Genomic DNA, 115343 nt, shown 5'->3' on the forward strand with positions numbered 1-115343 from the left:
CACCTCAACCCGGCAGTCTCTTTCGGACTCTGGGCCGGCGGCCGCTTTCCTGCTGCCGAGCTACTGCCTTATATCGTCTCCCAGGTGGCAGGGGCCATTGTCGGCGCCGCCATTCTCTATGTGATAGCCTCGGGTCAGGACGGATTCTCTCTGAGCGCCGGCTTTGCCTCTAACGGCTTTGGCGAGCACTCTCCCGGGGGTTACAGCCTGACGGCCGTGCTGGTTTGTGAACTGGTCATGACACTGTTCTTTCTGCTGATCATTCTCGGTGCCACTGACAAGCGAGCTCCAGCTGGTTTTGCTCCCATCGCCATAGGCCTTGGGCTGACACTTATCCACCTTATCAGTATCCCTGTGTCCAACACCTCGGTGAATCCGGCCCGCAGCACAGGACCGGCACTGTTTGTCGGTGATTGGGCCCTGAGTCAGCTATGGCTGTTTTGGGTTGCGCCTATTGCCGGTGCAATCATTGCGGGACTCATCTACCGCGCCTTTGAGAATCCATCCGAGTAAATAGTCTGGATAGTCAAAAAATCGATTGCGCCCTGCGGGGCGCTTTTTCTTGCCCGCAAGCGGTGTTAACATGCCGTCAATTTTTGGCCGGGCGCAGTGCCGCGGCCACCGAGATGAGATGTCACCATGAGCAAGAAACAAACCCAGGCCCAGTTCGCCGGTATGACTCCGGAAGGCCGCTACGACTTTCTGGTAGAGCAGGTCAAAGAGCATAAAGAGCTATGGGTACTACAGGACAATGACGGCTGCGTGATGCTGACCACGGATGATGAAGACTGTATTCCGGTTTGGCCCAGTGAAGAGACGGCGTCCCTGTGGGCCGTGGATGATTGGCAGGATTGTCGGCCGCTGTCCATCGGCCTGGCCGAGTGGCTGGAGCGCTGGGTGCCAGGTATGGAAGATGACGAACTCTATGTTGCCGTCTTCCCTATGCTGGAAGATCTCGGCGTGGTTATTCCACCACATGAGCTGGAGCAGCGACTGGCGCCCAAGACGCGTCACTGAGTCAATAGAGCACAAGGAGCGCCGTAAGATGAGCCAAGCCGCCACTGAAAGCTACGCCATTCCCAAACGCCTGCTGTTACTGATGCTGCTTTATATTGCCGCCTCGGTCAGTGGCCTGATTGCCGGTCAGGGTGTCGTCTTTTGTCTGCTGACGCTGATCATGGTGTTGGCGGTATTGGCGCGCCATCAGGCAGGCTTATGGGCACTGCGCTTCTATACCTTGGCGCAGCTCGCGCTGGTGAGTTTCCTGCCCTATATTCTGGATCAGGGCGACAGTGTGGCCACAGGGCCCAATACCCTCAATATCGCCGGAATGGAACTCAAGGCTCCGGACTGGGCCATTTTCGGCTTTCTGATAGGCTTTTGCATGCTGCAGGTATGGATAGCCTTTACTCCTAAGGTCAAAGCCTTCTTCAAGCGTAAGATGAACTTCAACCTGATGCAGTAACCGGCCTTGCGCCCACAAAAAAAGCCGTCCAATGGGACGGCTTTTTGCTGCTTTCGCTCTCGGTTATACCGAGAAGCTGGCGCCACAACCACAGGTCGTGGTGGCGTTGGGGTTTTTGACGAAGAAACGCGAGCCTTCCAGCCCTGAGGTGTAATCTACTTCACCGCCGACAAGATATTGCAGGCTCATGGGATCAACGACCAGCTTTACCCCTTGTTTTTCCACGGTGAAATCGCCTTCATTCACTTTTTCATCAAAGGTGAAGCCATACTGAAAACCTGAGCAGCCGCCGCCCGTGACATAGACCCGCAGCTTCAGCGCACTGTTCTGTTCTTCTTCCAGCAAGGCCTTGACCTTGGTTGCCGCCGCATCGGTAAACTGGATGGGCATAGCTGATTCAGCTTGTTCAGTCATTACTACCTCTTACATCTGTTTGCTGTGGCAGATTATCTGTTACCTGACTGTTTTGTTCAAGTATTATGCCGGGATCTTTTTCGCCCTCCAGCAACTCCGGCAGGCTGAAACTTTGTTCGGTTTCGGCGCCTTTGCTCCAGCGGCTGGCAGGCACGACGACCTTGGCCTTCATCTGCTGTAACTCGAACCCTTCAGGCAGGGTAAATTCCGCTTCCAGTACCTGAAAGTACTTGAAGTTAAATGCCAACTTGGTGTCCACCAGTTTAGCTAAATTCAGTTCGACTTGCTTGCCCTCTTGCATGCCAATGAGAAGTATCTCACTTCTTCCCTTGAGCGCCTGTTTGCGCTTTTGCAACTGGGTCAGTATCAGCTTGAGACGGTATTGCCCTGGGCCCGCCAACGGCATCAGTTCCAAACCATGGATAGCCACACCTTCGGCGTTATGCTCCGGCGCCATGATACTGCGGTAGAAGGCCAGCTCACGTTCCAGCTCCTTCTGTTTCTTATGCTGCTTGTTGAACAGCTGCTGCATCTCCTCATTGGCCTCCTTGGCCAGGCTCAGCTCCAGATTACGGCTCGCCAGCAGCTGTGCTTGTTCCTGCAGTTGTCCCTGCAAGCGTTTCTTTTTACCGTCATTTTGTTGCAGCTGGACTTCACCTGGCGGGATAAAAAAGTGATAGCTGAGCAGTCCGGTCAGAAAGGCCACCATGACCAAGAGCAACAAATACAGACTGGATGGACGAATATTTCGCTCCATCACTTGCAGGCGATCGAGCCAGCGATGATAATTTGCCATTAACTAACAGCCCCTTATATAAAAATTTCCATCTTAGGTACTAAGATTTCACATCAGGCTTCGGAAAGCAGCAGTGCAGGCAAGATTCAGAAAGTTCAAACTTGAGGCGCGAAAGTATCTGCGCCACCAGATGAGAGACAAGCTGTCCCAAACGAGGATCAGTATTCAACTGTGTCTGCTGGCCCTGTTGTTTGCGCTGATGGCCTCGGCTGTCATCATACTGTTTCGCCTGCTGCTGCAATGGGCCAATCATTTTACCCAAACACAGGAATGGGATTTTACGGGCTCAATCGGTGACTGGCGAGTCCTGTTACCACTTTTTGGGGCTTTTTTGATCTGGCTGGTAGCCAGGTTTGGCTCCAAACGCTACAAGCGGATGGGTATAGCCTATGTGCTGCACAGGGTGAAACTGCATTATGGCAAGATCCCGCTGCAGTCGGCACCGGGGCAGTTTTTTCAGGCGCTGTTTGCGCTGGCGAGTAACTTCTCGGTTGGTCGTGAAGGCCCGGCCATTCATCTGGGGGCGGTCACCGCCTCGGTATTGGCGGAAAAATTCAAGCTGCCGGACAACAGTGTGCGCATCATGTGTGCCAGTGGCATAGCCGCCGGGATAGCCGCCACCTTCAACGCGCCCCTGGCCGCCGTGGTGTTTGTCCTCGAAGTGGTGCTCAGGGAATACAAGGTGCAGTACTTCTTCCCCATCATGCTGTCGGCCATCTGCGGCGCCCTATCCAGCCAGGTGGTGTTTGGTAATATCCACGAGTTTGACGCCATCAAGGTCAGCCATATTCCACTGGATCAGTACCCGCTGCTGGCACTCGGCGGTATAGTGCTGGGGATCGCCGCGGCCCTATTCAATCACAGCCTTATTCAGGTGACCGAGCGCGGCCAACACTGGCCCTTGATTGTCCGCCTGTTGCTGGCGGGCGTTATCACCACTCTGATAGGACTGCTGCTGCCTCAGGCTCTGGGCAGCGGTGAAATGGCCATAGGACTGGCGGTCAGCGACAACCCGGCCATCTGGTTTTTGCTGGCGGTATTGCTGGCCAAGATTGTTGCTACCATTGCCGCCATCGGCCTTGGGATCCCGGGAGGGATCATAGGTCCACTCTACGGCATAGGCGCCTTGGGCGGCGCCATTCTGGCTCAGGCAACCGCGCTGCTGTTTCCCTCGGTGGCCCCCTATGCAGGGCTCTATACCGTCATCGGCATGACCGCCATGATGGGGGTTTGTCTCAGCGCACCGCTCGCCGCCCTGGTGGCGCTACTGGAAATGACCAACGATGCCTCCATCATACTGCCCGGAATGATAGTGGCCGTACCCGCCTACCTCATCGCTTATCAGGGGCTGAATGCCAAATCCATATTCTTTTGTCAGTTGGATATCATGGGCCTGGGTTACAAGGTGGCCCCGGTTAACCTTGGGTTGCAGAAACTCGGGGTACGCGCCCTGATGGACAGGCGCATAGTGATAGTCAACAACAATGATGAGCTGCTGCTGGAGGTGATGAAACGCGCCCAGGGCAGGCCCGTGCTTGTCAGAGATGCCGAAGGGCAGATTGCCATGCTGGATCTGCAGATGCCTTCGTTTGACACTGACACCAGCCTGACCCAGCACAGGATCCAGGGGCTACCCGACTCGGCCACCCTCAACGAGGTGTATGAAATTCTGGCGCCGAAACGTGCCGGTGAAGTCTATATCTATCAGGATACACCAGAGAATATCGTCGGGGTGATCAGTTGGTCTAACCTGCAGCAGGAAATCCGTGCCGGAGAAGTGTAATTTCAATCATGGGTCATTTTCATGGCCGTCACCTTCTGTTATAGTTGCGCCTCAGCCAAACCCTACATAACCCATGGGTCCAGACCTCAGTGTCAGTACCCAATTGCATTGGAAACCAAGGCTGATGAACCAGTTCCAGGGATCACATATCCTCTCCGTAAACCAGTTAGATCTGGACGCCATTCAAACCATTTTCACCGTAGCCCAAAAGATGACCCCATACGCACTGCGCGAAAAGCGTACCAAGGTGCTGGATGGTGCTATTCTCGGCAATCTGTTTTTTGAACCCAGTACCCGCACCCGGGTCAGCTTCGGCTGCGCCTTCAACCTGCTTGGCGGCCGGGTCGCTGAAACGGTCGGCATGGCTTCCTCGTCGCTGTCCAAGGGGGAGTCCCTCTACGATACTGCCAGGGTGTTGTCCAGCTACTCGGACGTGATTGCCATGCGCCACCCCGAGTCCTACTCGGTACGCGAATTTGCCGAAGGCAGCCGGGTGCCTGTGATTAACGGCGGCGACGGTGCCAACGAACATCCAACCCAGGCGCTGCTGGATCTGTTCACCATACAGAAAGAGCTGCACAGCAAAGGCTTAGGCATAGACGGCATGCATATCGCCATGGTGGGCGATCTCAAATACGGCCGCACTGTGCACTCGCTGTCGCGTCTTCTGTGTATGTACAAGAACATCAGCTTCACCCTGATCTCCCCTGCCGAGCTGGCAATGCCTGACTATGTGATCGCCGACATTGAAAATGCCGGGCATAAGATCACAATAACAGACCAACTGGAAGGCAATTTAGATCAGGCTGATATACTCTATCTGACGCGCATTCAGGAAGAGCGCTTCCCCTCGCAGGAGGAAGCCGATAAGTATCGTGGCAAGTTCCGTTTGAACAGCGCCATATACACCAAAAATTGTAAGTCCAATACAGTGATCATGCATCCATTGCCTCGGGACTCCAGGCTGCAGGCCAATGAGCTGGACAATGATCTTAACAACCATCCCAACCTGGCTATCTTCCGTCAGGCCGACAATGGCTTGTTGATCCGCATGGCACTGTTTGCCCTGACACTCGGGGTGGACAATCAGTTGGAAAAATACGAGTGTCCGGTTAACTGGTATTCACGCAAGGCCGATCGCTAAAGAGCGGCCACTGACTTTAAGGATTAAACATGACCCGTTCTGAAGACCTGTTTGAACAGGCCAAGAAAACCATCCCCGGCGGTGTGAACTCGCCAGTACGTGCCTTCAACGGTGTAGGCGGCTCTCCCCGCTTCATCGAAAAGGCCGACGGTGCCTATATCTATGATGCCGACGGCAAAGCCTATATCGACTATGTCGGTTCCTGGGGGCCTATGATCCTGGGTCACAACCATCCCAAGATCCGCGAAGCGGTTCTCAAGGCGGTGGAGAACGGTCTGTCTTTCGGTGCACCTACCGAGCTGGAAGTGCAGATGGCAGAAAAAGTCATTGAGATGGTGCCTTCCATAGAACAGGTACGCATGGTGAGCTCTGGTACGGAAGCCACCATGAGCGCCATACGCCTGGCTCGGGGTTACACCAACAGAGACAAGATCCTCAAGTTCGAAGGCTGCTACCACGGCCATGCCGACTGTTTGCTGGTTAAGGCCGGCTCAGGTGCCCTGACTCTGGGTCAACCCAGCTCCCCAGGGATCCCTGCTGACTTCGCCAAGCACACCCTGACCGCTGTCTATAACGATCTGGATTCAGTCAAAGAGCTGTTCAGCCAGCATCCGCAGGATATCGCCTGTATCATACTCGAGCCGGTTGCCGGCAACATGAACTGTATCCCGCCGGTTGCAGGTTTCCTTGAAGGACTGCGTGAACTTTGCGATCAGTTCGGCGCCCTGTTGATCATCGACGAAGTGATGACTGGCTTCCGCGTCTCCAAGAGCGGTGCCCAAGGCCACTATGGCGTGACACCGGATCTGACCACTCTGGGTAAGGTGATCGGCGGCGGTATGCCGGTTGGTGCCTTCGGTGGCAAGAAAGAAGTCATGCAGTATATTGCCCCGACCGGCCCTGTGTACCAGGCCGGCACACTTTCGGGTAACCCTATCGCCATGACCGCAGGTCTGGCTCAACTGGAAGCCCTGTCCGAACCAGGCCTCTATGAAGAGCTGGCTGCCAAGACCAAGCGTATTGCCGAAGGCTTCAAGGCCGCAGCCGACAAGCATGGTATCCCCATGGCCATCAACTATGTTGGCGGCATGTTTGGTTTCTTCTTTACCGATGAAGAGAAGATCACCGGCTTTGAGCAGGTTACCAAGTGCAACATGGAGCAGTTCCGCGCCTTCTATCACGGCATGCTGGACGAAGGTATCTACCTGGCACCGAGCGCCTTTGAAGCAGGCTTCCTGTCCATGGCTCACGGCGAGCAAGAGCTGCAGGCGACTCTGGATGCAGCCGATCGTGTTCTGGCACGCATGAAGTAATCCGCAGATGGATTGAAAACGGGGCCTATACGGCCCCGTTTTTTATGCCCACTCTCACCGGGTAGATTTCTCTGGCGTCCAGCTCAAATTCTGGTTGCTCAATTCCCCTTCCACAAATTTTCCATCCAGCGCCATACTCACAAGCCAATTAAGGCTGCACCATGGCTGTCACGCCAACTTGCCACCGGCCCGCTAGTCGACTGTCGCCTTTCGCTGCCAAACAGATCCAATCAGTACAAAACACCAAGATACAAAAAACAAACAGACCAAATAACTGGCTCGACCCGAAAGTCGACGGACACTTATCACAAAGTCTAAGAAAATGTGTTCCAGTTAACAGTTGCGTTATCCATGTCAGTGTGGTCTGATCCGCACGCGCTATCACAGCTCGATTAATTGAACCTTGATGGCCGACACAAAAACTGCCCACTTCCCCCAGGGCAGACGAACATAAAATCAGCAGTTGGAATTGCATTTATGCTCTATACCTTTCTTATCATACTGGCGGTGTTGGCACTGCTGAGTATCATTTTTGAAGAGGTGACTCACCTCAACAAAGCCAAAACGACTCTGTTTTTCGGTTGTATCTCTTGGATAGCTCTGTTCATGTCTGCCGGCGACCCCGGCCATGAAAAGCTGGTAGAGCATCAACTCAATGAAAACCTGCTGGAAATCGCGACGCTCTGGCTGTTTTTGATGTCGACCATGACCTTTGTGGCCTATCTCAACGCCAAGGGCATGATCCAGATAATAGTGCAGAAGCTGTTTCCGCAGCGGGTCAGCACCCGGATGCTGATGCTGCAGGTTGCGCTGTTTTCTCTGGTATTGTCGGCCATCTGTGACAACGTCACCGCCACCTTGGTCTCTCTTGGGCTGCTGACCACCTTCAAGCTCGACAAACAGATGCGTCGCCGGATGGCGGTATTGATTATCTTTGCCGTCAACTCAGGGGGGGTTTCTCTGATAACGGGTGACGTCACTACCCTGATGATCTTCCTCGGCGGCCATGTGCATATGTCAGAGCTGTTGATGTTGGTGCTGCCGGCGGCGTTCAGCGTGATGTTGTTGGCAATACTCTTCTCCCTCAATGCCAAGGGCGAGGTGTCCACCACACCTATTCGTCAAAGTTACGAGACAGTGGATGTGCTTATCGCCATCATCTTCTTCACCACCATATTGATGACCATGGCACTGAACATTCTGTTTGCCATTCCCCCCGTGCTAACCTTCCTCACCGGGTTATCAATCATGTTCCTGGTGGGCCACACCGCCCGCAACGACAAAGAAGAACTGCAGATCCTCGAATATATCCGCCAAGTGGAATACGACACCCTGCTGTTCTTCCTCGGGATCCTCTTGTTGGTGGGTATGCTCAAAGAGATAGGCACGCTGGATCTTCTGGCCCAGGTCTACGCCCGTCACGACCCCAACATTTCCAACTTTGTCACTGGTATGGGATCGGCCATATTGGATAACGTGCCACTGACCGCGGCGCTTTTGAAAGCCGCACCTGAACTGACCACGCCTGAGTGGCTGGGCCTGACCTATGCAGTAGGTGTGGGTGGCTCTCTGCTGGTGATAGGTTCGGCGGCCGGGATCATCGCCATGAGCAAGGTCAAAGAGCTGACCTTTGTCTCTTACCTCAAGTATGTTCCGGCGCTGTTGCTGTGCTACTCTGTTGGCTACGCCCTGACACTGTTGCTGGGGAACTACTTCTACGGAGCTTGAGCTCTAAGATAAAAAAGCGCCTTAATGGCGCTTTTTTATGCTTGGTTCCAGCCGTTTGGGGTCGACTTATATGGCCGGCACCCGGAACTTCTGCCCTTGAATTTCCAGCACCACATCCCTTGGACGTATCTCAACGATCTTCAGTTGACCCTTGATGCTGTCCCCCTCCTGCAGTTCGGCACCCTCCACATTCAGCCAACGCTTGGAAGGCTCTGAGGCGTATACGTGAGCACTGATCTCAAACTCAGGAACCTGCAATTGCAGCCCGGCCGGCAGCCCGCCGTAAGGAGGCACCTCTTCCTCAGCCTTGGGAATGGGATCCAATTCGGGAGGCGATACGGGTTTTTCCGCCGAGTGCCGGTGCTCCACATCGGCAAGCGCCGCCTGAAACTGAGCCACCAACTCATCCTGGCGGCGACTCTCGGCACTGGATAGCCCCACATCCTCAGCCGCTTCATTAACCTGGCGCTTGAGAGACTCGAGCACCTCAAGCCCACGGCGATTGGGGTTGGCTCCCAGGATAATCGGCTCATCGTCAGTCGCCGGCATCTCCTGCGGCTGATTTACAGTTGCTGATCCATCAGCCTGGAGTTGCGCAAACTGCAGCTCTTTAGCCGCTTCGGCCACACTGGCGGCCAATAAATCACTGCCAGTCGGCTGTGCATTAACCGAAGCCGGACTCTGGCGGGCTGCAATTTCAGCTTCGCCGCTTTGGTTGATTGAGCTCTGGTCTATTGAACTTTGGTTTATGGCCGCCCTATTCTCAGCCTGAGCATTTTGAGGCAGCGTATTTTGCGACTGGATTGTTCGAGATTGAACAGCCTGAGTCTGAGGAACCGGCTGGGCCATAGGCAAGGCAACCTTACCGGCCAAACGTACTTCCGTTGCACCCTGTTCAGCCACCTCAGCGGCTTGAGTCGGTTGCTTATATCCTTGAGACTCATCTTGTTGCCTGGCTTGCTGCTGCGAGGCTTGCCCCCCAACTGAAGATGTCTCGGGAGCCAGCGGCTTTTTATTGGTATCAAGCGAGTGCCAGCCCCAAGCCAAGGCGCCACCGGCCAGCACGGCCGCCACCAATACCGCCAGCGGCTTTAGATAGCTACTTGCAGAAGATTGTCGGCGATATTGCGCCCTGGGGGTCAACACAGGATCCAGTTGTTCACCCATCTCCTGTTGCTTGGCCCGGGTCACGGCATCGAGAAGGATAGACATCAGCTCGCTCCTCCTGCGTGCAATCTGGGGCCTTGATGACTCAAGTACAGATTAAGCTGAACCAGAGTTTGGCTGCCGGCAATGCCGTCCGGTTTCAAGCCGTGGCGCCGCTGAAACTGTTGCAATGACTGCTCCAGCTCGCTGTCGAAATAACTCATCAGTCTGGCCGGGCGTTCATCCACCTGCGCCAGGGTATTTTCCAGCCACTGCACCTGGGCCAAACCGGCACTTGGGCCTATCGCCTTGAGCGGATCCTTGGGGGCATCCCAGATGATTTCAAAAGTACCGCTGAAATGACGGTTGAACCAATCGACGCTGACCCAGAGTTGTTGTTCATTGAGTTGCAGCAGCAACTGCTCACCATCTTTGTTCACCAGAGTGCCGTAGAAAGGCTGCTGTTGTTCATCCTCCAGATAGACCACTGCCGGGTAGTTGAGCCGCAGTAAGGAGTTGAGATTGCCCTGCTGCTGATAACAGGCTAGCCCCTGCTGTTCGGCGGCCTGACAGGCACTGATGCCTGAATACGGCACCTTGTCCCAAAGAGCAAACAGGGCCGCAAAGGCGGTATCTATATTGCGGCTCTGATCTATGGCCTGCGTCAAGATCCGCTGCGCCCGATTGACTGCGGGCTTGTCCGCAGCAGCTTGATTGACAGAAAGATGGTTAACAGCAGCTTTATTACCGGAAACCTGAGTCTGTTTGGCATCTGTCACTGAATGAAGTTGGCGTCCGGACTGCTCTTGGGCGACAGCCTGTTCCGGCTGAGCCAGGAAATAGTAACCACCGGCAAATGCCAAAAGCAGCATGGCGGCGGCAGAAGCCGGCAACCAGTAGTTCGCTTGCTTGATTTTCTCTCCCAGCACCTCTTCGGCGGCAGTGGCCACCATTTTGGCATCGATAGGGGTTCGAGACTGACCATAACCCGCCATCAAGGCCCGCTCACACAAGAGGTTGATAAGCCTTGGAATACCACCACTGAATTTATGCAGCGCCCGAATCGCGCCGCGGTTGAACAAGGGCTCGCTGCGCCCGGCCACCTGCAACCTGTGCTGCACATAGAAGCCCACCTCCTCTTCGGTGAGCGGCAACAGATGGTAACGGGCAGTGATTCGCTGCGCCAACTGCCGCAGTTCCTGGCGCTTGAGCAGTTGCTGCAGCTCGGGCTGACCTATGAGGATCACCTGCAGCAGTTTACGGGTATCTGTCTCCAGGTTGGTAAGCAGGCGCAGTTGCTCAAGCACTTCGGCCCGCAGATGCTGGGCCTCATCGATGATCAGCACAGTGTTGCGCCCGGCCTGGTGGTTAGCCAACAGAAAACCACTGATATGATCGGTCAGCTGTTTGAGGGTGGGCGCCTCGCCATAGGGAATTTTCAACTCATCACAGAGGGTAGCCAGCAGTTCAAGCTCGGTCAGAGATGGATTGAGGATAAAGGCGGTATCGGTATTTTCCGGCAGTTGCCGCAGCAGGCAGCGGGAAACAGTGGTTTTCCCGGTACCGACTTCACCTGTCAGCAGCACAAAGCCCCCCGTCTCCCCCAGGCCATAGGTCAAATGCGCCAACGCCTCCCTGTGCCTGTCACTGAGAAACAGATAACTGGGATTGGGCGCGATAGAAAATGGGTTATCGTTCAGTCCATAAAAGGCCTTGTACATAGGCACTGCCATCCTTCTTTGCTAGAGACAGCCCAGTTTAAGGCAAGGCCATAAATTGTAAAACCCCGGCCGCCATTTATGTGATGCACGGGAAAGTCCCCCACGGCCGGGTCTCATGTTATCCTGAGGCCATTACCAAAGCAGTCGATTATAAGGAATCCACAAGCGTGCAGATTTATCTGGTTGGTGGGGCAGTGCGTGACAAACTATTGGGCTTACCCGTCAAGGACAGGGATCATCTGGTGGTAGGCGCAACCCCGGAGCAGATGGCCTCACTGGGATATCGACAGGTGGGCAAGGATTTTCCCGTGTTTCTGCACCCCAAAACCCAGGAGGAGTACGCCCTAGCCAGAACCGAGCGCAAGACAGGCCTGGGTTATGGCGGTTTCTCCTGCTATGCGGCGCCCGATGTCACCCTGGAAGAGGATCTGCTGCGGCGGGACTTGACCATTAACGCCATAGCCCAAAGTGAGGATGGCGAGCTGCACGACCCCTACGGTGGCCAAAAGGATATCGAGGCCCGGGTGCTGAGGCATGTCTCCCCCGCTTTCGTTGAAGACCCGCTGCGGGTACTCAGGGTGGCCCGTTTTGCCGCCCGCTTTGCCCCTCAGGGCTTCAGCATAGCGCCGGAAACCCTGGCTCTGATGCAGGAAATTGCCGCTGGCCCCGAGCTTGGCGCACTGACGCCTGAGCGGGTATGGCAGGAGCTGGATAAGGTGCTCGGCTGCGAGCAGCCCCAAGTGTTTTTTGAAGTACTGCGCCAGGTTAACGCCTTACAAGCGCTGATGCCGGAAATCGATGCCCTGTTTGGTGTGCCGCAACCAGCCAAGTGGCATCCGGAAATTGATACCGGCCTTCACACCTTGATGGTACTGGAGCAAGCCGCACTATTAACCCGCGACAAAGCCGTGCGCTTTGCCGCGCTGGTGCACGATCTCGGTAAGGCACTGACCCCGGCCGACATGCTGCCCAAGCACCATGGCCACGGCCAGAAGGGACTTGAACCTATTCGAAACCTGTGCGAGCGGCTGCGAGTGCCTTCCGAGTATCGGGATCTGGCGTTGCTGGTCAGCGATCAGCATCAAAATATTCATAATCTGGCGGAGCTCAAGCCGGAAACCATAGTGAAAATCTTCGACAAAGCCGATTTCTGGCGCAAGCCAGAGCGCCTGGAGCAACTGGTGCTGGCCTGCGAGGCCGATGCCAGAGGCCGCAGCGGGCTTGAACAAGCCCCCTACCCGCAGGCGCAAGCATTGAGGCAGTTATTTGCTGTCGCCTCAGCCATAGATGTCAAACCCATAGTAGCAGCGGGACACAAGGGGCCAGCCATCAGAGAAGAGCTCGCTCGGCAGCGGATTGCCGCCGTACGTCAAGAAAAGCAACTGTTACTGAATTCCGCCGTTTCCTGATAGAAAGGCAAGATATTGACGGCAATATTTTCAGTTATGTTAAGAAAATGGCGAAAGAAACTGGCTATCTTCCCAAAGACTTGGCAATTCAATGAGTATTCGATAAGGTAAAGCGGCCTGTACGTGAATATTCGTAGCAAAATAAATTGACTATGACATAATTAGGCGGTGTCGGCTGTTTTACAGTCGAGCCATTAAAAATCCAACCTATCTAAAGGGATTTCTTCATGAACAAAAAAGTACTGATGATTGCTGGCGTAGCAATGACTGCTCTGCTGGGTGGCTGTGCCAACACCACTGCTCTGGAAGAAAGCGTTGCTAACCTGGGCAACAAAGTTGATCAATTATCAGCCGAAGTTAGCTCTCTGAAAGCAGAGCAAGGCAAACTGTCTGCTGACGTTAAAGATGCCAAAGCTGCTGCTATGGACGCTCAGTCTGAAGCTAAGCGTGCTAACGACCGCTTGGACAACGTTGCTTCTCGTTACAAGAAGTAATTCAGTCCCGGATCGGCAACACCAAGGTGTTGCCGATTTGCTTTTCGCTAAAACCTATAGTGACTTCCAGTCAGTCCTGACCAAGATTCCAGCCAAAACCTTCACTTTTCAGCCTAAACCCGAGGCTCAAACTCAGTTCCGTTTAATCACCAACACACGGTAATCCAGCTCCAGCCCCTTAACTGCTCGAGTAGCAAGCGCACGCTTCTGTTTTTCGCTGGCGCGCCAGGCATAAGGAGTGGTTTCCAAAAGCGTCAACGCCTGCTCACCGCTCACATCCAGAGAAAAACTCAAGCTATCGGTTTCCAGCACAGTCAACTCGGCCGGCAGGCTGATACTGAACTCCCGCTGCTTGAGATCCGCGTTTAATTGCTCACGCAACTGCCATAAGTGTCTGGGCCCGGGTGCCAACATCACAAGATGTGCCCCAGGCTTCATCACCCTGGGGATCTCCTTGCCCTTGAGCTGACCATCGAGCAGAGTCACCAGTGAAAACTGCGCATCTTCAAAGGGCAAGCGTTTGGCAACACTGAGAAATACCTGCGCCGTCGGCAAGGCTTTGGCAGCGGCGAAGGCGGCATTTTGCGCATCACAGATAAGCAGACGTTGCAGTTCATCCGGCAGTTGTAGCATCTGCTGCAAGGCGCCGTCTCCGGCGTTGGGATCAAGTACAGCCTCACAGTTTTCGGCGAGCCTGGCCAGCTTAAGATTAAGCGCCTGATGCAAAGGCGCCATCAACTCAGACTGCAGCAGAAAACGCCGGGCCCGCAATGCCTGGCGCGACAAGGCATGTACCGCCGTGCTCTTGGGCTTGGCCAGCAGCCAATAGCCGTCTTCCTGGCGATCGAAGTGATGTTTGTTGGCGCAGTAAAAACCTCTGGATGCCTGATGTTGCTTGAGTTCACTCTGGCAAACCGGGCACTGAAATTGCACTGAATTCATCTTAGCTCCACAGAAAGATAAAGCCGCACAGAAGCGCACCCAGCGCCAGACGGTAGAGCACGAAAGGCAGCATGCCCATCTTGCTGATAATCTTCAAAAACAGGTGGATACAGGTATAAGCCGCCACAAAAGAGAGCACTACGCCCAGTATCAAGGCCTGCCAGTCAATCACATGCCCACCGTCGAGCAGATCTTTGCCCATCAGCAGCGCCGCTCCCAGGATCACAGGAATCGACATCAAAAAAGAGAAACGCGCCGCCGCCTCACGGTTGAGCCCCAGCATCAGGGCCGCTGTCATGGTGATCCCCGAGCGACTGGTGCCGGGAATAAGTGCTAAAGCTTGGGCGAAACCTATCATCAATGCCTTGCGCCAGCCGGTTTGATACTCAGTGAGCTCAAGCCGTGCCATCTTGTCCGACCACCAGAGCAGCAAACCGAATACCACAGTAGTGATGGCAATAACACCGGGCCCCCGCAGATAGGTTTCAACCAGATCTTTGGCCATAAAACCAAAAACGACCGCGGGTATGGTGGCCAGAATAATCCACCAGGCCAGTTTGCTCTCGGCACTGTGGTTACCCTTGAATATGCTGCCAAACCAGGCGTTCAGCATAGCGATGATTTCAGTACGAAAGTAGAGCACCACCGCCAGTAATGAGCCTATGTGCACCGCCACATCGAAGGCCAGTCCCTGATCTTCCCAACCCAGTAATTGGGAAGGCAAAATAAGGTGCGCCGAGCTGGAGATAGGTAAAAATTCAGTCAGGCCCTGGATCAGGGCAAGGATGATGACCTGTATTGTGTCCATAATTGTCCTTTAAAAATCAGGCCGACAGGCCCCAATCGAAAGCGATAGGCCAGAGTTTCTGGCTGGCCTTGTCATATTCCTGCCACAACACTTGGTAGCTGAGTTGTGCCAGTGGATGCTTGGTTTGCGGTGCCAGTTCAGCCAGTGGCCAAAGCACAAAGGCATTGGTCAGGATCTCGGCTCGGGGCAAAACTACCGGCTGCTGGCAGACCCTGTCATCATAGAGCAGCAGATCCAAGTCCAAGGTGCGCGGAGCAAACTTTTTCGCCCCGGGAATACGCCCATGACGCAGCTCTATCTGCTTGAAACAGGCCACCACTTCGGCAATATCGAGCGAGGTGTGAGCGCCCACTACCATGTTGAGAAAGTTGCTGCCCTTGAATCCCACAGACTCACTCTCGTAAACCGATGACAGTTGCAGCTCGCCAAACGCAGCGTGCAGCTCTTTGATAGCTGCACGCAGATAATGTTCCGGGTCGATATTGCTGCCCAGACTGATGTAGATATGTGCCATATTGCCGTTAGATACCACGCTCGATTTCAACACCGACCGCTTTGGCCGAAGGAACGGCGCCGGGCTTCATCACCCGCACCTTGACCCAAGGCACTGAAAATTCGCTCATCAGGCAATGGGCTATCATCTCGGCCACGGTTTCAATCAACTCAATGGGCTTTTCGGTGATCAGGGCGGTGAGGCGCTTGCTAACGGTTTCATAGCAGAGCGCCTGGCTGTAATCATCACTGTCGGCGGCGGCTCTGTTATCCCAGGCCATATCCAGATCGATAAGCAGTGTCTGGTGTACCTGTTTCTCCCACTCATAGATCCCGATAACCGTTTCTATCTGTAATTCCCGTATCAGCACTCTGTCCATAAAATCCCCCTTAGCAGCTGCCGGGCCTGAGGTCAGATAAGCTATCGGCAATAAAACCGCTATAATCCGCCCCGTTCCGGAGATATTCACTGTAGCCCCTTTCTACCTGGCCCGATCTTAAGTAGGATAAGGCATTGAAGGACAAGATGAACCCGAGATTTTTAACCGCCAGCTGACGGTAAAGATTTTCACCTTGGGTTATCCGGGCAAGGGCTGCATATTTCAGTGTGCGCGATAATACCTTAAGACGAGTAAGGAAACCAATTTGAGTACCATGGTACTGACCCCAATTATGATTGTGGCCGCTTACCTGCTCGGCTCTATCTCCAGTGCCGTGCTGGTATGCCGCCTCAAGGGCCTGCCGGATCCCCGAGGCAAGGGTTCGGGCAACCCGGGCGCCACCAACGTGCTGCGCATCGGCGGCACTTGGGCCGCCGCCATGGTGTTTTTCTTCGATATGCTCAAGGGTGCCCTGCCAACTTATACCGCTTATCTGATGGGAATAGATGCCATCTGGCTTGGGGTGATAGCCATTGCCGCCTGCCTGGGACACATATACCCGATTTTCTTCGGCTTCAAGGGTGGCAAAGGCGTTGCCACAGCACTCGGTGCCATGGCGCCCATAGGTGAAGGCTTAGCGCTGTGTTTGATGGGCACCTGGTTATTGGTGGTATTGCTGACCCGCTATTCATCACTGGCGGCTTTGGTAACGGCGCTCTTGGCGCCTGTATATACCTGGTGGCTGGATGACAGATTTACCCTGCCGGTGGCCATGCTATCGACGCTGATCATTATCCGCCACAAGGATAATATTCGCCGTCTGCTCAAGGGAGAAGAGTCCAAGATGTCGCGCTCAAAGCGCACTAAATAGGGCCAAAGGCTGCCAGCTTTTAAAGCTGCTATCAAAAAGTAAAAGGCGCCAGTGGCGCCTTTTACTTTTCAGGTATTACAGATGGTGGGTTAGCCGGGCTTCAGGAAATCGCTTCCAGGGTATCCAGCGGCCAACGTGGCTGCCCTTTCACCGCAAGCGGCTCACGCTCGCCGGCCTTGAGGCGCTGCAAGCCAGCGTAGGCTATCATGGCACCGTTATCCGTGCAGAACTCGCCTCTTGGGTAGAAAACCTTGCCACCACGGCTTTGCATCAACTCGGCCAGTGAGCTTCTCAGACGGGTGTTGGCGCTGACACCACCGGCAATGACCAAGCGCTTGAAGCCGGTTTGCTCCAGTGCTCGGCGGCACTTGATGACCATGGTATCGACCACGGCTTCTTCAAAGGCTCGGGCGATATTGGCGCGGGTCTGCTCATCATCCGGTTCGGCGGCTATGGTATTGGCGGCATAGGTTTTCAGTCCTGAGAAACTAAAATCCAATCCCGGTCTGTCGGTCATCGGTCGGGGAAACTTATAGCCGGCCTTTTCCCCTTTGGCGGCAAGCTTGGCCAGTCTTGGGCCTCCTGGATAATCCAGCCCCATTAGTTTGGCTGTCTTGTCGAAAGCTTCACCGGCCGCATCGTCTATGGATTCACCCAGTACTTCGTAGCGGCCTATGCCTTCCACCTTCACCAGCATGGAGTGACCACCTGAAACCAAGAGCGCCACAAAGGGAAACTCAGGCGCATCCTCTTCCAGCATGGGCGCCAACAGATGCCCTTCCATATGATGAACACCTACTGCAGGCTTATTCCAGGCAAATGCCAGAGAACGGCCGACGCAGGCGCCCACCAAAAGCGCACCAATCAGGCCAGGGCCCTTGGTGTAGGCGATGCCGTCGAGATCTTCGATACGGGTATCGGCCTTGGCCAGCGCCTCACGGATCAGCGGTACTATTTTGCGCACATGATCCCTTGATGCCAGCTCAGGCACCACACCACCATAGTCGGAATGTAACTTAACCTGACTGTAGAGAGCATGGGACAACAACCCCTGCTCTTCGTCGTAAACCGCTATTCCTGTCTCATCACAGGATGTTTCAATACCTAAAACCCGCATCTATGAAATCTTTCCGCCTGAAAAGGGGCGCCAATTCTACCCCTAACCAAGAGATTTCTCCAGTTGTAGGCTAAAGTGAATTTACTTTAGGGACTTTACATCCAGTGCCAGTCGGTTTAAAATTCCGCACCATTTTAAATACACTTGGGTCAAGTGATTGACTCAATACAAACTTACACCTAAGGGGTGATGGCGTATGCCAATTATTAAAGTACGTGAAAACGAACCATTCGACGTAGCTCTGCGTCGTTTCAAGCGCTCTTGTGAAAAAGCCGGTATCCTGGCCGACGTGCGTGCTCGTGAATTCTACGAGAAGCCAACTACTGCTCGTAAGCGTGCAAAAGCTGCTGCAGTTAAGCGTCTGGCCAAGAAGCTTTCTCGCGAAAACGCACGTCGCGTACGTTTATACTAATTCCTTATGAGCCTGATAGATAAGCTAAAAGACCAAATGAAACAAGCCTTGGTGGCCAAAGAGAAGGTCCGCCTTGGTACGATTCGTATGGCATTAGCTGCCATCAAACAGATTGAAGTGGACACCCGCGAAACTCTGAATGATGAGCAGATAATAGCTGTCTTGACCAAAATGGTGAAACAACGCCGTGATGCCATTGCCCAATATGAGGCAGCGGGTCGTCCGGAGTTGGCAGAAGCCGAAGCAGCAGAGATTCAAGTTATTGAAACTTTCCTGCCCCAGCCTCTGAGCGAAAGCGAAATCGCTGCGCTGATTGATGCCGCTATCCAGGATAGCGGTGCCAGCACCATGGCGGATATGGGCAAAGTAATGGGAGCGTTGAAATCCAAAGTTCAGGGTCGTGCAGACATGGGTGCCATCAGTGCCCAGATCCGTGCCAAACTGCAATAAGCGGGTTTCCACGTATGAACAAGCCGTGCTTCTGCGCGGCTTGTTTGTTTACATCGGTCAAGGGTGCATGACTCAGTCTGATGGCTATACCTCGTGATTTTATCAATGAGCTGATTGCTCGCACAGACATAGTTGATCTTATCGATCACAAGGTACCCCTTAAAAAAGCGGGTAAGAATTATTCTGCCTGTTGCCCTTTCCACAGTGAAAAATCACCCTCTTTCACCGTCAGCAGAGACAAACAGTTTTACCATTGCTTCGGCTGTGGTGCCCATGGCAATGCCATTGACTTCATCATGGAGTATGACCGTCTCGAGTTCCTCGATGCCATTGAGGAGCTGGCAAGCCAACTGGGGCTGGAAGTGCCGCGGGAGAACAATCCCAACCGTCGTCGTGACGAAGGGCTCAGCCGCGATCTCTACCAGTTGATGGAAGAGGCCAACAGGTTTTATCAAAGCCAGCTCAGGCAACACCAGGACAAACAGAAGGTGTTGGACTATCTGGCCTTTCGTGGGTTATCAGACCAGGTTGTCGAGCGCTTCGGCATTGGGTTCGCCCCCGACGGCTGGGACGGTCTACTGAGCCGTTACCGCTCGCAGCAAGAGTCGCAGGACAAGCTGCTGACTGCGGGGATGATCATCAGCAACGACAACGGCAAGCGTTATGACCGCTTCCGTGACAGATTGATGTTCCCGATCCGCGATAGGCGCGGCCGGGTGATTGCCTTTGGTGGCAGGGTGTTGGGAGATGGTACCCCCAAATACTTGAATTCTCCGGAAACGCCCATATTTCATAAGGGTAATGAGCTTTACGGTCTGTATGAGCTGAAGCAGGCCCACAGAGAACCCCGGCAAGTGCTGATTGTCGAAGGTTATATGGACGTGGTGGCGCTGGCTCAATTTGGGGTCGATTATGCGGTAGCCTCTCTGGGCACCTCGACTACAGCCGAACAGTTTCAGCTGTTGCTGCGCAGCGCCAAAGAGGTGGTTTGCTGCTACGACGGCGATAACGCCGGTAAAGAAGCCGCCTGGCGCGCACTGGAAACCGCCCTGCCACTGCTGAAGCCCGGCGATACAGTGCGCTTTATGTTTTTGCCCCAGGGGGAAGATCCCGACTCCATGGTGCGCAAGACAGGCAAAGAAGCCTTCGAAGCTTTGATAGATGAAGCGCAAACACTGACAGGGTTTCTATTCGATACCCTGACCAATAAATACGGGACAGACAAGGGCAACCTGGCGAAACAGGCCATAGCCCTGATTGAAAAGATTCAAGACACTGTGCTGCAAAATCTGTTGCTCGAAGACCTGTCACACAGGCTCGGCATGAACAGCGCAGATGATCTGAAGAAAAAGCTGGGATTCAAGGGCCCCCAAGGGGTTGCCCCCGCCCGGCATAAAGCGCTTAAGGGCCGGGGTACACCGCTGCGACTCGCCGTCGCCTTGCTGGTACAACACCCACAGTTGGGGCTGAATTTGATCCCCCAACCGGCTCTCAAGCATTTACAGATGGCCGGCATAGACTTGCTGGTCGAATTACTGGATTTGACTCGCGCCCAGAAGATGAACAGCGCACAACTACTTGAGCAATTCAGGGATACGGACGAATTTTCCGCCCTGAGAAAACTGGCCCAATGGGAGCATCAAGTGGCGGATGAAAACCTGGAGCAAGAGTTCAAAAAATCCCTGGTATGGCTGAATAATCAATACATTGAGCAGCGCTATCAGGAATTAAGTCTGAAACAGACCCATACTAAAGAAGAGAAAATACAGCTTAAGAAGCTAATCGCGGCCATGAAAAGCCGCCAATGAGCTCTCTCAATTTATGGGTCCGGTCGCCGGACTAGCACAGGGATGCGCACATGGCTATAATTGACGATTTGTGCGGCAAGAGCCCAAGGCCGCTGCCCATCGTTGTAACAGTTACCCAACTTGGATGATATCTATGGATCAAACTCCGCAGTCGCAACTTAAACTGTTGCTCGCCAAAGGCAAAGAGCAAGGTTACCTAACCTATGCAGAAGTGAATGACCACTTGCCTGCAGATATGGTCGATTCCGACCAGATCGAAGATATTATCCAGATGATAAATGACATGGGTATCCGAGTGTTTGAAGAAGCACCGGATGTCGATGACATTATGATGTCGGAAGACAGCACGGATGAAGATGCCGCCGAGGAAGCCGCCGCCGCCCTGGCCTCAGTCGAGAGCGAGCTGGGCCGCACCACAGACCCAGTGCGTATGTATATGCGCGAAATGGGCACTGTGGAACTGCTGACCCGCGAAGGCGAAATTCAGATCGCCAAGCGTATCGAAGAAGGCATCAACACGGTACAGAGCTCAGTCGCCGAGTACCCACAGGCGATCGCCATGATCCTCGAACAGTTTGATCAGTTCGAGGCCGAAGAGATCCGCCTGTCCGACATTATCTCTGGATTTGTCAATCCCGACGAAGACGATGTAGGCCCAAGCGCCACCCATATTGGTTCTGAATTGTCCGATGATGATCTGGATGATGAAGATGATATGGACGACGATGACGAAGATGACGACAGCGATTCCGAAGATGAAGGCTCCAAAGGCCCGGATCCGGAAGAAGCCCGTGAGCGTTTCGGCCAACTGCGTGCCGTCTATGAAAACTCACTGAAGCTCATCGAACTCAAGGGGCGCGATCACCCCGAGTCAGTCGCGGCTCTGTTCCACATCGGCGAAATTTTCAAAGAGTTCCGTCTGGTGCCCAAGCAGTTTGACCGTCTGGTCAAGAGCATGCGCAGCATGATGGACAAAGTGCGGGTTCAGGAACGCTTGATCCTCAAGCTTTGTGTTGAACAGGCCAAAATGCCGAAGAAGAACTTTGTTAAGCTCTTCACCGGCAACGAAACCGATATCAGCTGGTTCAACGCCGAGATGAACTCCGGCAAGCCATACGCCGAAGGCCTGAAAATGGTCGAGGAAGACGTGCTGCGTTGCCGCGCCAAGCTGGAAGCCATCGAAGCCGAAACCGGCCTGTCTATCGCCTCAATCAAAGACATCAACCGCCGCATGAGCATAGGTGAAGCCAAGGCTCGCCGTGCCAAGAAGGAAATGGTTGAAGCCAACTTGCGTCTGGTTATTTCTATCGCCAAGAAATACACCAACCGTGGCCTGCAGTTCCTGGATCTGATCCAGGAAGGCAACATAGGCCTGATGAAGGCTGTAGACAAGTTTGAATACCGTCGTGGATATAAGTTCTCTACCTATGCTACCTGGTGGATCCGTCAGGCCATTACCCGCTCCATCGCGGACCAGGCCCGTACCATACGTATCCCGGTACACATGATAGAAACCATCAACAAGCTCAACCGTATCTCGCGGCAGATGCTGCAGGAAATGGGACGCGAGCCTTCTCCGGAAGAGCTGGCCGAGCGGATGATGATGCCGGAAGACAAGATCCGCAAAGTGCTGAAAATCGCCAAAGAGCCTATCTCCATGGAGACCCCTATCGGGGACGATGAAGATTCGCATCTGGGGGATTTCATTGAGGATACTACCCTCGAGTTGCCACTGGACAGCGCCACCAGCGAAAGTCTCAAGAGTGCCACTCATGAAGTGCTGGCAGGCCTAACAGCCCGCGAAGCCAAGGTCCTCAGAATGCGTTTTGGTATCGACATGAACACTGACCACACCCTGGAAGAAGTGGGCAAGCAGTTCGACGTTACCCGTGAACGTATTCGTCAGATTGAGGCCAAGGCACTGCGTAAGCTGCGTCACCCGAGCCGCTCGGAAATCCTCAAGTCCTTCCTGGACGAGTAAACAAGCTTTTGTACAAAAACCCCGCTACGCGGGGTTTTTTATTGTCGTTATGCCTCGAGTCTGATTAACAGATAACCACTTGAAAGCAATGACATCAATAATGCGCAAAACACGGGTGACAAGCACGATTAAACTTCGTATACTCTGTCCCGCTTCTGGTGATGACGATTACCTTAAGCTGGCCCCTTAGCTCAGTTGGTTAGAGCACACGACTCATAATCGTTAGGTCCCCAGTTCGAGTCTGGGAGGGGCCACCACTTTTTCGAAGGCTTAGCTAACTCAATTTAGCTAAGCCTTTGTTGTTTCTGGGATATAGCCTTTATCACTATCCTTTCCTCTCTCTTCCCATCGATAAATGCCTTATAGTTGACTACTCGTCACCAACTGTAAAACCGAATATGGATATTCTCGATAAGTACGAACTAAAAGAGTGGTGGAACACAGCACTAACGCCTGCTCAACGTGACCAAATCTCACGCGACTATCAGCCAATGGGTTACCCGTCTGGCGCACGTTATCTCTATGCAAAGCTGGTTGGCAAATCGTATTGTGAAACAGATAAGTGCTGTTTTCTGGATGTGTTGGCATGTGTAGCTAAAGATGATGCTAAAGACATCATTAGGGACAAAACCGAGCAAGCAGTTAAAGAGGCTCTTAGCCAGCCAAGGAAAAATTACAAAGACATTCATTTAGCACTAACTGGCTTAATTAAACATCACTACCGCCTTCGACAGAATCCAGCGCACTACAACAAAGCAAAAGAGCTTTGTTTGCTACAAATATCCATTTCACGCCAAGCTGCGAGTGCTTTCAAAAAGCCGCCTAAACCACATGGCATGAACATGAAGAAATTTGAGGAACTGTTAGGCCATACACCTGTTGGCTATGACACTCCGCAAATGATGCCTTCTCATCTTGGCTATAAACAACTGGCGATAATTCTTGAAAAGGAAGGGGAGCTTGAAAGTGCTCTTGAACTTACAGAGAAGGCTTTAAAACAAGGCTGGACGAATGATTCGGACAAATGCATCACCAAACTAACGGTAAAGCTAGACAAACGAAAATAATCCTTTTTATAGAGTATGATAACCCGCGTTAAAGGTGCCAAAAAACGCCGCTAGTGATGTCCAAAACTCAAGATTATCACCATAAAATACCAGGAACCTCTAAAATACCCCTTAATCATCATTGGATTACTGTTTAGTTGTGGTGAGCTAATGCCACATAATCCAGACGAAATTGGTGTCTACATTAAGTGTAAAGACGCTGTATCAATAGTCGGAGGCTAACTAACGCGATATTAAAGTTAGGTATCCTCATTTTTATTCCTTTCCATTTTATTCGCCATTAAGGTTAAGTATCTTCATTTTTCAATGGCAATAAAAAATTTTCTCACCTTGGTAGAATACTTTTCCAGACTCAAAAAAATACATGCGCTCCTTAGCGACTCCACAAGTGTCAACATTGATGACACCATTACCTACACCCCGTGTATCAATAAAATATTCCGACATATGAGGATTGCGAAGCCGATAAATATTGAACCCATCATCTAAAACACCGCTACAAGACAAAATACCTTTATAATCATCTTTTCTATCTTCAAATGAACCTGTATCTCCATGCGAGAAAAATACATCTACAAATTCATCACTATCAACATAAACTACATATACACGATCAACTTCTTCTATATCCTTCCCATCACCACTTGCTGCATATGCATTTAAGCAAGAAAAAATCAATGGCGTAAAAAAATCTGAAGTTGACTTGCTTTCAATTGCCACACAAGCAAATTGATTCAAAAGAACAACAATTAGTAACAAGAAGCGCATGACTATAACACCTTATTGGGTAGTGTATCCAACAGTATTCGCTCACCTTCTGAGAGACTATCGCCCTTGAGGAACTTTGCCGCCACAGGATTGCCACTAAAGAGCCCTGTCCAACGCTCAATGACTTCAAATGGCGACAACGATTGTTGCGTAGCAAGGTCGATTTTGAGCACCAAATGGTAGTGATTACTCATGACCGCATAAGCGCAAACGTCGATGCAGAATATTGACGACAACTGCCTGATTTTATCCACTATCCAGCCACGCCTATGTTCGTAACTGCGCCCCGACAGTGCATCTTCACCACACAAAAACGCCCTTCGGACGCAACGGTTAATCACGTGGTAAAAGGGCGTACTTTCAGCATCTATCAACTGGCGACGGGCTGTGGTCATAACCAACCTTGACTGAGCTTTGATGGGTATTTCAAAGCCTAGTCAAGGCTGTGCGAAACATCAAAAAGATCTGGCTGTCCTGTTTTCACTTATTAAAATGCACAAAAATGTTCCCAGCACTCTGCCATTAGAATAAGCATATCAAATTCAGCTAAAATAAGCCTCCTGCCCTAACTAACATACATGCTATTCAGCGATCATTTACTACATCGACCTTTCTTTGCCATGTCAAGCTTAGTTACAACTTCCTTCCCTTTTTTATCTTCAACATGCTCTAGACCAGCACCACCAACAAAAACCCCGAGTTTTATATACTGTTTTATGAAATAGTTTCTGCCAGTCTCTGTCTCTAGTACTAAGTCGTTAGGAGAAAATTCAGACTCCGTGGATATTGCGTGCTTCTGCCCTCCCTTAACTTCATGATAGAAGAAAATGTTAGGGGCTGTTTCGCCAATACAGTCACCGTCAACAAAAACATCTTTCTTCAGCGCTCCACCTAGATTGCCATGCCGATATATATACAGACCGGCATGCCCATCAGAAGGAGTAGTAAACTGTTTAGCTTTATTTGTAACTTCAGTACTTTCAGTAGGTACAGAAGCACATCCAGCAAACAGCATAGACACACAAAAAATCAATAACAGCTTAAATTTCATTCTACACCTCAAAAGACAACTAATTACCTAAAACTAAATCATAATGGTTTACTTCATAGTGTATCGTATTCCCACCGGATAAAAATACACCGTATACTCCTTTCTCCCTGAATCATCTATAAATGGCAGATTAATAGTGAAGTATCCATCATCTCCGACAAAATTGATATTCATAGCAACTAATTCACCACAGAGTATATCAGGGTCTACTATTAGCACTCCGACTTTGACCAGACTTAAGCCAGTCTCTCGATAGGGCAACTCGATACGCTCCCCTTGATAAAAATCAGAGAAAGCCTCTTCGGAATCAGAATATCTACAAACCAATACCCCTTCCTTCCCTTTCTCCAAACTTGGGTAACGTTTCTTCTCTAGGAATCGAAGGGGAGTCTTTCTGCCGGTTCGATACTGGTCCAACACCATATTTTGTACATCCAGAGAAATCCCTGCTTTTCGTGATGTTATAAAAATCTCTATGTTAATATCATCCAGATAGTCAATACCCGTTTTCTTTCGTGGATGATTATATATACCAGGGATCATGAACTTAACTTGCACACCATTATCAAAACTAAGTACCGGGCTGGTGATCGGAGAGTCGTAGCCGGTATCTATTGGCCCTAAGTACTCCTCCGTATCAACCCTGTTCAGGCCATAAGCGGTATGAGTATCATAGACATAATAGGCACATCCTTGTAACCAATAGCCCATAAGAAAACACATAGTCAGAAATATATTTCGCATTACGGCCCTCATTCCTGATTAGTCAAATAATAACGGTGATTCTCTAGCCCCAAAGCATAATACTGAGCGGCTATAGCGGGAGGAATTGTTGTCGCCAAGATAAGATTATTTTGTATATTCCATTTAGCCATCCATTTATCGTGGAATACGGAAAAGGCTCTAAAACCACCGACGTTTTCTGAAGACCATTGTAGTACAGGTGAATATTCCGACATCCAGTAATTCACATTAGAAGTGTCAAATATCACCCTGTTTTCCGCTGGTGACCAGTCAAAAAAGTCCATTCGAGATTTAGCCAGTGAGCTTTTCAATACCTCAAGGTCTTTTGCATTGAGTGTTGACACATCCCGTCCCACAAGCCCACGCCTCACAGCATCAGATCCTACCTTGACTTCTACCGACGTTCCAGTGTTGCTAACATTGGCATTTTCAACACCTGTACCCTCGAGCTTAATAACAGCGTTCTCCTTTGAGGTATTCCATGATGATTCATATCCTGAGTACTTATCCATAGCAATTTTCAAGCCTTGAGCTATAACCGCCAATTTAGCACCTTGACTACAATTCCCACCTGATGCGGCTCCTGCAGCACATCCTCCCAAAGCAGCAACACCGATACGGTTGAATGCATCGCCAAAGCCACCAACACTCCCAAAGTTGGCGTATCCTCCTGCTGCTCCGGCTATCGCTCCGGAAAAAGCCCCCTTTAGTGCCCCTCTCAAACTACCGGTTGCAAGCGCTCCTCCAGCAAACCCTCCGGCTGCTCCCGCTATCGCACCGGTTGCGACGGCTCCGGCTGTTGTCAAAGATGCGGCACTGGTTGTAGTTGCTGCTGTCCCCCAAGTAGCCCCCCAACCAGCAACCCAACCCGATGCTGCGCCATATGTAACAACAGTCACAATAACGGCAACAATCGGTTTCCAGAATTTTTTGAAGAATTCTCCTATCTTCTTAAAGAAGAACCCACTCGGATCGGAATAACTCATCGGGTTATTCAAAACATAACTATAACGGTTATAGCTTTGTGTATTGGTTGGCGCTTGGATATGCGGATCGGCCTGCAAGAAACGTCCTATGGTGGGGTCATAGATACGCCCATTCATATGGATAAGATTCAGGTTATCTATACCTTCATGCCCGGTATAACCTTTGGATGCAGCTGGCGCGATATAATCATTCAACAGTGAATGGCTATAGGCGGCGGTTTGTTTACCCCAAGGGTCATAGGTAAACTGCTGCACCACATTACCGGACTTATTGGTAATCGTCGTGGTTGAGCCTTGATGATCTTTGTGCAGGTAAAACTCGTCAACAGTGTTATTACTACGCTTGGTTATCACCAAATTGCCGACATACAATTTTTGCTCGGTGAGTGCCGGTTTGTTGCCGCCGCTACGGGTGACTTTCTCATACCCCCCGACATATAAGGTGGTGAGATAGCTTGTCACTCCCGCTTCAACTTTAACGTCGTAACGCTCGAAGCGTTGCCGGTTGGCATCATACTTAAAGCGGGTTGATTCCCCACCTTGAGTAATGTTGGTGACCAAATCGTAAGAACTGTAAGTGAAACGGCGACTGCCATCCTGGGTGATATTGCCATTATTGTCATAGGTCATGGTATGTGATGGCCCATCGGATATCAGGCAACTTGAACCATTGAGCACACCATTGGCCGGACAGGAATAGATCACTGCGGCACTGAGCTGACGGCGACAACTGCTACCGGAAACCGACCAACCACTTGGGCAACTCCAACTACTGGGGCTGGCTGTCTGGGTACCTGTGCAGTTGGTTCCTGACAGCGCAGTTCCAGCAGGACAGGACCAGCTAGGCGCTGCAGTATAATTCTTGTTACAGACACTACCCGATAAGGTACTGCCGGCCGGGCATGACCAAGTGTTGTTTTGGGTCACTACTTTGTTGCAGCTACTGCCGGACAGGGTACTGCCTGCGGGACATGACCAGCCATTACTCTGGGTTTGCAATTTGGTGCAGCTGGAGCCTGAAAGCGTACTTCCTGTTGGACAGGTATAGGTATAATTCGCCAGCTCTGTTTTCTTACACTGCTCTCCACCAGGCCACACATTGTTATAACCCGAAGGGCATTTCCAATCACAGACTTGGGCACGGGTACTGAACTCAGGGATAGTACTCTTGGGGTCTCTACCTCCTCCACCACTTCCCGTACATACCCATTTAGCCCAGGTAGTACTGGTTTGAGTACACTTATCTTGTGCACTGGAATAGCTATAACCAGCCGGACAAGTCTTGGCAGCACTGGAAACCACCTTCTTCTCACAGCGTTTAGCAGTGCTGTTGTAGGTGTATCCGGCTGAGCAGGTTGCGGTTGCCTGTGATGTCACAGTCTTCTGGCAGGTACTGCCATTCCAGTTGTAACCCGCAGCACAAACGGCGGTTGCCGGACTGGATACTGTTTTAAGGCATTGACTACCACTCCAGGAATAACCTGCCTGACAAACAGGAGTCGCAGGCGATGAGATGGCTTTCTGGCAGTTGCTGCCATTCCAGCTATAGCCGACAGGGCATACCGCAGTGGCCGCTCTTGTCTCCGTTTTGAGGCAACTGGTTTTGCTGCTGTTGAAAGCATAACCTGCCGGGCAGGATTTGCTGGCCGCAATTGTACTTGTGTTGGCAATGGAGGCCAGACGATAGGGGTTGGCGCTATCGTAGCGGTAATCACCAACACCGGTTTTAAAGGTGATATTGCCCAAATCGTCATATTGCATCTCATGGGTGGCTTTAAAGTCTGATGGCAGACTCGTACCACCGGAGTGGATGCTGACGGTACGTTCATACAAGCGATACAAATCATCATAGTGATAGTTTTCGCTGAATGTGGCCGGAGCCGAAGACAGGCTGTGCTGCCGGTACTCCAGGTTACCCACGGTATCAAAACGATAGTCAAGCTGATGGGCTGTTACTCCAGCAGTGGTCAAATTGATACCGCTAACCCAGCCAGTGGTTGCATCAAAAACGGTTGATTCCTGGGCACCATTACCATAACGCACCTGCTCCACCTGACCTCGGGCATTCATTTCGGTGATAGTTTGATATGCCTTACCTGTTTGTTGGTCGGTACGCTTGAAAAGGTATCCCTGAGCGTTGTAGTGGTTGACAACCGTCAGCAAGTTATTGGGGTATGTCTGAGTCGCCGCTCTGCCATGGCTGTCATAGCTAAAGCGATGCTCATAGCTACTACCTGCTATGCTTGTCTTGCTGCTGGCCAACCGGCCGGCACTGTCATACCCGCTCTGCTTGCTGTGTACCCAGCCGGTTTGAGAGCAATTGGACACAACGGTGTCGAAACGGGTTTCCGTAATAAGTAAACCGGCAGTTTTGCTGCCTTTGTTACCATAGGTCCAGCAAGAGGTGCCATCTGGCTCAGTTTGCCTGACTTTACGCCCTAGAATGTCATAGTAGATAAAGCTGGATTGGGATTTACCATTGGTCTGTGACAGCATTTCGCCAAAGGCGTTATAAGTGTAGCGCCACTGTCCCTTATCAATGTCCTTGGTGCTGATTTTGCGGCCGTAGGCATCATAGCTTGCCTCGGTGCGCAGCAGCTCTTGTCCCGAGGCTGAGGTGATAAAACTTTTCACCAGCTTGCCACTGGCATCATAGACAAACTCCAGTTCGTTGCCGATATCATCAACAACTTTAAATTGCTCACCCATGGCATTGGAGATAGCACGCTTTTGCTTGCCATTGGGGTCTATCGTCAGCGTCTCAAATCCCAGATATTGAATACTGGAAACGCCGCCGTTGGGATTGGTTTGGTTGATGACCCGACCAAAGTGGTCGTACTCTATTTCGGTGTAATAGGCACTGATACCGGCAAAAGCGGGTTCATATTGTCTGACAGGCCTTCCCTGCGCATCGTAGCTAGTTGCAGTAACAATCCATTGCCCATCAAAACCCTGCTTCTGCTTACCGACTTCACGGCCATATTTATCTGTGATGACTTTGGATTGAGGCGCACCGGCCTTGGTCTTGGTGGTAACCAAATGGCCATGACTGAGAGGTGAACACCCGGCATCACAGGTGGCATACTGATAGCTTGTTGGAACACCATCCGGAGTGACTTCCCGCACCAGCCTTCCCCACTTGTCATGGTCTTTGGTCAGTTTGCGACCATTGGCATCAGTCACGGTAATTTGAGTGATTTTACCCGTTACCTGGTCTGCCGACTGACCATTGTAGGTATAGGTGCTGCTGTCGCCTGCCGCGTTGGTCACTGTCTTGAGCAGACGCCCTCTGGCATCGAATAAATAGCTCATCTGTCTCGACTGCTGGGTGTTGCCGGCGGCATCTACGCCTCCGGTGACCCGCTCGGTCAGGGTGTTGCCGTAAATGTCATAGGTTTTGCCGGTAGTCAATTTGTAGCGATTGTCATTTGGCGATACCGTTGAGTTCATCAGCAAACCGTTATCGTAATAGCTGAATGCGCTCTCGGTCACTATCGCCTGAACCTGCTCTCGCTGATTAAAGCGTGATTTAGTCACCCTGGTATGACTCAGTCGCCCCTTGGCTTCGCCGCCACCATGACCGTCATACTGGTTAACCGTCTCGCCCCTTGAAACCAATTGATTGGCTTCAAGGTCAGTTACATCCACTTTAATGGCAATGGCATTTCCCCAGTCGTCGAACTGAGTCTGGGTGTTTGTCTGCGTTAACTCCCTTACCACCCCATCGCTGCCATATTGCGAGGTGCGCTCCACTACGTTTTCTTCAACCCGGCGATAAATGCCGTCATTGCCTCGCTGAAAGCTGTATTCATTGATTGCCGAGTACAATGTTTTTCCCTGATAGGTTTGTTTGGTTGCCAGGGGCAAACCTATTTGCGGGAACAACTGATGATAGATAGTCTCGGTCACCACCTGAGTCTGATTGTCTATGGTGCGTAATAACTCAAACCCGGCCGGGCCACGCCCCAAACGGTTTATCAGCAAGCCGCCATACTCATAGTTAACGGAAACCTGGCTGCCATCCCCGGTTTCAGTGGCAACTTGCTTAACAACTTTTTGCGGCGGAATAAGGGAGAAGTTACGACTGTTGTCCAGATAACTGGATACCTGAGTCTTATAGACACTGTATTCGCCAGCAGACTTTTCCGTCAGCGGCGCGTAAGTCACCCTGGTCTTGACTCCAAATCCGTCGGTAATCCCCTTGATGGTATTATGATATGCATGGCTCTTATGGGTTAACCTTTGCCATTGACCGTTACTGAGAGAGACAATATCCAGCTTTCCACGACCATCAATATCCGCGAAATTCAATGGTTGATCGGACAGGTCATTGATTGCGCCATAAGTGGTCCATGAAGTTAACTCGGGGTTGGAGTGATACACCAGTGCCTGATTCAGCGTATGCTGAACCACCATTTCGGCTCTGCCATCACCAGCAATATCGATAAAATAGGTTTTGTACTTCTGAGTATCGGAAGTGGTAATGCCCGTATCGATTCGAGGCAAGAAACCATTGCCATCGGCCAATTGAATAAACCATTTATTATTATGGACATAGGCAATATCCGACAAGCCATCACCATTGAAATCGGCACTGCGTAAGGTATTGGCGATATTGAGATTATTGTGCTGCCCACGATAGATTTTTTGATACCGGCGATAACTGGAGCCAGTAGAGACATAAAGGTTCCAATACTCGTAATCACTGACAGACCAAGTACCTCTGATGTCCATCCGGCATTCGTTTTCGGTCACACCAGAAATCACTTTGCCGCTACCGGAGATACACACAGCTTCCCGCTCTCTAACCTCCAACATAAAGTCGGTGAGTCCATCACCGTTGATATCCATAAAGGAGCTGCCAAAACCTCGACTGGAATGCCACTGGTGAACGCTGGTGTTGTGCCCAACTTCAGTACTGGGGAAGCTATAAAGACTTTGCGCCGCAGCAAAACTTCCATTTCCCAAGTTGCGATACCACTTGATGGCGCCACCATCGATGAAGATGATGTCTTCCAATGCATCACCATTGACATCGGCAACCAGCGCCTTGCCTTCAAGCCCGATAGCCTTAAGCCCCAAATCCTTGAGCGTGTAATTCACCACACGCTCAACATCCTCACATAGCTGAGTACCACGGCCATTTGGCTCACACACAGTGTGCTGATAAGTGGAGGGTTTAAAAGACAGAATTTGCCAATTGGCGGTTTCACTGTTGGCCACCAGCAAGTCACGCTGGCCATCACCATCATAGTCTATGGTTTGGGCATAAGCCGCCTTACCGGCACCGGTCGAGGCCATCGCCTGTTCAATACCCGACTGAATACCACGCTTGTACCAACGCCCGTCCCGTACATAAACGATATCTGATAAACCGTCACCGTCCATATCAAAAAACTTGGCGGTGTCGTTGTTACCGGACGGAATACTCAACGCCCGTCTGCCGGAAAAGGGCTGATAAGCAGGGCCAGCAGACGCACTCGCCTGTCTGTCCCACTCAAAGGTTATCGGTGTACTGCAGTCGGTTTGGGTTTGACCAATACAGGCTTTAACCTGCTCAAGGTAATCATGCTTATCACTGGAAGTCGCCTTGTGATACGTCAGGTAATAGGTTTTGTCGACTTCGTCATCCAGCCTCACCTCAATCTTTTGCAGTTGCTGCTTTATCGCAACAGAGGTGCCATAGGAATAACCATACTTAGGGTAACTGAGGGGGGTATAGATAAATCTGACCTGATTATAGGGAGCCTCACCATTGCTGTGCCCGGCATAATCGATGCTTTTCAGGTATTGCTCACCAGCGGTGTTTTCATAGTGATAACTAATGTAGTTACCTACGGAGTCCTCAATGGCCTTCAGACTCCAATGATAAATCACATCACTGTTGTTTTGAGATACGGACCGATAACCATCTCCGGATGATGAGGTGCCATTCACATCCAGAAACTGCTTCCCGGAAACCTCATCCACATCGCCATAGAAATAGGTGTCTCCCGATTTGGTTTCAACCTTGAAGGCCGCTGGACCGCCGCCAGGCGCCTGGCCAATCACAGTCACCACAGAGGCATCATCCAGCTCCTTACGGTACTCGGCGCCATTTAGACTATGGGTTCCGGCGGTTAAAACCAGACGAGCACCGTCAAGGCAGTAACTGTCCTTGTTGGTAAGCTCTACACCTTGTAAATAGCCATCCTGTTCAATGGTTTTTGGGCAGCGGCTGATGGCGGAAAGCCCTTGAAGCCCCCACCCCAATCCCATAATGGTTTCTCCGCCACCTGATGAATAACTCAGCTCTACGGCGGGCTTTAACTTGCCTCTGGCTGCGGGCGTATCTATGGGGATGGTATATGTTGCCGCACCTTGCTCACTAACCCGAAAAGAGCCACTTAAAGGGACGCTGGATGAAGCCAATACATTGTTTTGGGTGGCAATAGAGAGCAAAAAAAGGGAAATGGGGAGCCCGTACTTCATATAAAACACTCCATGTTTTAATTATTATCAATAGTCCCAAAAAACGGGTTAAGCCAACTTAAAGCAAACTTTTTATCATCCAAATAACCTACCACAAAAAAACAAAACATTAAAATAATTAACTTTTACATTACCAATTTTCAGGTATTACTCAGAAAGCTCAAAGAGTTAAGAAGGATACAAATAGAAACACTCACCAAGAAAACGCGAAAATTCAAAGAATATTTCCCATCAAACAAGTTAAATGCTTCTTATAAAACCATCACCACATCAAATCGATTTAAAATTTATTACAAAGATCTCAAAACGTAACTAAGTAGAGCCCATTCACTCTAATATAGAAATCTATTAAAAATAGATTTTGGTTTTTTAGAATTTGAAATTCGCAGAAATTCAACAGAAAGCTTGTATCGAGCTTATAATTACGTATATACAGTAAGACTTACACTGCGACAGTGGCAAGGTATCGCCAGCTATGCTTGTGAGTCGGAATACGCTGAAAACCTACTATAAAGAGCCCATATGGAACAGAAATGGAGCTTGTTTATCCCCTCGCTGAGTGCAAACCATCAATTGGGGATTAGAAAGCCAGATCCAACTGCTGCAGAGCTTCCTCTGCCGGTGAGTGGCTATCATCCTGGCTGACCAGCCCGGCAGCCACCCCCAGCAGACGGATGCCTCGGCCGTTGGCTCTTTGCAGTGCCTGGGTCAGCAATTCATCCAGCAGGCGCACAGATAACTCACTCGAGCGGGTTTCTATAGTGGTCTGTTTAAAGTCACTGAACTTGAGTTTGACTACCAGCTTATGAATTTGCCTGTCTTTGGCTCCGCGCTCCAGACGGCGGGCCAACTCCTGCACCAACTGTGGCATTACCTGGCGACACTGGGCCAGGGTATGAATATCCTCTGCCAGCGTGGTTTCTACCCCAACAGACTTGCGCTCTCGGTTGATGGTCAGTTCACGCTCGTCTATCCCCTGAGCCCTTTCATAAAGCAAGGTACCAAACTTTCCAAACCGCTGTTGTAACTTGGTCAGCGGCACCTTTTGCACATCCGCGCAGGTATGCAGCCCCATATCGGCCAGCTTCTGGGCGGTGACCTTACCGACGCCGGGGATCTTGATAAGCGGCAGGTTTTTTACAAACTCAGGCAGTGCCTGTGGCGTGACCACATACTGGCCGTTGGGCTTGTTGAGATCCGATGCCACCTTGGCGAGAAACTTGACCGGGGCGATACCTGCCGAAGCCGTCAGGCCGGTTTCTGCCAGGATATCGGCGCGAATAGCCTCGGCAATGAGGGTGGCCGAGCCTTGGTATAACGAGCTATCGGATACATCCAGGTAGGCTTCATCCAGCGACAGAGGTTCAATCAGTGAGGTATAGCGGGCGAAGATGGCCCGGATCTCTGCCGAGACTTCCTTATAGACAGACATGCGCCCGGGGATCAGCAGCAGCTCCGGGCAAAGCTTTAACGCATAGGCCGAGGCCATGGCTGAGCGAACGCCAAATTTACGCGCCTCATAATTGCAGGTGCTTATCACCCCGCGTCTGTCACTGCTGCCGCCGACGGCCAGAGGTCGGCCACGATATTCTGGAAAATCACGCATCTCCACTGCGGCAAAATAGCAGTCCATGTCGATATGTATGATCTTTCTCAAGCTTGCTTTCCGGATCTCAAAGGGCTCGGTCGAGCCGGACACAAACAGAGTACTGTATAAAAACACAGTTAACAAGCCAGGATAACGAAAAAGCAGATCAATCGAGAGCAAAAAAGGAGAGCCAGGGCTCTCCTTAATGGATTTAAAGCTCGTCTTAATCGATGCGGAACTGACCTATGTTGCGCCCCAGAGCCGTGGCCAACTGTTGGAATGCCTGCATCTGATGTGACAGCTCTTCGCTGGCGCTCAGGGATTCATCGGAGCGGCCACGAACATTTTCAATGTTGCAGGCCACTTCTTCGGCCACCACAGCCTGCTGGCCTATCGCCGCAGTGATCTCCATGGTTTGCAGCTGGATGGCATCCACTGCCGCGGTTATTTCTGTCAGTGCCCGCTCAACTTCCAGAGTCAGGCTTTGGCCCTGGTTGGCCTCCCTGACTCCGGCTTCCATCACCTGTTCGGCTTGTTGTGCCTGTTGCTGCAGAGTCTGGATAATACCCTGAATATTGGTCGTGGAGTCCTGAGTGCGGGATGCCAGGGTGCGCACCTCATCGGCCACAACCGCAAAGCCCCTTCCCTGCTCGCCGGCGCGAGCCGCTTCAATGGCGGCGTTGAGTGCCAGCAGATTGGTTTGTTCGGCAATGGCGCGGATCACACTGAGCACCTCGCCTATCTCCTCTGAGCTGCTTCTGAGCGCCCGAATAACCCCCGCAGCCTGGTTGACCTGAGTGGAAAGTGAGTGCATTCCCTGACTGGCCTGCTGCACCACATCTGCGCCGTTTCTGGACTGCAACAACGCCGTCTCGGAAAACTCGGCGGCTCGTTGGGCGCTGGTCGCCATCTCCTGGCTTGTGTGGGCCATTTCGGTAGCGGCTGTGGCCACTGAGGCAATTTCCTGTTTCTGGGCGCTGACAGAGGCCAGTGCGTTGTCACACACCTCAGCCGCGGCGGCAACACCATTATCCACCCGACCACTGAGTTCACGGGTTTCCAGCAACAGACTCTGCACCTTGGCGGCAAAACGGTTGAATGCCGCGCCGAGACGCCCAAGTTCATCGGCGCGGTTGATTTCAATGCGCCGTGACAAGTCGCCCTCACCCTCGGCGATATCTTCCATGGTGTGCAGCAGGCTATTGAGATTACGCCGAAACGGCAACATCATCAGGAAAACGGTTAACGCCACCAGTAAAATAATCCCCACTGAGACCAGGCTGGTTTGCCAAAGGCTTTGCTTCACCGGTGCCTGAAACACTTCATTGGGCAACATGAACCCCAAATACCAGCGCACCTTGGGATAATCACCGCGAATGGCAATGTAGCTCACCCGCTGCAACTCTCCCTGATAAGTGACTTCGGCAATACCGGCATCCCGGGTTTGCATTTCACGTTTCAGTTCACTAAAACCCTGATTGTCGCCGCTGAGATTGTCAATAACGGCCGCATCAGAGCCGGCGGGAAACCCCTGGTTAAAACCCGGGAAGTACACCAGCTTTCCCTGCTCCGTCATCAAAAACGCCTGGCCTTCGCCCCGGTATTTGATTGGCGCCAGCAGGTTTTTACCTATGGTATCGATGAGAATATCCATACCGCCTATGCCTATCAGGCGACCATTGGCATCCTTGACTACAGTCTTGACCGTGGCCGAGATTGAGCCGTCATTGGCATCCACGGCCGGGTCACCGACAAACAAACCATTTCTGTCTATCGCTTCCTGCCACCAGGGACGTTTGTTGGTGTAGTAGTCGGGATCGCCATCGTAACGGCCATTGAGATCAAAGTACTCGAAGGTATTGGCCGAGCCGAAGAACACCGACTTGATCTCCTTGTCCTGCTCGGAGAAAAAGTGGAAGTAATCCACCAGCTGTTGATAGCCGGGATCGAGACTGAGATCTGAGCCACGGCTATGGTATTTGGCAAACCAGTTATTGATGGCAGGGTTAGCAAAGACAGAGTGAATAATCTGCCCCTTGGCGTAGAAGTAATTGCCTATTTCATTGGCCTTGAGGGTGATCAGCGCCGATATGTCCTGATCTATGCGGGCACGGGTATCGTCGCTGCTACTCTTTACCATCACGGCGGCCACTATAGACAACAACAACGCCAGGGCACCGACGATAGCCAATACAAGTTGCAAACTGAGAGAACGTCTTATCTGCTCCATTGCGAGTCCTATTTGTTATATTTTTATTTAAGGAAACCGGCAATGTATCAGAATCTGTTAACAATTTTGAATACTAAATGACAAGAAACAATATAATTTTCTATGTAAACAATCCCCTGCACCAAACCGAAGCAATTCAGTGCCTTATTGCCCAACTCAAGTGCATTCAAATTTAATTCAGGCTCAATGCAACACCAGATAGCAAAAGAGCCGCAATAGCGGCTCCTGTCGTGACGGCTTTGATACCGTTACATCTTGGACTGGATGTAATTCTGTAACCCAACCTTGTCGATAAGGCCCAGCTGTTTCTCCAGCCAATACATGTGATCGTCTTCAGTTTCTTCCAGCAATAGCTCCAACAACTCCCGACTCTGATAGTCCTTGAGTTGCTCACACAAGGTGATGGCTTCTCTCAAGTTGGCGGCAACCTTATATTCATATTGCAAGTCGTTGTGCAGCATCTCCTGCACATTCTTGCCTATGGTGAGGGCGTCGCGACTGGCAACATCCGGAATGCCTTCCAGAAACAGGATCCGTGCAATCAACTTGGCGGCATGCTCTCTTTCATCGTCCGACTCATGCTTGATCCGCTCATAGAGCTCATTCAGCCCCCAGTCTTCATACATATGGGCATGCACGAAGTACTGATCCATTGCCGACAGTTCCCCGGTCAGCAGCTTGTTGAGCACATCTATGACTTGCTGATGGCCTTTCATACCTGTCTCCTTATTCTTTCCCAATCTGTGACTGCAGATAATTAGCCAGTCCGGTCAGGCTTATCAGCTCAAACTGAGCTTCCAGCCAATCCAGGTGTTCCTCTTCATCTTCCAGCAGATCCTCGAGGATATCGCGACTGACATAATCACGCTCAGTCTCACACAGGGCAATGGCATCTCGCAGCACTGTCAGTTGCTCTTCCAGCATCTGTTTGTCACAAGCCAGCATCTCTTCGCTGTGTTCACCTATGCGTAACTTGTCCAACTGTTGCAAGTTGGGCAGGCCTTCGAGAAACAACACCCGCTCGATAATCTTGTCGGCGTGCTTCATATCCTGAATCGATTTCTTGTAGGCTTTGTGGTTGAGTCCTTCCAGGCCCCAGTTCTTGAACATGCGGGCATGAAGGAAGTACTGATTGATGGCTGTCAGCTCACAGGTCAACACCTTGTTGAGCTGGGACACCACTTTGGGATGACCTTTCATTATCTCGTCCTTTAGCTTTGATTAAACTTGATCCAAGTCAATGTTCCCAGCCTAGCCCAAAGCGGGACGCATTACAAATTAACCTTTAATTTCACAAACTTACAAAAGATAACCATTATCATTTTAACTAAGGTTAGCAAGCTGCTTTTAAGCACAAGTGATTAAAAAAGCTCGATATCATCTTCTATCTGTGGCCCCTGGAGCTTGCCTTCTTCCAACAGTTGCCCATAAAACGCCACTTGGTTGCGACCATTGCCTTTGACAAAATACAGTGCGTTGTCGGCCTGATTGAGCAAGGTTCCGGGCTCAACCCGGGGATCTATCCCCACAATGCCCATAGAGATGCGGATCCCGCCCAACCGCTCCTGCTGCAATCTGGCCAGCCTGTGGGTAAACTCCTGACACAGCTTAAGCAAGGCACTGCGGGTACGCGGCGCCGGCAGGATAACAAACTCATCACCGCCAAAACGGAACATGAGATCCTGAGGGTTAAACACCTGCTTCATCAGCGCCGAAACCTGCAACAGGACTTCATCGCCATAGAGGTGGCCGAAGGTATCGTTGATTTTCTTGAAGTAGTCTATATCGAAGATGCAAATCCACAGCTTGAGCTCCTCTTCGGCGTCCATACTCGCCTGTTCCTGCTTGAGTTCACAGGCAATTTCCACCGAACTGTATAACTGTGGCAAAAAGGCTTTGCGGTTCAATAGATTGGTAAGACTGTCCGTTTCACTCTCCACCACTATGTGGAAATAGTTCTCATAGACTTTGGCAAAACCTCTGAGCAAAACCATATCTTGCTCAGTCAATAAAGGCGCGCTGACCAAGAGCACCTTGGTGAGTTTATCGTTGATGATGATGGGAACAGCCAACTCTTGGTGCAGACCGTTGGAGAAACAGATCTCCCTTTGCTGTTCGATACAGAGTTTGACCGATACAGCCAAGGTGGCGCCGTTGACATTGCGCTGGCCATCCAGGCCCCCTTTACGCTTGGTGAGCTTATCCACATCCAGGATACACACCTCATCTATGTTGAGCATTTGCGATACTGTGGACACCAGGCTCTCGGCAAGAGAATCCAACTGCCGCTGCTCGGTCAACTGTACCACTGAATCGAGAATAGCTTCCGGCTCTCTGCTCATCGGCATATCTCCTCTACAGAGCGCTTGTCCATGCCACAGAGTGTAGTACAGCAGGAATTCACGGGCGGAGCGGGCGAAAAAAAGGCCTCCGAAGAGGCCCTTTTTCAAATAATTCTATCTTTGGTTAAACGCTCGCGCCGAGCTTCTTCAGCCGCTTCACGGGCCTTGCGTTTATCGCAGGGCTCATCACAGTCGCAGGCCTTTTCTATACCCAAGACCCCGAGGCCACCACAGCTGCCCTGTACCGCCTTGCGCTTGATTAAATAGCCCACAGACATCAGCAGGAAAAACGCCAGCAGAATCACAAAGGCCGCAATAAAAGTACTCATAAAGGCTCCAATTACTCTAGTGGACGAAGGCTTTAAACGCAGAGCTATAGTATACCTTAAACCCTTCGTCCTGTTTTTCAATCAGCATGATGGCCAGCTTTTCCTTTTCGGCCAGGGCCAACGAGGCTTCTGTGCCCATCACCATCATGGCAGTGGCAAAACCATCGGCCGTCATACACTCAGGGTGCAACACAGTGACAGAGGCCAGTCTGTGCTCTACCGGAAAACCACTGCGAGGGTCGATAATATGAGTGAAGCGCTGTCCGTCCTCCTCATAGTAGTTACGATAGTCGCCCGAGGTAGCCATGGCCATGGTGCCTGGCTCTATCACCTGTTGCACCGCCCGGCCATTATCCGCCGGCTGCTCTATCGCCACCCGCCAGGGTTTGCCATCGTCTTTGGTTCCCTTGACGCTGATCTCACCGCCAATCTCCACCAGATAACCTTTGGGCTGATACTTATCCAGCAAACGAGCCACTTTATCGACCCCGAATCCTTTGGCTATGGATGACAAGTCCACATAGACGCTGGACTGACTCTTGCTGAGCAGGTCCCCTTCTATCTGAATGGCATCTATCCCCATCCGCGCCTTGGCTTCGGCTATCTGCTCGGCAGAAGGCACTTCCAGAGGCCGTTTGTCCGGGCCAAAACCCCACAGGTTGACCAAGGGCCCCAGGGTGATATCGAGCGCGCCGTCAGTGAGCTGATATAACCTGATACCTTCACGGATATTGGTAATGGTATCGGCTGAAACTGTCAAACTCTGGCCTTGCTTGAGCTGATTGAAACGCGAAAGCTCGGAGTCGGGTCTGTAGGTCGACATCTGATCGTTCACCTGCTCCAGTGCCATATCGATTTCAGCCTGCAACAACTGGGCATCCGGCAAACCTTTGCTGTTAACCACCTTAATATGATAAGTGGTGCCCATGGTGCTGCCGGAGAGCGCAATCACTTCATCCTGACTGCTGCAACCAGAAACAAAAAAGGCCAATCCCATAAGGACCAGCCAATTTGCCAGCGTTGTAAACTTAGCGGTCTTGAACTGCATACTATGAATTTCCCTTACAAACTGGCACTGCCAAAAGGCAGTGCCAGGGAATGAACTAATGCTTAGCCACCGAAGTCATCCAGGAGGATGTTTTCATCTTCAACGCCAAGATCTTTCAGCATAGCAATTACCGCTGCGTTCATCATTGGAGGTCCACACATGTAGAACTCACAATCTTCAGGGGCGTCGTGCGACTTGAGATAGTTCTCATAAAGCACGTTGTGAATGAAGCCTGTGTAGCCATCCCAGTTATCCTCAGGCTGAGGATCGGACAGGGCCACATGCCAGACAAAGTTATCATTCTCAGCCGCCAGGCCATCGAAATCTTCAACATAGAACATTTCGCGCTTGGAACGGGCACCGTACCAGAAGCTCATCTTACGCTTGGACTTAAGACGCTTGAGCTGGTCGAAGATATGAGAACGCATAGGCGCCATACCTGCACCACCACCGATAAAGACCATTTCAGCATCGGTATCTTTGGCAAAGAATTCACCGAATGGGCCGGAGATAGTGACTTTATCACCTGGCTTGAGACTCCAGATGTAAGACGACATCTTACCACAAGGCAGACTCAGATTCCGTGGTGGAGGTGTGGCAATCCGCACGTTCAGCATGATAATGCCAAACTCTTCCGGATAGTTGGCCATAGAGTATGCACGAATGGTTTCTTCATCAACCTTGGATTCCAGGTTGAAGAAGCCAAAGTGTTCCCAGTCACCACGATACTCTGCTGGAATATCGAAGTCTTTGTACTTCACATGGTGAGCAGGGGCTTCAATCTGAATATAACCACCGGCACGGAAAGGTACAGACTCACCATCAGGGATCTGCAGCTTAAGCTCTTTAATGAAGGTCGCCTTGTTATCGTTGGAGATAACAGTACATTCCCACTTCTTGATGCCGAAGATCTCTTCGTCCAGCTCAATTTCCATATCTGACTTGACGTTAACCTGACAAGACAGACGGCAACCCTTACGGGCATCACCCTTGCTGATGTGATCCAGTTCGGTTGGCAGAATATCACCGCCACCGGACTTAACGTTGACACGACACTGACCACAAGAGCCACCGCCACCACAGGCAGATGACACGAAAATACCGTTGTTGGCCAAAACGCCCAGCAACTTGCCACCGGCAGCAGTGGTAATCGCCTTCTCTGGGTCACCGTTGATGCCAATAGTAATATCACCGCTGGAGACCAACTTGGATTTGGCGAACAGGATCACCAATACCAGGATCAGAACTATCGCGGTAAACATACTCACACCGAGGTAAACCTCGAGTGGAGTAGACTTAAAAATACCAAGAATATCCATTAACTTATCCTTAGAGGTTCAATTTCGGAAGCCGCTTGGTGTCCCTTAAAGGGACACACCAGAGAACGACATGAAACCTAAGGCCATCAGACCCGCAGTGATAAAGGTAATACCCAGACCACGCAGACCATTAGGCACATCAGCATACTTCAGCTTCTCACGGATACCGGCCAACAGGACGATAGCTAATGCCCAGCCCAAACCGGAACCGAAACCGAACACCAGGCTCTCACCCAGGTTGTAGTCACGTTCAACCATGAAGGATACCGCACCGAAAATCGCACAGTTTACTGTGATCAGCGGCAGGAAGATCCCCAGGGCGTTGTACAGTGGCGGGAAGTACTTATCCAGAGCCATTTCCAGGATCTGAACCAAGGCTGCGATAACACCGATAAAGGTAATGAACTTAAGGAAGCTCAGATCGGCATCCGGTACACCGGCCCAAGCCAATGCACCAGGAGCCAGGATACCCTGATAGATCATCTGGTTAACTGGTACTGAAATAGTCAGTACCACAATAACCGCAATCCCGAGACCCATGGCCGTCTTCACTTTCTTGGAAACGGCCAGGAAGGTACACATCCCCAGGAAGAAGGCCAGTGCCATGTTTTCGATGAAAACAGAGCGAATTAACAAACTGATATAATGTTCCATCGCGCTTACCCTTTTGCTTCTACTTGCTCTGGCTTATAAGTGCGGATTATCCAAATCAGAATACCGATCAGGAAGAAGGCACTTGGCGGCAGCAGTAACAGGCCGTTGGGCTGATACCAGCCACCGTCTGAGATTTTGGAGAGTATCTCAACACCAAACAGCGAACCGTTACCAAAGAGTTCACGGACGAAACCTACGCTCATCAGCACCAGACCATAACCCAGGCCGTTACCTATACCATCCATAAAGCTCATCAGTGGTGGCGTCTTCATCGCATAGGCCTCGGCACGGCCCATCACGATACAGTTGGTAATAATCAAACCAACGAATACCGACAGCTGTTTGGAGATGTCGTAGGCGTATGCCTGCAGCACCTGATCCACCACGATTACCAGCGAGGCAATAATGGTCATCTGCACAATAATCCGCACGCTGGCAGGAATATGGTTACGTATGATGGAGATAAACAGGTTGGAAAACGCTGTTACCGCCGTCAGTGCTATGGTCATCACCAATGCGGTTTCCAGCTTACTGGTTACCGCCAGGGCACTACATACCCCGAGGATCTGCAGCGCAATAGGGTTATTGCTGACTATAGGTCCGGTGAGAACCTGTTTGAGTTCTTTACTGTCGGCCATTAGCTCAATCCTCCATTGCGTGCTTTTTCAATAAAGCGAGCAAAACCTTCATCGCCCAGCCAGAATGTCAGCGAGTGCTGAACACCATTACTGGTCAGGGTCGCGCCGGACAAGGCATCAACACCATGGTCTGTCTCGGCTACGGCTGGGTTTTTAGTCACTGTGATAGCTATGTTGCCCTGCTCGTCAAACAGCTTCTTGCCCTGCCATTTGGCTTTCCAGCTTGGGTTTTCAACTTCGCCGCCCAGTCCAGGGGTTTCACCTTGGTTGTAATAAACCAGGTTCTGGATGGTGTTCATGTCCGGTTCCAGCGCCAGGAAGGCGTACATGGTAGACCACAGGCCATAGCCATGAACCGGCAGGATCACGCTGGTCACTTTACCGGCATCATCACGCACCAGATAAACCACGGCATTTTTGGCAATCCGCTTAACCGAAGCAATGTCATGCTCAGGCACCACAGAGGTGGCTGGATCACGAGAGGCTTTCTGTTGATCATAGGTATCGCCGTTGATATCGGTCACTTCGTCACCGGTTTTCAGCTCGATAACCTTGGCTTCAACATACTTTTTGTAAGTTTCCAGAACCACATCTTTGCTGACCTTGCCGGATTTGGTGTCGATCAGGTTGGCGGCTTCCAGAATAAACTTCTGCTTATCCAGCAGTTTGTTTTCCTGCTGGGTTGGCTTGAGCAGTACTGCTGCGGTCGATACGAAAATCGAGCAGATAAGACACAGGCCAACGACGACAAATAGCGTTCTTCCGAACGAATCCTTATTACTAGCCACGAGCAATCCTCCGCTTGATGTTTGCCTGGACTACAAAATGGTCAAACAGTGGCGCAAACAGGTTGGCAAACAGAATCGCCAGCATCATGCCCTCTGGGAATGCAGGGTTGATAACACGGATAAACACTGCCATGGCACCTATCAGGATACCGTAAGCCCATTTGGCCTGGTTGGTGAAGGAAGCCGACACAGGGTCAGTGGCCATAAACATCATACCGAAGGCAAATCCACCCAGAACCAGGTGCCAGTACCAAGGCATGGCGAACATGGGGTTGGTTTCAGAACCGACCAGGTTCAGCAGCAGTGACACGGCAATCATACCAACCATCACGCCGCCGACGATGCGCCAGGAAGCGATACGGGTATAGATGATAACCAGACCACCGAGCAGGATAGCCAGAGTGGAAACTTCACCGACAGAACCAGGAATAAAGCCGAAGAAGGCATCCCACCAGTTCTGGTTGAAGGCATAGTCCAGGGTACCTGAAGCCGCTTGGCTCAGCGCAGTGGCGCCGGAGAAACCGTCGGCAACCACCCAGGAGTTGTCACCGGACATGTTCAACGGATAGGCAAAGAACAGGAAGGCACGACCGGCCAGTGCTGGGTTGAGGAAGTTACGTCCGGTACCACCGAACACCTCCTTGGCGACAACCACACCGAAGCTGATACCCAGTGCCACCATCCACAATGGGATAGTTGCAGGCAGCGTCAGGGCAAACAGCACTGAGGTCACGAAGAAGCCTTCGTTGACTTCATGGCCACGAACCGAGGCGAACAGCACTTCCCAGATACCACCGACCGCGAAGGTCACGGCATATATAGGCAGGAAGAAACAGGCGCCATACCACATCAAGGTGGCCCAGCCGGAATCGGCTGTCAGCTGAGTACCGAAGAGTTCAAACAGACCCACCTGCCAAACATCGGGAGTACCGAAGCCGGCGGCCAGGGCGATTTGCGCCTGCAGACCCACGTTGTACATCCCGACAAACATGGCGGGGAAAGTACAGGCCCAGACGGTAATCATCATACGTTTCAGATCCAGGTTATCGCGCACATGGGTCTTGCCCTTGTTCACTTTACCCGGGGTGTAAAAAATGGTCGCTGCGGCTTCATAGAGCGCATACCACTTCTCGTATTTACCGCCCTTTTCAAATTGCGGTTCAATACGCTCAAGAAAATCTTTCAAGCTCATAAGCCTTCCCTCTCGACGGTCTCCAAGCAGTCACGCAGGTATGAACCATAGTCATACTTACCGGGACATACGAAAGTACACAGTGCCAGGTCTTCTTCATCCAGCTCCAGCGCACCCAATGCCACGGCGCCATCGGTATCACCGGAGATCAGATCACGCAGCAACATAGTGGGCAGAATATCCAGAGGCATCACCCGCTCATAGTTGCCGATAGGCACCATGGCCCGCTCGGAACCACCGGTACTGCTGGTCATATTGAACAGACGGGAAGGACTCAAGTGCCCCAGGAAAGCACGGGTAATGGAGAACTTATCGGCTCCAGGCATTACCCAACCGAAGAACTCTTTCTCTGTGCCTTCTTCAATCAGGGTCAACTGCTGGAAGTAGCGTCCCATATAAGCATGGGGACCTGTTGCAGTACGGCCGTTGAGCACAGAACCTGAGATAACCCGAACTTGGCCATCGGCTTCGTCTTGGGTCAGGGCCTGAGTGCTGGCACCCAGCAGAGTGCGTACCAAGCGAGGGTTCTTGGCTTTAGGGCCAGTGATGGCCACAACGCGCTGGTTGTTCAGTTCACCTGTGGTAAACAGCTGACCTATCGCGATGACGTCCTGGTAACCCAGGTACCATACGCTGCGACGGGCAGAGGCAGGCATCAAGAAGTGGATATGAGTTCCAGGCAGACCCGCTGGATGGGGACCGGCAAACTCTTCCACTTGGGCATTGCCCGCTGGAATGTCTGCTCCTGGTGCTTTACAGACGAAGACTTTGTCTGTCAGTCGGGCCAGTACTTTTAGGCCGTTGACGAAATCGTCTTTATGCTCAGCGATAACAACTTGAGGGTCACCTGCCAGTGGCTGGGTGTCCATGGCTGTCACGAAGATAGCCGCTGCTGTCGCATCCACTGCCGGCACCTTACTGAAAGGACGGGTGCGCAATGCGGTCCACATACCTGATTCAATCAGATTGTCGCGAACCTGCTGCGGTTCCAGAGTATCCAGAGCCTGGGCATCATACTTGGCAAAAGAGACGGCTTCGTCCCCTTCGATCTCTATGACGACTGACTGCAGAACACGTTTGGCGCCGCGGTTGATTTCTAATATTGTGCCACTGGCCAAAGCCGTATATTTGACGCCAGGATTCTTTTTATCTTCAAAAATCACCTGACCTTTTTGCACTTTATCGCCCACTTTGATCTTCATCGTTGGACGTAAGCCAATATACTCTTCACCCAAAGTAGCTACGTGTTTAATGGCTGGGCCATCATGGATAACTTGCTTTGGTCCGCCTGCTAGAGGCAAATCCAATCCTTTCTTAATTGTAATCATATCCACATGCACTACGTTTTGAAGGAAAGACAATGCGCCGCGTTCCTGCTAACCCCCGACTCTCACACAAAAAATCGAGCGTTGAGCTAGCGCAGATTTATCACAGAAATGCGATCGCAATCACGCTGGTCGCGCGCATTTTACCCCAATTGCAACGCTATCGCCACGAAAATTGTAGTGTTTTAACCTGCTTTCAAAGCGACCAAGAGAGAATCGAGCGGAGTTGAACAAGCGGAGATAGCGACAAGCGGGCGAAAGGCAGGATTTTGTCCTGACTCATAAAGTTATACTTTTCATTTTTAAAGAATTAATCAACCAAATAGTCGAAAATACTTATTTCACCTCCCCGGCCTTACCGGGGAGGCTCTGCTTCAAAATTTTATCCGATAGCCCAGCTGTAAACGTCTGCCAACACTTGCCAATAAGCCGGTGTCATCTTCACGTAACGGGCTCGCGTCATCGAGCAGATCTTCGGCGCGAAAATAGAGCTGATGTTTTGAGTTGAAGTCATAACTCAGTAGCAGATCCAGTTGCATGCTGTCCTTTGCCGTCACCTGAGGGGTAAGGCTTGCCACTTCTGAACGATATATACCCAGAGCCCTGGCCTTAAAGCCGTCCCACTCCAACCCAAGATGAAGACTCAAGGCATGCTCGGGCAACCAGGGCAACTGCTTATCGGCCATCAGGCAAGGTCCGCTCAGCATAAGACAACCCGAGTGCTGCGCCTTGGCTTGGGTGTAATGGTACTTGAGCCCCATGGGCCAATTGACAGTGCCTGAGTCCAGGCTGTAGTTGAGCGCCAGTTCGGCGCCTTTGACATCCACTTCTCCGAGATTGTATTGATTGAGGCGCAGCGCTGGGTCGCAGAAGCTATTTGCCGTGCAATCAAAATGCAGATTGTCGAAGTCTCGCTGGTACAGGCTCAGTGCACTTTTCAGCCTACCTGACTCAAAGCGGCCACCGAGTTCATATTGCCAGGCTTGCTGGGAGCTTTGCCCCTGGTTGCCGGGGCTCGCCGCCGCCCAGGCCCTGCCGGCACTGATGAACAGGCTCAGTGCCTCCCCGCGCCAACTGAGCTTGGCCGTGGGTAACCATTCACTTTCGGAGAAGTCCGCGGCTGAAAGCGGCACTGTTTCGCTACTGCGCTCCAAGCTGACATCTTCATAGCCGACGCCGAGCTCCAGAGTCACGGCCGACCAGTTGAGCTCAGCCGTCACCGCCGAGCTCCAGACACTGGCCTTGTCATCAATTCTGATACTCAGACTCTGCGCAGTATCACTCAGTAGTCCATCCTGCCATAACCAACTCCCCAGGCCGGGTGCCAGCTCGGCCTTGTCTCTGTGCCAGCGGGCACTGTAACTCACCTTGTGGCGACCATATTGAGTAATGGCCTGAGTCTGGATCCCCATCGCCTCGAAGTCATCATCACGGCGAAAGTCGACCAATGAAACCACGCCGATAGCAGCGGCATCCAAGGCCGCCAATTGCTCAAGCACGTCACCTTGAATAAAGGCGCCATTGGCAAAACTCATCTGCAACTGCGAGCTGTGATGGCTATGGTAGTAAAGCTCGGTAAACACCCGGGAACCGGCAGTAGGCTCAACGCGGTGTGACAGCTGATATCTGTGGCTGCGGCTCTTGAGTCTATCCTGCGTGGCAGCGCCATACACTAACTCAGGATTCAGTTGCCAATCGGCAGCCGTCAGCCCCATTCCCGGCAAAAACTGCCGCTGCTGTGAATACTGATACTTGAATTCAGTATGTTGCCGACTGCGGGCACCCGGCAAGCTGTTGGCCGCTATCTTGAAAAGGACCTTGGTCTGGCTGTCGTCTTGCCCCTGCTCGGCGCTTCTCGGCTCCTGCCAGGGTTGCTGGCGCCTGTGGCTCGCCTGCAGCAATACCTTATAGTCATCGGCATCAATCAGACCGCGGCCCTCGGCGCCCCAACCTTTATCCTCATTGCCCTGAAGCCGCACACTCTTGCCCGGAGTATCATGCAACCCCAGGCTTTGCGTTTCCAAAACACCAAAACTGCCGCTACCGCCATAGAGCAAGCTACCGGCGGCATTGGCCGAGCTGGCAACCAGGGTATCGGGATCCGGCAGTTGCCACAGATAAGGTGCAGAATAAGGTGCCGGCGCCAGATTGACCCTGTCTTCGATAATAGCCATTCCGGAATGGCCGCTGCCACCGGCGCCGCGGATACTGAAACTGCCCGGCAAGGTTGGGATAAGCTCGCCACCGGCGGTCAATTGCCGCTCGGCCGAGTCATAGTACATGGCATTGATTGCTGCGGGCTCAAAAGCCGGATGGTCAGCAGCCAAAGGTTCGGAAGCGTGCGCCCACGGCCCGGCCAAACTCCCGCTCACCAAACCGGCCACTGCACTCACCTTAAGCAAGCCACGCCTCTGACTCATATCCCAATCCCCTATCAGCAGTTACCGCACATTTGATGTTATATTTTTGTAAACTAACTGATTTGCGGACAAAAAAAAAGCGACTTGAGTAATTATCAAGCCGCTTGATTGAGCGAGGTAAGCCGGGTGGGATTAGAGCTGCTTCAGCAGTTCCTCACTCAACTTGAGATCGTCGTTGCGGTTAACGCTGACACCGGCGGCAATAATATTGCGGGCAATATCCTGCGCCTGCTCCAGAGAATGCATCTGATAGGTACCGCACTGGTATTCGTTCAGCTCAGGAATAGCCTTTTGATCTTGTACCTTGAGCACATCTTCCATGGCTGCCAACCAGGCATCGGCAACCCGGCCTTCTGCCGGTGTCCCGATAAGGCTCATATAAAAGCCGGTGCGGCAACCCATGGGCGAAATATCTATGATCTCCACTCCGTCACCATTGAGGTGATCGCGCATAAAGCCGGCAAACAGGTGTTCCAGAGTATGAATGCCACGCTCGCTGAGAATATCCTTGTTGGGCGCGCAAAAACGCAGGTCAAATACCGTAATGGTATCGCCCTTTGGTGTGCTCATGGTCTTGGCCACCCGCACTGCCGGTGCCTCCATCTTGGTATGGTCCACGGTAAAGCTGTCTAACAATGGCATGGGTATTCTCCCTTGGATGGCAAGCTGGCTTGCACTGTTAAATGGTTTCGTGTCTCAAAGCGCTATTATTACAGCGCCAAAACACAAATGCAGCCCCTGGAGGCGGTTTATCAAGCCAGGACTTTTAACCACGGCACTTGGGCGACTCAGGCACGGCGCTTTGAGCATCCCATTCGGCCTGAGTATAAGTATGCATGGACAGAGCGTGCACGCCATTGGCCAGTTCTTCCGCCAATGCCTGGTTCACTTCTCTATGGCGAGCCAGCAGACGCTTGCCATTAAAGGCTTCACTGACAATGATCACCTTGAAGTGCGTCTCTGAATTAGGCGGCACATGGTGATTGTGGCTCTCGTTGATGACTTCTATATGACTCGGCGTCAGGGCGAGGCGCAACTTCTGCTCTATGGTCTGGGCAACGGACATGGTAAAACCTGATATAAGCTGTTGGGATTGGCGGCAGGTTACTGCGTCGGCGAACAAAGATCAATCCGACAATTTTCAACCACCAGGAGGATGAAAACCCGGTTTGAGCCGCCGATAGGTGAGATTGAGCCTGGGCTCTGTGAGTTTCAGCCTTCTTGGCAAAGCATGTTGCCACTCCTGCTGCATCGGCCAGCGCATCAACAAGAGATCGCCCGAGTTAAGCCTCAGCCGCAGCTTCTCGCCGCTTTGCTTGTGTCTCAAATCAAAATCGCGCCCGGCGCCCAGACTGATTGACGCGATATCGGCCCCCTCTGCCAGCTCAGGTTCATCGTCGCTGTGCCAACCCATGGCGTCGCGGCCATCGGCATAACGGTTTACCAGCACGCCGTTGCTGCCAAGCTGCCAGTCCCGATCCAGCTTTTGCCTTAGCCGTAACAGATATTTGGGCCAGGGAAGCGCCCGAACCAATAACCCTGAGTAGCGATAATCACAGCCGTGATCGCCAAACCACACCTGAGTACGGGGAATGGCGTGACGCTTACCGAATATCTCAAGCTCGGGGCGAGTCAGAGGATAATGCTCCGCCTCGCGCCAAATGGCATCCTGCTGTGCTGGATTGAGATAACCGCGCACCAGCAACATAGGCGGCTGCTCAAACCGTTGCACGCCTGTTGCCGACTCAGCAGATGACCCAGGCTCAAGCGCAAACAGCGACTGCTGTATCTCTTTTGAACTCATATTTGAACTCACCTTTGAACTTCATGGCATTGTTTCTCTGTGGCTTATTGCCGGGCTTAAGCCTTCTCTATTAGATAATGACCAAGGCAGATTTTCGCAAATATCGCCTTGAGCGCCAGTATTTGCGATAATCCGCGCAAATTCGTCCTTTAAGCCCAGTTATATGACCAGCCAGTTCTCAGCCGCTGATATTCAGCTCACTCTGCACCGCTATCCCGAAGAGCAGGAATCCAACCTCCAGGCCTGGGATGCCGCCGATGAACACCTGCTCAAACAGCTCGCCGAGGAAGAGGCACCTCAATCTGTGCTTATTATCAACGACAGCTTTGGTGCCCTGCTGTGCGCCATTCGCCGACGTTATCCCGATGCAAAGGTTCACTGGAGCTCGGATGCCCGCACGTCTCACCTTGGCGCTCGACAGAATCTTGAGAAAAACCATCTCAGCACTGCCGACATTCACTGGCTAAACAGTCGGGAAATGCCTGCTTGTGTACCCGATACCATATTGCTGAAGCTGCCCAAGAACCTCAACTTTTTTGCCTGGCAGCTGACCCTGCTGGCCAATATGCTTCCCGCCGGTACCCGGGTGTTGATTGGCGCCAAGGCCAAATCCATCAATCAAGCCTTGTTGGCCCTGATTGGCAAACATCTGGGCCAGGCCAGCGCCAGTCTGGCATGGAAAAAGACCCGGGTGATAACCGCCTTCGCCGATGGCCAGGCACGCGAATTGCCTGCCCCCAGCGAGTGGCCCCTTGGCGAATTCGGCCTCAATATCTGTAATCTCAGCAATGTATTTGCCGCCGGCAAACTGGATATCGGCGCCCGTTTAATGTTGGCCAACCTCCCCGAAGGTGAGTTTAGCTCTGTGGTGGACCTGGGCTGCGGCAATGGCGTTTTGGGGCTGGCGGCGGCCAAGCGTTATCCCGAGGCGAGCATTCACTTTGTCGATGACTCAGAGATGGCCGTGGAAAGTGCCCGGCTCAACTGGCAGGGCAATGGCTTTGAAGCCGAACGCGGCCACTTCTATTGGGACGACTGTCTGAGTCATTTGAGCGCCGGCGTCGCACCGGATCTGGTGCTCTGTAACCCGCCGTTTCATCAGGGAGAGGCCATCACAGATCATATTGCCTGGCAGATGTTCCTCGATGCCAGACGGCGTCTGGTGAACGGCGGCATACTGCATGTGGTCGGCAACCGTCACCTGGGCTACCACATCAAGCTCAAGCGCCTGTTCGGCAACTGCAAGACCATAGCCTCCAATGGTAAGTTTGTGATCCTGCAAGCCTCTAAATAAAAGGCCAACAGGAGTAAACCTTGTTGACCCATTCCGGCCCCCGTTGGGAACCCGGAAAGAAGCAGGCCGGGGGAGACCCCGGCCTGTGTAGTTAAATTTTGTGATTTCAGGGGGCAACTCGGCCGCGTCTGTAACGCAAGCCGCCAAGCAGTACCAGACTTACGAGCGCCACCACTGACAGGCTGCCGCCGGCATCGACTATCACGGTCGCGCCATCATCTCTGTCCCATTCGCGACTTTCCAGCGGCAAGGCATATAGGCTATTGCTTTCATAAGAACTTATGGTCGCCACTATGTCACTGTAGCCGGGTTCATAGAGATCGATCAGCACATCATAGTGATCGCTGGGATAGCCGCTCTCCAACGTGGTGAGCACTTCAAAGTCATCCTAGGTACTGTCTCCCTGAATGTAGAACACCTCAGTGCTGTAGTAATGCTCCCAGTCACCGCCGTTGCGGCTTAGATAAAGCTCGGCATAAACCGGCACAGACTCGGCCGGATCATTGCCGTAAACATCGGCATCGAAGCGCACCGCAAAGCTGCGATAAAAGCCATCAGAGTCATAATCGTCATAAAGGTAGCTGGCCGCCTCATAAAAGCTGAACTCATGATAATAGCTGTGGGCCGCCATGGAAACCATCCGCTGCGGCGCGGCTTGGCTCTCGGGCAGTTTCTGTTTCTTGGCAATCATCTGCTCGCGGGTCATGCGCTCACCGGAAACTTGAGCTCCGGTAGATTGCCACTCCAGCTGCAGTTGCTTGAGCAACTGCCTGTGTTGTGCCGCCCGTAGCTCGGCGCCTGAGCTATCCTGTTCATCGCTTGGTTGCTGCGCTTTTTGGCCGATTGAGGCTTGTCCGCCGACAGGCTCCTTGGCATAGGCTGCAGGCGCCCCCCAAAACAGAGCCAAAAACAGCAACAGGCTAAATACAGTGTAAGATAATAATTTCATAGTGCTTCTCCACAGGGCGCTTCTTGCGCTTATCCGGGTTATTTGACTTAGGGAAGGTGCGAACAAGTCCCATGTGTGCTCTGCGTCGGCTTACAGGCCTGGATGCAAGGCGTGGTTCGCAGCAAATGGCCCTAGTCCTTTGCAAGAAGCACAACATAGCAGGCAGGTCTGTAAGCCACGCCCTTCGGGGCTTTCACAGCAACCGGCTCTCTGCGTTATCCGACTTCGACAGGCCCCGGCATGCCTTCAGTCAGATGCCTTGAACGCCAATTGCTGTGCAAGCCAGAGTGCCACGAGGACTTATTCGCACCTTCCTTAGCATTATTAAAAGTCAGCCTGGGTGAACATGAGATGAACGGTTTCTGTCAGCCGATGTTCATCTTGGAAGGAGTACAACTGACCGGGCCAGAGCGAAAACCGGGGTAAGACAGATAGAGAGTGAAGACCCGGCTGGCTATTTCATCCACCGCGGGGATCTTTTACACTGGGCCAAGTGTTTCCAAAAGGGCAAAACCATGAAAAGGGGCAGTAAAATCAAGCATCAAGCTTATCACTCAAGCGGAATTATCGCGGCAAGCATGCTATTGCTGTCGCTGGCTTTCGCTCAGCCCCTGCATGCCGGCCCCTTTGCCAAGCCGGAACGAACGACTCAGGGCCAGGAGGCCAAGCTGAAAGTCCGCAGCGGCGATGAAGCCGCCAGACTGGTGAAGCAGGCTTATGGCGGTAAGGTACTCAGGGTGCAGTCTGTGAAGGTCAACGGCAACCCGGGTTATCGGGTCAAACTGCTGCAGGACAGCGGCCGAATTGTCTATGTCTCTGTGGATGCCCACAGCGGCCGCCTGCAGGCAAACTGACAGGAAACAGCTTATGCGACTGTTATTGGTAGAAGATGATGCCGCCTTACAGGCCAACTTAAAACAGCATCTGCAAGAGGCAGGTTTCAATCTGGATACGGCGTCAGACGGCGAAGAAGGCCTGTTTCTGGCGGCAGAATATCCCTATGATGCCGCCATTATCGATATCGGCCTGCCCAAACTCAGCGGCATAGCACTGATTGAACAGATGCGTGCCAAGGGACTGGATTACCCTGTGCTGATCCTCACCGCCAGAGATGGCTGGCAAGACAAGGTGGAAGGCTTGGATGCCGGCGGTGATGACTACCTCACCAAACCCTTTCACCCCATGGAACTCACCGCCAGGATCAAGGCTTTAATCCGCCGCAGCGCCGGTAAGGCCAGCCCCTTGCTGCAAAGTGGCCCTGTCACCCTGAATACCAGCAGCGGTGAAGTGCGACTCGGCAAACACAACGTCAGCCTCAGCGCCTCCGAATACAAATTGCTCGAGTATCTGATGCTGCATCAGGGAGAAGTCACTTCCAAGAGTCTGCTTATCGAGCACATCTATGATCAGGACTTTGATCTGGACTCCAATGTGATTGAGGTATTTATTCGCCGTTTGCGCAAGAAGCTGGATCCCGAGGGCACGCTTGGGCTTATTGAAACCCTGCGTGGTCAGGGTTATCGCCTCAACGCGCTTCCTGTCAGAGAAAACCCCTGATGAAGCCCTTGCCTGCCAGGCTTTTGCCCGGTTCACTCAAGGGCCGGCTGGTGATCAGCGCCCTGCTGTTGAATCTGGTACTCTTGCCGCTTATCGGCGTGACCCTGAGCGATGCCTTTCGTGCCCAATTGACCCACGCGGTAAAAGATGAACTCAGCGCCGCCCTTTATGGAGTATTGGCATTGGCAGAAGTGGAACAGGGCGAACTGGTTCTGCCGGATCAATTACAGGACAAACAGTTCAACATAGATCAATCCGGGCTCTACGCCCTGGTCAGCAGCCAAGGCAAACTGGTATGGCATTCGCCTTCCTTTATCGGTATGCCGCCTCCGGGCAAGCTTCCAAGCCCACCACTCGGAGAAGGCCGCTTTGGCGAAATGCTTCTCCTGGGCAAGCCTCACTTCAGTTACAGCTTCAGCGCCAGCTTTGCCTCGGCATCGGATAACGGCCGGGATATTCCCTTTACCGTACACATCATCAAAGATCAGACCGGCTTTGAGCAAACCCAAGGCGCCTTCAGCCGCCAGCTCTGGCAATACCTGGGACTATTGATGCTGTTCCTGTTACTGGTACAAGGTGGCTGGCTCTGGTGGACACTCAAACCACTGGCGCGCTTTCGCGCCGAGCTCGAAGCGGTTGAGCAAGGCAAACGGCAACATCTCGGCAGCGACTATCCCAAGGAGCTGCAACAGGTCGCGACCCAGCTCAATGCCCTGATAAGCAACGAGCAGCGCCAACGCCAACGTTATCGCAACGCCCTGTCGGATCTGGCCCATAGCCTGAAAACGCCGCTGGCGGTACTGCAAAGCCTCAAGTCTTTGCCGAGCGATGCCCAAGAGCCCATCAGCCAAATTAACGCCAGCATAGGGCACCAGTTGAAGCGAGCCCAAAGTGCCGGCAGCGGCGCTTGGCACCAAGGGGTGAACAGCAAAATCGTGGCCGACAAACTGCTGCGAACCCTTGGCAAGATTTATGCGGACAAGGTACTGGAGTTTGAGGCTGACCTGGCAACAAATGCCCTGTTTTACGGTGATGAAGCCGACCTGGCCGAACTCCTCGGCAATCTATTGGATAACGCCTGCAAGGCAGCAAACAGCAAGGTCGCCCTCAAAACCTGGGTTAGCGAAAAAGGGCTGAACCTCTGCATCGAAGACGATGGCCCAGGCATTACAGAGCAGCAGAAAACCCAGCTGTTCGAGCGCGGTGTCAGAGCCGATAACTACCAACAAGGCCATGGCATAGGACTGGCGATAGTCAAAGATCTGCTGCAGAGCTACCAAGGCCAGTGGCAAATAGATCAATCTCCCCTGGGTGGCGCCCGCTTCACCCTGTTTTTACCCAGAAGTTGAGATTGAGGAATAGTACATTCATTCCCCACCCTTACCGATTTCAAACAAGGCTAATCTTGCCAAATGGCGATAATGCCCCCCTTGATGTGCCAACAAGCACAGCCCAAGTTTCCGGCAATGGATGTTTCAGCCTGCCGCTGGGATGGGCACGAAGCCCGAATGCAGTGAAGAACAGGATGTCCGAGAACTGCCCTTTCGCACAGACAATTCCGTGAGACGGTGAGAGTTGAGCAGCAACATGCTTTCGAGCGCAAACCAGGGATGGTGAGCTGGCCGTTGTGCATGAATGCATTTGTTCCACGACGTTAGGCCACTGGCACAGTGGCTAGCATTGCTTCAAGCCAAAACTCACCAATGAACTTGATCCTAGCGGCTAGCTAAGTTGTGGCCAATCACCTGCGGTGCGGATAGGCAGGAAGCCTGAATGCAGTGAAGGACAGGACGTCCGAGAACTGCCTTTCGCACAGGCGATCCTGTTACACGCTGCGAGTACGTCCCTGTAAGCTCTGCCTCGCCATCCCTGGCTCGGAAGGTCACAGTCCCGCCTGAGCCTGGAAAATAGGTGTATGTCTGCGGGAATATAAGCAACTTCAAGCAACACTATTCTTGCAGAATTGTACCAATCCCTCCTCGGGAAATAACCGCTGCCCTAAGTAGCGTTGATAGCCTATATGCGAAAGTTGTTAGTTATGCTCAATACCATGATGAAAAATCGAACCCAAATGAGACGAAAGCTATCACAATTAGTGAAATACTTATTGACGGAATGCCACCGTCACTCGTTATGTTTCAATGCCTCGTTCCTTAAGCATATTTTTAAAAACTATTTGAGCCCATTTAATTACTATTTCAGAGTTCCCAAGTTCATCCTTATCCAGGTAAGAGATGAGGACAGGATACCCGCCGCTGGGACAATACTTTGAATGTTCGAATCCATCCCATTCCAAACCCAACCCACGAACAGGTATACTGGGGTCTCCGTTAACCCAGTAACTTACTTTTTCAAAATATCCCGCAGATATCAGGGATTCCCCCATGTTTATTGCTTGTTCTACAGATTGAAAACAAACAGGTTGATAGGTAGTTTTATTCGTCGAAGAGCAACCTGGTAACAGGAGGCTTAAAAAAGCGAGGAGCCAAATTCTCATAATATCTTCCTCGGCCTAACTTGCGGCGATTGCCGCACCGCGGTAACCATCCGGCAGCATTAGATTGTTAGGTGCTGCTACCTTTAGCGGATGCACCTGATTATTGATTAAGAAATCTTCTAACTCACTTAGCTCAGTGGGCAGCCTCGCACCCTCATGGGAACCGCAGCCAACGAACCGGAAGCCAGCAGCGAACAGAATTTGTACCTTACGCCACTGCCTCTTATCACCTGCCTTCGGTGCCTTGAAGCTACGCCCCATCTCATGCATACATTCGCCACAATCTGGGCATGGGTGACATGGAGTTGGCTCTTTATCAGAGTACTCAACAGGCCTTTTGTAACTTTTTCGGCAGTTGAAGCATGCATGAGCAACCAAGTATTCGGGGCCGCGATGGAATGAAACCGGCTTGGGCGGACTAATAACACGAGTTCCCGTAGCCTTACGTAATTCCATTCTTCGGTGCTTTTCTAGATTTATACTCATAACTCCTCTGGGCACCAACGCCGCGCACAGCTTTGCCAGTCCGTTGCTGCGCCTTGTTATGCCTTTGCATAGCCCATTATCCGTAAACCAGTAGTTGTATGCTGAATTTCATATTTTCCTAACTGGTCAATTATTTTTACAAACTCTATAAGCTTTGGATTTAGATCAAATGTAAATTCTATCCATTCAATCTCTTTGTATATTGATGGCTCGATAAACCAGTGCTCATCAATTTGTTCTTCGTATTGCTCAATAATGGAAGACTTTACATCACCTGAATGGACAAGTTTATAATTGATCTCACTAACACTCGGGTACAATGAGCAAGTTGCTTTGAAAAGCTTTACCCACTTAGCATTGCTCATATATGAAGCGGAAAAGTTCCGAGAGATAATCGAATCTAAACGATCCCATTGTTTATCTCTCTTTTCATCCTGAGCTTTTACTTTACTGTACATAACTCGAACTCTTCAGAGGCATAGACATAATGATTCCCCAAAAACTCAAGCCACCCACTGTAAAACAATAACTTAATCTTCTTTCGGTCTGCGTTCAAGCACCGGTAGGGGATTTGAGCACTACAAAGCACTTCTCTGTCTGTCCATCGGTTTGCTGTCTCTATATCAATATGCAACACCAGATGCAGATGATTACTCATGATGGAGAATGCGGCCACATCAATGGTAAAAACGGCTTCCAGTTCAAACAATAACGATTCCACCCAACCACGGCGGTGGTCATAATTTTTACCCGAGTAGGCATCATCACCACACAAAAAGGCACGCCGTACCACGCGGCTGCAACAGTGGTAGTAAGGTGTATCTTCAAGGCTGATTTGAGTTCGGCGAGAGCGCGGCATAATAACCTCCTTGTTAAATGCTTAAACAAAGCACAGTCGGAGGCTAACTACCGCGCCATTAATGCTGGGTGTCCATATTCTCGGTTCCCAAAATAAAGGATTGACGCCATAGTCGTTTGTTATGCGCGTGGTTAACGTAAGCCTTTTGACCACCTTGCTTTAACTACACCCCAAAACTCTTTGTGAAACTCACGATAAACATGCGAATTAAGTGTCGCAGAAAATTTTAGCCAACAAGCTGAATTATCATAAGCAAAAGGAACATCTTTAACCGTTAAATGAAACTCAAGTACATTTCCGTTTAATGCGCTTTCGAGCAATGAAGACCCACTAATTGCACAATCAAACACATGATTTCCGAATACATCAGATTTTATCTCCCAACGTACATTCTCTAGATAACCTGACGGAAACTCCCAGCAGTCTTCGAAATTAACCATGGGGTTAAAATGAAGGTTCATTCTGTTGTTTCGGTTTTCATAAGCGAAAACTGTTGCTGTACTGATATGAACGGTCATTTTTCCTCCTTAGCGCATAACGCCCAGACCTACTGGAGAGCGAGCGCAGCGAGTGAATCCAGTGAAGCCGATTGTTATGCATTTTCATCCACCAAAACTAGCAAGAAGTGCCGGAATGTATGGGAGTAATTGGTGAGCGAGAACGGCACTTGCTGCGCCTTCAAGAACATGCTGAATGGAAAGAAGACTTTCCTTTATGATTCCACCCTTTGGCCTTTCCGAACCAATTTGTGCTTCGACTGTTGCTATATCAGCTGAAATTTCTGAATGCGAAGAATCATCCAAGTTTAGTTCTGGCAAGGCGCTTTTCAACTTTCCAATAAATTCATTAATCGCTATTTTTTCAGCATTTGTTATTTGTACTGTTTGGGTGCTATTTGTTGTTCCTTGTTGAATTACTGAGCCATGCATTTGATGAACGTTAATTATGTTCACGGGTGGAAAATACTGCGTTGGTTTATCTGGCTCAGTTACGGCCCTTTCAATTTCCACGACCCCATCATGAGTAATCGACACGGCCATATTCACAGGTTCGGCGAGGTATTCACCTTTCAGGTACTTCCAAATATCGCGGGTTTCCTGTGGCGTAACATCAAAGTGCTTAGCAACATCTTCTTTCGCAATCCTTTTTAGCTCACTTCCATTGGTCAGTTCGTACAGCTTGTGCAAGAACAAATACCGTAGCTCTTTTTTTCGGTTAATGTCGACCATGCTCATATTCCTTTTTTATGCATAGACATAATGATTCCCTGTGCAGGTGTCGGCCTCCGTGTTTTCTCGTGGATTAGTTAAACCAGAGCCACACTGTTTGTTGATCCAATAGGCAAACAATCACAGGAGGCCGACATGTCTAAAGCTAACACACTTTTTATCGAGTTGGACGTACACAAGGAGACCGCTGACGTGGCCTGGGTTTCTGATAAGTCTGCTGAGACCGTGCATTACCATGGCACAATCCCAACCAACCTGCGTTCATTCGATAAACTCATTAAAAATCAAACAGTCAAGACCAGCAAGCTCTGTGTTATTTATGAGGCTGGTCCCTGTGGCTTCTGGCTCTATCGCCATCTGTTGCGCCGTGGTATTGAATGCTGGGTGGTAGCGCCGGCACTCATCCCCAAAGCTCCGGGCGACCGGGTCAAAACCGATAAACGCGATGCCATGACATTGGCCAGGTTAGCGCGTAGTGGCGATTTGCACTCTATTTATGTTCCGGATGAGCGGGATGAAGCTATCCGCGACCTTATCCGCTGCCGGGAAGATGCCATGCTCGATTTGCGCCAGGCACGGCAACGGCTGAAATCCTTTCTGCTGCGTCATGGTCATCCCTGCACAGGTCGGCAAAACTGGACCGAGGCCTATCGACGCCACCTGGCTGATATCAACTTTCCACAAAGTGCGACTAAAATCACCTTTCAGCATTACATTCATATCGTTACCGAGCGCTATGAGCGCTTGCAACGGCTGGAATTGGAACTGCAAAGCCTGGCCGAAAGCTGGCGTTGGTACCCACTGGTGCAACGTCTGACGGTACTGCGTGGAGTACGTTTCTTATCCGCTATGACCCTATTGGCAGAACTGGGTGACCTCAGACGCTTTGCTTCTCCGCGTTCACTGATGAACTTTGTCGGTTTGACACCCAGCGAACACTCCAGTGGTCAGCGGGAACGACGTGGTGGCATCACTAAGTGCGGCAATAGCCACGCCAGACGCATCCTTATTGAATCGGCCTGGGCCTATCGTTTCCCCGCTCGGGTCTCGAGGGAATTGGAAAGTCGCCAACAAGAGCACTCCATCAAACTGCAAACTCGCTCATGGGAAATCCAGCAGCGCCTATGTCGACGTTTTCATGCCTTAAAAGCAAGAGGCAAAGAATACAATAAAGTCGTTACCGCTGTGGCTCGCGAACTGACAGGCTACATTTGGGATTTAGCCCAAGGTTTTGATGCCGATATGCCACAACAAGCGTACTGAATTACATTTAAAAATCACTCTGGCAGCGCCGGACGGCGGCAGCGGTGCGAGCAACCCTCGAGGGCGTTAAGCGGTCACATCCGCGCTCCTAGACTGAGGCAAGGCTCCTGCGGCGAACACAAGTAATGCGAATAACCAAACTCGCGGATATCAGCAAGGTCAACCGCCGACACTTACTCGCCAAAGTCCAACTGTCAGAGTGTCCTTACCGGAGATTTTTGGGTCTCCGGTAAGGACACTTTTACCTATTTGACAAAGGGAATCATATCAACGCCCAAAGCAGCGGCGCGCGTTAGCGCGTCCAGCCCGCAGGGCGATGCTGCCTTTGTTTGTTATGTTTTTGAACATGCCAAGTCCTGCGCAACCGCCAACCTAACTTGATTCATTTTACTTAACCCATGCAGATAGGGTTTTAGCTCATGCCTCTGAACTGTTGGGCTCTTAGAGCCGTCGTACTTATCGATTTCTACGTCAACTACGTAAGTCCCACCTACCAACACCGTGTATAGGTCTTCGAGCTGCTCAGGGACGTAATGCAGAACATAAGAATTTATGTAGTCATGACCTTCAGACTCTAGTGCCATTCTTAACTTGGAATCACGGGCTTGAAGCGCCTCGTTGGATCGGATCAACTCTTCACGGAAGTCACTTTCCATTTTACTTCCAATAAGCTTCATTTACTCGATCCCTGTCGAAACATAACGCCGCGTTAAGTAGTGAGCAACGCCACCACCTTACCTAAACCATTGTGCCGTAAACACGAAATTCAAAGCAAACCAAAAATGCCAAGCGTTGCGAATCTGTCTTAAACGCTTTGTTAAATGCAACTTGACAGGAAAATTAACCTTAATTAAGCTTAACTTGTGTTTTACTGGAGCGAATAACATGATTCCATGGGTTATGGGTGCAGCTGTAGCAGCTGTAGCAGCAAAAGTTGTTAATGAAGCTAATTCAGAGAGTGCTGACGCCTCAAAAGACTTTGCTGAGTTAACTAGAGATGAAAAGAATCAAGCAATTCAGGTGCTACGTGATAAGGGTGTTTCGCAAGCAAAAATCGCTGAATCCTTTGGAATCAGTGCACCTGCAGTATCTCAACGTCTCAAACGCCTTGAAGAAAGACCTCAAAACGACATAGCACATAACTCGAACACGTTTGATGGACTATCAAAAGTTGCGAGTTTATATGATGCTGGTTTTTCAGATAATGCTATTGCTGCTTTATTCCAAGAGTCTGATATTGAAATTACAGCCCTAGATATTTCATCTTTTCGCAAAGTGTATTACGCAACCCTTAACTTAACTAAATAAACCTTAACTTCCAAATAGGAGTCAATGATGACTGAAAGCACTGGAACAGGGCGCACTCTCCACGAAATGAGTGCTTATACGAACCTCGAGAATGAGTACGATACTGATGTTGCTAACACAGTTACAGCTAAAGCTATTAATAGAGCTCACAAAGATGCTCACGTAACTCCACAAGATGTTGGGAGTTGGGCAAAAGTGAACCGAATCATGGCTCGTGGGGAAGTAGACATTGAAAAAGAAACACAGATTCTCAACGAAAAAGCAAAAGAATCTGCAGACCAAATGCTTAAAAGTATTATGTCAACAAGCCAAGAAGAAGAAACTGAGAAGTAACCGAATTCTTGTATTAAATAGGGAGAATCTAGTCAAGTTCTCCCTTTTCATTTGTTGCATTTAACGCCCGCTTAAGTGGTGAGCAACGCAATACCGTGTTTCCGCACACCACCTAAATCACTAAAATCAACGCATAGTAAAAATGCCACGCGTTGCGAATCCGTCTTAAAGCGTTTGTTAAACGTTTTTTTGCGAAAAATGTTCAACCACTTTCATTCCGACAACTGTATTTTTATGATCAAAGAAGCCTAAATATTTTTTCAGATCTGATGTACCGCTGCGGCTAAGAATCAATTTATTAACCATGGAACGAATGCCAAATTGGTTTACTAGTGTGTTTAGTGGCTGTCCTTTTACAGCCACCTTAAGTACACCAATACCGGCTGTGAATGTAGGAGCGTTAGAGTCTACGGAGCCAATTGTTGAATCAACGTACAAAGAGATAGATTGAAGAATTTTGGAAAATTTATTCATGTCTTTATAGCTGCCATCACTTAATGCTTGCTGATAGCAATTTAACCAATCTCTTAGCTCTTGGTACTCACTTCTTAATTGAAGAGCCACTTTAATCATATCACTCGCTGTATTTGACTCTTGTATTACTCTGATTGGCAATGGAAGCATGTTTACATTTAATGCATATAACTCACTACCAGCATTGTGTAATGACGCTATAGAGGCTCTTTTCTCTGAGACTAGTCGGTTTAGTCTTAACACCGAGTCTTCGTTTGAAACCATTATTCCAGCATCAGTAAAAAAACGCTTTCTCACAGGGTGCGGTGTATATCCTTTTTCATAAACAAAACCTCTAGCCAACATCCCAGCACCACCCCATAAAGTTTGGGATAAATAACCATGAGGAGCATATCTATTTTGAAGAAAACCTACACGGTTTTCTTCGTGATCTTTCTTTAAATCTGATGTTAGACTCAAACGGTCAATGAATTCGTCTCGTGGTCCTTGCAGTCTTTTATAGTCCACGAGAAAAGGATAAGGTCGGATGACACCTTGAGATACAGCTTCTTGAAATGGATTACCTTCATGATTCCAAGCATGGATAAACTTTTCTTCAACTAAAATCTGATCACGTAAAATTATATCAGTAAGCAAATCAAACAGTGCTTCAGTATTAATGATGGCACTCAAGCTATCTTCGTAAGAATAACTGTCATTTTCTTTATCGATTGCTATGTAATGTGATTTGCTTTCGTCAATACCCTCGATTAATAATTCACCAATATTTTGCAGTGACCAATTATCCGAAATTACACTTTGACTCATTTTCGCCCCTTTAAATACTACTGCTCTGAAGTTGATAAAAACGTTTAACGCCGCATTAAGGTGTGAGCGGCGTTTGGCGATACTTGAGCGAAGCGAAAACGCCAAGCGTTGCGAATCACTCTTAAATGCTTTGTTATATTTGTTTGTTTACGATACTCACAAACTTAAGCCACTTTTCTCGAACTTCAACTAACCGATACTCTTCATGTTGAATACTTGTTTCTACCATTTGATTAACGTGAACTGAATTACGCTCTTGTCGTAACATATCAATCATTCGAAGTTGGTCAGCCATATCGGAATCCTCATTATTTTCGTTCTTATTCCATGCTTTTAGACTATCTATCACAGCCTTAAAAGACATAGCGAGAACCCTACCTTGCTTGCTTTTTTTGGCTAGTCGCTCACCATCAATAACCAATTCATTAGCTGTTGATGAAGAAAACCAAGCATTGTACTTGTCTAGTGTGATTTTTCTATTTTTGTATAGATTGACCAGCAATACCTCAAGTAACCCCTCAAAAACGCTACCAAAGTGTATTAACTCGGCTTTAATATTAGCTTGCTTAAAGTCCATTGGTGGATGAAGGTACTCATTAATGGCTTGCTCATAGGATGCCATATACCGAACAGCCACAATGGCATCAAACCTCTCTTTTGAGCACAGTTGGCGCTCTTGCAGAAACGATAACGATTCCACTATTTCTTCTTTACTTGGGCTAATATTCCGAGAAATTTCGCCTAAAAACAGCTCCCAAGTTGCATACTGATTAATATTGCTCATTAATTCCACCAAATCTGATACAAATATAACAGCTGTATAGTGCGCATGCGCGTTTTAGTCCTCGGAGGAGTGTAAACGCGCATCGCTATCTGTTTGTATTAGCTGGATATAATAGAGTTTAGTCTTAATATCCCTTGCAGCTAAACGCGCATGCGCGGTTTCCAAACCTATTATCTACCAGCTGTATTTTTTAACTTTATGAATTTAATGTTATTTTCTAAAATGTTACAGAAATAACGCGCAAACTTAGCTGCAAATTTCCGGGATTTTTCCTGGAACGGCAATAATACTGTATAGAAAATCAGTTCTGAGGCGCTTGTCATAAGCGCTTCAAACGCTACAACCCAGCTCTACAAAAGCGTTAAGTAAAGCTATGGCTACCGCACGGGTCCAAACTCTGTTCGTCCCTGCGTTCCGCTGAAAACGGAAAAGTGTTGCTGCTTTCGGCCTTAAGCTTAAGGAAGTACTAAAGCCAAGCATTTGAATTAGTTATACAATAGCCAGCATTGAATGTTAAAACAATTAGCCAAAGATCAAGTTTTGACAAAGGCAACAAAACCCTGATTTGGGTTGTTTTTGAAGCAGAATTGACTGGGTGTTTGCATTATTCTCTGTTTTTTCATAGTCCCACCTAGTACTGGCCGAGCTTCCGGCCACTGTGTAGCCAATCACCTGCGGTGCGCCTTTCGCACAGGCGCTCCTGTGACACGGCGTGAATACGTCCATGTATCCTCGACGAAAACGTCCCTGTTTTCGACGGTCACAGTCCCGCCTATGCCTGATAATTAGGTGTATGTCTGCAGCTTAAAACGACTCTGTGTGGGAAGAGTTGCACCAATTCCCCCTCGGTGTCGCAGAAAGCCGTTGACGCAAATAACGTGGCTGAGGGCGAATGCTCGCCGGTGGCGAGTGTGTTTATGAGCGCGAGCCAAGGAAGGCGAGCTGGCCTTTATCCATGGAAGGATTTGGATGCCGAAGCAGCGCCAGTCGAATCAGGGATGAGCGTCTGAAGCGGTAGTTATTTGCGCCATTAGGCCGAGGGGCTTTCGACACCGTGTGGGGCGGCAAGGGAGATCCAAGAGGGGATTGCTGTTGATCCCTTCTTGGTCGGGTGTGGGGCGAAGCTCCACGACTTTATGCCGCTGGAACAGCGGCTATCATGGCTTTAAGCCAAAACTCACCAATAAACTAGGTCTTAGCTTCTGGCTAAGCAGCCGCCAATCACCTGCGGTGCGCCTTTCGCACAGGCGATCCTGTTACACGCTGCGAGTACGTCCCTGTAAGCTCTGCCTCGCCATCCCTGGCTCGGAAGGTCACAGTTCCGCCTGTGCCTGGAATTAGGTGTATGTCTGTGGGCATATAGGTAGTAACTTCAAACAAGTTAGTTCTCACAGAATTGCACCAATTCCCCCTTCGGAGCCGCCGCTGGCATTGTTGCAAATTGGCGTAGCCGAGACAGGGATGTCGAGGCTCGAAGGTCGAGCAAGGCGAATGTTGCGAAGCAACAAGCTTATGAGCGAGAGCCTGGGATGGCGAGCTGGCCCTTATGCATGGATGCATTTGGCGAGTCCTGAGTGTAGCCAATTTGTTTCATAAGCCAGCGGGGATTTCGGCTACGTCGGGGTGTCCTTGGGGATGCAAGGGGCTTTGGACAAGCAAAGCCCCTTGCCCGGTGTGGTGTGGAACACCACGACCTTAGGCCGCTGGCACAGCGGCTATCATGGCTTTAAGCCAGAACTCACCAATAAACTAGGTCTTAGCTTCTGGCTAAGCAGCCGCCAATCACCTGCGGTGCGCCTTTCGCACAGACGATCCTGTGACACGGCGTGAATACGTCCATGTAGCCTCGACGAAAACGTCCCTGTTTTCAACGGTCACAGTTCCGCCTGTGTCTGGAAATAGCCGTACTCCTGCCATTTCAAAAGACTCAGTTCCACTACCCACTTCCCCCAGGCAGTTGCTTGGAGATCATTTAGCCATCCCAAAGCCTTCAGCTTATGTTCATCAAAGGCCACTTATCCTGAAACCACTGATGGGGAATTGCATCGCAAGGCCTCAGTTAGCTCACTTGCCAGGCTGGTAACCATACCGGCCTAAAGGAGGCAACCATGAACAAGCTGAAAATCTGGCTGCAGCACGGTGTACTTATCCTGTGTCTGTTTGGCCTGCCAACTACGGCGCTGCAGGGCGCCGAATCCGGCAGTGATATCCGGGAGCCCGAGCTGATGCAGCTGCTCTCCCCTATCGCTCTCTATCCGGACACCTTGTTGACCCATATGCTCATCGCCTCAACCTATCCACTGGAACTGGTGCAGGCACAGCGATGGCGCAAACAGCGCAGCCATTGGAGCAATGAACGCCTGATGGCCGAAGCCGAGAACCAGGATTGGGATCCCAGTGTGATGGCGCTTATCGCCTTTCCGGAAGTGTTGAACAAGATGAGCACAGATCTGGACTGGACCGCCCGTTTGGGCGAAGCCTTTATCGCCGATGAAGGCCGGGTGATGGATGGGATTCAAACCCTGAGGCAAGCCGCCTGGGATGCCGATTCATTAAATGATCTGGGTAACCTCAACGCCAGACGCGACGAACGTCAGATAGTGATAGCACCGACCCGCACCGAGGTGATCTATGTCCCTTACTACGACAGTCGCCGTGTCTATGGTCACTGGCACTGGAGCAGCTATCCGCCTATCTATTGGGACCCTTTCCCCGGATATGTACGCTACCACTCCAGTCCGTTTTACTGGCGCAGTGCCGGGGTCAGCATTTCATTTAACTTCTTCTTCAGCGCCTTTCATTGGCATGACAGAGTGATCTGGGTCGATTATCGCCACAAACACTATAATCACTACCGGCCAAGACTGGCCTATAGCCAGGGAGCCCAGCGCTGGAGCCATAACCCGCACCACAGACGGGGCGCCCATTATCGTCATCCGGCGCTGCAACAACGCTACAATAAGGCGGTATACAACAAGCCGCACAAGCGTTATGAATCCCAGGCCCGCAGCTTCAACCATAGCCAGAGGCTGCATCAGGACAGAAACAAGCAACAAAAGCAGTTGCAGCATGAGCTAAAGCAGCGCAGGGAACACAATAGCCGCGAATGGCGCGCCGCTGACAAGAGGGAGAAGATGCATAAGGGCGAGCCACAAAAAGTTCGCCAACTGTCACAGCAGCCGTCATATAGGAGTGCCAATAAAAGTGCCAACGCCGCCGACAAAACGATGCGGGTTAAACATCAGGCCAGAGACAGGCAGTTGCAACAGGCCTCAAACCGGCACACTAACACTACTTATAGACAAGCTGAAAAGCGCCGGCAACAGGCAGATAAACAACAGCAGCCACAGAGACACTATCAGCCTCAGAGTCAATCGAAGGTGCAGCATCAGCAACGAGCTCAGCCACAGCGCCATCAGGCGGAGCGACGCCAGCCCAGCCGTGCTCAGGAGCACAGACAACGCACAGTGCATCAACAAAGAGAGCGTTGAACAAAGAGAGTGTTGAAAAAGCTGAGTTGAAAAAGCCGGGTTAAAGTAGCACTTGCCCTAAAGTGAAAACGAATGAAAAAGACAGGTCCAGCACTGGCCTGTCTTTTTTTGGGTGTAGTTATCTGGCTCAGATAAAGCCGCTCAGACGGCTCTGTCGTCGTACAAGTCGATTTGAGTCAGCGCCGCCACTTCTTCGATATAGGCACGCACTCTGGCCGGGAATACCAGCCCCTTGACCATGGTCAGGTTTCTCAGGCCGGGGAACAGGTTGATATCATCAATACTCAACTTATTGCCCCGCTCCGACGGCAATTGCAGCCAGTCGAGCCGCGGCCAACACTTAGCCAGGCCCTCAAGATAATCGGCCGTTTGCGCAAGCGCTTTCTCGAAAGACATCTCTATCATGGCGCTCTTGTTTTGGGTAAACCAGGCAATCGCCTCTTGGCTGCCAAATTCGGGCAGACCGAGCAACACACTGCGGGGATAGAGCAAGCGACTGCTGAAATAACCGGATGCCTCCTGCCATTGGCTGACCGCATCGGCCTGGCTGGCAAGGGTAATGACCGGCTTACCATCCAGATTATCCAGATAGCTTACGATATCCATGCTCTCGGCCATGAAGCTGCCATCGGCTTTTTGTAAAATGGGCACCATATTGGCGCCGACCATAGCTATTCTGGACTCCACATCATGGTTTTGCAGATAGACCCGCTCCACCGGCAACGCCTTAAGCCCCACCAGCATCATAGCCTTGACGCAATAGGGACAATGGTCAAACACAAAAAGCTTCATCAGTACTCCTTAGCTTCCTTGGAACTGTCAGGGCCATCAGCATATCCTCCGAGGCCGGAGCCGGGCAACTCCTGACTGGCCGGCGGCGCAAACAACAAACGCCAACGCTGCCTGAAACTAAGCCCGGGGCGGCTTACTTCCGCCAACATATCGCGCCATTCGGCAAAGGTGACAGTCACAGGATTAAAGCTGTTGACCGGCTTGGTAATACCATAGCGCACGGTTTCCCGCTCCGGCTCGAAGCTGCCGAATAATCTATCCCAAATGATCAACACCCCGGCGTAGTTCTTATCTATGTACTGAGGATTGCGGCCATGGTGCACCCTGTGATGAGACGGAGTGTTGAATATCCACTCCAAGGGCCCAAGACGTTTGATGGCCTGGGTATGGACAAAAAATTGCAGGCCCAGATTAAGCAGCACCACAAATACCACCCAGTTGGGATCGAAGCCTATGATCACCAAGGGCAGCCAAAACAGCCACATGCCCGCCAATGGGTACATCAGGCTCTGACGAAAGGCGGTGGAAAAATTCATGTTTTCCGAGCTGTGGTGCACTACATGGGCTGCCCACATCCAGCGGCATCTGTGGCTGGCCCGGTGGAACCAGTAATAGCAAAAGTCCTGCCCCAGCATCAGCAGCAGAAAGGTCCAGCCATTCATCTCAATGTCGAACAAACGCCAGCCGAATAACCACAAATACAGTTTGGCCAGCAGTAACCCTGTGAGAATATCGGCGCCCTGGTGCATGCCTGCCAGCACAAAGTTACAGAAAACCTCCGCCGGCCGATAGCGGGCATTCTCAGGCAAACGTCTGAGGCGGTCACCGAAAAACCACTCCAATGCCATACAGATGAAGAACAGCGGCGCCAATACCAGCAGCAGCCATTCAGGGTGGGAAATAAGTAAATTGAAATCCATTTTTATTCCTTTTATTCCAGCTCACCACTTGGCAAAGTGATCTTCTGTCAGGCCGCTCTGCTGCACCAGCTCATGGCGCTTGCCCAGGGAGTCTTTGACCCAACCGGAAAACAGCCCGGTATACTGGCGAAAATTGCTTTTAAGCAACCCCAGGTTGAGCCTCTCGCTGCGGCACCCCAAGGACGAAAATGCCAACTCCAGGTCGCCGCGCTCAGACCAAACTCGCCATTGGCCGCCTGATGCTGCCATGCGGTCAAACTCAAAATGCACCGGCGACAGCAAATGCCTGGCACCATCAACCCAAAGCACGTTTTCACAAGAGCCGGTCTCGTTAACCCCGGCCGCCAGGTTTAGCCCCAACCCCTTACCCTCAATATCGGCATTAATAGAGGCCCAGCGCCAACTGGTTTCCCGGCGCATAAAGCCTGCGGAAAAGTCATAACCGGCTCTGGCATGCAGCAGCGGCTGGGGTTCATGATTGAAGGACAACTGGCCGGAGACCTTGAGGGCATTGTGTTTCTGGGTATAGGTCCAACCGTTGTAACCGGTTGGACTGCAAAGCGACATCGGTAAGCTGAGCGGTTCGGGAACCAAGGTCAGCTCCCCCTCAAGTGGCATTCCCTGTAGTTTAAGATCCAGACTCAGTTGCCATTGCCCCTGCTCACGCCGAAAGTGAATGCCGCCCATACGGCTCTCCCCCTGCCATGGCGAACGGCTCAGGTTAAAACCAGCGGGTGGCCGCAGCAGATTCTGCTGATACATGCGACGACTCTGCACATCAAACAGATAACAGAAACCACTGCCAAGATAGGCGATATCCGCCAAGGCAACGCCCAGCATCCATCTGGGGCTGTTAAGGCCAATAAACTCAAACTGCTTATAACTGCAACGCTGTTTCAGGCGTGAAACCCTGCGGTCCATCTCATTGAACAGCTGAAAGTCTGCCAATCCCAGGCTTTTTGGCGGCCCGTCGAAATGACCAAACAGAGGCCGGCCGTGAACATCTATCAAAGAGTCAGGTGCCGCCTGAGTTGCAACCCCGGATTGAGTCGTCGGCAAAGGCCCGGATTTCAATTCCAACATATTCCCAACAGGTGTTTTTAGAGCAATAACTTGACTCTACCCTGTCGCCGTCGGAGATTGAAGTCTTGAATGTTACAAAAATGAAAAAACCCCGCTATACGGGGCTTTATACTGTTTACTATGTCATTCAGAAACGGTAACTGAGGCCGACGAATACCCCTTGATAGTCGAAGTTATCCGTCTTCAGATACACGTATTCTGTATTGATACCCAGATTGTTGCGGAAACGATATTCCCAACCGGCTGCCGCATGCAGGCCGTTTTCAGTGTCATTGAAGCCGGCGCCGTCTTTGGTATATTGATATTCGAGTTTAACCCTGGCAGCACCCAGCTTGGCATAGAAGCTGTTGCGCTCGGTAAAGCCCCAGCGGCCATAAAGGGATACTCTCGCCGCCTCGAAGCTATCCATCTGCAACTCGGTAATGCCGGAGGTAAAAGCATGGACTATACCGGCGTCGGACCAAAGGTAACCCGCTTCAACACCCCAGTTTGGGGTGAGATGATAGCGATAATAAAGCTCTGTGCCCCAGCTGTCTGAGCTGTCGTTGTCTTCGGCGTTACCGGCATCGGGATTGAAGCGGCTGATGTCATCATCATTCTGCACTCCAAGGCCTATACTGCCCCCGATAACATGTTTGCCTTCTGCGGCCCCGGCGGCAGGTACCATCAAGGTCGGCATCACCAGTGCAGCTGCCAATATAACGTACTTCATACGATTCCCCCATGATTTATAAGTGTTTTACGCGCGGATATTGCGCTTCGCTGTCTGAACCCTGACTGAACCAAAGTCGGTTATCTGCCATTGCCAGATGCTGGAAGCCAAACTCAAATCTGGTTATCCTGATGCCACCTTTTTTACAGCTTCGGATTTTTATGAAACGGCTTGCTACCTTGATGCTGGGGTCGGCGCTGCTCTTTGGCTGCGCCAGTCATACCCCCAACTTTATTGCCCTGAGCCCTGAACTGCCTGCGGTCACGCCACAGACTTCGCTGGAGCCTGCTCTGGCGCTGCAAACCCTGGATACCCGCACCGCCAACTTTATTGTGCGATTCAATGAAGATGGCAAAGCCGCACGCCTGGTCAGCCCGGCCGAGCCCCCCAGGGCCCAACTGGATCAACTGTTCCGTCAAGGTTTTGCCAAGGCCGGATACCGAATCGATCCCGCCAGTGGAAAAGAGGTGCAGCTGCAGCTGATTGAACTGCTCACTGATGTGGATGAATCCAGCTTCGGCTTTGAAGCCAAAACCAATGTCAGCATCAATCTGCTGGCGAAAAACAGCAGCCATACCCTGACCAAGCGTTATAAGGCCAAGGGGCTACTCAAGGGGCCATTCAGTGCCGACTTCGCCTCGCTGGAACTGGACATGAACAAGCTGATCACCCAGTTGAGCGGCGAAATACTCAACGACCCCGAGCTGCACAGCTTTTTGCAGCAGTAATTTATTGGACCGGTCTGTGACTCACTGGCAGGCCCGTCTGCAACACTATGATAAGGAATCTGGTCATGAGCCGATGGATACTCGCAGCCGTATTGATGCTGACCAGTCAGCTGACGCTGGCATTGGATATACAAAAAGACAATCTCTACCCCCAAGTGGAATTTGATACCAGCATGGGCAAAATCGTTGTTGAGCTGGATCGCACCCGGGCGCCCATCACTGTGGACAACTTTCTCACCTATGTGGTGCGCGGCGACTACAACAACACATTGTTTCATCGCATTATTGCCGATTTCGTGGTTCAGGGCGGCGGTCTCAGCCCCAAGTATGAAGAACTGCCTTCAGACAAGCCGATAGTCAATGAGTCGGGCAACGGCCTATCCAACAGCCTAGGCACTATAGCCATGGCCAGAGAGAATGCCCCCCATTCGGCCACCCGCCAGTTTTACTTCAATGTTGCCGACAACAAAAAGCTCGACCCATCCTCCAGGCGCTGGGGCTATGCCGTATTCGGTGAAGTCAGCCAAGGACTTGAAGTTCTGCAGAATATGGCGCTGGTAGAGACAGGCACCAACAGCACCTTGGGTTGGCCCGATGTGCCGGTTACCCAGGTTTTGTTGAAGAAAGCCACACTTCTGCCAAGAAATTAACCCAGGCCCGGCTCAGTATCAAAAAGCTGTCTATACTGAACCTGGCAAACATAAGGAGGCGATCTGATGACCCCGGAAGAGTTCATCGATGTGAAAGCGCCCCAACTGGCTCATTACGGCAAAGCATTCTTGAGCGACAAGCTGGAATTTAATGAAGTCAGATTGTATCTGTGGGATACCCTGGAAGAGTGGCATCAGCTGAACTTGCAGGGGGAAGCGCAAACGGATGTCGAACGCGTATTTTGGCACTTGTTGTACGCCTTCGATAAATGGCCCGATTGGGTATTGCGCGGTAACCAGTTTTTGCGCCAGCAACTGGACGACTGCTGTGAATACCTGTTCGGTGGTGGCCCCATACCCGAAGGCTGTATCGGCGTCAGGCCCTGAGACAGACGTTAATCTACCCCGCCCGGGTGACACTTTAATGACACGGGCAACCAATCCCCGGCTTTGCCGGGGATTTTTTATTGGGCAAACACCCAAGCACGCCTTGAAGTCGCAGGCGCGGGCTTTTACTCTAAGGCCTTTGACTCTCACCAAGCCGTGCCATGCCTCAATCTTTTTTTGCCAGCACCCGAGACGCCCTGAGTATCTATTTCCACAAACGGGTACTCATCTTATTGCTGCTCGGTTTTTCCGCCGGCCTGCCGCTGATGCTGGTATTTTCCACCCTGTCTTTCTGGCTCAGGGAAGCCGGGGTAGACAGAGCTGCCATTGGCTATTTCAGCTGGGTAGCCTTGATCTATGCCTTCAAGTGGGCCTGGTCCCCCCTGGTCGATCGCATGCCCCTGCCTTTGTTCAGCCAACTCTTTGGCCGCCGCCGCGGCTGGATGCTGTTCTCCCAGCTATTACTGATAGCCGCCATTTTGGGGATGGCAGGCAGTGACCCCATGGAAGATCTCACCCATCTGGCACTCTTTGCGCTGATGGTGGCCTTTTCCTCCGCCACCCAGGACATAGTGGTCGATGCCTTTCGTATCGAGTCGGCGCCGGAAAAAATGCAGGCGGCACTGGCCGCCGCCTATCAGGTAGGCTATCGCAGCGCGATGATCATAGCCACGGCAGGCTCACTGACTATCGCCGCCTGGGTTTCTCCCGAGCCGGAAAGCTATGATCTCCAGAGCTGGCAAACCGCCTATCTGATAATGGCAGGCCTCATGGGCATAGGCATACTGGCGACACTTTTTGCCAAAGAGCCGGCAGTGGATATCAGCTCGATAGGGGAAGAGGAAGCCAACCTCAGAGACAGGCTCAGGGCCAACCTGGCACCCAGACTCTCGGTCTGGGCCGCACCGACCAACCTGTTTATCCTGCGCCATGGCAAGTTACTGCTCCTGCTGCTGGGGCTTTATTTCTGTTTTAGCCTGGCTGAACCCTTCACCCAGGTACTGCAATCCTACTTTCCGAGTCAGGCCTTGAATACAGATGCAGTCACGCTGGCCTCTATGGGGCTCATTCTGCTGCTCTGGTTGCTGATCTTCGGCGTCAAAAGTAAAGACAGGGCTATTCAAGAGCAGGCGGCCAAGCAGTTGACCCAGGCCGGCACAGATAGGATGGCCGCCTTTATCTCCTGGCTCTACAGCGCCGTGGCCCTGCCCTTTATCGATTTCTTTCGCCGCTACGGCAAGAGCGCGATTCTGATCCTTATGCTGATCTCCTGCTACCGGATCTCGGATATCGTCATGGGGATCATGGCCAATGTTTTCTATGTGGATATGGGCTTCAGCAAGGAAGAGATCGCCACCCTGAGCAAGGTCTATGGTCTGATAATGACCCTGGTGGGCTCGGCATTCGGCGGGGTGTTGTTGGCACGCTTCGGCACCATAAAAATCCTCTATGTCGGCGCCTTCCTGGTGGCCACCACCAATTTGTTGTTCGCCCTGCAGGCCATGGTGGGCTACAACGTGCCGCTGCTGACCCTGGCAATTTCGGTGGACAACTTCAGCGGCGGTATCGCCACAGCGGCCTTTATCGCCTACCTCTCCAGCCTCACCAGCAGTGGCTACAGTGCCACTCAGTATGCACTGCTGTCTTCGGTGATGTTACTGTTTCCCAAGTTTATTGCCGGCTTCTCCGGCGCCTGGGTCAACGCCTTTGGCTATGTGAATTTCTTTGTCAGCGCCAGCATCATAGGCTTGCCCGTGCTGCTGCTGATTTGGCTGGTGCAAAAAAACAGCCCGCCGAAGCGGGCCGATACTGCTCAAGATACGCTCAAGTCGCAGATTAACGACTAGTCGCGGAAGTTATTGAACTGGAACGGCTGGCCCAGCTCGGCATTACGGGCCAGCGCCATCACGGCCTGCAAGTCGTCACGCTTCTTGCCTGTGACCCGTACCGAGTCGCCCTGGATTTGCGCCTGCACCTTTACCTTGCTGTCTTTGATCTGTTTTACCAGCTTCTTGGCCACATCGGCCTCGATGCCTTGTTTGAACTTGACCTTCAAAGAGAACATCTTGCCGCTGTGAATCGCCTTCTCATCCACTTCCATCGCCTTGGGATCCACATTACGACGGCTCAGTTGGGTTCTTAAAATATCCACCATCTGATTGCACTGAAAGTCAGACTCTGCCGACAGGGTCACCACAAAGTCTTTATACTCCACCGCAAATTCCACCCCGCGGAAATCGAAGCGGGTATCCAATTCACGTTTGCTGTTATCCACCGCGTTACGCAGCTCAACGGCATCTACTTCTGACACTATATCGAATGAGGGCATTTCGTCGCCTTTTACTTATCAGTCAAACCAATAGCGCCAGTCTACCCTAAGTTGAAGCCGAGCTGAATAAATCCACGTCTGCTGATGACAGCCAGGCTTTATTTTGACTATGATGTTCGCCAAGCTTTCCAACCCTGCGTGATTTGTGATTAACCGACAGCTGCTGTTTAAAATTGCTTTGTTGATTGCCCTGGCGGTGATCAGCTACCTGGTTTTTTCCAAGCCTAACTATCCACAGAGCATCCCTAATCTGGATAAAGTGGGTCATATAGGTAGTTTCTTTGCCCTCGCCTGGCTGACCTATCTGGCGTTCCGCCCCCGCTGGTACTTGATGTTTGCCACCCTGGCCGGATACGGCATTCTGATAGAGATGGTGCAATCCCGTCTGCCCTACCGCAGCGCAGATGTGGCCGACTTTGTCGCCGATATGGCCGGAGTCGTACTCTTCTACTTCTCACTCTGGGGCTATCGCAGATATTTTCGCGCCGCCATGTTGAGGGAGTAACCCGGATGCAGCTAGGGATCCTCGGCGTTGGAGCCATAGGGCAACTACTGGCGCAGCAACTGGCCGCAGCCGGGCTTGAACCTTGGTTATTACCCAGAGTATTGCCAACGGCCAACACCCGGCCATTGGCTGAACAGGGCAAAGAACACGTCTATACCCTGGAGCTTGGCGACCAGAGTCTGCAAACATCATTTCTGTGCCTGGCGCAGGACTCGAGCAAGCTCAAGCAGCTCGATCTCTTGCTGGTCACGGTCAAAGCCTATCAGGTTGAAGCGGCGCTGGAGCCTTTGCTGCCAAAACTTCACCCGGATTGCCGCATCCTGCTGCTGCACAATGGGCTTGGTCCCCATCAGAGCCTGGCTGCCAAGCTGAATGGCCGGCCGCTGAGCCTGGGCACCACCAGCCAGGGAGCGCTGAAACTCAGCAGCAATCATATTCGCCAAACCGGCAGCGGTCTGACCCAGATAGGTGACTTAATCGGCGCCCTCATGCCAGAGGCGATGAAAACCGTTCTGCTCAATGCCATTCCCGGCAGTCAGTGGAGTGATACCATTCTCGAAGCCCTGTGGCAAAAGCTGGCGGTCAATGCCGTTATCAATCCGCTGACCGCCATTCACAGAGTCAACAACGGCGCCCTGGCCGCCCCCGAGTTTGAGGGAACAATCTGCGCCATTCTCGATGAGCTGTTACAGGTAGCCAAGCAGGAAAGCATAGCGCTGACGTTCGATACGCTGCACACCAGAGTCAAGGAAGTGATACGGCTAACCGCCGCCAACTACTCCTCCATGTATCAGGACCTCAAGCACGGCCGCAAGACGGAAATTGACTATATCAACGGTTACCTGCAGCAGCGCGCCGAGCAATATGGGCTCACACTGCCAATCAACAGCGAACTGGTGGCCCAAATAAAGGCGCTTGAATCAAATCTGCTTTAACCACTGGCCGCAGGCCCAGGCAATAAAGTTGGCCCAGGCGTAGCCAAATACCGCGATCAGAACCGCAAGAGGCACCAATGCCTGGCGATAGGCGCTTGTGACCACAGGCGCCGAAGCCGCCCCGCCAAGATTACACTGACTGGCAATGGCGAGATAACCGAATGGAAGTCTCAACACTCTCGCCGCCAGCAGCAACAAGAAGACATGCACCAGCAACCAGATAGCCCCGATAACGAAAAACCAGGGCAAAGACCAGAGCATACCGATATCCATCTTCAGCCCCATGATAGCCAACATCAGATATAGACAGGCATTACCGACTCTGTCGGCACCATAGACCGCCAGCCGCCGCGCCGGTGTCAGCGACAGGAGCACGCTGGCCGTCGTTAACCAGACCACCAGCCAGATAAAGGGAGTATGCAGGTGATAGGCTCTGGCCATAGGCCAGTGGCGGACAATCAGCTCCGCCGTCCAATCGGCGCCCCAGTGTGCCAAGCCGCCCAGCATCAGCGGCAGGCAAAAGATCAATAACCAATGATGGCTCTGTGCCAGGCGCCGTTCCGGCAAGGGCGTATCCAGCACAGTCGCCTGCGGCTCGCGGCTTCGAAGCCAGCGATTGATTTTGGCCTCGTGGGGCGCCAGCGCCAACAGTATTGCCATCCAGATCCCTGAAAGCACCACATTCACAGTAACAAAAACCGCAAAGATACTGTCACCGGCACCGAACAGTTCTTTCATCGCCATCTGATTGGCGGTGCCACCGACCCAATTACCTGCCAGGGTCGCCATGCCGCGCCAGAGGCTATCCTCCCCCTGCGGCAGCAAGAGCTCAGGCTGTATGTATCCCACCAACCACAGCGCCAGCGGCCCCCCGACAAAGACCCCCAGACTGCCGATAAAAAACAGTAGCAGCAGCTTACCGCCACAGCGCCAAATACTGCCGATATCCAGCCCCAGCAGCATCAACACCAGACACATGGGCATAAGGTAATCGACGGCAAACTTGGGTAACTGAGAGTCTTTTACCGCAATCAGCCCCATGGTGTTGAGCAGTGATGGCACGAAATAACAGGCCACCATCACCGGCAAGATCCGATAACAGCGACGCCAGAAAGGGCTATTGAGACCGCTGGTGTAGAATATGCCTCCCAAGATCAGGCAAAGAATGCCAAACAGCTGAAAATCGGTTTGGATCATGCCGGCCGTTGCTCATCGAACTCGCGTTGATCCAACATAAATTCCAGAAAATTGGCCGGTAACGGGGCAAGCACTTCCTCGGCCCGGCGGATCACCCAATAGTTACGTTCAAAGTCCCAGCCGGGCAGTTCCAACTCCACCAGATCGCCACGATCCAATTCGGCATCTATCGCCATAAAGGGCAAGATACTGACCCCATAGCCAGTGGCCGTGGCGCGCTTGATGGCCCCCAGAGTTCCCATGGTGATGGTTTGCGATGGCACAATGCCAACGCTGTGCAGTAACTGCATAGCCCTGACGCGGGCAACCGTCGCGCTTTCATCCAGATACCAGACTTCACGCGACAGGCGTTCGGTATCGACAACCTCTTTAGCCAGGGGGTTATCGGCGCCGCAAACAATGCAGATCCTGTCTCTGAGCCAAGGCTCACAGCAGAGATTGGCCAGCGACGGCTTGGCGTCAACAAAGGCCAGGTCCAGTTCCCGTTCGGAGACCATCCTCTCTATGTGGCTTGAATCTTTGATCATCAAGCGAATTCCTGTGGCCGGGAAACATTGATGGAACACAGGCAAGCGCCGCGATAACACATAGTTTCCCGCAGTTTTACTGGCGCCGACCGTCAGTGTGCCACACACGCCACTGGCACTGGCGTGAAATAACTGCTGTACCTGCTGCTCTGACGCCAACATCCCGTTGGCGTATGGCAGCAACAACTCCCCCTGCGGGTTGAGCAGCAAACCTGTCGCACTGCGCTCAAACAGGCGGCACCCCAGCGCTGACTCCAACTCTTTCAGCGCCATACTGACGGCCGGAACCGACATATGCAGCTTCCTGGCAGCACGGGAGATCTGCCCTTCGGCATGTATGCACTTGAATACCAGCAGTTGTTTGAGAGTTATCTTCATCAGGGAAATCGCCGCGGTTTGGGTTGGCGTATTTTAGCAATCCCGTTACCGGGAAAAGTTGATCCAGCCGAGCCTGCGATAAGGCTCGGAAACCAGCTACAAATACTGTGACTCAGAACATGTGTTTCATCGCCAGAGTCATCAGCTTGTCGTCATACTCCGTATAACCTCCTGCGTCGGTAAAATCGCCATCCAGATAGGTGGTTATCAAGCTGAACGTGGTGCTTTTGGAAGCTCGATAGTCCAACCCCAAAGACGCCTGCCAACTGGAGGCATCTGTCACACTGGCTTTATCAGCCAGGCTGGATACCACCTTGCCATTGCCTGAGTTGTCATACAGATATTGCGCCTTGAAACTGTATTGCTGCCAAGGGATCTCCATGCTGGCAAGCAAACTGTTGCCACTGAGATTTTGATATTTCTGCGACTCGGAATGCTGATACATAAACCCCAACTTGGCACCGGCCAAGCGAGCACCGGCAACGGCTCGCACCGCATCCAAGGCATTGAGACTATCGGCATAGGCCAGCGCCAGATACCAGGCATGTTGTTTCAATTTGGCATCACCCGCTGTCAGGCTCAGTGCATAATTGCCGTTTGAGCCATTTTGCTCCGGCAAGTTATCGGCAAATTGATAGCTCACGCCCAGCTGCACTCCATACCATTTGGGTGAGTAATAAGTAGCTGAATCTCCCAGGCGGTCATTCCCGGCGATAATTTTTGCCATATCACTGGAAGTGATATTGAATAAATCCACCTTACCTTCCGTCTTTTTAAACACAGTATCATTACGACCAAATACCAGTGTACCTAATTGGCTTTCGACACCCAGATAAGTATTACGGGATTTAAACAGCGAAGAAGTATCAAAGTAGCCGCCGTTATTACCAAACTCCATCACATAAACAATATTGATATTGTCGTTGAGTTTTTCTTTACCCTTGACGCCGATAAAGGAGGCATAGTTTTCCAGATAAGCACCGTTTTCCTTTCTATCTGACAGCAAACCGCTGTCCGAGTGACTCAGCCCAAGCCAAGCCCGGCCATAAAAGTCGGGTGCAGCCTGGCTGACCAGCGGCAACAGCGAGCAGGTAATTCCAGCAATAATCGTTTTTCTTAGGTTCATCATTTTGTCTCTTTATATTTATGAGTTGAGATATGAGTAAGCGCCGAAATATAGTAAAAACTTTTATACCCATTTGAGCATTGACTGGATCACACACTCATAACAGAGACATCATTTTCAATTTTATTGAAAATGAATTAAGCGAATTCAAAACCATGAATTAAGAAAACTTGAAACCTATTTCAACAATTAATAACTCGACATCAAACTTGAGCCGCCTCACCTTTTTTTACATTTTATTTGCTCATGCTAATAACGAATCCAATAACAAATATTTTAGGGAGCAATATGAAACTCACTTATCTCAGCGGTCTGCTGGTCTGTTGCCTTTTCGGTGCAGCCGGAGTGCAGGCGGCACCTCAGGATCTGGGCAAATTTCACAGCGACAGCCAGCAAGGCTGCAAAACCTGCCATGTTTCGCCTAACAAGATTGACGACAGCGAGGCCCATGAAAATCAACAGTGCCGCAGCTGTCACGGAGACTACAGCGACCTGAAGAACCCAGCCCTGGAGATAGATCCCCACGGCTCTCACCTGGGTGATATCGCCTGTACCAGTTGCCACAAGGGGCACGAAGCACCCAAATTTTACTGCAATGAATGCCACTCTTTTGAACATAAACCCATGCCCTTTGCCGATGTCAAAGCCAAACCGGCCTGGGACAAAGAATGGGATCAGCAAAAAATTCAGCAGGCTATCGCCGCGGGACCAAAACAAAGCACAGATGTGGTGGTAATAGGTGCCGGCAGTGCCGGCTATAACGCTGCCATCAGCGCCAAACAGGCCGGAGCCAAGGTGGTATTGCTGGAAAAAGCCCCCTTCTCCGGCGGCAACTCCATGCTGGCGGCCGGTGGCTATAACGCCGTGGGTACCAAACAACAAGCCGCCCACAAGGTGGACGACCAGGTGGCCTGGTATGTGGAAGATACGATGAAAGGCGGTCGCTACGCCAACGATCCCAAGTTGGTGCAAATTCTGGCGCAGCAGTCAGCCGACGGTATCAAATGGCTTGAATCCCTCGGCGCCAATATGGATGATCTCAAACGCTCCGGAGGCGCCCGGGTGGACAGGACACACAGACCATCAGGCGGGCTCAGCGTCGGGCCACATATCATAGATGTACTACGTAAGGCCGCAGACAAAAATCAGGTGGAAACCCGCCTCAATTCACGGGCAGTGAAACTGGTAGTGAATGACGAGCAGCAGATACTCGGGGTAGTGATCCACGGTAAACACTCTGGCTATTACATGTTGGGCGCCAAATCCGTGGTGCTGGCAACCGGTGGCTATGGCATGAACAAAGAGATGATCGCCTACTATCGCCCAACCTTTAAAGGCATGACCAGTTCCAACAATATTACCGCAACCGGCGATGGCATCGAAATGGCCAAGTCCATAGGCGCCAGCATGACAGATATCGACTGGATCCAGGCACACCCAACCATAGGCAAAGACAGCCGCATCTTAATCTCTGAAACCGTGCGCGGTGTCGGGGCTATCATGGTCAACAAGGATGGCAAACGTTTTATCAACGAGTTGACCACCCGCGACCGGGCATCGGATGCCATTCTCAAGCAACCCGAACAGTTTGCCTGGTTGGTGTTCGACAACCAACTGTACAAAAAAGCCAAAATGGTACGCGGCTATGATCACCTTAAGATGTTGAAAAAGGCTGATAATGTAGCCGAGTTGGCCAAACTCACCGGCATGCAACCCAAGGCACTGGAGCAAACGGTGAGTAGTTACAACCACTCTTTCAAAGTCGGCAAAGACAGCGAATTCAACCGTGAAAATATGCCGCTTGATCTGACTCAGGCTCCCTTCTATGCGGTGAAAGTTGCTCCAGGCATTCATCACACCATGGGTGGGGTCGCCATAGATGAGAAAGCCGAGGTACTGAACCTGCAAAGCTGGCCCATCAAAGGCCTGTATGCCGCCGGAGAGGTGACGGGTGGGGTACATGGCTACAACCGTCTGGGCGGTAATGCGGTGGCCGATACGGTTATCTTCGGTCGTATCGCGGGTAAGAATGCTGCCGACAACGCGTTGGCCAAATAGGCTCCCTGCAAAGAGTGCCCTCGGCACTCTGAGCCGGCTCGCTCCCGGGCCGGCTCACTCCCCAACACACTAAGGACACACAGATATGAAGCATAAGTTCAAGAGCAAGTTACTGCTGTTGGCCCTGGGCTGTACCCTGAGCTTCGGCAGTTGGGCAGAGACATTGAAAGTGATCACTTCCGGCGGTTTTGCCGGCACCCTGACCGCGATGGAGAAGCAGATAGAACAGGATACCGGGCTGGATTTGATCATCTCCTATGGCTCGTCATCCGGTGGTGCCCATGACTCCATTCCGGAGCGGCTCAAACACAACGAAGCGTTCGATGTGTTGATCCTGTCCCAAAGCTCACTCAACAAGCTGACAGAAAAGGGCTATGTGCGCAGTGACAGCCACAGGGATCTGGTGCGTTCCCGCATAGGCATGTGCGTTAAAGCGGGCACAGCCAAGCCGGACATCAGCACAGAGGAAGCTTTTATCAAGGTACTGCAACAAGCCGATTCAATAGGTTACTCGGCCAGCGCCAGTGGCACTTATCTGGCCAGCAAACTCTGGCCCGAGATGGGGCTGTGGCAGATGATAGAACCCAAGAGCAAAAGGGTTTTGAGTGAAAGGGTCGCCACCGTGGTCGCCAGAGGAGAATTACAGATAGGTTTTCAGCAGATAAGTGAAATACTGCCTATCGCAGGCGCCGAATTTGTCGGGCCGATCCCGGACAAATTCCAGAAGGTAACCACCTTCTCGAGCGGTATCACCCAAAGCAGCTTGCAACCTGAAGCGGCCAAACGTCTTATTGACTACCTGGCCTCGGATAAACCTTATGTACTCAGCAGCATACGCCACTCAGGGCTGGATCCTGTGGCAGCAGAGTAAATCATCCCCAAAGCACCAATACCGCGGCCAGGGCAATCAGTACCAGGCCGCCTATATCCTTGACCTTGACCCGCTGCTTGAGCCAAAGGCTGGAGATCAGCATCATAAAGAAGACTTCCACCTGCCCGAGCGTTTTCACATAAGGCACGGCCGTGAGCGACATGGCACTGAACCAACCTATTGAACCCAGACAACTGCTGATACTGATGGCCAGGGTCAACCTGGGCCTATGCCAGAGTTTTTTAAGGGTCTCTTTATCTTTGATAAGAAGCCAGGCGAGCAGCAACAAGGTCTGCAGCAAAATAACCAACAAGAGTACCCAGGCGGCGCGGTGAGGAAACGGCAAACCCAGCACCAGGCTTGCTTCCCGAACCCAGAGCGAAGTCAGCGCAAAGGCGCTGCCGCACCCCAACCCCAGCAACAGCGTCTTGAAGGACAAGCCTTTGAGCCCGCCGTGGGTACTGAGCAGAAAGACCGCCACTGTACCGACAAGTACCCCCAGCCAGCCGGTGACAGTCAACGCAGTGCCGAAGAACAGACTGCCGAGCACGGCCGCGACCAAGGCTTCACTCTTGGCCAGCCCGGCGCCGACAGCGAAATTCTGCAATTGGAACAGTTTTACCATCAGGGCGGTCGCGAGGATCTGCGCCAAGGCCGCCCCTATGATGTACTGCAGCGCGCCATGCCCAAGCTGCGGCAATCCTGCGTCCTGCCAGGCATAAAGTGACAACAGATACACAGCAGCCAACGGCCCGGCATAGCTAATACCATTCCGCATAGGAGTTTACTCACTCAGCGAGAATGAAAAAACGGGGAGGCAAGTAGAGCGATGGAAGATTTATTGGGATAAATCGACATTGGCCTGCGCCGCATACGCGCTTTTTCAACTCGCCCTGCGGGAGCTTGTCAGCCACCCGATTACTGCGCCAACTTGCCTCGCCGTAGAATCACTATGTCATCGCCAATCTGGCTTGAACTCGAATGGCTGACACAGCTCTGAGTAGCCCAAACTTCTATAAGGAATGGTATGAACGCGCCAGCGTCACCCCGGCAACATTGACATCGCGACTGAGACGGCTCTGAAACGCGTTGCGCCACGCCTGCATAAAGACGGCCATCAGGGTAAAGATGATCCACATGGGTGGCTTGTCCTTAAAATTTGCGCCCGAGAATGCTTGCCGATGAACCGCAAGCCATGACTGAAACGAAAAACGCCCGCAATCGCGGGCGTTTGAGGCTAACACGCTAGCCAGGTGATTCGCTATTCAACCAAAGGCGCAGCTTGCAGCAGCTTATGCAAGGTTAACCAAGTGCTTGGCTCAGCGACTGGTATCCAGCGCCGGGAAAGACTTCACCAGATCATCAACGGCCTTCATCTGGCTCAGATACCCTTCCAGTTGCTGCAGTGGCAAGGCACAAGGGCCATCACACTTGGCATTGTCCGGGTCCGGGTGCGCTTCAATAAACAGCCCGGCCAGTCCCAGCGCCATACCGCTGCGGGCCAGTTCGGTTGCCTGGGCACGACGACCACCGGCAGAATCTTCACGGCCGCCAGGACGCTGCAGCGCATGGGTGGCATCGAAGATCACCGGGTAGCCGGATTGCTTCATCTCATCCATGCCCAGCATATCCACCACCAGGTTGTTATAACCAAAGCAGCTGCCACGCTCACAGAGAATGATCTCATCATTACCCGCTTCGTTGAATTTCTTGATGATATGCCGCATCTCATGGGGCGCCAGGAACTGAGGCTTTTTCACATTGATGATAGCTCCTGTCTTGGCCATGGCCACCACCAGATCTGTCTGACGTGCCAGGAAGGCCGGCAACTGGATGATGTCCACGACTTCGGCCACAGGTGCACACTGGTAAGGCTCATGCACATCGGTAATCAATGGCAGCTTGAAGGTGTCCTTGATCTCCTGGAAGATTTTCAAACCTTCTTCCATGCCGGGGCCACGATAGGAGTTGACGGATGAGCGGTTGGCCTTGTCGAAGGAGGCCTTGAACACATAAGGGATCCCCAGCTTCTGAGTGACTTCCGCGTAGGTTTCGGCAATGGTCATCGCCAAGTCCCGCGACTCGAGTACATTCATGCCACCGAACAGCACAAAGGGCTTGTCATTGGCTATCTCGATAGCCCCCAGATGTATGGTTTTATTACTCATCGCAACTTCTCTCTTGAATGCCGCTCATGCGGCGTTAACTTAAATCAGCCGGCCACAGCCTGCAGCAACTGGCCACAGAGCCAGGCCATATAAGTGCCTAAAGCATAGCCGAATACCGCCAGCAGTACACCTACGGGTGCCAGTGCCGGATGGAAGGCCGCAGCCACTACGGGCGCAGACGCCGCGCCGCCAACGTTGGCCTGGCTGCCCACCGCCATATAAAACAGCGGTGCACGGATAAGCTTGGCCACCAGCAGCATCAATCCCGAATGCACCAGCATCCAGATAATGCCCACCAGGAAGTAAATCGGCGTATCCAGAACTTGGGATACATCCATATGCAAACCGATTGTAGCCACCAGTATGTAGAGGTAGGCCGAGGCTATCTTGGAGGCGCCGGCCGCTTCCAAATGACGTGCCGGACTGAATGACAGCAGCAAACCTATGGTGGTGACGATCACCACCAGCCAGAAGAATCCGGAGGTCAGACTGTATTGCTCGGTCCAGGGATAGTTAGTTGCAAACCAGGGAGCCAGCAGGTCGGCGCCGACATGGGCCAGACCGGTAATACCAAAGCCCACAGCCACTATCAGCATAATGTCGCGCAGGCTGGGAATGCGGGCGTTTTCGGCATGATATTGCTCCACCTTGGCCTTGAGGCTTTCAATGGCGCTGGTATCTGCACCTGTCTTGGCATCTATCTCCTTGGCCCTGGATGCCATAAACAGCAGCACGGCCATCCAGATGTTGGCGACTATCACATCGACAGTGACCATCACGGAGAAGATATTGCCGCCCACTTCATAAATCTCTTTCATCGCCGCCTGGTTGGCACCGCCGCCAATCCAGCTGCCGGCGAGTGTGGTCATGCCGCGCCAGACTGCGTCCGGGCCGTGGCCAGCGGTCAATGTCGGGTCGATTGCCGACATGATAAGCAGGGCAATCGGGCCACCTATGACAATGCCCATGGTGCCGGTCAAAAACATCACTACCGCCTTGGGACCCAATCCCAGAATGGCTTTGAGGTCGACGCTGAGGATCAACAATACCAAACAGGCAGGCAGCAGATAACGGGACGCCACATAGTAAAGTTTGGAGGTACTGCCATCGACAATCCCAAAGGTATTGAGCAAGGATGGCAGGAAGTAACACAACAACAAGGCCGGGATGAAACGGTAAAACTTTTGCCAGAAAGGATGACTGCTGCTGTTGGTGTAAAAAACGAAGCCGAGAATGGCGGCCAGAATGCCGAGCGCGGTGGCGTCATTGGTCACCAACGCAGTCATTTCAGTGGCCGCCTGTGAGGTACTGCTCATAGGTCCTATCTCCCTTGCGATTGCAATTTATTGTTTTATTTTAATATTTATATTTTTCTCACTGCCCTCACGGGCAGGTTCAATGGAAGGTTTGAGGGTCGTCTCCCAATTCTCTGAGTTGCATCTTCACCAGCTCGACCACAGGGTCGTGCGGACTGTTGTCGACAAAGTACTGCAGATCGGCGCTGGCAACATGAATCGCCCCCAGTTGCTGGGCAATAAAGGCGCGCTCCCGATGCAGGCTGAGATCGTCGGCATGCCATTCAAGCAGCAAATTGCAGCACTCCATCGCGACTTCAAATTCATGGGCGACTATGGCGCCGGCCTTGAGTTCATGCAGCATGCGGGTCATCAGCCTTTGGGTGCCAACCGGCTTGAGGTAAGACGCCTTCAGCGGTGCACTGTTGCCAAGCTCGCCGCGAACCAGGGCATGCAAGCGCTCTTTGCTGAGGCGCTCCCCCCGAAGCGGGTCGAGATAGATGAGTTCACCGGCCACGTGGCAGGCCAGCACTGTGGTGCCCGGCAGCAGTACAGGGTCGAATTTCAAGTCCAGCTGTTTGCCAAGCAACATAAGCACAGTTGCCAATGTGGTGCTGTTCCCCTGGCGGCTGAGAATACACTGGCCGAGATCGGCCGCCTGCCGGGAAAAATAATCTTCTCTGGGGGCAAACCCCAGATCCTTGTAAAACCAGTTCAGCAGCGCCTGAAAGCGCCGCTGCTGATCCACCAGATAGTGGCTGAGCACTGAGCCGGACAGTTCCAGCCAGGCCCAGTTGGCCTGTTTGGCCAGGCCAAAGCCCAGATGTTGGCAAAGCTCAAATGCCGATTCGGGCAGAGAGAGTTCGTCTTGCTTAAGAGAATATTGTTGCATTACCCCAGAATTACCGCTTGTTTGAAGTGTGCCAGTTTTGCCGCATAAACCACCCAGCCCAGAGCACCGAGGAAGGCGAAGGTCCGGAAGATCAGATTACGGTTGGACTTGAGCGCCATCACGCCCAGCAGTATGTAAGCGACCACTGCGCCTATCTTCTCCGTCATCCATGGATCGACGAAGGGATACTGCTTGATCATAAAACACAGAGTCAATCCGGACAGCAGCAGGAAAGTATCGATCACATGCGGACCTACCTTCAGCAGTTTCTTGTCCATAATGGCTGACTGACGCAGCTTAAGCACGAAACGCACAATGAACAGCAATACGCTGACGGCGATCAGGGTCATGTGCAGGTGTTTAACTGCCGGATACAGGCTGTAAAAAGTTTCCATCGGATAGCTATCTGTAGGTGAACAAAGGCGACAGTGTACCCTATCGCAGTGCTCAGCACCAAGGCCAAGCCGCTGTCGAAAAGGCGGAATTATGACAGGAAATGGGGACGATATCGGCGGTTTTCAAGCCCGGGAGATAACCCCGGGCACAGACACTCAACCGGGCCAAAAACCCAGAGTGCATCTATCATTGGAGCCAAAGTCGCGCACTGTGGCCACCTGCTGATAACCGAGCTCGGCAAGTTTTTCCCTGAGGTTCACGGCCTGGGCATAACCATGCTCCAGCAGCAGATAACCGCCCGGCAGCAAATGCTCCCTGGCATGGGCTGCGATATGGAACAGGTCGGCAAAGCCCTGATCGGCGGCGGTCAAGGCGCTGCGGGGTTCGAAGCGCACATCGCCCATCTCAAGATGCTCATCATCCTCCTCAATATAGGGAGGGTTGGAAACAATCAGCTGAAACTTACGCCCCTGAACCGCCGAAAACCAGTCGCTCTGAAGGATCTCCACCTGCGGCAGTTTCAAATTATCCCGGTTGGCGCAGGCCAGTTCCACCGCGGCCTCGACCTTATCAACAGCAGTCACCTGCCAGCCTTGTCGCTCATGGGCCAGAGCCAGCGCGATAGCGCCGGTACCTGTGCCGAGATCCAGCACGGCGATATCATCTGAAAGCGGCAGGTTGAGCGCGGTTTCCACCAGAATTTCGGTGTCCGGGCGCGGAATAAGAGTGGATTCGTTGACAATAAAAGGCAGTGACCAGAACTCGCGCTCACCGACAATATGGGCCACGGGCACGCCTTGGCTGCGACGCTGTACCATCTGGGTGAACTGCTTGTGCTGCTCGGCCGACAAACTTCTTTCGGGCCAGGTATAGATAAAACTGCGGCTCTTGCCCAAGCAATGCAGCAACAGGGCTTCGGCATCTGCATGGGCAGACTCGGACGATGCGGCCAGCATAGAAGAGGCCCATTGCAGGGCCTCGGCAATATTGAGTTTAGTCACAGACAGTCCTTTTTATTCGTCGGACAGAGCCGCCAGCATGTCGGCCTGATGCTCTTGCATCAAGGGCTCAAGCAGCTGCTCCAGGTCTCCTTCTATCACCTCGTTGAGACGATACAGTGTCAGGTTGATCCTGTGGTCGCTCACCCTTCCCTGAGGGAAATTATAGGTGCGGATCCGCTCGGAGCGGTCACCGCTGCCCACCAAAGAGCGACGAGTAGATTCTTCGGCGCTGCGGCGCTTCTCGTCTTCGGCCGCCTGCAAACGGGCCGCCAGCACGCTCAAGGCCTGAGCCTTGTTCTTGTGCTGTGAGCGCTGATCCTGGCATTCAACCACCAAGCCTGTGGGCAAGTGGGTAATACGAATCGCCGAGTCGGTTTTGTTAACGTGCTGACCACCGGCACCGGAAGAACGGAAGGTGTCGATACGCAGCTCGGCCGGGTTAATTTCCACCGCCTGGGCTTCGGGCACTTCGTGCATAACGGCCACGGTACAGGCCGAGGTATGCACCCGCCCCTGGGATTCGGTTTCCGGCACCCTTTGTACCCTGTGACCACCGGACTCAAACTTGAGTTTGCCGTAGACACCGTCACCGCTGACCTTGGCAATCACCTCTTTGAAACCGCCATGCTCGCCCTCGCTGGCGCTCATGACTTCGACCTGCCAGCGCTGGCTCTCGGCATAACGGCTGTACATACGGAATAGATCACCGGCAAAAATAGCGGCTTCATCACCGCCGGCACCGGCACGGATTTCCAGAAAGGCGTTGCTGGCATCATTGGGATCTTTGGGCAACAGCAGAATTTGCAACTCGCCTTCCAGCTGCTCCAACTGAGCGCGGGCCGCCTTGATCTCTTCCTGAGCCATCTCTTTCAGCTCAGGATCTTCCTCGGCCAGCATCTCCTGTGCGGTTTGCAGATCCGCCTGCGCCTGCTGGTAGGCCTTAAAGCCTTTGACCACATCTTCAAGCTGAGCATATTCCCGAGACAGGGCTCTGAACCTGTCCTGATCCGCTATGACATCTGCGTCACTGAGCAGGGCCAATACTTCTTCATTACGCTCAAGCAAGCCTTCCAGCTTGCGGATAACGGATTCCTTCATTTAGCTCGCTAACCTTAGTGTTTATCCAAGCCGAGCGCGGTTCTCAATTGACCCAAAGCATTGAGATCACCCTGACGACTGGCTGCAGTCAGGGCCTGGGTCGGAGCATGTATCAGTCTGTTGGTCAGACGGTTAGCCAGTTCCAGCAGCACCTGCTCTGTGTCTGCTCCCTGCGCCAACTTGTTCATTGCCCGTTCAACCAGCTCATCTTTAATCGCCATGCTCTGGGTACGATATTCGCGAATGCTGTCGACCGATTCCAGTGAGCGAACCCACTCCATAAACTGGTGTGAATGCTCTTCGGCAATGACTTCCGCTTGCTCGGCGGCCTCTCTACGGGAGGCCATATTCTGTTCGATTATGCTTTGCAGATCATCGACCGTGTATAGGAAAGCATCGTCCAAATCACCGACTTCTGCCTCAATATCACGGGGAACCGCTATATCAACCAATAACATAGGTTGATGGCGGCGCTGCTTAAGCGCTTTTTCTACCATGCCCTTGCCCAGGATGGGCAGCGGACTGGCGGTAGAGGATATCACGATATCGGCCTTGGGGAGAAAATCTGGTATCTGCTCCAGGGTAATCGCCTGGGCATTGAACTCTTCGCACATGGCTTCGGCGCGGGAAATGGTGCGGTTGGCCACCACCATGCTGGTGACGCCGTTTTCCTTCAGGTGGCGGGCAACCAGTTCTATGGTTTCACCGGCGCCAATGAGCAGCACCTTGGTCGCAGCCAGAGAAGAGAAGATATGTTTGGCCATGCTGACGGCGGCAAAGGCAACGGAAACCGCCGCTGTGCCGATTTCCGTTTCGGTGCGCACCTTCTTGGCCACGGCAAAAGTATTTTGAAACAGACGATCCAGTGTCAGAGCCACTGTGCCGGATTCCTTGGCCTTGGCAAACGCCTGTTTGACCTGACCGAGGATCTGCGGTTCGCCCAGCACCAGAGAGTCGAGCCCGGATGCAACCCGCATCAGGTGTTGCACCGCGGGTTGACCACAGTGTTGGTACAGGCAAGGGGCCACCTCTTCATGGCTCAGGCCATGATAGTCTTCCAACCAACGCACTACCTGCTCGGCATTTTCCGTGTTGCAGTAAAGCTCGGTGCGGTTACAGGTGGAAACGATGACGGCTTCCCCGCTCTGAGTCTCCTTGGCCAGGCTGCGCATGGCTTCATGGATCTTGTCCGGGGCAAAGGCAACTTTCTCACGCAGGTCAACAGTGGCGGTTTTATGGTTTATACCAATTGCTACAAGGCTCATCTGAACTCGTTCTGGACTCTTGGCGTCGCTGTAGGATGCGGCCATTCTACTGAATTGGCCACCTTAAAAACAGAATACGCTTAACAAAACCGAATAAAGGTCTAACTTCTCAACCAATTTATCAATTAAGCTGAACAGGCGCTGGCAAAAGCCATAAGGGCGACACCACAGGGGTCGGCGCTTATTGGTATTCTGCCAAAGCCCTCGTATCATAGGCGGCCAACACAGTGAACAACAGATGATTATTTTGAAGTACTTCACAAAAACCTGTTTTACACCTCTGTCGACCCTGCGCCTGCTGTTGCCCCTGCTGCTCCTTGGCCTGCTCAGCGCCTGTAGCAGCCTGCCCGATGCCCGCTGGCAGGCGACTCAAGTCAAGCACGCAGAGCAAGCCAAGGCCTGGGAGCTGAAAGGCAAGCTGGCGGTAAAAACTCCCGAGGAAAAATTCAGCACCAATCTTTATTGGCTGCACACCCCAACGACAGAAGAGCTGAGACTCACCACCATGTTGGGCACCAGTGTAATGCTGCTGAAAAGCGGCCCGGACGGCGCCTTACTGGAGTTGGATGGTGAAGTCTACCGCGACCGAGACCCGCAGCGTTTACTCGATGGCCTCAGCAGTTGGAGCATACCCCTTAACGCCCTGCCCCGCTGGGTGCTTGGCCTCAGCGCCGCTGACACTGAACTCCTGCTCACAAACAATGACGGCAATCCCCAGAGCCTGGAAGATGGCAGCGTCAGCCCTCCGTGGCAGGTGAAGTATCTCAGCTGGCAGCAACAAAGCGGTGCCGATATTCCGCGCCTTCTTAAACTCAATCGCGGCGCGCTCGAACTCAAGATCCAGTTGACCGAGTGGCAGGCACTCGAAGCCCAGAGCACAATCACCACCAAGGAAAGCCAGCAGCCATGAGTTCTCTAGACCAAACATCCAAACCCAATAGTCTTTCGCTTGGTTGGCCGGCCCCGGCCAAGCTTAATCTGTTTTTGCATATCAATGGTCGCCGGGAAGATGGCTACCATGAACTGCAGACCCTGTTTCAGTTTCTCGACCATGGCGATCTGTTGGACTTTAAAGTTACAGCCAATGGCGAGCTCAAACTGCACTCCAATCTCGGCGCTGCTGTCCCGGATAGCGATAACTTAATTCTCAAGGCCGCAAAATCATTGCAGCAAGCCAGTGGTTGTAAACTGGGAGCCGAGATCTGGCTCGACAAGAAACTGCCCATGGGCGGCGGTCTGGGGGGCGGCTCGTCGGACGCGGCCACCACTCTGGTTGCCCTCAACGCCCTGTGGCAAACCGGCCTGAGTGAAACCGAACTTGAGCAAATTGGTTTAAAACTCGGCGCTGATGTTCCTGTTTTCATTAAGGGTTTGGCGGCCTTTGCCGAAGGGGTCGGCGAAAAACTTCAGCCGGTGGAACCGGCCGAACCTTGGTATCTGGTGCTGGTTCCCGAGGCCCATGTCTCCACTGAAAAAGTGTTCCATGATCCTGATTTGCCAAGAGATACTCCTAAGCTTTCTCTGGAGCAACTGCTGAGCGCCCCTTGGCAAAACGACTGTCAGGCACTGGTATGTCGCCATTACCCTCAAGTTGCCAAGGCCTTGGGCTGGCTGCTAGAATATGCGCCGTCCAGAATGACCGGAACCGGTGCCTGCGTGTTCGGGGAGTTCGAAAAACAGCAACAAGCTCTCGATTGTCTGGCACAGCTGCCACCATCTTTCAAAGGCTTTGTTGCCAAAGGGATAAATAGATCGCCGCTTCAGAGTCGACTGGCTCGCCTCTGAACAGTTTCTTCCGGGATGAAGCGGTCCGCCGTTTTTTGTCCCAGCCACTAAAATAAAGCAAACGCCTGAGGTTCTTACAGTGCCCGACATCAAGCTCTTTGCTGGGAACGCTACCCCCAGTCTCGCCAAAAAGATAGCCGACCGTCTTTTTTGTAAACTCGGAGACGCAGAGGTAGGCCGTTTCAGCGATGGTGAAATCAGTGTCCAGATAAACGAAAATGTACGTGGTGCTGATGTGTTTATCATTCAGTCCACCTGCGCACCAACCAACGACAACCTGATGGAGTTGATCGTAATGGTTGATGCCCTGCGCCGCGCTTCAGCCGGCCGTATCACAGCCGTTATCCCTTACTTTGGTTATGCCCGTCAGGACCGCCGTGTCCGCAGTGCCCGTGTACCCATTACCGCCAAAGTGGTTGCCGATTTCCTCTCCAGCGTGGGTGTCGACAGAGTACTGACCTGTGACCTGCACGCCGAGCAGATCCAGGGCTTCTTCGATGTACCGGTAGACAACGTCTTCGGTAGCCCAGTGCTGCTGGAAGATATGCTGGCCAAGAAACTGGATAACCCGGTTGTTGTTTCCCCCGATATCGGTGGTGTTGTTCGCGCCCGCGCCGTAGCCAAATTGCTCGACGACTCAGATCTGGCGATCATCGACAAGCGTCGCCCACAGGCCAACGTGGCTCAGGTAATGCACATCATAGGTGACGTTCAAGGCCGTGACTGCATCATAGTTGATGACATGATCGACACAGGTGGCACTCTGTGTAAGGCTGCTGAAGCCCTGAAAGAACACGGCGCCAACCGCGTCTTTGCTTATGCAACCCACCCGGTATTCTCCGGCAACGCGGCCAGCAACATAGTAAATTCAGTGATTGACGAAGTCATAGTCACTGACACTGTGCCTTTGAGCCCAGAAATGCTCAAGACAGGCAAAGTGAGCCAACTGACCATGTCAGCGGTACTGGCCGAGGCTATCCGCCGCGTCAGCAATGAAGAATCTATCTCTGCCATGTTCCAGCACTAAGCTGACATGCAGAGTTAACAAGAAACGCACCTTAAGGTGCGTTTTTTTATGCTTGATATTTGGGTTGCCATAACGTGACCCATCAGCTACGGTGCGGATAGGCAGGAAGCCTGAATGCCGTGAAGAGCAGGATGTTCGAGAACGGCCCTTTCGCACAGGCGATACGGTGACATGGCGAGAGTTGCATAGCAACACCACGACTTTAGGCCACTGGCACAGTGGCTAGCATTGCTTTAAGCCTTAAATCCCTCGTCAGTACTTGCCGGGCTTTTGACCATAGGTGTAGCCCATCACCTGCGGTGCGCCTTTCGCACAGGCGATCCTGTGACACGCTGTAAACCCATCCCTGGGCGCTCGACGAAAACGTCCCTGTTTTCGACGGTCACAGTTCCGCCTGTGCCTGGAATTAGGCGTATATCTGCAGATCTATCAAATATTTCAAGCTACTCAGGGCTAACAGAATTGCACTATTCCCCCTTCGGAGCCGCCGCTGGCGTTGTTACAAATTGGCGTAGCCGAGACAGGGATGTCGAGGCTCGAAGGTCGAGCAAGGAGGCGAGTCCTGAGTGTAGCCAATTTGCTTCATAAGCCAGTGGGGATTTCGGCTACGTCGGGGTGTCTTTGGGGATGCAAGGGGCTTTGGACAAGCAAAGCCCCTGCCCGGTGTGGTGTGGAACACCACGACTTTACGCCGCTGGCACAGCGGCTAGCATGGCTTTAAGCCAAACTCACCAATGAGCTTGGTCCTAGCGGCTAGCTAAGTTGTAACCCATCACCTGCGGCGCGCCTTTCGCACAGGCGATCCTGTGACACGCTGTAAACCTATCCCTGGGCGCTCGACGAAAACGTCCCTGTTTTCGACGGTCACAGTGTTCCGCCTGTGCCTGGAATATAGGCGTATGTCTGTAGGAGTATAAACAATTTCAAGCAACGCTATTCTTACAAAATTACAAAATGGAGACACCCATAATTCTTGGCAGATTGTTGACTCCTTGTCTAGGCTTGAATGGAGCCTTTGAAAAGGAAAGGATGCCATGCCGAGGCCAAGATATGCTCAAGTCAGTCTTGAGGACACCCCCTTCTATCACTGCATTTATAAAGCACGTCCCTGTGCTTTCCCCTTCGGGCCAGCTGGAGCTGTTCAAATTCATTCCCGATGAATTTGTCCCGCTGTGTACGTCGCGCCTTTCTGTGTGGCGTTGATGATTATTCCGGCAAGAGTTATGAACATCGTCGTGATTGGGTTGAGTCGCGTCTATTGGAACTGGTGGCCGTCTTTTCCATTGACTTGTGTGCCTATGCAGTCATGTCCAATCATCTGCACTTGGTGCTCAGAGTTGACTTGAAAACCGCCACTGAATGGACATTGGAGCAGGTTTTACAGCGTTGGCACCTGCTTTACAGTGGAACCCTGTTATCCCTGCGTTTTCTGCGCGGTGAAACACTTTCTGATATTGAATATCTCACCCTGCAACAAACCACTGAAGTCTATCGCCAACGTTTGATGGATATCAGTTGGTTTATGCGGGCGCTCAATGAACCTATTGCCAGACAAGCCAATCGGGAAGACGGATGCAGCGGTCGCTTTTGGGAAGGCCGCTTCAAATCCCAGCCATTGTTGGATGATGCAGCGGTATTGGCCTGTATGGCTTATGTTGACTTGAACCCTATCCGCGCGGGAATAGCCAAAACCCCGGAAGACTCAGACTATACCAGTATTCAACGGCGGATACGGGCCGCGATGCAAGGCAAAAACACACCTGAGCTGTTACCCTTTGTCGGCAATGAACGGCTGAACATGCCACAAGGATTGCACTTTGAAGCCAAGGATTATCTGCAACTGGTCGATGATACCGGGCGTATTATCCGCCATGACAAGCGCGGCCAGATTACTGCTGGCACTACGACCATTTTGAATCGTTTAAACATCCCCGTCGGCAACTGGCTCAAGTTGACGACTGATTTTAGCCGTCTATTCAAGGGGCCGGTTGGTACACTGGAATCTCTTACAGACTACTGTATTCACCTGCAACGACGACGAAGGCAAGGGGCCGCTAATTGTCAGAAGTTGTTTAGCTAAATCCCCTTAGTCTTCTCCACCAACTGAGTCGAACTTTGTTCGATTTCAATAATGCCTGAAATTCGAATTTTGCACTCACTTCAATAGTCGAATGGCCTTCAAATGGCCTGAAACACTATTTCCTTTCAATAGAAACACAGTATTTTACAAGCTAGATCACTAGAGATTTTTCTCACCCAACACTTACAATCGGTTATTTACAATGGGTGTCTTAATTATTGCACACCCAACACTTACAATCGGTTATTTACAATGGGTGTCTTAATTATTGCATTAATTATTGCAGCTTAATTATTTGGCATTGGGCGCCTTAATTATTGTCGGCGCCTTAATTACTGTCATTATTTGTTATACGATGGGTGTCTTGATTATCATTGATTATCATCTTTCTATCGATTTCTTTATCACTTCCCTATCGACTCTCTTAATTGCTTTAAATCAATCACTTGCAGTAAGACATTTGAAATCAGCATCTAAATTTACTTGCTTTTCAAAGAGAAAAAATAGCAGACTTAAGTTCCACAAATTTCACCGGCATAAATTGCGCCCCTATCAATTTGAACTATACTCTTTATCTTAAATTAAAAGATAAAGATGTCCCTCGTGCTGATGATATAAACACGGGATAATAAACCATACTAAGCTAAGGATGAGCTTAGCTTTATCTGTTAATAGACAATTTTGAGAGGATTTATGAACAAAACAAGGATGTTAAGTAAGCTCATGTTGACGGTGTTGAGCATGAGCACATTAAGCCTTTTCAGCTTCTCAGGCTGGGCCGATGAATACTCGCCAACCGCAAACTGTACCGCAGATGCGTCATGGTTTGAAGGTAAATTCAACCCCAAGATCGCTGCCGATAATTTTGATGATTCCACCATATGTGACTTCCATCAATTCTCCTGGCGAAGCTTCATCTGGTTAACCGAACAAGCTGACGAAGGAAAACTCCGCTTTGAAACCTTCTATTCTGATACCGGGATCTATCCTGACAGTCAGCCTGGTAACCATTTGCTGGGAGGTGTCAACCAGGCGGGTTCAAATGGAATTTTAATCGACCAACATGGACGGGCGTTATATACCAGCATGATGATCAACGATATCTACCGTGACTTTGTCATAAAACACAAACTCTATACCCAAAGTGGGATGCAACAAGCTGATAATAAACTTAATTTCCCCAATGGCGCTATGTCACTCAAGGCCGCTTGGAAGATTGTCCAGCCCGGTGAAGACACCTCTGGTTTATATACCACCAAAGCCCCGATACAACTGCTGACCGTCGATAACGGTCAGGTGGTGATCCCTGAGAATGCACAACAGGAGATGACTCAAGTTGCCTTGGTGGGTTTCCATATTGCGGTATACGTCAATAAGCACCCCGAAGCCATCTGGGCCACATTCGAATTTAAAGACAATGCTCCCACCTTTGCCAAAGGGCAGTCACCCAACAAAATTGTTTCCGATAAGGACTATCTCTTTTATAAAGCCAACACCTTAGCCAAAGACTGTAATACCAACAACGCCGGCATGAATGCCATATTAAAGCTCGATACCAAGACCCAAACCATGGCTGCGGTAACTCAGACATGTCTGCAATACGCACAAGGAACGGTTGATAATCTGCCAAATCCAAAGAAGGCCAAAGAAAATGTTCAAGCCATTATCAGTCTCAATGATAACGTGCATCAATTAATGCCTAAAGATTCTATCTGGCGTAACTACCTTGAGATAGGTGCCGTCTGGTTCAGTAAAGAAGACCATCTTACCCCAGACTGGAGTCCGAACATGGATCCCGATGCCGAAACAAACTTACTGATTGGGTCTACGCGGCTATCAAATTCCACTATCGAAACCTTCACTCAAAATCAACGCTCAGCCAATGAATGTTTCTCCTGTCACAACACCACTGCGGTAACAGATACCCCGGAAAAAACAGCGCCTCTGGCAGGAAAAAATATCAATACCAGCCACATACTGTTAAAGAACTACCTCAACGGCCACTCAGTTAAAAGGAATTAATTATGACCGTCAGTTTACGCATTCACCCAACTATAGGCTTTGCCCGCGTCGGCAACAGTATGGACTACTACATCGAACCACAAACCATAGCTGCAATGCCGCAACCCGGACAAACACTCACAGGGGGACTCCCCATTAAAGCGGGCACAGACAACACCCCTATTAGCAGCTCAGACATTCGTGACAGCCAGGGGCGTCTCAAACGACAAGGAGCAAGGTTTAAAATTTATCAATATCCACATAAAAACAGCCCAAGTTATCCTGCGCCGCAAGCACAGGAGGTAACCATTGGCAGTGAAGTCGATGGTAAACGCGTCACAGATATCATCTGGACAGTGCATCTTGCCAATAAGAAAGCAAACTGCTGGGAAATGGATGAGAGCGCTAATTTAGGGATCATTCTCTATCAAGATGGCAAGACACCGCCCCTGCGCAATCCCAGTTTTAATCAAACGGACAACCCGGCCGATACTGTACGTCTGCAAAAATTAGTCATTGATGCCGGTCCTCGCACCATAAGTACGAATAAAAGACAGACGGCTCAATTCAACCCAAGCACCCAGGCCAGTTACTGGGACCAACACACAAATGCAGTTATCCCTCTACCGGACTATCCCCAATCTTACCCAGCAACGGCTGGCAATGATGATCCCAACACTCGTATCGACTATTTAGGAGAGATCCAAACCGAAACCAACGGACGTCTGGTGGTGCTTGGCGGCTTTGGTAAAGCCTGTGGCTTTGATCAACTGGGCAATGCCGATCCCAATGCAAAATTGGATATGGATGTCGATAATAACAACTGGCTCGATGATACCGCAGATGGCCCTGTCACCGCCGTATTGCTCTTTGATGATGGCAGTTATCAGACACTGGAAAACAGCGCCTGGGTTGTTAGCACAGATCCGGCATATGCGCCGCAAACACTCAATGTTGTTAGCCTGTGGGATGATATCTACACCACCTGGGTAGAAGCATTCAATCTCAACCCAGGCTTATATCAAAATAATGCCTACAACCCTGAGTATGTTCCCGACTTTGCCCAGGACATTCAGCCCATACTGAGGGCGGCCTCCATGCAAATGTGGAACACTAACCTGCCTGACAGTGCCATCAAAAGTCATCGGCAAATCGATAAACTCACTAAAAACAAACCTCAGTTTGACATCATGTCTTTTATGCGCAAACCCAGCGCAGATGAGAACAATCATCTTGAAGACGGCTCCCCGATGATGCCCCTCTCTCTGGGGGATGCCAATAAGAGCTTTCTCACCTTAAGTAACAGCCAATACTTCCTTATGCAACAATGGGCTAAGGGATTATGTTCCACCTCGGCTCCAAGCATGACAACCCCATTAAATGAGGGTGAAGCCCTGGATAGAGCCGTACTAATGAACTGTTTGGGTGGCCGTTTTAGCCCGGGTATCGATCTCACCTTTATCGTACGGGACACTAAGCTGTATAACGCTGACTGGCAAAACCCGAATATTGGCCCCTTTAGAATCAATCGCCAGCCATTAAATTATGCCGTCGCCACTAAAGGCAGCCCATTTCTGGGTGTCGGTTATGTTCCACTGCGCAGCCACCCCATACAACCGGGGGATTTATGTAAATTCATGGCCATTCCCTGGCATACGGATTATAACTCCTGTGCCACCCATACCCCCGCACCTAATCCGGGTGGAGTTATCACAGAAAGTAATATCTACGGCGGTAATATCAATACCAGTCTGTTTTGGTCCTGGCCTGCCCAAAGACCCGTTGCCGTTTACACCTATGAGGATGTAGCCAAACGCAATGATAACACCCTGCCATTACAGCGTTACTCGGTCAGGGGGCAAGGAACCAGTGCCAGTGGACAACAACTCACCTTCGATGCTCAGGGTAAATTAAACAACTCACCCGCTTCTAATGTCGGTCGATATCAGGATCGTCACGGGATCCTCAACAACTGGCAAAATATCGGTGTCGTGATCCAAGGGGCCGCCATCGATGGATACCCGGCGCACTTAGACCCTAACTATTACCTGGAAGTCCAAAGTGGTTTTAGCCAAGACGACAGCAACCTGGTTATGCCTTGGGACAATACGGTTACCGACCCTGTCTATCCACCAGAGAAGTAATCTCAAAATGCTCTGGCCTGCATCAACTGCAGTGCCAGAGCAGCACAATAGATAGATAAAACAGCCTATGAACAATTATTCAGCTTCAACCACTGCTACTCAAGTTGCCATCATAGGTGGTGGTCCAGCCGGTTGCTGCTGCGCCATTCGCTTAATCCAACAGGGGATAGATGACATTGTCATCATTGAGTCTTCTGATTATCAGCAGTTTCGCATCGGTGAGAGTATTCCCCCGCAAACCAAACAGCTGTTTCATCAACTCAAGATCTGGTCAGCATTTGTCAAGCAGCAACACCAACCCTGCTATGGCAGTCGCTCATGGTGGGGAGATAATCGCAATGGCTTTAACGACAGTTTGCTCAGTCCCTATGGGCATGGCTGGCACCTTAATCGCCAAAAATTTAATCGTTTTTTAGCCGAGCAGGCTCAAAGTGCAGGTGTAACCTTGTTAACCCAATGCCAATTTAAAACTGGCAGGCTTGTCAATGATAAGTACCATCATTTAACGCTTGATAGACAGGGGGCTGAACATCAACTCAATGCCAAGTTCGTAGTTGATGCCAGCGGGGCACGCGCCAGCTTCGCCCAAACCCAGGGAAGTAAAAAACAATCAAACCATGCCCTGGTAAGCCTGGGACGCCGCTTTATCATCACAGATAAACACTATCCTTTGTCACAGCAAACACACCTTGAAGCTGTTGAAAATGGCTGGTGGTATGCCGCCCGTCTGCCAAATGACAGAGTACTGATAAGCTTAACGACGGATCCCCAAACAGCTAAAACACTCAAGCTTCATGAGACAAACAACTGGCTCGATATCCTGGTTAACTCTCCCAATACCAAGGCGCTGCTGCAGGGAGTCACTCCCGAAGATACCCAGCCTAAACGCTATCCAGCCTCCTCATTTTGTTTAAACCCTGCCACAGGCAAAAACTGGCTTGCCATTGGTGATGCTGCCTGTACATTCGATCCCATCACCTCAGGCGGGATCATCAAAGCCATGGCCGACGGTGTCACCTGTGCAGATATCATCGCGGGTATATTCAAAACATCAGGTCATGACACTCACCATGGTCTGATGCAATATCAGCAAATGCTCATCCAGCGCTACCAGCATTATCTGGCCATGCGCGCTCATTACTATCAGCAGGAAAAACGTTTTTTAAACAGCCCCTTTTGGCAAAAAATGCAGGCTATGAGCCCTCACAAGATTCAAAGCGAAATGGAACTGCAGGCCAATTTAACGTAAATAGCGACGGCGAATAGAAGATCACTTGTCGTTGTACTCGTGATTTCCAAAGAAACCCGATGCCGCAAGGCCATTCCTTGATATCCCTATCGTTAGACATTCGAAAATTTATTCATATTAGACACCGTGTCAGTGCGTCCAGGAAGGAGATACCCCGTGTCTGGTGTGGAATCACTGGCTGTGTTGCTGTATTAAGATCGGCTATTTAGCAAATATGCACAGGCCTTTACGTTAAATAGAACTAAATAAAACCGCCCCATAATTCTTGCACTCGCTCCTATAACCGAACGCCCCTTAAGGGCTTGAAAAACAAAGTTCTTTCAATGGAAACATCTGCCTTTCTGTAACACAGACATGACTAAAGCTTTTACTCAGCTAATTGTGGGTGTCCTTGTAGCCGGTAGGTGTCCTTGTAGCCGGTAGCCGTTGTTGCCGCCCTCTGTCCTTGTTACCGTTCTTGCGGCCGCCGTTTAGGGCTAAAAATGACTGTTCTCTACTAAGTAGTCGATTAATGAGCGGCAATGGCGTCGAACGCGATGATCCCCAGTAAAAACCACACTAATATCTTGCTTAGGTAAACGCCAATCTGGAAATAATGTGACAAACTCTCCGTCTTGTAGATGCTCTTTAATAACCCACTCGGGGAGAATCGCAATGCCTAAATTCGATTGAACCATGGACCTGATTGCTATGGAGGAGTTGGCGCTGAACTTTGCCGAGAACTTTAGTTTAAAGGCCTGCCCATCACCATTACGTAGCGTCCATTGGTTGGGCGTTTTGAGGTTACTGTTAGCAATCCACGGCGCCGTTTTTAAATCCTCCAATGAGGATAAAGGGTTTTGTGCTAACCAAGTGGCGGAGCACACTATCATAATAGAGAAACAGCCAAGCTTGCGGCTCTTTAGAGCTGAATCATCAAGCGTTCCTAGTCTTACGGCAAGATCAATTTTTTCATTCACTAATTTATTAAGTGATGAGTCAGCATGAAAGCTAATATTGAGCTCTGGATGAATATGACAAAACTTACCAATCAGCGGAATAAGAAATGCATCGCCGAATTCGATAGTGGACGAGATCCTTAAGTGTCCGGTCAAGGAGTTATGCTTTTCAACAACATTTCCCAATGATGAGTAAATATCAGAGAAGATATTTTGAAAATCATTATAAAGTAACTCTCCAGCCTCGGTCATAATAAACCCTCGAGAGTTACGAATAAGCAATGGTACATTGAGTGAGTCTTCCAAAGATTTGATATGAACACTAACCATGGCTTTGCTAATAAACAACTGTTCGGCCGCCTTAGTAAAAGAACCACTGTTCACCACAGTAATAAACGTATGGATACGTTTAATATTAGTAAACATCATCGTCAACCCTGATTAAACAAAGCGTTTATTTTAAACAGATCACTACTCTGAGTCAAATGCCTTAAAATCCTCCACAATTAGACTTTCACCAGGATTGCCAATGGCTTATCGTTATCGTATCGCGCTTATTTTCCTGCTAGGATTTTTCATTGATTGTATTAATATTTTTATGTCAGCGATTGCCCTTCCAGATATCGCTCAAGAGTTATCAATTTCAGAATCAAGTGTAGCTTGGGTTGCCAACAGTTACATTTTAGGTTTAACGCTGATTATTCCGGTGAGTAACTGGTTAGCGAGTAAGTTTGGTGCGAGAAAAATGATGACCGTATCAATGTTAGTATTCTCGCTCGGTGCGTTGTGTTCAGGTATGGCGATTGAATTTTACTCGCTCGTTTTTTTTCGATTCATTCAAGGCATCGGAGGCGGTTTACTGATACCAGTAGGTCAGGCACTGACTTTTAATTTATTTAAAAACAAAGAAAGAACCAAAATATCCACACTCATTATGAGTATCGCCTTAATTGCTCCGACTATTTCACCCAGTATCGGCGGTATCATTGTTGATCATGTATCTTGGCGCTGGGTTTTTCTCAGTAACATTCCTTTTAGTTTGTTGGCCGCTGTATTGGCTGCTTGTTGGATTCGCTCTGAAACCAAAAAAGCGCTAACACCGGATATGAAAGGGCTTCTATTTGTCAGCACTTCACTCACAACGTTACTCATCGGGCTTTCTATTTATGCGAATGCTAGCTCAAAACTACTACCAGTGCTATTCATTATCACAGGGTTGGGGTTCTCCTTTCTCTATTTACGCCATTATCGTAGAACTGCGCATGCCATTGTTGATTTGAGTGTATTAAAAAATACGCACATGCGCTTTTCTGTATTGGTGTATTTAGCTGTGCCAGGTGTTTTCACAGGAGTAAACTTACTGAATATCTTCTTTCTTCAAGAGGTATTAGGTTGGTCGGCAAAAATAACGGGAATGTTGATGATGCTTTATGGGGTAGGCTCACTTATTGCGATTACCTTAGGTGGTCGGCTCTACAATCGCATTGGCGCTCACCCACTATTTTTATTCGGTATATTGGCACATTCTGCCGGTATTGCTGTGCTCTTTTTTATTGGCCACCATTTCAACATGCAGTTACTTATTATTGCGTATCTATTGATGGGCTTAGGTGGTGGGGTAAGTGCCAATACGGCACAAACTACAGCGATGATTGATTTTGATGAAGCAACATTAATCAAGGCCAGTGCGGTTTGGAACCTCAACCGTCAAATTTCGTTCAGCCTTGGGTGCGCTTTTTTTACACTTTTGTTCAACGTATTGCAGCACTACACCGATGATATGTCAGCGTATCAACTGACATTCCTACTCGCTGCTTTTATTGGCATCACCCCTTTATTCATCATAAAAAAACTTAATCGTAAGCCAAACGAGGATAAATCATCATGTTACCCGAAAAGGAATTAGTCGAAGTTGCCCATCGTAGTGTTCTAGACCTACACGTGTGGATTCAAGATGTATTCACAGGAAGCGCCGAGCAAGAGGCCTCGTTAGAGAAGCTCATCAATAGCTTTTGTCCATCTTTTACAATGGTGACAACATCAGGTAGCGTAGCGGGTAAATCTCAAGTGGATGTACTGTTTCGCAAGAATAAAGGTACACGCCCCTCACTTTCGATCCTCATTGAACAATGTGAAACATTACTCATCAACGCAGACAGCGTTGTGCTGAGTTATCGTGAAATTCACCAAGAAGCCGAGAAAAATTCTTCTCGTTCATCTGTCGTGATAATTGATATAAAAGATGGAAAGCCACTATGGCGATACCTGCAGGAAACGGCGCAGAGTCATAGCTAGAGTCTTGCAAAAAGGCAAAGAATGAATCAACTCTAAAAAGCTAAGAGAGGCGCTTTTCCTATTTCATTGGGATTAGCGCTTTAACGTTACTGACTCCTTCTTGAATCTAATCACTGAAAATATTCTATATTAGAATATTTGTTGATTTAAAATCATTAACGTCTTACCTAAATCAAAAAATCAAGCCACTCGTTGTAAAATAACAACCTAATATTCTCTCTCAATGACTTCGAATGACGACAACTGCCTGATTTTGTCCACTATCCAGCCACGCCTATGTTCGTAACTGCGCCCAGGCAGTGCATCTTCACTACACAAAAATGCCCTTCGGACGCAACGGTTAATCACGTGGTAAAAGGGCGTACTTTCAGCATCTATCAACTGGCGGTGGGCTGTGGTCATAACCAACCTCGACTGAGCTTTGATGGGTATTTCAAAGCCTAGTCAAGCCTGTGCGAAACATCAAAAGATCTGGCTGTCCTGTCTTTCGTTAACGTTGTTGTACGTTGGTGTTTATCTTTTCTAATGCATGATCAATCTTTTCAAAGAGATTAATAAATGACTTTGCCCACTCTTCATTTTTTTGTTCATCCGCTTTACGCTTTAAAAATTCACGAAGTTGAGATTTTGTTGTTTCGTTTTTTGTAGTAAAAGGCATTAATTGGCTATTAATGTCCGTACAAAAATCATTTATCCAGCTTGGGTGATTTGTATTTGCCTCAACAATCCATTCATGCGGGAACAAACCCTCAACAGAAAACCCTTTAGGTAACATTATAAAGTTTTCGTTACATTTAAAGTTAACACCCTTATTTCCTAGAAACTTTTGTAGTGATTTTCTAGCTTTATCGCCAGCATCATCACCGTCTAATACAACTACCACAGGCCTCTCTTTACTAACATATTCATAAGTTGCTTTCATGAATCCCTCTAATGCTGAAGTCCCCCCAAAATCTAGAAATTCAGCATTTCTAACGTTATCCCATGCATATTTACCGGATGCCTTTACTGGAATTTTATCCAAAACCCATTGAAACAGTTCTCTATCGCTCTTTCCTTCAACAAAAACGTTTAATAAGCCTAAGTTGCAGAAATCACTAAATTTTACACCTAACGAATCTCTGATTGATTTAGTAGCTCCTGTATATGTGTCGAATCTATAGACTTGGGTGTAACCTTCATGTAGTTTCGTACCAATTAATTTTCTAGGATCTTGCGGCACAAACCCCAAGCTATGGGTCGTAGTGACCAAATGAGCTTCTTCAGATAATGAACATAGCATTGAGTTGCATGCGGTTGATAACTCGGGGTGAAGATAAGACTCAGGCTCTTCAATTAACCAAATGGGTGTTCTGCCTTGTCTTTTCTCTTCAGAGCTTATCCACTTGAATGAAGCTATCATCGCTGCACTTTGAATCCCCATACCTTTACGTTCAATTTCAGTTAGCACGGGGTCTGAGAGATGATATTCAAATGAACTAAATAATTTTTTTAATGAGTTATCTGGAATTTTAAAATGAGATTTAATATGCCCCATCCCTACACTTTCAAGTTGCTTATCAATGACATCTGATATAATTTTCAAACCACACTCTATATCATTTATCTTTTCTTCAAGTCTCTGTGCAATTGACATTTTTATAAACGGCAAAAGCAACTCCTCATAAAGATTATCGATACTCTTTGCTGAAGGAACATAGTGACATTCAAAAGAATCCAAAAAGATCAACAAAAACTCTCTTTGAAAATCATTAAATTGTTGCTTTTTATCTGGCTGATATTTGTCACCAGAAAAAATCCGATAAATCGGAGTCCCTGCCCTACTAAAAGTCAGGTAAACATTTACCCTATTCGTTATATCTTTTGGCTGTTCTAGGCATTCATTTAGCTGCTTCAGAATATATTGTGCTTTGGCATCACTTTCCTCAAGTAAAATGGAGCCAATAAGTGATGTTTGACCATTATCCAACTTATCTGGATAATCCCTCCCCAAAATATATCGATATTTATTATCAAAGCCAGTGAAAAATATTTCAATTGCTCTCAGAATATTCGTCTTCCCACTACTATTTGGCCCAACAATAGTCAATCCATCTTGCAGCTCGATCTGCAATTCAGTATCAATTGTCCTAAAATTCTTAATTTTTATAGATTCTAACTTCATTTACACCCACTATTCTGATTTAAACTAACGCCAGATTAAAGGTAAAAGTTGTGGAATAAAATTAAGCAAAGCGAATAGCCCGCAATTTTTATCCTATTGAATTTCTTGTTATGATTGCAACGCACAATCAACTAAGTTTAATAAAATAGCTATTGATTCGATTTCATCACACATAGAAAGACCTGCCACTTCACCATTAGAAGAAAAGCTCTCCGAATGGAGTAGAATTCTTTGATTATCAAAATTGAAACCATAAATATCTAATGAATTTTGAGGTGTATCATTACTTCTTTTATAAGAGACTACAACTTCAAATTTAACTCCCACAAATGAAACTTTAATTAGGGATTCTTTTGTTTATATTGAAAGATCTTTGACACCTGGAATTACTCCATTAAAAGTCGATACCCTTTGACTGAATGAACTGAACAAATTCTTGTTCTTTTTGATTTCTAAAGCTACTTGATGTAGGTGGTTAGTAATATCTGAATAGTTCTGCATATGTTTCCTAGTAATCATAACAGCTGTATAGTACCCATGTGCGTTTTAGTCCTCAGATGAGCGTATAAGCACATCACTATCTACTTGTATTTCCCGGTTAAATAGGATTTGGCCCTGACATCCCTTACCACGAAAAACGCAATCAATGAGTCTCTCATAGCTACCGCACGGGCGCGAATGTTGTTCGTCCCTGAATTCCGCTGAAAACGGAAAAATACCACTGCCGCCGACTTTGAGCTTAAGGAAGTGCTAAAGATAAGCAACTGAATTAGTTACACAATACCCAGTACTGTTTGTGAAAACAATTAACCCAAGGTCAAGTTTTTGACAAAAGCCATAAAAGCCTGTCTTGGTTATTTTTTACAAAATAATTGGCTGAATTTTGATAGTTTTCCAACAAAAAGCGCCGCTTGCCTGTAAGACTAAGGCAAGCGGCGCAAGTTATTGGGCTAGTTTTCCCTGAGCTATTTCATCAGAGCCATATCATCAAAGCTATTTCACCTGAGGCACCCGCACAGGATCGGCGGGCTGCGGCAACTTCACCGGCGCGGCAGATTTCAGCTCATCCAAGGCAATGGCGATGGCCTTTTCCAGCTGAGGATCTATGCCTTTGGCTGTGTCTTTGGTCCACTGCTCGACTTCCACATCCGGGGCCACCCCTTCGTTCTCGACCCGCCACTGGCCGTCGATACTGAAGAAACCGCTGCGTGGCGCCGTGATATGGCCACCATCCATCAGGGAAGGCACACCCCAGATGCCAACCAGGCCACCCCAGGTGCGTTTACCCACCAGCTTGCCCACTTGGTAATAGCGGAACATATAAGGCAGCATGTCGCCGCCCGAGCCGGAGACTTCGTTGATCAGCATCACCTTGGGCCCCCAGACACCGCTGCCCGGGCTGGTCATGGGGTGATCGCCGGCCATCTGGTTATTGAAGTAGCCGTTACGCTCGCGGCGCAGCACATCTATGATGTACTCGGCAATGTAACCGCCGTGGTTGAAGCGCTCATCTATGATCACCCCCTGGCGCTGATTCTGGGCAAAGAAGTAGCGGTTGAAGTAACTGAAACCGTTCTCACCCGTGTCCGGGACCCAAACATAAGCCAGTTTGCCACCGGAAGCTTCATCCACCCGCTTGCGGTTATCCTCGACCCAGGCGTTACGTCTCAATGCCTGTTCGCTGGCCGTTGGCACCACAGTCACTTCGAAGGCTTTTTTGTCGCTGCCATCCGGACTGATGCTGAGACGGGTCTGTTTACCGAGAGTCCCCTGGAAGGCCTGATGGAAGTTGGCCTTGTTATCCAGCGGTTTGCCGTTGACTGCCAGCAGATACTGGCCCGCCTTGACCTGGGGATAGAGGGCCAGCGGCGCACTGCCTTGGTCCGCGGGATACCAGTTTTCGCCGCGATAGATGCGGCTGAAGCGGTAACCCTTGTCGGTCGCCTCAATATCGGCACCGAGCAGACCGGTGCGGTTGTCGGCAATTTCCGGCAAATCGCCATCATTGGTAAAGGAGTGGCCCACAGAGGTTTCGGCGCCCATGTTATCGAGCAGATAGGTCATGTCAGCGCCGTGGCGCACATGGGCGACCAGTGGCTGGAACTCCTTGTATACCGCATCCCAATCGGCGCCGTGCAAATTACTGACATAGAAGTAATCGCGCTGGAAGCGCCAGGCTTCGCGGAAGATTTGCTGCCATTCGGCCTTGGGATCGATACGGGCCGTCAGCTTGACGTTGAGGGTCTTGGCATCGTCACCCATGGGCGCGGCGCCGGCAAATTGCTGCCAGTTGTCGCCAATTTTCACCAGCAGGCTCTCGCCGTCGTGGCTCAGATGATACTCATCGACATCACCGGCCAGGGTATCGGCCTTACGTTCCTCAGTGCTGTACTTGCGAAGCTCTGTGGTTTCATCCAAATCCTGCATATAGAACAGCTCACCTGGCTTACCGGCGCTCAGGCTGTGGATTTTACCGCTCTCACCCAGAGGCAGCACCCGCTGCGCTATACCGTTAAGATCGATTCGCACCGCAGGCGGCGCATCTGAGCCTTTGGCTTCCTCTTCAGTACCGCTGCCCTCTTCCTCGTCGCTTCTTGGCAGCATGGGCGCCTCGGTGCGGGTATTGAGCAGCATGGTATAGAGGCCGTAAGTCGGGGTGAAGGCAACCGAGGTCATATCCAACCAGGCGGCGTGAGGGCCATAGTCGGTACTGGCGGCAAAATAGAGCTTGTCGCCGGCGCTGTCCCACACTGGGTAACGCACATCGGCCATGCCCTGGGTAATTCTGTTGCTCTGATTATTGCGGGTATCGAACAGGTAGAGGCTGCGGAAGAAGCTGTCATCCTGCTTGCTGTAGGCCAGATAACGGCTGTCAGGCGACCAGCTGGGGGCCATTTCCCAGTCGGGGTTCACTACCGGCTGGCTGTCGATAACCTGCGCCTTGCCCTTGGACAAGTCTGCCAGCCAAAGTTGCTGGCGCTGATCGCTGAACACCAGCTGTTTATCATCGGGCGACCAGATAAGTCCGCTATAGAAGCCCTTTTCGGCCAGTTTGATCTCTTGCTGCGGCTTGCCGAGTTGATCGGCTATCACCAGGCGATATTCGCCGCTCTTGTCGGAGAACCAGGCCAGCTGTTTGCCGCCGTTGGACCAGGCGGCGCCTACTTCGCGGCTGTCTGAGCTTTCAGTAAGATTACGGGCATCGCCGTGCTCCACGGGCACAGTAAATACATCACCGCGGGCCACAAACAAGGCGCGCTTACCGGTAGGCGAAATGGCCGCCGACTCTATCTGCTTTTCAACCTCTTCAAAGCGTGGCCGCACCCAGGGGAAATCGGCATGCAGGTTGATGGCCAGTGCCTCGCCCTTGTCGTTGGCATTGGTATTAGCCAGCGACTTTTTCACCAGCTCACCGCGGTATTCGTATACCAGAATGTCGTTATCCAGGGTAAAGCCTTTAACATCGGCATCCTGGTAATGGGTCACCTGCTCCGGCTCGCCACCCTTGGCCGCGACCCGAAAGATATTGGTGACCTGAGAGCGGTTGGAGAGGAAATAGATATAGTCGCCGTGCCACTGGGGCTCAAGATCCTGGGTGTTGTCCCAGGGCAGATCTTTTTCCTCCAGGCTATCGAGCGAAATCAACCTGAGCGGCTGATTCTGGCCGCCGCGGTAGTTACGCCAGCCCGGATCCCAAAGACCGGCGCGGCGGTAAACCAGCTGCTTGCCATCGGCAGAGAAACTGCCGTCAAAGGCGCGGTTCATGGGTAAAGGCTTGGGATTGCCGCCCTCGATGGACAGGGTAAACAGCTGCTGCCAGCCTCTTGGGGCATTGGCCCTGCCGGATCGCAGCAATACCGACTTGCTGTCCGGGCTCCAGCCCACCAGTTGATCCACATCCGGGTGGAAGGTCAGGCGTTTGGGCTCGCCACCGGCAATCGGCAGCAGGTAGATATCCTGATTGCCCTCATAGTCGCCGGTAAAGGCCACCCACTTGCCGTCGGGCGACAGCTTGGGTTGCATCTCCTGCCCCTGGAAACTGGTGAGGCGCACCGCCTCGCCGCCCTTGAGCGACACTTTCCAGATATCCTTGGCGTAGGAAAACACCAGAGTATCACCGCGAAGATCCGGCTCCCGCAGGAGTTTGGCCTCGGCAGCCAGCAAATTGGGGCTGCCTAGCGCAAGGGCCGTCAGCCAAAAGAGTTTATTGAGCTTCATTCCTGTTCCTTGTATTTGAATACCAGCAAACCTGTGGGGATCCCCCGCCAAAACCGCAACTTAACCAGCGCCATAGCAGAGCTACCCCTGTAACATAACCAGTGGTAAAAAAATACGCAAAAAAGGTTTTGTTTCAACTCATTGCAATACGCCATTCCGGGCAATTGAGACAAAAACCCCCGACCTTAAGCAGACCTTAATCTGAGCCGGCCAGAATAATGCCTATCCACCAGCCGGGCCATGAATTCAACGCCCACTTTTTCAGGCTTTTTATTTCGCAGATCTCAGCTGCGACTCTGTCTCAACTCGCACTATGTCACAGGAATCACAATGCCCATTGCAAGCCACCCGCTGAGTTTTCAACACTGGTTCAAACATCATCTGCTGTTGCCGTTATCGGTAGGGCTTGGCGTGCTTATCTTGCTGCACATCACTAATGCCGACCTGCTGCTGGCACAGTGGATGTTGGCATTTGAGGGCACCGACACAGCCTGGCCCTGGCGCCATGCCTTTGTTGCAGACAAACTGCTGCACACAGGAGGACGGGATCTGGTGGTGCTGGCGGCAGTTGTGTTGCTGTCGACCCTGGTTTTAAGCAGTTTCAAAGCCTCAATGAAGCGCTGGCGCCGGCCCTTGCTGATGCTGTTTATAAGCGCCCTGGCAACCGTGCTTTTGGTGCGTATCGGCAAGAGCATGACCAATGTTGCCTGCCCCTGGGATCTCAGTTTATTTGGTGGCCAGCAGCCTTATCTGCCCTTCCCCATGAGCCTGAGCGTTGACACTGAATTGGGCCAGTGTTTCCCCGGCGGCCACTCCAGCGGCGCCTTTGCCTGGGTGGGACTTTATTATCTGGCGTTGGTCTTGAAGCCGAAATGGCGCTTTAAGTTACTCGGCGCGGTATTGCTGATAGGCGCCGTGTTCAGTCTGTGTCAGGAGTTTCGCGGCGCCCACTTTTTATCCCACGATATCGCCAGCGCCCTTATCGGTTGGACCATGGCGACCTTGAGCTACGGCCTGGCTTATCGCCCTTGGCGAGCGGCCGGATACGCCGGGGTTCTGGCGCAAGCACAGACACTGACGCAGACACAGACAGAAGTCACCCGCTAAAATACAGGGCCTGATCTATCGCCGATAAATCAGGCCCTGTTTCCAAAGGCTATTTCACTGAGCTTTTAAATTACGCCTTCTTCACCAGGCTGGAGATCAAGGCCCTGAGCGCCGCCGGTTTAATCATCTTGGCCATATAGTGGTAACCGCGGCGCTCGACATCCTCCACCAGATCCTTACGGGTATTGGCGGTGATCAAAATGCCGGGCAGATGTTGCCCATACAGCGCCCTGAGCTCATCCATGGCATCGACGCCGTTTTGGCCCTTATCCAGATGATAATCCGCCAGCATGATATCCGGCGCCACCCCTTTGAGCCCCAGCTTGATCCTGGCATCACTCAGATCCCGGGCGCAGATCACCTCGCACTGCCAGCGGCTCAACAGGCTTTCGAGCCCGGCGAGGATAGCCTCTTCGTTGTCGATACACAGCACCTTGACCCCGGCGAGCGGCTGCAACACAGAAGAGATGGCCTTGGGTTGCGGCACGCTGACAGTGGCCCCAAGCGGCACCCGAATGGCAAATACAGAGCCCTTGCCCTGTACCGAAGATACACGGATATCATGCTCCAGCACCTTGCTTATTCTGTCGGCTATCGCCAGCCCAAGCCCCAGGCCGTTGACGCTGTTGGAATGGGGGTTATCCAGGCGCTTGAACTCGTGAAATATCTCCCTAAGCTGCCCGGCTTCAATGCCGCAGCCGGTATCCAGCACCTGCACCTCAAGCTCACTGCCGCGGCGACGACAGCCCATCAGCACCCGCCCGCCCTTGGCATAGCGATAGGCGTTGGTGAGAAAGTTCTGCAGCACCCGCCGCAGCAGTGAAGGGTCTGAATTGACCGTCAGGCTGCAGGGCATCATGGCAAAGCGGATCTGGCAGTCTTTGGCCATGGCCTCAAACTCCACCGCCAGGGCGTTGAGCACTTCGGAGATGGCAAAGTCGCGCCGTTTTACCTCCACCATGCCGGAATCCAGCTTGGAGATATCCAAAAGATCGGTCAGCAGTTCACCGGCGGTTTTCAGTGAGCTGTTGACATGGGAGAGGGTCAGTCGCCCTTCCCTGTCCAGCCCGGGATACTGACTCAAAGAGGCGGTAAACAGCCTGGCCGCATTGAGCGGCTGCATTAAGTCATGCCCCACCGCCGCCAGAAAACGGCTCTTGGAAGCGTTGGCCATCTCCTCCTGGGCCTTGGCTTCGAGCAGCTTGCTGTTGAGCAGCGCCAGCTCATAGGTGCGCTCCTTGACTCTGGCCTCCAGGGTTTCGTTGACCTGCTCCAGCGCCTGTTGCTGCTCACGATATTGGGTAATGTCGGTAAAGGTCATCACAAAACCGCCGTCCGGCATGGGATTGCCTTGAATCTTGATCACCTTGCCATCGCGCCTGCGCCGCTCTGAGCTGTGGGCGGTGCCGTTACGCATATGCTGTACCCGGCGCTCGACATGCTCATTCACATCCCCCGGGCCGCAGTAGCCGCGGGAGGCATTGAAACGTATCACCTCGCTGATGGGCATTCCCGGTTGCAGGAAATCCTCCGGATAGTCGTAAAGCTCTACATAGCGGTAGTTCCAGGCCACCAGGTTGAGATCTTTGTCCACCACGCTCATACCCTCGTAGGCGTGTTCTATGGCGGCGCGCAGCATGTCCTGACTGAGAATAATCTTCGATGAGGCCTCATCCACCAGGCTGAAGACTTCATCGAGGGCCAGATCCCGCCCCTGCAACACTGAGTCCATCACCAAAGAGGCGCTGGAAGCCCCCAGCACCCCGGCCAGCATGTGCTCGGTATGGGCAATAAGCTCGGGTGATGCGGTCTTGTGCCAGCTGTCGCTGCGCACCGCATCGGCAGAAAAGCGCGAGAAACTCTCATAGGCCCGGGTCGGGCTGACAAAGCGGCTAGCCAGGATAAGCAAGTCCTGCTGACTGATGGGGCCTGTCTTGCGATTGCCTGTGTTTTTGAGTTCACCCGGGGTGACAAAGGCGCTGGCCTGAATACGCTCCACCAAGCCGGCGCGCAGCCAGATAGAGCCGCCGATATAGCCAATCAGGTTGGCGCCGAGTGCCAACAGGGTATCGTTGACATTGGGCTTAAGCGCCTTTAACAGTTCAAATTGACCTGCCAGCACGCCTTCCCAGGCGCCCGAGCCCTTGAGCAGCAAAAAGCCCCATAGACCAAAGCCCGCCGCCATGCCGAGAAACACCCCGGCGCGATTGCCATGTTTCCAGTAGAGCCCGCCCACCAAGGCCGGTGCCAACT

The 115343-nt window shown here is 51.3% G+C and carries 99 protein-coding genes, 1 tRNA gene and 5 pseudogenes (2 of these 105 cut by a window edge); 42 read left to right on the plus strand and 63 right to left on the minus strand.

Annotation, left to right across the window (positions count from 1 at the left end; genetic code table 11):
- The 3 genes from aqpZ to HCX89_RS15025 form a co-directional block, all read left to right on the plus strand.
- Positions 1 to 513, plus strand: the 3' portion of a protein-coding gene (gene aqpZ, locus HCX89_RS15015) for an aquaporin Z (protein ID WP_028779766.1). Its footprint begins 186 nt before the window's first position; 513 of the gene's 699 nt are visible here — the last part of the coding sequence; its start codon lies off the left edge, out of view; it ends in the stop codon at positions 511 to 513.
- Between the two features lie 126 nt (positions 514 to 639).
- On the plus strand, positions 640 to 1017 hold the full coding sequence (locus HCX89_RS15020; protein WP_025010527.1) for a DUF2750 domain-containing protein: 378 nt from the start codon (positions 640 to 642) through the stop codon (positions 1015 to 1017).
- A 28-nt stretch (positions 1018 to 1045) separates the two neighbouring features.
- Entirely contained in the window at positions 1046 to 1465 is a 420-nt protein-coding gene (locus tag HCX89_RS15025; RefSeq protein ID WP_028779765.1) for a hypothetical protein, read from the plus strand.
- Positions 1466 to 1528: 63 nt separating this feature from the next.
- Here HCX89_RS15025 and erpA read toward each other — a convergent pair whose 3' ends face one another.
- Both erpA and HCX89_RS15035 read right to left on the minus strand, forming a co-directional pair.
- Positions 1529 to 1879, minus strand: a complete 351-nt coding sequence (erpA, locus tag HCX89_RS15030; RefSeq protein ID WP_101059498.1) for an iron-sulfur cluster insertion protein ErpA — start codon at positions 1877 to 1879, stop codon at positions 1529 to 1531.
- Positions 1872 to 2675 carry a DUF6776 family protein gene (locus HCX89_RS15035; RefSeq protein WP_025010524.1) on the minus strand — a complete coding sequence of 268 codons (804 nt, stop codon included), beginning with the start codon at positions 2673 to 2675 and terminating at the stop codon, positions 1872 to 1874. Before HCX89_RS15035 ends, erpA begins: the two co-directional genes overlap by 8 nt.
- 130 nt (positions 2676 to 2805) lie before the next feature.
- Here HCX89_RS15035 and HCX89_RS15040 point away from each other — a divergent pair, with 130 nt between their 5' ends.
- From HCX89_RS15040 to nhaD, 4 genes are all read left to right on the plus strand, one after another.
- Entirely contained in the window at positions 2806 to 4458 is a 1653-nt protein-coding gene (locus HCX89_RS15040) for a chloride channel protein (protein WP_101059510.1), read from the plus strand.
- 124 nt (positions 4459 to 4582) lie between these two features.
- Positions 4583 to 5602 (plus strand): aspartate carbamoyltransferase, encoded by a 1020-nt coding sequence (locus tag HCX89_RS15045; RefSeq protein ID WP_025010522.1) that lies wholly within the window; start codon positions 4583 to 4585, stop codon positions 5600 to 5602.
- 29 nt (positions 5603 to 5631) lie between these two features.
- Positions 5632 to 6915, plus strand: a complete 1284-nt coding sequence (hemL, locus tag HCX89_RS15050) for a glutamate-1-semialdehyde 2,1-aminomutase (RefSeq protein WP_028779763.1) — start codon at positions 5632 to 5634, stop codon at positions 6913 to 6915.
- A 477-nt stretch (positions 6916 to 7392) separates the two neighbouring features.
- Positions 7393 to 8643, plus strand: a complete 1251-nt coding sequence (gene nhaD, locus HCX89_RS15055) for a sodium:proton antiporter NhaD (RefSeq protein WP_045283525.1) — start codon at positions 7393 to 7395, stop codon at positions 8641 to 8643.
- 66 nt (positions 8644 to 8709) lie between these two features.
- Here the strand turns inward: nhaD and HCX89_RS15060 are convergent, their stop codons facing one another.
- Positions 8710 to 9855, minus strand: coding sequence for a general secretion pathway protein GspB (locus HCX89_RS15060; RefSeq protein ID WP_167716564.1), 1146 nt, complete (start codon positions 9853 to 9855; stop codon positions 8710 to 8712).
- Complete coding sequence (locus HCX89_RS15065; protein WP_167716565.1) at positions 9855 to 11510, minus strand: ExeA family protein; 1656 nt, start codon at positions 11508 to 11510, stop codon at positions 9855 to 9857. Before HCX89_RS15065 ends, HCX89_RS15060 begins: the two co-directional genes overlap by 1 nt.
- Positions 11511 to 11677: 167 nt before the next feature.
- Here HCX89_RS15065 and HCX89_RS15070 point away from each other — a divergent pair, with 167 nt between their 5' ends.
- Positions 11678 to 12919 (plus strand): multifunctional CCA addition/repair protein, encoded by a 1242-nt coding sequence (locus tag HCX89_RS15070; protein ID WP_115389935.1) that lies wholly within the window; start codon positions 11678 to 11680, stop codon positions 12917 to 12919.
- A 227-nt stretch (positions 12920 to 13146) separates the two neighbouring features.
- Positions 13147 to 13413: an Lpp/OprI family alanine-zipper lipoprotein gene (locus HCX89_RS15075; RefSeq protein ID WP_025010519.1), complete on the plus strand. Its 267-nt coding sequence runs from the start codon at positions 13147 to 13149 to the stop codon at positions 13411 to 13413.
- Positions 13414 to 13545: 132 nt separating this feature from the next.
- Here HCX89_RS15075 and HCX89_RS15080 read toward each other — a convergent pair whose 3' ends face one another.
- The 4 genes from HCX89_RS15080 to folB are packed head-to-tail and all read right to left on the minus strand — an operon-like array spanning position 13546 to position 16035.
- Entirely contained in the window at positions 13546 to 14355 is an 810-nt protein-coding gene (locus tag HCX89_RS15080) for a putative RNA methyltransferase (RefSeq protein ID WP_167716566.1), read from the minus strand.
- A gap of 1 nt (position 14356) precedes the next feature.
- Positions 14357 to 15163 (minus strand): undecaprenyl-diphosphate phosphatase, encoded by an 807-nt coding sequence (locus HCX89_RS15085; RefSeq protein ID WP_025010517.1) that lies wholly within the window; start codon positions 15161 to 15163, stop codon positions 14357 to 14359.
- 16 nt (positions 15164 to 15179) lie between these two features.
- Positions 15180 to 15677 (minus strand): 2-amino-4-hydroxy-6-hydroxymethyldihydropteridine diphosphokinase, encoded by a 498-nt coding sequence (folK, locus tag HCX89_RS15090; protein ID WP_025887813.1) that lies wholly within the window; start codon positions 15675 to 15677, stop codon positions 15180 to 15182.
- Positions 15678 to 15684: 7 nt separating this feature from the next.
- The gene (gene folB, locus HCX89_RS15095) at positions 15685 to 16035 is read right to left on the minus strand and encodes a dihydroneopterin aldolase (RefSeq protein WP_025010515.1); all 351 of its coding nucleotides are present in this window, start codon (positions 16033 to 16035) and stop codon (positions 15685 to 15687) included.
- Between the two features lie 265 nt (positions 16036 to 16300).
- Between folB and plsY the strand changes: the two genes are divergently transcribed.
- Positions 16301 to 16906 (plus strand): glycerol-3-phosphate 1-O-acyltransferase PlsY, encoded by a 606-nt coding sequence (gene plsY, locus HCX89_RS15100; RefSeq protein ID WP_025010514.1) that lies wholly within the window; start codon positions 16301 to 16303, stop codon positions 16904 to 16906.
- 100 nt (positions 16907 to 17006) lie between these two features.
- Here the strand turns inward: plsY and tsaD are convergent, their stop codons facing one another.
- The gene (tsaD, locus tag HCX89_RS15105) at positions 17007 to 18023 is read right to left on the minus strand and encodes a tRNA (adenosine(37)-N6)-threonylcarbamoyltransferase complex transferase subunit TsaD (protein WP_107352740.1); all 1017 of its coding nucleotides are present in this window, start codon (positions 18021 to 18023) and stop codon (positions 17007 to 17009) included.
- A 196-nt stretch (positions 18024 to 18219) separates the two neighbouring features.
- Here tsaD and rpsU point away from each other — a divergent pair, with 196 nt between their 5' ends.
- The 6 genes from rpsU to HCX89_RS15135 all read left to right on the plus strand — a co-directional run bounded on the left by rpsU (position 18220) and on the right by HCX89_RS15135 (position 23741).
- Complete coding sequence (rpsU, locus tag HCX89_RS15110; protein WP_006080725.1) at positions 18220 to 18435, plus strand: 30S ribosomal protein S21; 216 nt, start codon at positions 18220 to 18222, stop codon at positions 18433 to 18435.
- A gap of 6 nt (positions 18436 to 18441) precedes the next feature.
- Entirely contained in the window at positions 18442 to 18885 is a 444-nt protein-coding gene (locus HCX89_RS15115) for a GatB/YqeY domain-containing protein (protein ID WP_025010513.1), read from the plus strand.
- Positions 18886 to 18965: 80 nt separating this feature from the next.
- Positions 18966 to 20693, plus strand: coding sequence for a DNA primase (dnaG, locus tag HCX89_RS15120; RefSeq protein WP_167716568.1), 1728 nt, complete (start codon positions 18966 to 18968; stop codon positions 20691 to 20693).
- Positions 20694 to 20826: 133 nt separating this feature from the next.
- Positions 20827 to 22674: an RNA polymerase sigma factor RpoD gene (rpoD, locus tag HCX89_RS15125; RefSeq protein WP_101059504.1), complete on the plus strand. Its 1848-nt coding sequence runs from the start codon at positions 20827 to 20829 to the stop codon at positions 22672 to 22674.
- Between the two features lie 180 nt (positions 22675 to 22854).
- A tRNA-Ile gene (locus HCX89_RS15130) sits at positions 22855 to 22931 on the plus strand.
- 141 nt (positions 22932 to 23072) lie between these two features.
- Entirely contained in the window at positions 23073 to 23741 is a 669-nt protein-coding gene (locus tag HCX89_RS15135) for a hypothetical protein (protein WP_025010512.1), read from the plus strand.
- A 303-nt stretch (positions 23742 to 24044) separates the two neighbouring features.
- Here HCX89_RS15135 and HCX89_RS15140 read toward each other — a convergent pair whose 3' ends face one another.
- From HCX89_RS15140 to HCX89_RS15245, 22 genes and pseudogenes are all read right to left on the minus strand, one after another.
- A complete protein-coding gene (locus HCX89_RS15140; RefSeq protein WP_054744327.1) occupies positions 24045 to 24509 on the minus strand; it encodes a hypothetical protein in 465 nt (154 codons plus the stop codon).
- 20 nt (positions 24510 to 24529) lie between these two features.
- Positions 24530 to 24904: pseudogene (locus tag HCX89_RS15145) on the minus strand (alpha-amylase family glycosyl hydrolase); the annotation flags it as partial.
- 197 nt (positions 24905 to 25101) lie between these two features.
- Positions 25102 to 25560: a DUF2846 domain-containing protein gene (locus HCX89_RS15150; RefSeq protein WP_096140829.1), complete on the minus strand. Its 459-nt coding sequence runs from the start codon at positions 25558 to 25560 to the stop codon at positions 25102 to 25104.
- Between the two features lie 48 nt (positions 25561 to 25608).
- Positions 25609 to 26304, minus strand: a complete 696-nt coding sequence (locus HCX89_RS15155; RefSeq protein ID WP_025011862.1) for a hypothetical protein — start codon at positions 26302 to 26304, stop codon at positions 25609 to 25611.
- 8 nt (positions 26305 to 26312) lie between these two features.
- The gene (locus tag HCX89_RS15160; protein ID WP_167716570.1) at positions 26313 to 33761 is read right to left on the minus strand and encodes an FG-GAP-like repeat-containing protein; all 7449 of its coding nucleotides are present in this window, start codon (positions 33759 to 33761) and stop codon (positions 26313 to 26315) included.
- A 580-nt stretch (positions 33762 to 34341) separates the two neighbouring features.
- Positions 34342 to 35418, minus strand: a complete 1077-nt coding sequence (gene dinB / locus HCX89_RS15165; protein WP_045283576.1) for a DNA polymerase IV — start codon at positions 35416 to 35418, stop codon at positions 34342 to 34344.
- A gap of 154 nt (positions 35419 to 35572) precedes the next feature.
- Positions 35573 to 37579, minus strand: a complete 2007-nt coding sequence (locus HCX89_RS15170; protein ID WP_107110655.1) for a methyl-accepting chemotaxis protein — start codon at positions 37577 to 37579, stop codon at positions 35573 to 35575.
- A 248-nt stretch (positions 37580 to 37827) separates the two neighbouring features.
- Entirely contained in the window at positions 37828 to 38295 is a 468-nt protein-coding gene (gene bfr, locus HCX89_RS15175) for a bacterioferritin (RefSeq protein WP_054744321.1), read from the minus strand.
- Between the two features lie 10 nt (positions 38296 to 38305).
- The gene (gene bfr / locus HCX89_RS15180; protein ID WP_167716572.1) at positions 38306 to 38779 is read right to left on the minus strand and encodes a bacterioferritin; all 474 of its coding nucleotides are present in this window, start codon (positions 38777 to 38779) and stop codon (positions 38306 to 38308) included.
- 161 nt (positions 38780 to 38940) lie between these two features.
- Positions 38941 to 39921 carry a GGDEF domain-containing protein gene (locus HCX89_RS15185; RefSeq protein ID WP_044734976.1) on the minus strand — a complete coding sequence of 327 codons (981 nt, stop codon included), beginning with the start codon at positions 39919 to 39921 and terminating at the stop codon, positions 38941 to 38943.
- A 104-nt stretch (positions 39922 to 40025) separates the two neighbouring features.
- Positions 40026 to 40250: a (Na+)-NQR maturation NqrM gene (gene nqrM / locus HCX89_RS15190; RefSeq protein WP_025011868.1), complete on the minus strand. Its 225-nt coding sequence runs from the start codon at positions 40248 to 40250 to the stop codon at positions 40026 to 40028.
- Positions 40251 to 40266: 16 nt separating this feature from the next.
- Positions 40267 to 41247, minus strand: coding sequence for an FAD:protein FMN transferase (locus HCX89_RS15195; RefSeq protein ID WP_254428399.1), 981 nt, complete (start codon positions 41245 to 41247; stop codon positions 40267 to 40269).
- Between the two features lie 113 nt (positions 41248 to 41360).
- Positions 41361 to 42617, minus strand: coding sequence for an NADH:ubiquinone reductase (Na(+)-transporting) subunit F (gene nqrF / locus HCX89_RS15200; protein ID WP_025011870.1), 1257 nt, complete (start codon positions 42615 to 42617; stop codon positions 41361 to 41363).
- A 45-nt stretch (positions 42618 to 42662) separates the two neighbouring features.
- Positions 42663 to 43271: an NADH:ubiquinone reductase (Na(+)-transporting) subunit E gene (nqrE, locus tag HCX89_RS15205; protein WP_167716576.1), complete on the minus strand. Its 609-nt coding sequence runs from the start codon at positions 43269 to 43271 to the stop codon at positions 42663 to 42665.
- 5 nt (positions 43272 to 43276) lie between these two features.
- Positions 43277 to 43909: an NADH:ubiquinone reductase (Na(+)-transporting) subunit D gene (locus tag HCX89_RS15210; protein ID WP_025011872.1), complete on the minus strand. Its 633-nt coding sequence runs from the start codon at positions 43907 to 43909 to the stop codon at positions 43277 to 43279.
- Complete coding sequence (locus tag HCX89_RS15215; RefSeq protein WP_025011873.1) at positions 43909 to 44697, minus strand: Na(+)-translocating NADH-quinone reductase subunit C; 789 nt, start codon at positions 44695 to 44697, stop codon at positions 43909 to 43911. The genes HCX89_RS15210 and HCX89_RS15215 overlap by 1 nt, the downstream gene beginning before the upstream one ends.
- Positions 44690 to 45889 (minus strand): NADH:ubiquinone reductase (Na(+)-transporting) subunit B, encoded by a 1200-nt coding sequence (locus tag HCX89_RS15220; RefSeq protein ID WP_096140833.1) that lies wholly within the window; start codon positions 45887 to 45889, stop codon positions 44690 to 44692. The genes HCX89_RS15215 and HCX89_RS15220 overlap by 8 nt, the downstream gene beginning before the upstream one ends.
- Positions 45886 to 47217 carry a Na(+)-translocating NADH-quinone reductase subunit A gene (locus HCX89_RS15225; protein ID WP_044735907.1) on the minus strand — a complete coding sequence of 444 codons (1332 nt, stop codon included), beginning with the start codon at positions 47215 to 47217 and terminating at the stop codon, positions 45886 to 45888. Before HCX89_RS15225 ends, HCX89_RS15220 begins: the two co-directional genes overlap by 4 nt.
- A gap of 371 nt (positions 47218 to 47588) precedes the next feature.
- Entirely contained in the window at positions 47589 to 49634 is a 2046-nt protein-coding gene (locus HCX89_RS15230) for a TonB-dependent receptor (RefSeq protein WP_167716578.1), read from the minus strand.
- A 132-nt stretch (positions 49635 to 49766) separates the two neighbouring features.
- Complete coding sequence (luxS, locus tag HCX89_RS15235; RefSeq protein ID WP_025011876.1) at positions 49767 to 50276, minus strand: S-ribosylhomocysteine lyase; 510 nt, start codon at positions 50274 to 50276, stop codon at positions 49767 to 49769.
- 124 nt (positions 50277 to 50400) lie between these two features.
- Positions 50401 to 50700 carry a BolA family transcriptional regulator gene (locus tag HCX89_RS15240; protein WP_062793928.1) on the minus strand — a complete coding sequence of 100 codons (300 nt, stop codon included), beginning with the start codon at positions 50698 to 50700 and terminating at the stop codon, positions 50401 to 50403.
- 75 nt (positions 50701 to 50775) lie between these two features.
- Positions 50776 to 51438 carry an alpha-ketoglutarate-dependent dioxygenase AlkB gene (locus tag HCX89_RS15245; RefSeq protein WP_123116760.1) on the minus strand — a complete coding sequence of 221 codons (663 nt, stop codon included), beginning with the start codon at positions 51436 to 51438 and terminating at the stop codon, positions 50776 to 50778.
- Between the two features lie 163 nt (positions 51439 to 51601).
- Between HCX89_RS15245 and HCX89_RS15250 the strand changes: the two genes are divergently transcribed.
- Positions 51602 to 52732: a methyltransferase gene (locus HCX89_RS15250; RefSeq protein ID WP_167716580.1), complete on the plus strand. Its 1131-nt coding sequence runs from the start codon at positions 51602 to 51604 to the stop codon at positions 52730 to 52732.
- A gap of 106 nt (positions 52733 to 52838) precedes the next feature.
- Here HCX89_RS15250 and HCX89_RS23105 read toward each other — a convergent pair.
- Positions 52839 to 53681: pseudogene (locus HCX89_RS23105) on the minus strand (choice-of-anchor H family protein).
- 515 nt (positions 53682 to 54196) lie between these two features.
- Here HCX89_RS23105 and HCX89_RS15265 point away from each other — a divergent pair.
- Genes HCX89_RS15265 through HCX89_RS15275 form a run of 3 tightly spaced genes read left to right on the plus strand, consistent with a single transcriptional unit; the run spans position 54197 to position 56587 of the window.
- Positions 54197 to 54535, plus strand: a complete 339-nt coding sequence (locus tag HCX89_RS15265) for a PepSY domain-containing protein (protein WP_240647801.1) — start codon at positions 54197 to 54199, stop codon at positions 54533 to 54535.
- Positions 54536 to 54548: 13 nt separating this feature from the next.
- Positions 54549 to 55238: a response regulator transcription factor gene (locus HCX89_RS15270; protein ID WP_107005929.1), complete on the plus strand. Its 690-nt coding sequence runs from the start codon at positions 54549 to 54551 to the stop codon at positions 55236 to 55238.
- A complete protein-coding gene (locus HCX89_RS15275) occupies positions 55238 to 56587 on the plus strand; it encodes an ATP-binding protein (RefSeq protein WP_101058198.1) in 1350 nt (449 codons plus the stop codon). The genes HCX89_RS15270 and HCX89_RS15275 overlap by 1 nt, the downstream gene beginning before the upstream one ends.
- Positions 56588 to 57369: 782 nt before the next feature.
- Here the strand turns inward: HCX89_RS15275 and HCX89_RS15280 are convergent.
- The 5 genes and pseudogenes from HCX89_RS15280 to HCX89_RS15300 all read right to left on the minus strand — a co-directional run bounded on the left by HCX89_RS15280 (position 57370) and on the right by HCX89_RS15300 (position 60309).
- Positions 57370 to 57735 (minus strand): hypothetical protein, encoded by a 366-nt coding sequence (locus HCX89_RS15280; protein WP_167716587.1) that lies wholly within the window; start codon positions 57733 to 57735, stop codon positions 57370 to 57372.
- Positions 57736 to 58277: 542 nt separating this feature from the next.
- On the minus strand, positions 58278 to 58679 hold the full coding sequence (locus tag HCX89_RS15285) for a DUF6678 family protein (RefSeq protein ID WP_167716589.1): 402 nt from the start codon (positions 58677 to 58679) through the stop codon (positions 58278 to 58280).
- A gap of 125 nt (positions 58680 to 58804) precedes the next feature.
- A pseudogene (locus HCX89_RS15290) lies at positions 58805 to 59080 on the minus strand (transposase); the annotation flags it as partial.
- Positions 59081 to 59211: 131 nt separating this feature from the next.
- Entirely contained in the window at positions 59212 to 59598 is a 387-nt protein-coding gene (locus HCX89_RS15295; protein WP_167716591.1) for a hypothetical protein, read from the minus strand.
- An 84-nt stretch (positions 59599 to 59682) separates the two neighbouring features.
- Positions 59683 to 60309: a hypothetical protein gene (locus tag HCX89_RS15300; protein ID WP_167716593.1), complete on the minus strand. Its 627-nt coding sequence runs from the start codon at positions 60307 to 60309 to the stop codon at positions 59683 to 59685.
- A 135-nt stretch (positions 60310 to 60444) separates the two neighbouring features.
- Between HCX89_RS15300 and HCX89_RS15305 the strand changes: the two genes are divergently transcribed.
- Positions 60445 to 61572: an IS110 family transposase gene (locus HCX89_RS15305; RefSeq protein ID WP_167716595.1), complete on the plus strand. Its 1128-nt coding sequence runs from the start codon at positions 60445 to 60447 to the stop codon at positions 61570 to 61572.
- A 332-nt stretch (positions 61573 to 61904) separates the two neighbouring features.
- Here HCX89_RS15305 and HCX89_RS15310 read toward each other — a convergent pair whose 3' ends face one another.
- Positions 61905 to 62249, minus strand: coding sequence for a hypothetical protein (locus HCX89_RS15310; RefSeq protein WP_144136023.1), 345 nt, complete (start codon positions 62247 to 62249; stop codon positions 61905 to 61907).
- 208 nt (positions 62250 to 62457) lie between these two features.
- Between HCX89_RS15310 and HCX89_RS15315 the strand changes: the two genes are divergently transcribed.
- Positions 62458 to 62880, plus strand: coding sequence for a winged helix-turn-helix domain-containing protein (locus HCX89_RS15315; RefSeq protein WP_138955695.1), 423 nt, complete (start codon positions 62458 to 62460; stop codon positions 62878 to 62880).
- Positions 62881 to 62904: 24 nt separating this feature from the next.
- Entirely contained in the window at positions 62905 to 63213 is a 309-nt protein-coding gene (locus HCX89_RS15320; protein ID WP_167716559.1) for a hypothetical protein, read from the plus strand.
- 177 nt (positions 63214 to 63390) lie between these two features.
- Here the strand turns inward: HCX89_RS15320 and HCX89_RS15330 are convergent, their stop codons facing one another.
- Entirely contained in the window at positions 63391 to 64494 is a 1104-nt protein-coding gene (locus tag HCX89_RS15330) for a hypothetical protein (RefSeq protein ID WP_167716597.1), read from the minus strand.
- A gap of 133 nt (positions 64495 to 64627) precedes the next feature.
- Positions 64628 to 65278: a hypothetical protein gene (locus HCX89_RS15335; RefSeq protein ID WP_104973998.1), complete on the minus strand. Its 651-nt coding sequence runs from the start codon at positions 65276 to 65278 to the stop codon at positions 64628 to 64630.
- Positions 65279 to 67386: 2108 nt separating this feature from the next.
- Between HCX89_RS15335 and HCX89_RS15340 the strand changes: the two genes are divergently transcribed.
- Entirely contained in the window at positions 67387 to 68769 is a 1383-nt protein-coding gene (locus tag HCX89_RS15340; RefSeq protein WP_167716599.1) for a DUF3300 domain-containing protein, read from the plus strand.
- A gap of 141 nt (positions 68770 to 68910) precedes the next feature.
- Here the strand turns inward: HCX89_RS15340 and grxB are convergent, their stop codons facing one another.
- From grxB to HCX89_RS15360, 4 genes are all read right to left on the minus strand, one after another.
- Positions 68911 to 69561, minus strand: coding sequence for a glutaredoxin 2 (grxB, locus tag HCX89_RS15345; protein WP_167716601.1), 651 nt, complete (start codon positions 69559 to 69561; stop codon positions 68911 to 68913).
- The gene (locus tag HCX89_RS15350; protein ID WP_167716603.1) at positions 69561 to 70481 is read right to left on the minus strand and encodes a sterol desaturase family protein; all 921 of its coding nucleotides are present in this window, start codon (positions 70479 to 70481) and stop codon (positions 69561 to 69563) included. The genes grxB and HCX89_RS15350 overlap by 1 nt, the downstream gene beginning before the upstream one ends.
- 21 nt (positions 70482 to 70502) lie before the next feature.
- Positions 70503 to 71564 carry a DUF2804 domain-containing protein gene (locus HCX89_RS15355; RefSeq protein WP_071237188.1) on the minus strand — a complete coding sequence of 354 codons (1062 nt, stop codon included), beginning with the start codon at positions 71562 to 71564 and terminating at the stop codon, positions 70503 to 70505.
- A gap of 127 nt (positions 71565 to 71691) precedes the next feature.
- Positions 71692 to 72276, minus strand: a complete 585-nt coding sequence (locus HCX89_RS15360; protein ID WP_052678777.1) for a porin family protein — start codon at positions 72274 to 72276, stop codon at positions 71692 to 71694.
- Positions 72277 to 72437: 161 nt separating this feature from the next.
- Between HCX89_RS15360 and HCX89_RS15365 the strand changes: the two genes are divergently transcribed.
- From HCX89_RS15365 to HCX89_RS15380, 4 genes are all read left to right on the plus strand, one after another.
- On the plus strand, positions 72438 to 73004 hold the full coding sequence (locus tag HCX89_RS15365; RefSeq protein ID WP_025889928.1) for a YajG family lipoprotein: 567 nt from the start codon (positions 72438 to 72440) through the stop codon (positions 73002 to 73004).
- Between the two features lie 65 nt (positions 73005 to 73069).
- Positions 73070 to 73654 (plus strand): peptidylprolyl isomerase, encoded by a 585-nt coding sequence (locus HCX89_RS15370; protein WP_167716605.1) that lies wholly within the window; start codon positions 73070 to 73072, stop codon positions 73652 to 73654.
- Positions 73655 to 73720: 66 nt separating this feature from the next.
- Positions 73721 to 74041 carry a hypothetical protein gene (locus tag HCX89_RS15375; protein WP_025011704.1) on the plus strand — a complete coding sequence of 107 codons (321 nt, stop codon included), beginning with the start codon at positions 73721 to 73723 and terminating at the stop codon, positions 74039 to 74041.
- 161 nt (positions 74042 to 74202) lie between these two features.
- Positions 74203 to 75888 (plus strand): MFS transporter, encoded by a 1686-nt coding sequence (locus HCX89_RS15380; protein ID WP_117199846.1) that lies wholly within the window; start codon positions 74203 to 74205, stop codon positions 75886 to 75888.
- Here the strand turns inward: HCX89_RS15380 and HCX89_RS15385 are convergent.
- Entirely contained in the window at positions 75885 to 76370 is a 486-nt protein-coding gene (locus HCX89_RS15385) for a YajQ family cyclic di-GMP-binding protein (protein WP_062793931.1), read from the minus strand. The genes HCX89_RS15380 and HCX89_RS15385 overlap by 4 nt on opposite strands.
- Positions 76371 to 76515: 145 nt before the next feature.
- Here HCX89_RS15385 and HCX89_RS15390 point away from each other — a divergent pair, with 145 nt between their 5' ends.
- Positions 76516 to 76875 carry a VanZ family protein gene (locus HCX89_RS15390; RefSeq protein WP_028779729.1) on the plus strand — a complete coding sequence of 120 codons (360 nt, stop codon included), beginning with the start codon at positions 76516 to 76518 and terminating at the stop codon, positions 76873 to 76875.
- 5 nt (positions 76876 to 76880) lie between these two features.
- Complete coding sequence (locus HCX89_RS15395; RefSeq protein WP_167716607.1) at positions 76881 to 77810, plus strand: ketopantoate reductase family protein; 930 nt, start codon at positions 76881 to 76883, stop codon at positions 77808 to 77810.
- Here the strand turns inward: HCX89_RS15395 and HCX89_RS15400 are convergent.
- The 3 genes from HCX89_RS15400 to HCX89_RS15410 form a co-directional block, all read right to left on the minus strand.
- Positions 77796 to 79007, minus strand: coding sequence for a DUF819 domain-containing protein (locus tag HCX89_RS15400; protein ID WP_144380436.1), 1212 nt, complete (start codon positions 79005 to 79007; stop codon positions 77796 to 77798). The genes HCX89_RS15395 and HCX89_RS15400 overlap by 15 nt on opposite strands.
- Complete coding sequence (locus HCX89_RS15405; RefSeq protein WP_107005946.1) at positions 79004 to 79912, minus strand: LysR family transcriptional regulator; 909 nt, start codon at positions 79910 to 79912, stop codon at positions 79004 to 79006. The genes HCX89_RS15400 and HCX89_RS15405 overlap by 4 nt, the downstream gene beginning before the upstream one ends.
- A gap of 112 nt (positions 79913 to 80024) precedes the next feature.
- Positions 80025 to 81041 carry a porin gene (locus tag HCX89_RS15410; RefSeq protein WP_240539408.1) on the minus strand — a complete coding sequence of 339 codons (1017 nt, stop codon included), beginning with the start codon at positions 81039 to 81041 and terminating at the stop codon, positions 80025 to 80027.
- 285 nt (positions 81042 to 81326) lie between these two features.
- Between HCX89_RS15410 and HCX89_RS15415 the strand changes: the two genes are divergently transcribed.
- A complete protein-coding gene (locus tag HCX89_RS15415) occupies positions 81327 to 83096 on the plus strand; it encodes a flavocytochrome c (RefSeq protein ID WP_144380435.1) in 1770 nt (589 codons plus the stop codon).
- 85 nt (positions 83097 to 83181) lie between these two features.
- Complete coding sequence (locus HCX89_RS15420; protein ID WP_144167832.1) at positions 83182 to 83967, plus strand: substrate-binding domain-containing protein; 786 nt, start codon at positions 83182 to 83184, stop codon at positions 83965 to 83967.
- A gap of 1 nt (position 83968) precedes the next feature.
- Here the strand turns inward: HCX89_RS15420 and HCX89_RS15425 are convergent, their stop codons facing one another.
- The 9 genes and pseudogenes from HCX89_RS15425 to hemA form a co-directional block, all read right to left on the minus strand.
- Positions 83969 to 84745, minus strand: coding sequence for a DMT family transporter (locus HCX89_RS15425; protein WP_167716609.1), 777 nt, complete (start codon positions 84743 to 84745; stop codon positions 83969 to 83971).
- Positions 84746 to 84998: 253 nt separating this feature from the next.
- Positions 84999 to 85106, minus strand: a pseudogene (locus tag HCX89_RS15430) (multidrug transporter); the annotation flags it as partial.
- A gap of 180 nt (positions 85107 to 85286) precedes the next feature.
- The gene (gene kdsA / locus HCX89_RS15435; RefSeq protein ID WP_025011695.1) at positions 85287 to 86135 is read right to left on the minus strand and encodes a 3-deoxy-8-phosphooctulonate synthase; all 849 of its coding nucleotides are present in this window, start codon (positions 86133 to 86135) and stop codon (positions 85287 to 85289) included.
- Between the two features lie 44 nt (positions 86136 to 86179).
- A complete protein-coding gene (locus HCX89_RS15440) occupies positions 86180 to 87421 on the minus strand; it encodes a DUF819 domain-containing protein (RefSeq protein WP_096141180.1) in 1242 nt (413 codons plus the stop codon).
- 109 nt (positions 87422 to 87530) lie between these two features.
- A complete protein-coding gene (locus HCX89_RS15445; RefSeq protein ID WP_096140857.1) occupies positions 87531 to 88322 on the minus strand; it encodes a tetratricopeptide repeat protein in 792 nt (263 codons plus the stop codon).
- Complete coding sequence (locus HCX89_RS15450; RefSeq protein ID WP_167716611.1) at positions 88322 to 88717, minus strand: SirB2 family protein; 396 nt, start codon at positions 88715 to 88717, stop codon at positions 88322 to 88324. Before HCX89_RS15450 ends, HCX89_RS15445 begins: the two co-directional genes overlap by 1 nt.
- Positions 88718 to 88873: 156 nt before the next feature.
- Positions 88874 to 89719, minus strand: coding sequence for a peptide chain release factor N(5)-glutamine methyltransferase (prmC, locus tag HCX89_RS15455; protein WP_028779722.1), 846 nt, complete (start codon positions 89717 to 89719; stop codon positions 88874 to 88876).
- Between the two features lie 12 nt (positions 89720 to 89731).
- Complete coding sequence (gene prfA, locus HCX89_RS15460) at positions 89732 to 90817, minus strand: peptide chain release factor 1 (RefSeq protein ID WP_025011691.1); 1086 nt, start codon at positions 90815 to 90817, stop codon at positions 89732 to 89734.
- Positions 90818 to 90831: 14 nt separating this feature from the next.
- Positions 90832 to 92082, minus strand: coding sequence for a glutamyl-tRNA reductase (hemA, locus tag HCX89_RS15465; RefSeq protein WP_028779720.1), 1251 nt, complete (start codon positions 92080 to 92082; stop codon positions 90832 to 90834).
- A 238-nt stretch (positions 92083 to 92320) separates the two neighbouring features.
- Between hemA and lolB the strand changes: the two genes are divergently transcribed.
- The 7 genes from lolB (at position 92321) to HCX89_RS15500 (ending at position 102368) form a co-directional block, all read left to right on the plus strand.
- A complete protein-coding gene (gene lolB, locus HCX89_RS15470) occupies positions 92321 to 92992 on the plus strand; it encodes a lipoprotein insertase outer membrane protein LolB (protein WP_107005975.1) in 672 nt (223 codons plus the stop codon).
- The gene (ispE, locus tag HCX89_RS15475) at positions 92989 to 93867 is read left to right on the plus strand and encodes a 4-(cytidine 5'-diphospho)-2-C-methyl-D-erythritol kinase (RefSeq protein WP_109248761.1); all 879 of its coding nucleotides are present in this window, start codon (positions 92989 to 92991) and stop codon (positions 93865 to 93867) included. Before lolB ends, ispE begins: the two co-directional genes overlap by 4 nt.
- A 79-nt stretch (positions 93868 to 93946) precedes the next feature.
- A complete protein-coding gene (locus tag HCX89_RS15480; protein ID WP_028779717.1) occupies positions 93947 to 94894 on the plus strand; it encodes a ribose-phosphate pyrophosphokinase in 948 nt (315 codons plus the stop codon).
- 1156 nt (positions 94895 to 96050) lie between these two features.
- Positions 96051 to 96974, plus strand: coding sequence for a transposase (locus HCX89_RS15485; protein WP_167716613.1), 924 nt, complete (start codon positions 96051 to 96053; stop codon positions 96972 to 96974).
- Positions 96975 to 97715: 741 nt separating this feature from the next.
- Positions 97716 to 98996 carry a hypothetical protein gene (locus HCX89_RS15490; RefSeq protein WP_144128439.1) on the plus strand — a complete coding sequence of 427 codons (1281 nt, stop codon included), beginning with the start codon at positions 97716 to 97718 and terminating at the stop codon, positions 98994 to 98996.
- A 2-nt stretch (positions 98997 to 98998) separates the two neighbouring features.
- Positions 98999 to 101119, plus strand: a complete 2121-nt coding sequence (locus tag HCX89_RS15495; RefSeq protein ID WP_107004926.1) for a LodA/GoxA family CTQ-dependent oxidase — start codon at positions 98999 to 99001, stop codon at positions 101117 to 101119.
- 67 nt (positions 101120 to 101186) lie between these two features.
- The gene (locus HCX89_RS15500) at positions 101187 to 102368 is read left to right on the plus strand and encodes an NAD(P)/FAD-dependent oxidoreductase (RefSeq protein ID WP_167716615.1); all 1182 of its coding nucleotides are present in this window, start codon (positions 101187 to 101189) and stop codon (positions 102366 to 102368) included.
- A 476-nt stretch (positions 102369 to 102844) separates the two neighbouring features.
- On the opposite strand, the gene HCX89_RS15505 is transcribed toward HCX89_RS15500, so the two are convergent.
- A complete protein-coding gene (locus tag HCX89_RS15505; RefSeq protein ID WP_167716618.1) occupies positions 102845 to 103735 on the minus strand; it encodes a LysR family transcriptional regulator in 891 nt (296 codons plus the stop codon).
- 100 nt (positions 103736 to 103835) lie between these two features.
- On the opposite strand from HCX89_RS15505, the gene HCX89_RS15510 reads away from it, so the two are divergent.
- On the plus strand, positions 103836 to 105212 hold the full coding sequence (locus HCX89_RS15510; protein WP_167716620.1) for an MFS transporter: 1377 nt from the start codon (positions 103836 to 103838) through the stop codon (positions 105210 to 105212).
- Positions 105191 to 105601: a hypothetical protein gene (locus HCX89_RS15515; protein ID WP_167716621.1), complete on the plus strand. Its 411-nt coding sequence runs from the start codon at positions 105191 to 105193 to the stop codon at positions 105599 to 105601. The genes HCX89_RS15510 and HCX89_RS15515 overlap by 22 nt, the downstream gene beginning before the upstream one ends.
- Positions 105602 to 105838: 237 nt before the next feature.
- On the opposite strand, the pseudogene HCX89_RS15520 reads toward HCX89_RS15515, so the two are convergent.
- The 4 genes and pseudogenes from HCX89_RS15520 to HCX89_RS15535 all read right to left on the minus strand — a co-directional run.
- Positions 105839 to 106003: pseudogene (locus HCX89_RS15520) on the minus strand (alpha-amylase family glycosyl hydrolase); the annotation flags it as partial.
- An 88-nt stretch (positions 106004 to 106091) separates the two neighbouring features.
- Positions 106092 to 107765, minus strand: a complete 1674-nt coding sequence (locus HCX89_RS15525; RefSeq protein ID WP_167716623.1) for an ATP-dependent endonuclease — start codon at positions 107763 to 107765, stop codon at positions 106092 to 106094.
- A gap of 108 nt (positions 107766 to 107873) precedes the next feature.
- The gene (locus HCX89_RS15530) at positions 107874 to 108092 is read right to left on the minus strand and encodes a hypothetical protein (protein ID WP_167716625.1); all 219 of its coding nucleotides are present in this window, start codon (positions 108090 to 108092) and stop codon (positions 107874 to 107876) included.
- A gap of 666 nt (positions 108093 to 108758) precedes the next feature.
- Positions 108759 to 111983, minus strand: a complete 3225-nt coding sequence (locus tag HCX89_RS15535; protein ID WP_167716627.1) for a S41 family peptidase — start codon at positions 111981 to 111983, stop codon at positions 108759 to 108761.
- Positions 111984 to 112313: 330 nt separating this feature from the next.
- Here HCX89_RS15535 and HCX89_RS15540 point away from each other — a divergent pair, with 330 nt between their 5' ends.
- Positions 112314 to 113090: a phosphatase PAP2 family protein gene (locus HCX89_RS15540; RefSeq protein WP_159353103.1), complete on the plus strand. Its 777-nt coding sequence runs from the start codon at positions 112314 to 112316 to the stop codon at positions 113088 to 113090.
- Between the two features lie 70 nt (positions 113091 to 113160).
- Here HCX89_RS15540 and HCX89_RS15545 read toward each other — a convergent pair whose 3' ends face one another.
- On the minus strand, positions 113161 to 115343 hold the 3' portion of the coding sequence (locus HCX89_RS15545; protein ID WP_044734646.1) for a PAS domain-containing hybrid sensor histidine kinase/response regulator. 1246 nt of this gene lie beyond the right edge of the window; 2183 of the gene's 3429 nt are visible here — the last part of the coding sequence; its start codon lies off the right edge, out of view; the stop codon is at positions 113161 to 113163.

Source organism: Shewanella sp. Iso12, assembly GCF_012030025.1.
Classification (GTDB): Bacteria; Pseudomonadota; Gammaproteobacteria; order Enterobacterales; family Shewanellaceae; genus Shewanella; species Shewanella algae.

Bases quoted from the DNA above. Each gene is read 5' to 3' on its own strand.
- HCX89_RS15195 (WP_254428399.1), bottom strand. From the start codon at position 41,247: ATGGGATTGGCCTTTTTTGTTTCTGGTTGCAGCAGTCAGGATGAAGTG.
- HCX89_RS15250 (WP_167716580.1), top strand. From the start codon at position 51,602: ATGACCAGCCAGTTCTCAGCCGCTGATATTCAGCTCACTCTGCACCGC.
- HCX89_RS15075 (WP_025010519.1), top strand. From the start codon at position 13,147: ATGAACAAAAAAGTACTGATGATTGCTGGCGTAGCAATGACTGCTCTG.
- HCX89_RS15340 (WP_167716599.1), top strand. From the start codon at position 67,387: ATGAACAAGCTGAAAATCTGGCTGCAGCACGGTGTACTTATCCTGTGT.
- HCX89_RS15295 (WP_167716591.1), bottom strand. From the start codon at position 59,598: ATGACCGTTCATATCAGTACAGCAACAGTTTTCGCTTATGAAAACCGA.
- folB (WP_025010515.1), bottom strand. From the start codon at position 16,035: ATGGACAGAGTGCTGATACGGGAATTACAGATAGAAACGGTTATCGGG.
- HCX89_RS15265 (WP_240647801.1), top strand. From the start codon at position 54,197: ATGAAAAGGGGCAGTAAAATCAAGCATCAAGCTTATCACTCAAGCGGA.
- HCX89_RS15065 (WP_167716565.1), bottom strand. From the start codon at position 11,510: ATGTACAAGGCCTTTTATGGACTGAACGATAACCCATTTTCTATCGCG.
- hemA (WP_028779720.1), bottom strand. From the start codon at position 92,082: ATGAGCCTTGTAGCAATTGGTATAAACCATAAAACCGCCACTGTTGAC.
- HCX89_RS15485 (WP_167716613.1), top strand. From the start codon at position 96,051: ATGAATTTGTCCCGCTGTGTACGTCGCGCCTTTCTGTGTGGCGTTGAT.
- HCX89_RS15035 (WP_025010524.1), bottom strand. From the start codon at position 2,675: ATGGCAAATTATCATCGCTGGCTCGATCGCCTGCAAGTGATGGAGCGA.
- HCX89_RS15310 (WP_144136023.1), bottom strand. From the start codon at position 62,249: ATGAAGCTTATTGGAAGTAAAATGGAAAGTGACTTCCGTGAAGAGTTG.
- lolB (WP_107005975.1), top strand. From the start codon at position 92,321: ATGATTATTTTGAAGTACTTCACAAAAACCTGTTTTACACCTCTGTCG.
- HCX89_RS15300 (WP_167716593.1), bottom strand. From the start codon at position 60,309: ATGGTCGACATTAACCGAAAAAAAGAGCTACGGTATTTGTTCTTGCAC.
- HCX89_RS15365 (WP_025889928.1), top strand. From the start codon at position 72,438: ATGAAACGGCTTGCTACCTTGATGCTGGGGTCGGCGCTGCTCTTTGGC.
- HCX89_RS15020 (WP_025010527.1), top strand. From the start codon at position 640: ATGAGCAAGAAACAAACCCAGGCCCAGTTCGCCGGTATGACTCCGGAA.
- nqrF (WP_025011870.1), bottom strand. From the start codon at position 42,617: ATGGATATTCTTGGTATTTTTAAGTCTACTCCACTCGAGGTTTACCTC.
- HCX89_RS15335 (WP_104973998.1), bottom strand. From the start codon at position 65,278: ATGAGCAATATTAATCAGTATGCAACTTGGGAGCTGTTTTTAGGCGAA.
- HCX89_RS15330 (WP_167716597.1), bottom strand. From the start codon at position 64,494: ATGAGTCAAAGTGTAATTTCGGATAATTGGTCACTGCAAAATATTGGT.
- HCX89_RS15350 (WP_167716603.1), bottom strand. From the start codon at position 70,481: ATGGATTTCAATTTACTTATTTCCCACCCTGAATGGCTGCTGCTGGTA.
- nqrE (WP_167716576.1), bottom strand. From the start codon at position 43,271: ATGGAACATTATATCAGTTTGTTAATTCGCTCTGTTTTCATCGAAAAC.
- HCX89_RS15385 (WP_062793931.1), bottom strand. From the start codon at position 76,370: ATGCCCTCATTCGATATAGTGTCAGAAGTAGATGCCGTTGAGCTGCGT.
- HCX89_RS15185 (WP_044734976.1), bottom strand. From the start codon at position 39,921: ATGAGCAGAGAGCCGGAAGCTATTCTCGATTCAGTGGTACAGTTGACC.
- hemL (WP_028779763.1), top strand. From the start codon at position 5,632: ATGACCCGTTCTGAAGACCTGTTTGAACAGGCCAAGAAAACCATCCCC.
- prfA (WP_025011691.1), bottom strand. From the start codon at position 90,817: ATGAAGGAATCCGTTATCCGCAAGCTGGAAGGCTTGCTTGAGCGTAAT.
- HCX89_RS15380 (WP_117199846.1), top strand. From the start codon at position 74,203: ATGCCTCAATCTTTTTTTGCCAGCACCCGAGACGCCCTGAGTATCTAT.
- HCX89_RS15280 (WP_167716587.1), bottom strand. From the start codon at position 57,735: ATGAGAATTTGGCTCCTCGCTTTTTTAAGCCTCCTGTTACCAGGTTGC.
- HCX89_RS15510 (WP_167716620.1), top strand. From the start codon at position 103,836: ATGGCTTATCGTTATCGTATCGCGCTTATTTTCCTGCTAGGATTTTTC.
- HCX89_RS15360 (WP_052678777.1), bottom strand. From the start codon at position 72,276: ATGAAGTACGTTATATTGGCAGCTGCACTGGTGATGCCGACCTTGATG.
- rpsU (WP_006080725.1), top strand. From the start codon at position 18,220: ATGCCAATTATTAAAGTACGTGAAAACGAACCATTCGACGTAGCTCTG.
- HCX89_RS15535 (WP_167716627.1), bottom strand. From the start codon at position 111,983: ATGAAGCTCAATAAACTCTTTTGGCTGACGGCCCTTGCGCTAGGCAGC.
- HCX89_RS15525 (WP_167716623.1), bottom strand. From the start codon at position 107,765: ATGAAGTTAGAATCTATAAAAATTAAGAATTTTAGGACAATTGATACT.
- grxB (WP_167716601.1), bottom strand. From the start codon at position 69,561: ATGAAGCTTTTTGTGTTTGACCATTGTCCCTATTGCGTCAAGGCTATG.
- HCX89_RS15045 (WP_025010522.1), top strand. From the start codon at position 4,583: ATGAACCAGTTCCAGGGATCACATATCCTCTCCGTAAACCAGTTAGAT.
- erpA (WP_101059498.1), bottom strand. From the start codon at position 1,879: ATGACTGAACAAGCTGAATCAGCTATGCCCATCCAGTTTACCGATGCG.
- rpoD (WP_101059504.1), top strand. From the start codon at position 20,827: ATGGATCAAACTCCGCAGTCGCAACTTAAACTGTTGCTCGCCAAAGGC.
- HCX89_RS15135 (WP_025010512.1), top strand. From the start codon at position 23,073: ATGGATATTCTCGATAAGTACGAACTAAAAGAGTGGTGGAACACAGCA.
- HCX89_RS15415 (WP_144380435.1), top strand. From the start codon at position 81,327: ATGAAACTCACTTATCTCAGCGGTCTGCTGGTCTGTTGCCTTTTCGGT.
- HCX89_RS15370 (WP_167716605.1), top strand. From the start codon at position 73,070: ATGAGCCGATGGATACTCGCAGCCGTATTGATGCTGACCAGTCAGCTG.
- nhaD (WP_045283525.1), top strand. From the start codon at position 7,393: ATGCTCTATACCTTTCTTATCATACTGGCGGTGTTGGCACTGCTGAGT.
- HCX89_RS15320 (WP_167716559.1), top strand. From the start codon at position 62,905: ATGATGACTGAAAGCACTGGAACAGGGCGCACTCTCCACGAAATGAGT.
- kdsA (WP_025011695.1), bottom strand. From the start codon at position 86,135: ATGAGTAATAAAACCATACATCTGGGGGCTATCGAGATAGCCAATGAC.
- HCX89_RS15440 (WP_096141180.1), bottom strand. From the start codon at position 87,421: ATGACTGCGTTGGTGACCAATGACGCCACCGCGCTCGGCATTCTGGCC.
- HCX89_RS15080 (WP_167716566.1), bottom strand. From the start codon at position 14,355: ATGAATTCAGTGCAATTTCAGTGCCCGGTTTGCCAGAGTGAACTCAAG.
- HCX89_RS15245 (WP_123116760.1), bottom strand. From the start codon at position 51,438: ATGAGTTCAAAAGAGATACAGCAGTCGCTGTTTGCGCTTGAGCCTGGG.
- HCX89_RS15140 (WP_054744327.1), bottom strand. From the start codon at position 24,509: ATGCGCTTCTTGTTACTAATTGTTGTTCTTTTGAATCAATTTGCTTGT.
- HCX89_RS15355 (WP_071237188.1), bottom strand. From the start codon at position 71,564: ATGTTGGAATTGAAATCCGGGCCTTTGCCGACGACTCAATCCGGGGTT.
- HCX89_RS15445 (WP_096140857.1), bottom strand. From the start codon at position 88,322: ATGCAACAATATTCTCTTAAGCAAGACGAACTCTCTCTGCCCGAATCG.
- tsaD (WP_107352740.1), bottom strand. From the start codon at position 18,023: ATGCGGGTTTTAGGTATTGAAACATCCTGTGATGAGACAGGAATAGCG.
- HCX89_RS15395 (WP_167716607.1), top strand. From the start codon at position 76,881: ATGCAGCTAGGGATCCTCGGCGTTGGAGCCATAGGGCAACTACTGGCG.
- HCX89_RS15410 (WP_240539408.1), bottom strand. From the start codon at position 81,041: ATGATGAACCTAAGAAAAACGATTATTGCTGGAATTACCTGCTCGCTG.
- HCX89_RS15060 (WP_167716564.1), bottom strand. From the start codon at position 9,855: ATGTCTATCCTTCTCGATGCCGTGACCCGGGCCAAGCAACAGGAGATG.
- HCX89_RS15240 (WP_062793928.1), bottom strand. From the start codon at position 50,700: ATGTCCGTTGCCCAGACCATAGAGCAGAAGTTGCGCCTCGCCCTGACG.
- folK (WP_025887813.1), bottom strand. From the start codon at position 15,677: ATGGCACATATCTACATCAGTCTGGGCAGCAATATCGACCCGGAACAT.
- HCX89_RS15505 (WP_167716618.1), bottom strand. From the start codon at position 103,735: ATGATGTTTACTAATATTAAACGTATCCATACGTTTATTACTGTGGTG.
- HCX89_RS15085 (WP_025010517.1), bottom strand. From the start codon at position 15,163: ATGGACACAATACAGGTCATCATCCTTGCCCTGATCCAGGGCCTGACT.
- HCX89_RS15225 (WP_044735907.1), bottom strand. From the start codon at position 47,217: ATGATTACAATTAAGAAAGGATTGGATTTGCCTCTAGCAGGCGGACCA.
- HCX89_RS15540 (WP_159353103.1), top strand. From the start codon at position 112,314: ATGCCCATTGCAAGCCACCCGCTGAGTTTTCAACACTGGTTCAAACAT.
- bfr (WP_054744321.1), bottom strand. From the start codon at position 38,295: ATGAAAGGCCATCAGCAAGTCATAGATGTGCTCAACAAGCTGCTGACC.
- HCX89_RS15450 (WP_167716611.1), bottom strand. From the start codon at position 88,717: ATGGAAACTTTTTACAGCCTGTATCCGGCAGTTAAACACCTGCACATG.
- HCX89_RS15305 (WP_167716595.1), top strand. From the start codon at position 60,445: ATGTCTAAAGCTAACACACTTTTTATCGAGTTGGACGTACACAAGGAG.
- ispE (WP_109248761.1), top strand. From the start codon at position 92,989: ATGAGTTCTCTAGACCAAACATCCAAACCCAATAGTCTTTCGCTTGGT.
- HCX89_RS15210 (WP_025011872.1), bottom strand. From the start codon at position 43,909: ATGGCCGACAGTAAAGAACTCAAACAGGTTCTCACCGGACCTATAGTC.
- HCX89_RS15230 (WP_167716578.1), bottom strand. From the start codon at position 49,634: ATGAGTCAGAGGCGTGGCTTGCTTAAGGTGAGTGCAGTGGCCGGTTTG.
- HCX89_RS15285 (WP_167716589.1), bottom strand. From the start codon at position 58,679: ATGTACAGTAAAGTAAAAGCTCAGGATGAAAAGAGAGATAAACAATGG.
- dnaG (WP_167716568.1), top strand. From the start codon at position 18,966: ATGGCTATACCTCGTGATTTTATCAATGAGCTGATTGCTCGCACAGAC.
- HCX89_RS15400 (WP_144380436.1), bottom strand. From the start codon at position 79,007: ATGATCCAAACCGATTTTCAGCTGTTTGGCATTCTTTGCCTGATCTTG.
- luxS (WP_025011876.1), bottom strand. From the start codon at position 50,276: ATGCCATTGTTAGACAGCTTTACCGTGGACCATACCAAGATGGAGGCA.
- HCX89_RS15160 (WP_167716570.1), bottom strand. From the start codon at position 33,761: ATGAAGTACGGGCTCCCCATTTCCCTTTTTTTGCTCTCTATTGCCACC.
- HCX89_RS15040 (WP_101059510.1), top strand. From the start codon at position 2,806: ATGAGAGACAAGCTGTCCCAAACGAGGATCAGTATTCAACTGTGTCTG.
- HCX89_RS15315 (WP_138955695.1), top strand. From the start codon at position 62,458: ATGATTCCATGGGTTATGGGTGCAGCTGTAGCAGCTGTAGCAGCAAAA.
- HCX89_RS15115 (WP_025010513.1), top strand. From the start codon at position 18,442: ATGAGCCTGATAGATAAGCTAAAAGACCAAATGAAACAAGCCTTGGTG.
- HCX89_RS15405 (WP_107005946.1), bottom strand. From the start codon at position 79,912: ATGAAGATAACTCTCAAACAACTGCTGGTATTCAAGTGCATACATGCC.
- HCX89_RS15170 (WP_107110655.1), bottom strand. From the start codon at position 37,579: ATGGAGCAGATAAGACGTTCTCTCAGTTTGCAACTTGTATTGGCTATC.
- HCX89_RS15275 (WP_101058198.1), top strand. From the start codon at position 55,238: ATGAAGCCCTTGCCTGCCAGGCTTTTGCCCGGTTCACTCAAGGGCCGG.
- HCX89_RS15155 (WP_025011862.1), bottom strand. From the start codon at position 26,304: ATGCGAAATATATTTCTGACTATGTGTTTTCTTATGGGCTATTGGTTA.
- HCX89_RS15220 (WP_096140833.1), bottom strand. From the start codon at position 45,889: ATGAGCTTGAAAGATTTTCTTGAGCGTATTGAACCGCAATTTGAAAAG.
- HCX89_RS15490 (WP_144128439.1), top strand. From the start codon at position 97,716: ATGAGCACATTAAGCCTTTTCAGCTTCTCAGGCTGGGCCGATGAATAC.
- HCX89_RS15025 (WP_028779765.1), top strand. From the start codon at position 1,046: ATGAGCCAAGCCGCCACTGAAAGCTACGCCATTCCCAAACGCCTGCTG.
- HCX89_RS15420 (WP_144167832.1), top strand. From the start codon at position 83,182: ATGAAGCATAAGTTCAAGAGCAAGTTACTGCTGTTGGCCCTGGGCTGT.
- HCX89_RS15515 (WP_167716621.1), top strand. From the start codon at position 105,191: ATGTTACCCGAAAAGGAATTAGTCGAAGTTGCCCATCGTAGTGTTCTA.
- HCX89_RS15500 (WP_167716615.1), top strand. From the start codon at position 101,187: ATGAACAATTATTCAGCTTCAACCACTGCTACTCAAGTTGCCATCATA.
- bfr (WP_167716572.1), bottom strand. From the start codon at position 38,779: ATGAAAGGTCATCCCAAAGTGGTGTCCCAGCTCAACAAGGTGTTGACC.
- nqrM (WP_025011868.1), bottom strand. From the start codon at position 40,250: ATGAGTACTTTTATTGCGGCCTTTGTGATTCTGCTGGCGTTTTTCCTG.
- HCX89_RS15150 (WP_096140829.1), bottom strand. From the start codon at position 25,560: ATGAAATTTAAGCTGTTATTGATTTTTTGTGTGTCTATGCTGTTTGCT.
- HCX89_RS15425 (WP_167716609.1), bottom strand. From the start codon at position 84,745: ATGCGGAATGGTATTAGCTATGCCGGGCCGTTGGCTGCTGTGTATCTG.
- HCX89_RS15375 (WP_025011704.1), top strand. From the start codon at position 73,721: ATGACCCCGGAAGAGTTCATCGATGTGAAAGCGCCCCAACTGGCTCAT.
- HCX89_RS15495 (WP_107004926.1), top strand. From the start codon at position 98,999: ATGACCGTCAGTTTACGCATTCACCCAACTATAGGCTTTGCCCGCGTC.
- HCX89_RS15270 (WP_107005929.1), top strand. From the start codon at position 54,549: ATGCGACTGTTATTGGTAGAAGATGATGCCGCCTTACAGGCCAACTTA.